The sequence below is a fragment of the Vibrio echinoideorum genome, from assembly GCF_024347455.1.
GTDB lineage: Bacteria > Pseudomonadota > Gammaproteobacteria > Enterobacterales > Vibrionaceae > Vibrio > Vibrio echinoideorum.
In genome coordinates, this window is the sequence record NZ_AP025484.1 from 1,672,105 (window position 1) to 1,787,447 (window position 115,343).

92 protein-coding genes and 9 pseudogenes (2 of these 101 only partly in view) are annotated in these 115,343 nt (G+C 43.8%); 49 read left to right on the plus strand and 52 right to left on the minus strand.

The features are described from left to right. Positions 1-838, plus strand: partial view of an MFS transporter gene (locus tag OCV36_RS23430; protein ID WP_135454331.1) — the 3' portion only. Its footprint begins 362 nt before the window's first position; the window shows 838 of its 1,200 coding nt (coding positions 363-1,200); its start codon lies beyond the left edge, outside the window; it ends in the stop codon at positions 836-838. 183 nt (positions 839-1,021) lie between these two features. On the opposite strand, the gene OCV36_RS23435 is transcribed toward OCV36_RS23430, so the two are convergent. The 3 genes and pseudogenes from OCV36_RS23435 to OCV36_RS23445 form a co-directional block, all read right to left on the minus strand. Further along, a complete protein-coding gene (locus tag OCV36_RS23435) occupies positions 1,022-1,159 on the minus strand; it encodes a hypothetical protein (RefSeq protein WP_017072598.1) in 138 nt (45 codons plus the stop codon). A gap of 248 nt (positions 1,160-1,407) precedes the next feature. Then, a pseudogene (locus tag OCV36_RS23440) lies at positions 1,408-1,620 on the minus strand (ribulose-phosphate 3-epimerase); the annotation flags it as partial. Positions 1,621-1,676: 56 nt separating this feature from the next. Continuing rightward, the gene (locus tag OCV36_RS23445; RefSeq protein WP_135454328.1) at positions 1,677-2,276 is read right to left on the minus strand and encodes an HAD family hydrolase; all 600 of its coding nucleotides are present in this window, start codon (positions 2,274-2,276) and stop codon (positions 1,677-1,679) included. Positions 2,277-2,522: 246 nt separating this feature from the next. On the opposite strand from OCV36_RS23445, the gene OCV36_RS23450 reads away from it, so the two are divergent. Continuing rightward, positions 2,523-2,732 (plus strand): hypothetical protein, encoded by a 210-nt coding sequence (locus OCV36_RS23450; RefSeq protein ID WP_017072601.1) that lies wholly within the window; start codon positions 2,523-2,525, stop codon positions 2,730-2,732. 194 nt (positions 2,733-2,926) lie between these two features. On the opposite strand, the gene OCV36_RS23455 is transcribed toward OCV36_RS23450, so the two are convergent. From OCV36_RS23455 to OCV36_RS23480, 6 genes are all read right to left on the minus strand, one after another. Further along, positions 2,927-3,808 (minus strand): L-ribulose-5-phosphate 3-epimerase, encoded by an 882-nt coding sequence (locus tag OCV36_RS23455; RefSeq protein ID WP_102551389.1) that lies wholly within the window; start codon positions 3,806-3,808, stop codon positions 2,927-2,929. Between the two features lie 12 nt (positions 3,809-3,820). Then, positions 3,821-4,468, minus strand: coding sequence for a 3-keto-L-gulonate-6-phosphate decarboxylase UlaD (locus tag OCV36_RS23460; RefSeq protein ID WP_102387944.1), 648 nt, complete (start codon positions 4,466-4,468; stop codon positions 3,821-3,823). A gap of 4 nt (positions 4,469-4,472) precedes the next feature. Further along, positions 4,473-5,294 (minus strand): pyridoxal phosphatase, encoded by an 822-nt coding sequence (locus OCV36_RS23465; RefSeq protein WP_102387943.1) that lies wholly within the window; start codon positions 5,292-5,294, stop codon positions 4,473-4,475. 43 nt (positions 5,295-5,337) lie between these two features. After that, the gene (locus tag OCV36_RS23470; protein WP_017072605.1) at positions 5,338-6,036 is read right to left on the minus strand and encodes an L-ribulose-5-phosphate 4-epimerase; all 699 of its coding nucleotides are present in this window, start codon (positions 6,034-6,036) and stop codon (positions 5,338-5,340) included. A gap of 10 nt (positions 6,037-6,046) precedes the next feature. Next, positions 6,047-6,514, minus strand: a complete 468-nt coding sequence (locus OCV36_RS23475; RefSeq protein WP_017072606.1) for a PTS sugar transporter subunit IIA — start codon at positions 6,512-6,514, stop codon at positions 6,047-6,049. 66 nt (positions 6,515-6,580) lie between these two features. Next, positions 6,581-8,401: a PTS ascorbate-specific subunit IIBC gene (locus tag OCV36_RS23480; protein WP_135454326.1), complete on the minus strand. Its 1,821-nt coding sequence runs from the start codon at positions 8,399-8,401 to the stop codon at positions 6,581-6,583. Positions 8,402-8,741: 340 nt separating this feature from the next. Between OCV36_RS23480 and ulaR the strand changes: the two genes are divergently transcribed. The 3 genes from ulaR (at position 8,742) to OCV36_RS23495 (ending at position 10,993) form a co-directional block, all read left to right on the plus strand. Beyond that, positions 8,742-9,497 carry an HTH-type transcriptional regulator UlaR gene (gene ulaR, locus OCV36_RS23485; RefSeq protein ID WP_017072608.1) on the plus strand — a complete coding sequence of 252 codons (756 nt, stop codon included), beginning with the start codon at positions 8,742-8,744 and terminating at the stop codon, positions 9,495-9,497. Positions 9,498-9,617: 120 nt separating this feature from the next. Beyond that, positions 9,618-10,685, plus strand: coding sequence for an L-ascorbate 6-phosphate lactonase (ulaG, locus tag OCV36_RS23490; RefSeq protein WP_135454324.1), 1,068 nt, complete (start codon positions 9,618-9,620; stop codon positions 10,683-10,685). Positions 10,686-10,750: 65 nt separating this feature from the next. After that, positions 10,751-10,993: a hypothetical protein gene (locus OCV36_RS23495; protein WP_017072610.1), complete on the plus strand. Its 243-nt coding sequence runs from the start codon at positions 10,751-10,753 to the stop codon at positions 10,991-10,993. 92 nt (positions 10,994-11,085) lie between these two features. On the opposite strand, the gene OCV36_RS23500 is transcribed toward OCV36_RS23495, so the two are convergent. Continuing rightward, the gene (locus OCV36_RS23500; protein ID WP_017072611.1) at positions 11,086-11,379 is read right to left on the minus strand and encodes a hypothetical protein; all 294 of its coding nucleotides are present in this window, start codon (positions 11,377-11,379) and stop codon (positions 11,086-11,088) included. Between the two features lie 378 nt (positions 11,380-11,757). Between OCV36_RS23500 and OCV36_RS23505 the strand changes: the two genes are divergently transcribed. Beyond that, entirely contained in the window at positions 11,758-12,657 is a 900-nt protein-coding gene (locus OCV36_RS23505) for an AraC family transcriptional regulator (RefSeq protein WP_135454322.1), read from the plus strand. A gap of 96 nt (positions 12,658-12,753) precedes the next feature. Here the strand turns inward: OCV36_RS23505 and OCV36_RS23510 are convergent, their stop codons facing one another. The 4 genes from OCV36_RS23510 to OCV36_RS23525 form a co-directional block, all read right to left on the minus strand. Continuing rightward, positions 12,754-14,985 (minus strand): hypothetical protein, encoded by a 2,232-nt coding sequence (locus tag OCV36_RS23510; RefSeq protein WP_135454467.1) that lies wholly within the window; start codon positions 14,983-14,985, stop codon positions 12,754-12,756. 674 nt (positions 14,986-15,659) lie between these two features. Then, complete coding sequence (locus OCV36_RS23515; RefSeq protein ID WP_135454320.1) at positions 15,660-15,998, minus strand: Fis family transcriptional regulator; 339 nt, start codon at positions 15,996-15,998, stop codon at positions 15,660-15,662. A gap of 241 nt (positions 15,999-16,239) precedes the next feature. Next, positions 16,240-17,214: a Gfo/Idh/MocA family protein gene (locus OCV36_RS23520; protein ID WP_135454318.1), complete on the minus strand. Its 975-nt coding sequence runs from the start codon at positions 17,212-17,214 to the stop codon at positions 16,240-16,242. A gap of 39 nt (positions 17,215-17,253) precedes the next feature. Beyond that, positions 17,254-17,541 (minus strand): putative quinol monooxygenase, encoded by a 288-nt coding sequence (locus OCV36_RS23525; protein ID WP_135454316.1) that lies wholly within the window; start codon positions 17,539-17,541, stop codon positions 17,254-17,256. 106 nt (positions 17,542-17,647) lie between these two features. On the opposite strand from OCV36_RS23525, the gene OCV36_RS23530 reads away from it, so the two are divergent. Continuing rightward, positions 17,648-18,586: a LysR family transcriptional regulator gene (locus tag OCV36_RS23530; RefSeq protein ID WP_135454315.1), complete on the plus strand. Its 939-nt coding sequence runs from the start codon at positions 17,648-17,650 to the stop codon at positions 18,584-18,586. Positions 18,587-18,651: 65 nt separating this feature from the next. Here OCV36_RS23530 and OCV36_RS23535 read toward each other — a convergent pair whose 3' ends face one another. Together OCV36_RS23535 and OCV36_RS23540 are read right to left on the minus strand one after the other, a co-directional pair. Then, complete coding sequence (locus OCV36_RS23535; RefSeq protein WP_135454313.1) at positions 18,652-19,875, minus strand: winged helix-turn-helix domain-containing protein; 1,224 nt, start codon at positions 19,873-19,875, stop codon at positions 18,652-18,654. Between the two features lie 34 nt (positions 19,876-19,909). After that, a complete protein-coding gene (locus OCV36_RS23540) occupies positions 19,910-20,557 on the minus strand; it encodes a DsbA family oxidoreductase (protein WP_135454311.1) in 648 nt (215 codons plus the stop codon). A 208-nt stretch (positions 20,558-20,765) separates the two neighbouring features. On the opposite strand from OCV36_RS23540, the gene OCV36_RS23545 reads away from it, so the two are divergent. Beyond that, positions 20,766-21,179, plus strand: a complete 414-nt coding sequence (locus OCV36_RS23545; protein ID WP_135454310.1) for a GNAT family N-acetyltransferase — start codon at positions 20,766-20,768, stop codon at positions 21,177-21,179. An 84-nt stretch (positions 21,180-21,263) separates the two neighbouring features. Here OCV36_RS23545 and OCV36_RS23550 read toward each other — a convergent pair whose 3' ends face one another. Then, entirely contained in the window at positions 21,264-22,061 is a 798-nt protein-coding gene (locus tag OCV36_RS23550; protein ID WP_135454308.1) for a Cof-type HAD-IIB family hydrolase, read from the minus strand. Positions 22,062-22,339: 278 nt separating this feature from the next. On the opposite strand from OCV36_RS23550, the gene OCV36_RS23555 reads away from it, so the two are divergent. Continuing rightward, positions 22,340-23,503: a glycosyltransferase gene (locus tag OCV36_RS23555; protein ID WP_135454306.1), complete on the plus strand. Its 1,164-nt coding sequence runs from the start codon at positions 22,340-22,342 to the stop codon at positions 23,501-23,503. Continuing rightward, positions 23,500-24,162, plus strand: coding sequence for an START domain-containing protein (locus OCV36_RS23560; RefSeq protein WP_135454304.1), 663 nt, complete (start codon positions 23,500-23,502; stop codon positions 24,160-24,162). The genes OCV36_RS23555 and OCV36_RS23560 overlap by 4 nt, the downstream gene beginning before the upstream one ends. A gap of 76 nt (positions 24,163-24,238) precedes the next feature. Here OCV36_RS23560 and OCV36_RS23565 read toward each other — a convergent pair whose 3' ends face one another. Beyond that, positions 24,239-24,814, minus strand: coding sequence for a TetR/AcrR family transcriptional regulator (locus OCV36_RS23565; protein WP_135454302.1), 576 nt, complete (start codon positions 24,812-24,814; stop codon positions 24,239-24,241). A 155-nt stretch (positions 24,815-24,969) separates the two neighbouring features. Between OCV36_RS23565 and OCV36_RS23570 the strand changes: the two genes are divergently transcribed. From OCV36_RS23570 to arsB, 3 genes are all read left to right on the plus strand, one after another. Further along, complete coding sequence (locus OCV36_RS23570; protein WP_102553348.1) at positions 24,970-25,488, plus strand: HPP family protein; 519 nt, start codon at positions 24,970-24,972, stop codon at positions 25,486-25,488. A 119-nt stretch (positions 25,489-25,607) separates the two neighbouring features. Then, complete coding sequence (locus tag OCV36_RS23575; protein WP_102553349.1) at positions 25,608-25,949, plus strand: ArsR/SmtB family transcription factor; 342 nt, start codon at positions 25,608-25,610, stop codon at positions 25,947-25,949. A 104-nt stretch (positions 25,950-26,053) separates the two neighbouring features. Further along, entirely contained in the window at positions 26,054-27,109 is a 1,056-nt protein-coding gene (gene arsB / locus OCV36_RS23580) for an ACR3 family arsenite efflux transporter (protein WP_102553350.1), read from the plus strand. A gap of 131 nt (positions 27,110-27,240) precedes the next feature. Here the strand turns inward: arsB and OCV36_RS23585 are convergent, their stop codons facing one another. Next, entirely contained in the window at positions 27,241-28,128 is an 888-nt protein-coding gene (locus OCV36_RS23585; RefSeq protein ID WP_135454300.1) for a LysR family transcriptional regulator, read from the minus strand. A gap of 130 nt (positions 28,129-28,258) precedes the next feature. Between OCV36_RS23585 and OCV36_RS23590 the strand changes: the two genes are divergently transcribed. Continuing rightward, positions 28,259-28,690 carry a PACE efflux transporter gene (locus tag OCV36_RS23590; RefSeq protein ID WP_102495508.1) on the plus strand — a complete coding sequence of 144 codons (432 nt, stop codon included), beginning with the start codon at positions 28,259-28,261 and terminating at the stop codon, positions 28,688-28,690. A 58-nt stretch (positions 28,691-28,748) separates the two neighbouring features. Here OCV36_RS23590 and OCV36_RS25600 read toward each other — a convergent pair whose 3' ends face one another. From OCV36_RS25600 to rtxH, 5 genes and pseudogenes are all read right to left on the minus strand, one after another. Continuing rightward, positions 28,749-29,951, minus strand: a complete 1,203-nt coding sequence (locus OCV36_RS25600; RefSeq protein ID WP_449364542.1) for a calcium-binding protein — start codon at positions 29,949-29,951, stop codon at positions 28,749-28,751. 161 nt (positions 29,952-30,112) lie between these two features. After that, positions 30,113-33,131: pseudogene (locus OCV36_RS25605) on the minus strand (alpha/beta fold hydrolase); the annotation flags it as partial. A gap of 123 nt (positions 33,132-33,254) precedes the next feature. Further along, positions 33,255-40,484: pseudogene (gene rtxA, locus OCV36_RS25610) on the minus strand (MARTX multifunctional-autoprocessing repeats-in-toxin holotoxin RtxA); the annotation flags it as partial. 21 nt (positions 40,485-40,505) lie between these two features. After that, on the minus strand, positions 40,506-40,967 hold the full coding sequence (gene rtxC, locus OCV36_RS23600; protein WP_102436863.1) for an RTX toxin-activating lysine-acyltransferase RtxC: 462 nt from the start codon (positions 40,965-40,967) through the stop codon (positions 40,506-40,508). A 26-nt stretch (positions 40,968-40,993) separates the two neighbouring features. After that, a complete protein-coding gene (gene rtxH, locus OCV36_RS23605; RefSeq protein WP_017087586.1) occupies positions 40,994-41,338 on the minus strand; it encodes a protein RtxH in 345 nt (114 codons plus the stop codon). 350 nt (positions 41,339-41,688) lie between these two features. Between rtxH and OCV36_RS23610 the strand changes: the two genes are divergently transcribed. From OCV36_RS23610 to OCV36_RS23645, 8 genes and pseudogenes are all read left to right on the plus strand, one after another. After that, a complete protein-coding gene (locus OCV36_RS23610) occupies positions 41,689-43,794 on the plus strand; it encodes a peptidase domain-containing ABC transporter (protein ID WP_135454296.1) in 2,106 nt (701 codons plus the stop codon). Then, a complete protein-coding gene (locus OCV36_RS23615; RefSeq protein ID WP_167852997.1) occupies positions 43,791-45,152 on the plus strand; it encodes an HlyD family type I secretion periplasmic adaptor subunit in 1,362 nt (453 codons plus the stop codon). The genes OCV36_RS23610 and OCV36_RS23615 overlap by 4 nt, the downstream gene beginning before the upstream one ends. An 89-nt stretch (positions 45,153-45,241) precedes the next feature. Beyond that, positions 45,242-47,332 (plus strand): annotated as a pseudogene (locus OCV36_RS23620) (type I secretion system permease/ATPase); the annotation flags it as partial. A gap of 593 nt (positions 47,333-47,925) precedes the next feature. Continuing rightward, a complete protein-coding gene (locus OCV36_RS23625) occupies positions 47,926-48,780 on the plus strand; it encodes an MIP/aquaporin family protein (RefSeq protein WP_017072630.1) in 855 nt (284 codons plus the stop codon). A gap of 59 nt (positions 48,781-48,839) precedes the next feature. Continuing rightward, entirely contained in the window at positions 48,840-50,366 is a 1,527-nt protein-coding gene (glpK, locus tag OCV36_RS23630) for a glycerol kinase GlpK (protein WP_017072631.1), read from the plus strand. A gap of 276 nt (positions 50,367-50,642) precedes the next feature. Beyond that, positions 50,643-51,428, plus strand: a complete 786-nt coding sequence (locus OCV36_RS23635; RefSeq protein WP_135454292.1) for a DeoR/GlpR family transcriptional regulator — start codon at positions 50,643-50,645, stop codon at positions 51,426-51,428. Between the two features lie 268 nt (positions 51,429-51,696). Then, positions 51,697-53,256: a glycerol-3-phosphate dehydrogenase gene (glpD, locus tag OCV36_RS23640; protein WP_135454291.1), complete on the plus strand. Its 1,560-nt coding sequence runs from the start codon at positions 51,697-51,699 to the stop codon at positions 53,254-53,256. A gap of 301 nt (positions 53,257-53,557) precedes the next feature. Continuing rightward, a complete protein-coding gene (locus tag OCV36_RS23645; RefSeq protein WP_135454289.1) occupies positions 53,558-54,367 on the plus strand; it encodes an SDR family NAD(P)-dependent oxidoreductase in 810 nt (269 codons plus the stop codon). Positions 54,368-54,474: 107 nt separating this feature from the next. Here the strand turns inward: OCV36_RS23645 and OCV36_RS23650 are convergent, their stop codons facing one another. From OCV36_RS23650 to OCV36_RS23690, 9 genes and pseudogenes are all read right to left on the minus strand, one after another. Beyond that, entirely contained in the window at positions 54,475-55,371 is an 897-nt protein-coding gene (locus OCV36_RS23650) for a LysR family transcriptional regulator (protein WP_135454287.1), read from the minus strand. A gap of 163 nt (positions 55,372-55,534) precedes the next feature. Then, positions 55,535-55,771 (minus strand): YdcH family protein, encoded by a 237-nt coding sequence (locus OCV36_RS23655; protein WP_017074081.1) that lies wholly within the window; start codon positions 55,769-55,771, stop codon positions 55,535-55,537. 807 nt (positions 55,772-56,578) lie between these two features. Next, positions 56,579-57,274 carry an aspartate/glutamate racemase family protein gene (locus OCV36_RS23660; protein WP_135454285.1) on the minus strand — a complete coding sequence of 232 codons (696 nt, stop codon included), beginning with the start codon at positions 57,272-57,274 and terminating at the stop codon, positions 56,579-56,581. A gap of 194 nt (positions 57,275-57,468) precedes the next feature. Further along, complete coding sequence (locus OCV36_RS23665; protein ID WP_135454283.1) at positions 57,469-58,452, minus strand: HAD family hydrolase; 984 nt, start codon at positions 58,450-58,452, stop codon at positions 57,469-57,471. A gap of 363 nt (positions 58,453-58,815) precedes the next feature. Continuing rightward, positions 58,816-58,962 (minus strand): annotated as a pseudogene (locus tag OCV36_RS23670) (NADH oxidase); the annotation flags it as partial. 163 nt (positions 58,963-59,125) lie between these two features. After that, positions 59,126-60,628, minus strand: coding sequence for a DUF1254 domain-containing protein (locus OCV36_RS23675; RefSeq protein WP_135454281.1), 1,503 nt, complete (start codon positions 60,626-60,628; stop codon positions 59,126-59,128). A gap of 73 nt (positions 60,629-60,701) precedes the next feature. After that, positions 60,702-62,240, minus strand: coding sequence for a sulfatase-like hydrolase/transferase (locus OCV36_RS23680; RefSeq protein WP_135454279.1), 1,539 nt, complete (start codon positions 62,238-62,240; stop codon positions 60,702-60,704). Between the two features lie 184 nt (positions 62,241-62,424). Next, positions 62,425-63,321, minus strand: a complete 897-nt coding sequence (locus OCV36_RS23685; RefSeq protein WP_135454277.1) for a LysR family transcriptional regulator — start codon at positions 63,319-63,321, stop codon at positions 62,425-62,427. A 17-nt stretch (positions 63,322-63,338) separates the two neighbouring features. Then, positions 63,339-64,490, minus strand: coding sequence for an anaerobic sulfatase maturase (locus OCV36_RS23690; protein WP_135454275.1), 1,152 nt, complete (start codon positions 64,488-64,490; stop codon positions 63,339-63,341). Between the two features lie 242 nt (positions 64,491-64,732). Between OCV36_RS23690 and OCV36_RS25500 the strand changes: the two are divergent. The 4 genes and pseudogenes from OCV36_RS25500 (at position 64,733) to nfsA (ending at position 68,309) form a co-directional block, all read left to right on the plus strand. Then, positions 64,733-66,134 (plus strand): annotated as a pseudogene (locus OCV36_RS25500) (DUF1254 domain-containing protein). A 110-nt stretch (positions 66,135-66,244) separates the two neighbouring features. Further along, positions 66,245-66,574 (plus strand): outer membrane protein transport protein, encoded by a 330-nt coding sequence (locus OCV36_RS23705; RefSeq protein WP_261887538.1) that lies wholly within the window; start codon positions 66,245-66,247, stop codon positions 66,572-66,574. Next, positions 66,528-67,364, plus strand: coding sequence for an OmpP1/FadL family transporter (locus tag OCV36_RS23710; RefSeq protein ID WP_261887539.1), 837 nt, complete (start codon positions 66,528-66,530; stop codon positions 67,362-67,364). Before OCV36_RS23705 ends, OCV36_RS23710 begins: the two co-directional genes overlap by 47 nt. 222 nt (positions 67,365-67,586) lie before the next feature. Further along, complete coding sequence (gene nfsA, locus OCV36_RS23715; RefSeq protein ID WP_135454273.1) at positions 67,587-68,309, plus strand: oxygen-insensitive NADPH nitroreductase; 723 nt, start codon at positions 67,587-67,589, stop codon at positions 68,307-68,309. Between the two features lie 146 nt (positions 68,310-68,455). Here nfsA and OCV36_RS23720 read toward each other — a convergent pair whose 3' ends face one another. Beyond that, entirely contained in the window at positions 68,456-69,988 is a 1,533-nt protein-coding gene (locus OCV36_RS23720) for a phospholipase D family protein (RefSeq protein WP_135454271.1), read from the minus strand. 206 nt (positions 69,989-70,194) lie between these two features. Continuing rightward, on the minus strand, positions 70,195-70,485 hold the full coding sequence (locus OCV36_RS23725; RefSeq protein ID WP_315972786.1) for a transcriptional regulator: 291 nt from the start codon (positions 70,483-70,485) through the stop codon (positions 70,195-70,197). Positions 70,486-70,526: 41 nt separating this feature from the next. Between OCV36_RS23725 and OCV36_RS23730 the strand changes: the two are divergent. From OCV36_RS23730 to OCV36_RS23745, 4 genes and pseudogenes are all read left to right on the plus strand, one after another. Further along, a pseudogene (locus tag OCV36_RS23730) lies at positions 70,527-71,017 on the plus strand (dihydrofolate reductase family protein). 139 nt (positions 71,018-71,156) lie between these two features. Next, positions 71,157-71,622: pseudogene (locus tag OCV36_RS23735) on the plus strand (hypothetical protein). Positions 71,623-71,846: 224 nt separating this feature from the next. Then, a complete protein-coding gene (locus OCV36_RS23740; protein ID WP_135454269.1) occupies positions 71,847-72,137 on the plus strand; it encodes a putative quinol monooxygenase in 291 nt (96 codons plus the stop codon). A gap of 148 nt (positions 72,138-72,285) precedes the next feature. Further along, positions 72,286-72,960, plus strand: a complete 675-nt coding sequence (locus tag OCV36_RS23745) for a Crp/Fnr family transcriptional regulator (RefSeq protein ID WP_135454267.1) — start codon at positions 72,286-72,288, stop codon at positions 72,958-72,960. 104 nt (positions 72,961-73,064) lie between these two features. Here OCV36_RS23745 and OCV36_RS23750 read toward each other — a convergent pair whose 3' ends face one another. From OCV36_RS23750 to OCV36_RS23760, 3 genes are all read right to left on the minus strand, one after another. Next, entirely contained in the window at positions 73,065-74,549 is a 1,485-nt protein-coding gene (locus OCV36_RS23750) for a sulfatase family protein (protein WP_135454265.1), read from the minus strand. A 30-nt stretch (positions 74,550-74,579) separates the two neighbouring features. Then, positions 74,580-75,827, minus strand: coding sequence for an anaerobic sulfatase maturase (locus OCV36_RS23755; protein ID WP_135454262.1), 1,248 nt, complete (start codon positions 75,825-75,827; stop codon positions 74,580-74,582). A gap of 243 nt (positions 75,828-76,070) precedes the next feature. After that, complete coding sequence (locus tag OCV36_RS23760; protein ID WP_017073633.1) at positions 76,071-76,952, minus strand: LysR family transcriptional regulator; 882 nt, start codon at positions 76,950-76,952, stop codon at positions 76,071-76,073. A 299-nt stretch (positions 76,953-77,251) separates the two neighbouring features. Here OCV36_RS23760 and OCV36_RS23765 point away from each other — a divergent pair, with 299 nt between their 5' ends. The 9 genes from OCV36_RS23765 (at position 77,252) to OCV36_RS23805 (ending at position 87,614) form a co-directional block, all read left to right on the plus strand. Beyond that, the gene (locus tag OCV36_RS23765; RefSeq protein ID WP_135454261.1) at positions 77,252-78,433 is read left to right on the plus strand and encodes an MFS transporter; all 1,182 of its coding nucleotides are present in this window, start codon (positions 77,252-77,254) and stop codon (positions 78,431-78,433) included. A 388-nt stretch (positions 78,434-78,821) separates the two neighbouring features. Beyond that, on the plus strand, positions 78,822-79,580 hold the full coding sequence (locus OCV36_RS23770; protein WP_017073635.1) for a helix-turn-helix transcriptional regulator: 759 nt from the start codon (positions 78,822-78,824) through the stop codon (positions 79,578-79,580). Positions 79,581-79,612: 32 nt separating this feature from the next. Then, positions 79,613-80,257: a helix-turn-helix transcriptional regulator gene (locus OCV36_RS23775; protein ID WP_054545930.1), complete on the plus strand. Its 645-nt coding sequence runs from the start codon at positions 79,613-79,615 to the stop codon at positions 80,255-80,257. 122 nt (positions 80,258-80,379) lie between these two features. Then, the gene (locus tag OCV36_RS23780) at positions 80,380-81,051 is read left to right on the plus strand and encodes a hypothetical protein (RefSeq protein ID WP_017073637.1); all 672 of its coding nucleotides are present in this window, start codon (positions 80,380-80,382) and stop codon (positions 81,049-81,051) included. 53 nt (positions 81,052-81,104) lie between these two features. After that, entirely contained in the window at positions 81,105-81,779 is a 675-nt protein-coding gene (locus tag OCV36_RS23785) for a fimbria/pilus periplasmic chaperone (protein WP_135454259.1), read from the plus strand. A gap of 44 nt (positions 81,780-81,823) precedes the next feature. Further along, a complete protein-coding gene (locus OCV36_RS23790) occupies positions 81,824-84,238 on the plus strand; it encodes a fimbria/pilus outer membrane usher protein (protein WP_135454256.1) in 2,415 nt (804 codons plus the stop codon). Continuing rightward, complete coding sequence (locus tag OCV36_RS23795; protein ID WP_135454254.1) at positions 84,231-85,100, plus strand: hypothetical protein; 870 nt, start codon at positions 84,231-84,233, stop codon at positions 85,098-85,100. Before OCV36_RS23790 ends, OCV36_RS23795 begins: the two co-directional genes overlap by 8 nt. Positions 85,101-85,154: 54 nt before the next feature. Next, positions 85,155-86,519 carry a GGDEF domain-containing protein gene (locus OCV36_RS23800; RefSeq protein ID WP_135454253.1) on the plus strand — a complete coding sequence of 455 codons (1,365 nt, stop codon included), beginning with the start codon at positions 85,155-85,157 and terminating at the stop codon, positions 86,517-86,519. Between the two features lie 168 nt (positions 86,520-86,687). After that, positions 86,688-87,614 carry a LysR family transcriptional regulator gene (locus OCV36_RS23805; RefSeq protein ID WP_065206636.1) on the plus strand — a complete coding sequence of 309 codons (927 nt, stop codon included), beginning with the start codon at positions 86,688-86,690 and terminating at the stop codon, positions 87,612-87,614. A gap of 46 nt (positions 87,615-87,660) precedes the next feature. On the opposite strand, the gene OCV36_RS23810 is transcribed toward OCV36_RS23805, so the two are convergent. The 3 genes from OCV36_RS23810 to OCV36_RS23820 form a co-directional block, all read right to left on the minus strand. Then, positions 87,661-88,221: a sugar O-acetyltransferase gene (locus OCV36_RS23810; protein WP_135454251.1), complete on the minus strand. Its 561-nt coding sequence runs from the start codon at positions 88,219-88,221 to the stop codon at positions 87,661-87,663. 221 nt (positions 88,222-88,442) lie between these two features. Then, entirely contained in the window at positions 88,443-89,441 is a 999-nt protein-coding gene (locus tag OCV36_RS23815; RefSeq protein WP_135454249.1) for a LacI family DNA-binding transcriptional regulator, read from the minus strand. A gap of 99 nt (positions 89,442-89,540) precedes the next feature. Beyond that, positions 89,541-90,980: a 6-phospho-beta-glucosidase gene (locus OCV36_RS23820; protein WP_135454247.1), complete on the minus strand. Its 1,440-nt coding sequence runs from the start codon at positions 90,978-90,980 to the stop codon at positions 89,541-89,543. Positions 90,981-91,298: 318 nt separating this feature from the next. Here OCV36_RS23820 and OCV36_RS23825 point away from each other — a divergent pair, with 318 nt between their 5' ends. Then, on the plus strand, positions 91,299-92,861 hold the full coding sequence (locus OCV36_RS23825) for a bifunctional metallophosphatase/5'-nucleotidase (protein WP_135454245.1): 1,563 nt from the start codon (positions 91,299-91,301) through the stop codon (positions 92,859-92,861). A gap of 61 nt (positions 92,862-92,922) precedes the next feature. After that, the gene (locus OCV36_RS23830; protein ID WP_245300887.1) at positions 92,923-94,203 is read left to right on the plus strand and encodes a hypothetical protein; all 1,281 of its coding nucleotides are present in this window, start codon (positions 92,923-92,925) and stop codon (positions 94,201-94,203) included. Between the two features lie 135 nt (positions 94,204-94,338). On the opposite strand, the gene OCV36_RS23835 is transcribed toward OCV36_RS23830, so the two are convergent. Further along, positions 94,339-94,863 (minus strand): hypothetical protein, encoded by a 525-nt coding sequence (locus OCV36_RS23835; RefSeq protein ID WP_135454243.1) that lies wholly within the window; start codon positions 94,861-94,863, stop codon positions 94,339-94,341. 51 nt (positions 94,864-94,914) lie between these two features. Beyond that, complete coding sequence (locus OCV36_RS23840) at positions 94,915-95,304, minus strand: VOC family protein (protein WP_135454241.1); 390 nt, start codon at positions 95,302-95,304, stop codon at positions 94,915-94,917. 255 nt (positions 95,305-95,559) lie between these two features. Between OCV36_RS23840 and OCV36_RS23845 the strand changes: the two genes are divergently transcribed. Then, a complete protein-coding gene (locus OCV36_RS23845) occupies positions 95,560-96,402 on the plus strand; it encodes a DMT family transporter (protein ID WP_245300893.1) in 843 nt (280 codons plus the stop codon). A 94-nt stretch (positions 96,403-96,496) separates the two neighbouring features. Here the strand turns inward: OCV36_RS23845 and OCV36_RS23850 are convergent, their stop codons facing one another. After that, positions 96,497-97,399 carry a LysR family transcriptional regulator gene (locus tag OCV36_RS23850; protein ID WP_135454238.1) on the minus strand — a complete coding sequence of 301 codons (903 nt, stop codon included), beginning with the start codon at positions 97,397-97,399 and terminating at the stop codon, positions 96,497-96,499. Positions 97,400-97,587: 188 nt separating this feature from the next. On the opposite strand from OCV36_RS23850, the gene OCV36_RS23855 reads away from it, so the two are divergent. After that, positions 97,588-99,660 (plus strand): alkyl/aryl-sulfatase, encoded by a 2,073-nt coding sequence (locus OCV36_RS23855; RefSeq protein WP_135454236.1) that lies wholly within the window; start codon positions 97,588-97,590, stop codon positions 99,658-99,660. A 340-nt stretch (positions 99,661-100,000) separates the two neighbouring features. Then, entirely contained in the window at positions 100,001-100,831 is an 831-nt protein-coding gene (locus OCV36_RS23860) for an SDR family NAD(P)-dependent oxidoreductase (RefSeq protein WP_135454234.1), read from the plus strand. A 152-nt stretch (positions 100,832-100,983) separates the two neighbouring features. On the opposite strand, the gene OCV36_RS23865 is transcribed toward OCV36_RS23860, so the two are convergent. Together OCV36_RS23865 and OCV36_RS23870 are read right to left on the minus strand one after the other, a co-directional pair. After that, positions 100,984-101,685, minus strand: coding sequence for a lipoate--protein ligase family protein (locus OCV36_RS23865; protein ID WP_135454232.1), 702 nt, complete (start codon positions 101,683-101,685; stop codon positions 100,984-100,986). 132 nt (positions 101,686-101,817) lie between these two features. After that, positions 101,818-102,294: a sensor protein gene (locus tag OCV36_RS23870; RefSeq protein ID WP_135454230.1), complete on the minus strand. Its 477-nt coding sequence runs from the start codon at positions 102,292-102,294 to the stop codon at positions 101,818-101,820. Positions 102,295-102,715: 421 nt separating this feature from the next. Between OCV36_RS23870 and OCV36_RS23875 the strand changes: the two genes are divergently transcribed. The 4 genes from OCV36_RS23875 (at position 102,716) to OCV36_RS23890 (ending at position 106,860) form a co-directional block, all read left to right on the plus strand. Beyond that, a complete protein-coding gene (locus OCV36_RS23875; protein ID WP_135454229.1) occupies positions 102,716-103,615 on the plus strand; it encodes a homocysteine S-methyltransferase family protein in 900 nt (299 codons plus the stop codon). Positions 103,616-103,728: 113 nt separating this feature from the next. Next, positions 103,729-104,739: a Gfo/Idh/MocA family protein gene (locus OCV36_RS23880; RefSeq protein ID WP_135454227.1), complete on the plus strand. Its 1,011-nt coding sequence runs from the start codon at positions 103,729-103,731 to the stop codon at positions 104,737-104,739. A 10-nt stretch (positions 104,740-104,749) separates the two neighbouring features. After that, positions 104,750-106,270, plus strand: coding sequence for an SgrR family transcriptional regulator (locus OCV36_RS23885; protein WP_135454225.1), 1,521 nt, complete (start codon positions 104,750-104,752; stop codon positions 106,268-106,270). A 188-nt stretch (positions 106,271-106,458) separates the two neighbouring features. Continuing rightward, complete coding sequence (locus OCV36_RS23890; protein ID WP_135454223.1) at positions 106,459-106,860, plus strand: DUF1090 domain-containing protein; 402 nt, start codon at positions 106,459-106,461, stop codon at positions 106,858-106,860. A 111-nt stretch (positions 106,861-106,971) separates the two neighbouring features. Here the strand turns inward: OCV36_RS23890 and OCV36_RS23895 are convergent, their stop codons facing one another. From OCV36_RS23895 to OCV36_RS23905, 3 genes are all read right to left on the minus strand, one after another. Next, the gene (locus tag OCV36_RS23895) at positions 106,972-108,066 is read right to left on the minus strand and encodes an HDOD domain-containing protein (protein WP_135454221.1); all 1,095 of its coding nucleotides are present in this window, start codon (positions 108,064-108,066) and stop codon (positions 106,972-106,974) included. Between the two features lie 234 nt (positions 108,067-108,300). Next, positions 108,301-109,356 carry an alcohol dehydrogenase family protein gene (locus tag OCV36_RS23900; protein WP_135454220.1) on the minus strand — a complete coding sequence of 352 codons (1,056 nt, stop codon included), beginning with the start codon at positions 109,354-109,356 and terminating at the stop codon, positions 108,301-108,303. Then, positions 109,353-109,871 carry a TetR/AcrR family transcriptional regulator gene (locus OCV36_RS23905; protein WP_135454218.1) on the minus strand — a complete coding sequence of 173 codons (519 nt, stop codon included), beginning with the start codon at positions 109,869-109,871 and terminating at the stop codon, positions 109,353-109,355. Before OCV36_RS23905 ends, OCV36_RS23900 begins: the two co-directional genes overlap by 4 nt. Positions 109,872-110,133: 262 nt before the next feature. Here OCV36_RS23905 and OCV36_RS23910 point away from each other — a divergent pair. Beyond that, positions 110,134-110,378, plus strand: a pseudogene (locus OCV36_RS23910) (helix-turn-helix domain-containing protein); the annotation flags it as partial. 87 nt (positions 110,379-110,465) lie between these two features. On the opposite strand, the gene OCV36_RS23915 reads toward OCV36_RS23910, so the two are convergent. The 3 genes from OCV36_RS23915 to OCV36_RS23925 all read right to left on the minus strand — a co-directional run. Further along, on the minus strand, positions 110,466-111,941 hold the full coding sequence (locus OCV36_RS23915; protein WP_135454216.1) for a glutathione synthase: 1,476 nt from the start codon (positions 111,939-111,941) through the stop codon (positions 110,466-110,468). Between the two features lie 61 nt (positions 111,942-112,002). Continuing rightward, entirely contained in the window at positions 112,003-113,811 is a 1,809-nt protein-coding gene (locus OCV36_RS23920; protein ID WP_167852999.1) for an ABC transporter ATP-binding protein, read from the minus strand. A gap of 40 nt (positions 113,812-113,851) precedes the next feature. Beyond that, a protein-coding gene (locus tag OCV36_RS23925) for an ABC transporter ATP-binding protein (RefSeq protein WP_135454212.1) crosses the window boundary here: on the minus strand, positions 113,852-115,343 show its 3' portion. Its footprint extends 329 nt past the window's final position; 1,492 of the gene's 1,821 nt are visible here — the last part of the coding sequence; its start codon lies beyond the right edge, outside the window; the stop codon is at positions 113,852-113,854.

A 115,343-nucleotide genomic window follows, 5' to 3' on the forward strand; every position in this document is an offset into this window, starting at 1 on the left:
TTCACCTTACGTATCACTACTCTCGACACCTGATAAGAGCGTCATACGTCAAAGTGTGGCAACAGCATCGAACTCTGTTGGCACTGTGCTTGGTCCGCTAGTGCTTACCGCTGTCATTCTTGTGGCAGCAAGTTTTAACGTCGACAACACCGCACATCAAGTTTCGTTTCTGTTCTTACTCATCGCCCTGTTCTTTTTCGGCTTACTGATATTTTTTAGCAAAATGACGCTTCCAGATATTAAACCAAAACAGATGACTGGCTTTTGGCGAGGGTTAGCCATCCTGATTAAAAATCACCAGTTCATGAAATTGGCGTTAGTACTATTGTTGTATATTGGTGTCGAAGTCAGTTTTGGTACTTTTACTATTGCGTACCTTGCCGACCAGCAATATGGCGACCTTGGTTTGGTATTCGCAACACAGATCATCGCTATTTACTGGGTATTGATGTTTGTCGGAAGAGTGTTATTCGCCAAGTTCGGAAGCACAGTAAATAAGCACTATCTCTTCTCATTGTCTTGCGTTATTGCAGCTTTGATTAGCGCCGTTGCGGTCTATCAAAATTATGTTTGGGTTGGCTATTTGATGCTTGTCGTAGGGCTATGTAATTCTGCGCTCTACCCTATCATTTACGCACAAGCGCTACATGCCTCAGGTAAGCAAAATTCACAAGGAGCAGCAATTCTCATTATGTGTTCAATTGGAGGTGTTGTTTTGCCATTTGTGCAGGCGAGTTTGATTGATGAGCTATCACTGAGCACGAGTTATATTGCGCCCGCATTAGCGTATGTATTGATGATAGTTTTGTACTGGTCTAGCTTAAAGCATCGTATTTGAACTAATTGAAGGAGCGCACTAAAGCAAAGCACTTCAACAAGTAATAGATAACTGGTTAGCTAGGAAGTCGGCCAGGAAGGCCTAGAAGATATAAAATAGGTTACTGCTGTTTCAATGTTAGTCGTATCAGTGAATGGTGATTCACCATCACTGATCACAATTAACGTCGGTTTATCTAAGAGATTAAACCCAAGCAGAAGCAACAAGTAGGATGATTGCACCCATAAGAGCCGTCGATTTTGCAAAGAAAAGAACTTCGTTCATTACAGAAGGTTTTACCAATACTTGGCTGCTTTCATTTGTGATTACTGTAGCATTCATTCTTCATTCTCATCGTTATGTGATCTTAGGTTAATTTTGCGCCGTTATGTGACCAAAGTCAATATTATATGTAGTTTTATTACACAAAAATCTTGCCGCGCGGTTGATGAAAACTGATGAATTTAAAACGTTCAAGCCTTGTTTACTTTGGCATACCCTTTTTGAAAATTAACTTTTATTGAGTCAAAAAAAACTCGAAGCCTCCGTAACGGAGCACTTCGAGCCTATGTATAGCTGATGATTAGAACTTATTTCAATTGAGCTAACTCAGATCTCATCGCACCAATTGCCCGCTGATAGTCTTCACTATCAAAAATATCAGACCCAGCAACGAACATATCGGCCCCCGCTTCAGCTATCTCTTTTATGTTGTTAACTTTCACACCACCGTCGACTTCTAAACGAATATTTCGACCTGATTCATTAATGCGCGTTCTGATTGAACGCAACTTATCGAGGGTGCGATAAGATATTGTTCCATTTGTTTCCTAGTTATTTTTGTATCGTTAAATTCTGTTTAGCTCGCAGGAACAAACTTAGTTATCTGTCCGTTTTCAACCATGTAGCAATCCATGCCTGCCGATGTCGCCGCGTGCTGACCAATGATCGTATCTTCAAACACCACACAATCGCTCGGGTCGAGCTCTAACTGGCTAGCAACTTTCAAAAACGTATCTGGGTTTGGCTTATGATTCTCTACGTCATCCGAAGTGACAATCGTGCGTATCATTGATGGGATGTCAGTCGTCTTTAGGGTTGCTCTTGCATGTTTTGCCTGAGCGCCAGTGCCGATACCTATCTTTTTCAACTGATACTGTTGCTGTAAGAGTGCATAGGTTTCTGGAATAACATCCCCTTTGTGCTCAATAGCCTCAAAGTTAGCGATTTTGTCCGAAGTAATTTGTTGAGCATCAAGGGCTAGATCATAACGCTTGAGGATCTCTTGAGTGACCTTTCGTGATGGCATCCCACCAAGTTGATCCAACCACTCTTTTTCGTAGGGAATATCAAACTTCGTGCAAGTCTGTTTCCATGCATGGGCGTGCGCCACCATAGAATTGACCAACGTTCCGTCGAGATCAAAAATAATTCCTTTATATTTATCTAACTTTGGCATCCTCAATCTCTCGTCTTGTTTTGAGACTCATACTACTAATCACCATACATAAAACCTATTCATGATCGCCTTAATATGATCTTATTCAACAATCCGACAATTAAACGAAGTGATGCAATAAAAGCCGTTGTTTTACTATTGAAATCATATTTTGAGCACATCTCACCCATTTTTACTTAAACCAAGTAGAGTTGCATAAATTGAAGATGATATAGTCCACGAAAATCAAACATCTTGGACATCATCATGCACTCTAGCGACATCATTAAATTGGCAAATTTGGGCGTAAACATCGAAATTACAAAAGAGTCTTCATTACATCCTTCAGACGCGTTAGAAGTAGTAAAGATTGTTGCTGAAATCGGTAGCCAAATCACCATCAAGAAAAAGTACCACACAGACTACCTAGTTCAGATGGCTGAAGTAGGCCGTGACCATGTGACGATTGCTGTTTAAACATCGCTTTTTCTAAACACGATTTATTGGGAAGCAACAAACTATTTAGAAGAAAAAGCAAAGCATCACATAGCTATAAAAATGCAGCATATTGGGGGCAATATGCTGCATTTTCTCTTCCTATTCTGAGCATGTAGAACGCGAAGAGAAACTGGCTAGTCGTTGATAGCGACGGGTTAGTTAGTAACGACTGGTCAATGGTCGAACAATATCGGTACGCCCGTTTGAACACAAACCTCATTCAAACGCTTTTGCGCCGTGAGAATATTCTCTTTCCAACGCTCATCCTGGGCCCACATCTCAATCACGAGTGGTACAACGCACTCAGTCTCTTTCAACGTTTCAAAAATTGCGTTGAAGTCCACTTCACCGTCACCAATAACCAGATCTCGGAACTGCCCTTTGTACTCATCCGTTACTCGATAAGTGTCTTTGAGATGAATTTGAGTAATACGAGGTTTACTCAGTTTCAGCTCAGTCACGATGTCATAGTTCCAGCCAGAGATGTTGCCAACGTCAGGGTATGCCGTGAAATAAGGTGAGTTTATCTCTCGACTCAGCACTTCAAATTTACTCAAAGAGTTTAGGTAATCAGTATCCATGATCTCGACAGCAAGCATAACGCCCGCTCTTTCGGCCAATTGCGCTGAAAGCTTCATGCCTTCAATGAACCTCTGATGGGTCACCTTATCCGCAGGCTCGTAGTAAACGTCATACCCAGCGAGTTGAATGGTACGAATGCCCAATTTGTAAGCCAACGAGATCGCTTTCTCCATATGGATAACAGCTTGTTCTCGATTCGCAGGATCTGCTGAACCAAAGGGGAACTTGCGATGCGCGCTCAAGCACATCGATTGCAACGGCACGCCGTACTTTTCGCAAAGGCGACGCAAGGCATACACTTCATCGTCATTCCAATCTAAACGGCTGCGACGCTCGTCTGATTCATCCACCGATATCTCTAGAAAATCAAAGCCGAGTTCTTTGGTTTGCTTAAGTTTATCTTCCCAACTGAGTTCGTTAGGTAGGGCTTTTTCATAAAGCCCTACACGGTGGCGTAACAAGTTTTGATACATAACGCCCCTACCTTAGTTCCAGTAACGATTGATCTGAGCCTTTAATGCTTCAGCTGTTTCTTTACCTTTGTCACCAGCAAGTGCACGGCCTGCGATGAAGGTTTTTGCTTTAATGCCTTCAAATAGGTAAATATCTTCAGGAACGATGCCGCCAGTAATAGACAGTTCGAGACCCAATTCAGACAATGCACGCATCTTCACTAGATCTTCTTCTGTCCAACCCACACCCGCTAATTCAGCGTCACGAGAACGGTGGTAAATCGCTTGTGAAATACCAAGATCAACCCAAGATTGAGCATCATCCATTGTCCAATTACCGTAGATCTCAATTTGGATTTCACCGTTAAACTCATCGGCTACTTTCTTACACGCGCCAATGGTCGCGATGTGTGCAGCAGCAGAAACCGTAATCCAATCAGCACCCGCTTCGAACGCCATACGCGCTAGAATAGCGCCGCCATCGGTGGTCTTCATGTCGCACACAAGGATATGGTCTGGGTGGTTCTTACGAAGCGTAGAAACCGCCGTCATACCTTCTGCAAAAGCCAAAATAGTGCCCACTTCAATTACATCAACAAAACTTTCAACGTTGTTTGCCACTTCAATGGCAGCAGGAAGGTTTGTTTGGTCTAGAGCGATCTGAATCATTGGTTTAGTCATGTTGTTATCCTTTAAATTGTTCACGTATTAGACGGGCTAAGCCATCATGGTTGTTATCTGTTGAGCACACGCACTGAACGTGTGACTTGACGATGTCATCAGCATTGAGCATCGCGACGCCTAGTCCGGCGTACTTAAGCATGGATATATCGTTGTGGTTATCACCGACAGCTATGACGTCGTTGGCTTGATAACCGAGCTCTGAAATGTATTCAGCAAGGCGTAGGCCCTTACTGTTTCCCATCGCAGCAAAATCTATTCTGTTTGACCAAGAACGCTCACCATTGAAGTTCTTTTCTATCCATGGGTGTTGCATCAAACGGTCTACGGAATCTTGGTTCCCTTCTACTACAAATTTCCAAACGTGCTCGGCTTGTTGAGCCGTCTCAATGAATGATTCCACTTGGTAAATTTGAGGGCGATGTTGTTCTGGTGCTGTTTCCGCCCAGCTTTCCAATGCCAACATGTAAGCAAAAGGGTTGTAATGGGAGTACGTCATGGCATGCGTGATATACATGACCATTTTGAGCTGAAACTCATCAGCCATATCGATAAAGGTCAGCGCCTTGTCTTTATCTATCGCGTTTTGAGTCAGTACCGTTTCAGTTTGATAGTCATAAACATAAGTGCCGTTGCAACAGATGATCGGTGTATCTAGCCCTAACTCGTAATAGTAAGGTCGTGCAGCTGTGTGATGTCGGCCAGTCACAATCACGACATGGCAATATTGCTTCACTTCTTGAATCGCTTTTTTCACTTCAGGATGAATGGTGTGATCGTCTTGCAACACGGTTCCATCTAGATCTAATGCCAACACTTTATACATAGAGTGTCCTCTCAACTAATGCGGTTACGATTGAAGGTCAAGCTTACTGCTGACCGTAATAAGCGTTTTCACCATGCTTTCGTAAATAATGCTTATCCGATAATTCTGGTTGAATCTTGATTCCACTATTTAATGAACGAGTTGCCAAAGCCATCGCAGAAACCTCTTCTAGTACCACGGCATTGTGAACCGCATCGTTGCCATCTTTCCCCCAAGAGAAGGGTGCATGGCCTGCGACAATGACGCTTGGCACGGCCATTGGATCAATGTCTCTGTGCATAAATTCTTCAACGATTACGAGACCAGTGTTCTTCTCATACTCATCGGCAATTTCAAGGTGTGACAACCGGCGTGTACAAGGAATATCACCGTAGAAGTAGTCTGCGTGCGTTGTTCCTAAAGCTGGAATATCAATGCCAGCTTGCGCCCAGATAGTGGCACTGCGTGAATGGGTATGAACCACTCCGCCCGTTGCTGGAAATGCTTTGTAGATCTCTAGGTGGGTCGCGGTATCGCTTGAAGGGTTTAGCTTTCCTTCGATAACCTTGCCTTCTAAATCCACCACCACGATGTCTTCAACGGTCATGTTGCTGTATTCAACACCTGATGGTTTAATCGCAATCACACCGCACTCACGATCAATTTCCGATACGTTCCCCCAGGTGAAAGTCACCAAACCGTACTTAGGAAGCTGTAAATTGGCGTCTAAGACACGTTGTTTCAATTGGCTATATTTAGACATAATTGCCTCCTTACGCGGCTTCCGCTTGCAGCAGTGCAGCATCAATTAAACGCGCCACCTCTTCAGGGCTTTTACATGCGCGAAGTTTTGAGAAGTCTTCATCAAATTCAATCAAATTAGCGACTTGCATCGTGCCTTCGATGTGTTCTTCAGAGTCTTTACCCGCCAGCGTGATCAGAACATCAACAGGCTCATCAACACCTTCAAAAGTAATCGGCGTTTCAAGCACGGTTAACGCAAAACCAGTGCGAATCACGCCATCTTCAGGACGGCAATGAGGCAACGCGAACGCGTCATGAATACAGATGTAAGGGCCTTCTTCACCGATTGCCTTGGTAATCGCCTCGTAGTAACGTTCTTCAGCAATCCCTGCCTTGACCAATGCGTCAGTACCGAGCTTAATTGCCGCTTTCCAATCAACTGCTTTTGCGTTCAGCAGGATAGAGTTGTTTTGGATAAGAGATTCTTTCAGGTTCATGTTATTGCTCACTTATATAATTGTTTTTATTGACTCAGTGGTGATGTACCACTGAGCCGTTTCTAATTATTTGTGGAAGTTGGTCTCGATGATAGAAACCAGCTCGTCGCCGAAAGTTTTCACCATAATCATGTTCTTCACCGCTAACTGCTGCTTGCCTTCAGGCAAACCCGTAATCTTCGCTGCAAGAGCAACTGAAGTAACGATGATGTCAAATGAACCAAGGTGAGATTTGTAATCAGTAATGGCGCTGTTAAACGTCGAACTTGGGATGCCTTTCTTGTCCAAGTACTCTTTGATTTTCTTAGAGCACATCATTGAAGAACCTTGTCCTGAACCACAACACACTAAGACACGAACCGGTTTCTGGTCAGCCGCCGATACTCTAGATTCTGTAGTTGTGGAAACCGATGGCGCTTCAGCGGTTGCTGCCGATTGTTGTGGTGCTGCAATTTCAATCTCAATGCCTTCTGGCGTTACTGCTGTCATTGTTTCAGCTTGTTTTTCCGCGTCTTCTTCTGCTCGTAGCTGTTTAGAAGCGAAGAACATGTAGACACCAGCCAAAGCTAAAATCCCGAAGAAGAACATATTAGAACTAGAGATACCTTGCATAATAGGTGGGAATACCAGAGCCCAATCAGCCATGCCCATCCAGCCATTAAACTCAGTACCCGATTGAGCAAAGATGTTGATTGCCCAAGCTGAACCGACCACTTCGATAATGCCCATCACGAAACAGATCTTCATGACGGCTTTCCAGCCACCGAAGTGGTTCGCAAATACACCGATAGTGGCATTCGAGAAGAACATTGGGATGAAGCCAGGAATGATCATGATAGGAGCATCAAACGCTAACATCGCAAGAACCGCTGTGAATTGACCAACAGCGCCCCACATGAAACCGAATACCATTGCATTTGGAGAGTATGCGTAGATAGCTGCACAATCGATTGCTAAAACAGCATTAGGAATAAGACGTTGAGAAATACCGTTAAAGGCTTCAGATAACTCCGCTACGAACATACGAACGCCCGTCACGATAACTTGAATAGCCACTGCGAATTTCAAACCAGTTTCGAAAATATAGATAAACCAGTGCGTTTTGCCTGCCATGTCTTGAAGGTTATCAAGACCAAATGAAAGAAGGATAATGCCGAAGAAAGCAGTCATTACTAACGTTGTTGCTGCAATGCTATCGTGGAAAATGTGTAACCATTTAGGCAGTTTGATGTGATCAACACTGTCATTTTTGTCGCCAAGCTTTGGTGCAACTTTAGTCGCTACCCATGACGCAAACTGTTGTTGGTGACCAATAGAGAAACCCGCTCCACCCGTAACTTCTTGGGTAGGTTTGAACATAATGTTCGACGAAATACCCCAGTACAATGCCATCAATATTGCTGAATAAATGATGGTTTCCCACATACCTGCACCAAGCACGAAGTAGAAAACGGCAATGAGGCCAGCTTGTTGGAACATGATATGTCCCGTAAGCATGATGGTTCTGATACCAGTGACACGACGGAAGGCAACAAGAAGAATGTTTAACCCAAGTGCCAGCAATACGGCATATCCAACCCAAGAGTAATTGTCACCCATGGTTTCCATAGTCGACATCATAGAGGTGTACGGGTCAATAACAGACCCCGTCAATCCATGAATCTCACTCATTTTCTCAATAACCGGTTTGAAACCTGCTACCAATGTTCCTGCACCTACCTGCACTATCATGAAACCAACGATGGTTTTAATAGAGCCGGAGATAATAGTTGTTGCGTCACGCTTGAGTAGAATGTAACCCAGACAAGTAACAAGACCGAGTAGCAATGGTGCTTTGGTCATTACCTGACTGTAAAAAATATAGAAAATATCATATAAGAATTCCATATCTTTACCCCTGATTAATTTTTAATTTTAATGGTATGTAGGATGTGATGATGTCTAGTTTTGCTCACGAACTAGACTTTACCAATCAAAAGTAATCATTCAATGCTCACTTGTGATTACTTTGATTTATATCAATTAACCACACCCAGAATGTGCCTAATTGAGCTTGGGATCACACACAAAAACATCAATATCAATAAAATCAACAACTTATAAAACATTGTGATTGAGGTCTGATTTTTATAGCGATGTAGTTTGACAATCACGATGGTGATTATTAGAATCAAAACAAATCAAAAGTAATCATCAAATTGTCACAACGACATAAAGAGTGATAAAAATGAATGAAGTACAAAGACATAACGGCATCTTGTCGCTATTAGAAGATATGCAGACGATCAACGTCTCACATATCATTGATAGATTTAGTGTTTCACCTGCTACCGCAAGACGTGATATCGCTAAACTAGATGAAGTTGGCAGGCTGAGAAAAATTCGAAATGGTGCAGAACGAGTAGAGACTCAAAAGAGAAAATGGTCACCACTCAATATCAACAGCACTGAGTTCTATGAAGAGAAAGCGGAGATTGCACAAGCAGCCGCAGGGCTCTGTGACGCTGGCGATACAATCGTGATCAACTGCGGCTCTACTGCTTTTCTACTGGGCCAGCAATTATGTGGCGATGACGTTCAAATCGTAACGAACTACTTCCCACTCGCAAGCTATTTGATCAACGAAGATCATGACGATGTCATCATCATTGGCGGTCAATACAACAAAGCACAGAACATCTTTCTAAACCCATCCCCTAATTCATTAGGTGGCTACGCTGGAAACTGGATGTTTACCTCCGGCAAGGGCTTAACTGACGCCGGGCTGTATAAAGCTGACATGTTAACGGCTGTGGCTGAACAACAAATGCTAGAACAGGTCGATAAGCTTGTTGTCGTAGTCGACAGTTCAAAAGTTGGCCAACGTACTGGAATGCTATTTTGCAACACCAAACAAATAGACATAGTCATCACAGGCAAAAACGCTAATCCAGAAGTCGTAAAACAGATTGAAGCTCAAGGGACGCAAGTCATCCTAGTTTAAATCACAGGGCAGACTAGCCCACAAATAATAATAAATTCAGCTCAGTGCCTTAATCCAAATTAAGGCGCTCGGCTCCCTACATCCAAAATTAATCAAATTAGTGAAATAAAAGGTATTATCATGAGCAATGTAAACGAAATCACTCGCGAGTCTTGGATCCTAAATACATTCCCTGAATGGGGTACATGGTTAAATGAAGAGATTGAACAAACAGTCGTGCAACCTAATACGTTTTCTATGTGGTGGCTTGGTTGTACAGGTATTTGGCTAAAATCAGAAGGTGGCGCAAACCTATCAATGGACTTCTGGTGTGGTACTGGTAAAAAAACTCAAGCAGTTCAAAAAATGAAAAACCAGCACCAAATGATGCGAATGGGTGGCGTTGAGGCACTTCAACCTAACCTACGAACTGCAATCTTCCCATTGGACCCTTTCGCTATTAAAGAGATCGACGCAGTTATGGCATCTCACGATCACGGCGATCATATTGATATCAACGTTGCGGCAGCCGTTCTACAAAACTGTGGCGATCACGTTAAATTCATTGGTCCTAAAGCGTGTGTTGATCTATGGATGAAATGGGGTGTGCCAGAAGATCGTTGTGTTATCGCGAAAGTTGGCGACGAGATTAAGATCAAAGACGTCAATATTAAGGTTCTTGATGCATTCGACCGTACTGCACTTGTGACACTGCCTGAAGGCACTTCTTCTTTAGACACTGATATCTTAGGTGGCATGGACGATCGTGCAGTGAACTACTTAGTTGAAACTACCGGCGGTTCTGTTTACCACTCTGGTGATTCACACTACTCAAACTACTACGCTAAACACGGTAACGACCACAAGATCGATGTGGCTCTGCTTTCTTACGGTGAGAACCCACGTGGCGTGACTGACAAAATGACTTCTTCAGACATTTTACGTGCCGCTGAATCTTTGGATTGTGAAGTCGTGGTTCCTTTCCACCACGATATCTGGGCTAACTTCCAAAACGACCCACGTGAAATTGAAATGCTTTGGAACATGAAGAAAGAGCGTCTCCAATACGGCTTCGCTCCTTTCTTCTGGCAAGTCGGTGGTCGATACACTTACCCAACAGACAAAGGCCGTATGCACTACCAGCACTTCCGTGGCTTTGCTGATATCTTCAAAAATGACCCAGAACTGCCATACCGCGCATTCTTGTAATTAAACAGCCAACAAAAAAGGGAGCATGAGCTCCCTTTTCTTTATCTAACTAAAATGGAATTTTTATGTTGTTGCGTGAATTTAAACATCACTTCAAACGTGGTGATCTAGAATCAGCCGTCGCCGTTAACTCTCCCAATAATGATGGTTATTATCTAATGGTTCGAAGCAGTAAGTGGGGAGTAAACAGTTTCTTAGAATCAGATAGAAAGATGCAACCCAGGATGTTCAAGACAAAAATGGCACTGCTCAACGCAGCAAATTCCATAGGCTTCACGTATCAATCCATCGACATCACGCAGCTATAAATAGAATTCACTTACTTATAAAAATCAAAGATCTATAACTAGAAATCACGCACTGACTAAATGAAAACCATACAATAAGCCATCAGTTCATTTCAGGATTTACTCTTGCGAACAAACAAACGGGCTAAATAAAGCAAAACCACTGACAAGAAATATATCCCCGCCGCCCAACCAAGCAACGCCAACATCAAATCTTCTTGTTCCCCGAGGCGCTGATAATCAGTTTGGGATAAATAAGGATCATCAAAAGGCGAGATCGTCAAAATCCACAGAAATGAAACGATCACACCAGCGATGCCTATCAATGCATGTAAACCTAACCTTAAGGTTTCCCTTAACACACAGCCCCAACCAGGCCATTTAACAACCAGAGAAAAACCTTTCAACCGTCACTCCATTATTGATTTAAAGCCTGAAATAGGCCGCCACCGAAAATATCGCCAACAACACGATGGTATATTATTTTTTATCAATTGATACTCAACGAGTATTCTAAGCTTTCAACAACTTAGCGCAACGAAATGGGCAATAAAGATCTTATAGAACAAGGTGTTATTGTAAAAATAACGCTACACTTTGGTGCTTCATTTACTGTGGTCGCTTTCGGCTCATTCAATGACTGTATTCCGTCTACAGCTTGCCGATATTTCCAACGTTCGTCATTTCCGTATTCAATCTCAAATTCAACATCGCAGTTTTTAAACTTGATTGAGATAAGTTACGCTCTGCTCTAATTAATAGACCGAAAGACATTGAGTAAACCAATGAAAGTTGACTATCGTAAACGCTTAATTCCGGTGACTCGTTATCTTGAACAACACTTTAACGAACCCTTGAACCTGCCAGAAGTAGCGACATTAGCGAACTTTTCGCCTTACCATTTCCACCGTACATTTAAAGCGATACAAGGCGAAACACTGGCAGACTTTATACGGCGCCTGAGATTAGAAGCAGCAGCTAATGATCTTTTTAAGACCAAACAACCCGTTATCAACATTGCATTGAATTATGGTTTTTCATCGTCTCAAAGCTTTGCCAAAGCATTCAAACAACACTTTGGTGTTACCCCTACCGCATTTCGGGATTGTGTGGATTACCAAGCATTTTCAGAGCTAACACGAAGTAGCAAGATTGGACACTCATTGCGCAAGAATGGAAACGCAATAACCGGGGGCAATTCATATACTAACTCCGAACTTTCAACATGGAGTATGACAATGAAAACGCAACATTTCGAACCATCAAAACTTGCTTATGTACGAGTCACAGGCCCTTATGGTGTCGGTTATGAAGAACCAAGCGGTCGTCTTTATCAGTGGGCAGGAATGAAAGGATTGGCGAGCAATAGCTGTATCTTTATTTATCATGACAATCCAGAAATAACACCGACAGATAAGTGCCGTACAGACATTTGCTTAATGGTGCCAGAGGATGTCGAAGTACCTAACGGTATCGAGTTGAAGGATTTTCCCGGTGGTCAATATGCCGTGATGAGACAAACGATTACCGAAATCGGCCAATACGCTAAAGCGTGGGATGACCTAATGAGCAAAGTCATTGAATCTGGTATTGAAACTGAAGACCGCCCTTGTTTCGAGCTTTACCATAGCTACGATCCACAAACTCATCATTCAGACGTCAGCTTCTGCACTGCAATTAAGTAACCAAAAAGCAAGCCTACCTCGCGTAGGCTTTCTTCCTTCTGTCACTCATTCGTTTTATCCAAATATCGTTGTTCCATTCCACACGCTTAAACTTACCTAATAGAGCAAGAACAGCCCTTCATAACCACCAATCTCTATTTCATTCACATATTCCCCGATGTTGCCGTTTGCATCTACAGGCTTCATTGGAACATCCAGAGTAATAGTCAGTTTTGGCGCATCATAAAAACTCACATTCTTACCATTGAAATCGGTGCGATACAGCACTCGCCCCTTGTCAAACTCTCGTGCAAGTACCATATCTTCAGGGCCACCAGCAACGACTAAACGTTCGGACTGATATAAGAAATAGGTGTACGTTGGCGACAAATGAGTCAATCCATTCGGTAAATCAGCATGCACCACTTCATTCATCGATGAATCACCCACAATCGTGTAATCCGCAGCTACTGGTGTGCTTGTCGACAGCATCAACGGAATGGCCTCATAGCCATCAGGGATTACATTGCCCGGCTCTCCTAAATCGACCGCCAACAACGAGCTTGGTTGGTAAGCCATATTCTTTGGCACCCCACTCTTCCAAAAGTTATCTGGTGTAGTATTTTCGCTACCATAGACATAACCATTGTTCCATTGATTGAAATAGCTGTGTTGCGTGTGGTGGTTGAGATAGTAAATCGCTAGGGCTGAGTATTGGTCGTGTTTCCAATTTTGCTCACTGTTACCAAAAAACTGCACCTTACCAAAGCGTGTGGTTGCTTGAAAAATAACACTTTGGTCAGCGTACGCTAGCGCAGAGTTATCCCAAGATTTAGAGATACCTGAATAGCCACTAAAGCCTGTAGACGGGAACAAATAATGCTCTCTGAGGTACAAGGAACCAGCCTCAACAAGATGAGATTGACCATTTCGACCAAGTAGATTGGCGGTTCCAATGTTCAGAGCAATCAATGCATCATTATTTAGAGATGAGAGAATTTTCAAGAAGTTAGAAAACTGCGTTTTGTAGAGTTCATCGGCTTGTGTTGACCCTGCAATTGAACCAAGTTCCTGAATATTACCGCCAGAGTGAACATAGAACTGGTTTTCGCCGAGCAGTTTATTAGTGTCATCATTATAAGCGCCATTGAGACCTTGTTCTGCCCAACTTTTTTGATAGTAAACGTGCATCGCAGATAAATAGTCAGAGTTAGCAACATTGGTTAACGCCCATGAAGAGTTTTGACTCCACATTCGACCAAACGGAATAACGCGTGACTCCCAACGAAAGCGAGCGGTCGCATTTTTGTTAGTACGATTTTTATATTCACTCTGTGACAAATAATTGTCTTGGTTGAGATCAGCTGACACATCAAAGCCGCGGATCTTACGCCACTGACTTATCGCCTTACCATCGAGTGTTGTAACGGGGGCATCGGTTAACTGGACGACTGGAAAACTGTTTTTCAGCTTAACCTCTTTGAGACGAGGTCTGTCTTCAGCATTGTCGCCTTGCCAACGAATTCTCACCACGTACAAACGTCCACCATCAAGCACAAAGGTAGAACCAAAGTGCTGACCACCACCATAGCTTGTACCGCTGCCATCATGTGTTGTCGCTCTCACCCAATCCGATGGAGGGGTCCAAATCACAGCCTGATTCTTACTCATGTTGAGCGTTTTATCTTTCTTTAAGTCCAACTTTTCCCATTGTGATACCTGACCACGAGCATCGATTGCTGTTGGATATTCAAGCCAAAAATTACCGCCAGTAGCAAATTGAGAGAATTTTAGCGTCAGCCTATCGAACGGTTCGGAGTGATACACATAAAGCGCTCCGCCGTTATCAAAATTTTCAAACACATCGGCGTCCCAAGGCGGTGCTTGATAGAGCCAGAAACCGGCATGGTCTTCACTCGCGGTGTAACCAACGATCATAGGTTTGCGATTAAGAAGGGTATTTTCACCGTGCGTTTCATCTACTTCTGCAATCACAGAATCTTCAGAGAAGTGAAGAAAGAAATCTTCAAAATTGGTACCGTTTAATTCGGTGCTGTTACGGAGATCATTTTCGAGCCAGCCCGAGTTCATCTCCAACTTCTGGTTATACATGTAACCGATCGCGGTGATTTGTTCGTTGTCAGCTTTGTCTGAATAAGTACCAAAAACGATGTCACTGTTTGTAATTTCCCGGTCAATGACATCACGTTCAGACATTGGAGAGTCGCTTAGATCAACACCTTGTTCATGTAATCCGGGTAACACGATCGCGGTGCCTGCAGCGAAAGAGCCACTAGCAAAGAGATATGAAGGAATGAGTGCTAGTAACCATAGAATGTAGGTTTTCATCATTTAAATTTCCTAATCGATACAATCGTTACTCAAAGTACGAAACGAGAAGTCAGCCAACTTACGTGTCAATTTAGGAATCAAAATACGAGAAAAGTATCGGCTAGAACGGTTTAATGTTCAAGCGTCAAACGGCTCCGTTTCATTCGCCATAACAAAAGACTGTGAATACCCATTAGAAATCAGAATATTGAGAGAAAACTAAATTTTTATGATTTTAATTTTGAGGGTGAAACAAGTTAGGGGATCAGGCAGGAATCTGCGTGTCATTTTCTCATAATGAGAATTTCACAATCTAGGAGGGGGTGATTTAAATCAGTAACCATAACGAGGTTCAAAGTAGAAATTAAGTAGTCGATATCACACTCTCAATTTGAACGTCGTGAGTTCTTACCGTAATTCCACTCACTCAATATAAGGCTCTATTATAATCTCAGAGAGCTTTTACTTCGATTCGCACACGTTCAATAGACATGCGCCACTTGTCACAGCACAAGACAGTGAGCAATTTGCCAGTAACGAGTCACTGCGTCATGCTCACCGAAAAGCGCTCGAGTATTGGCGCAATGCTCTGCTTACTGAAAGCTAGACAACTTAAAAGTGGGAAACGAAAAACGAAAAAACAGCTGAACGTCATACCAACTGGCCAACAAACTGGTGGCTATCAAAATCATTTACAGCCTTTTATTCCACTTCCCTTGATGGTCACGGTCGCAGTTTTCTTGTGTATCGTAACTAATATGCTTATCGATATTTTTCAATTGAATTCCAACCTGGTTGAACGCTTTTTGGATAGACGAAGAGACATTCTGTTGACCTTCGCCATTCAAAAAGTTCGTTCTATCCTGATTCGTGTCGAATACACAGACAATTTTCAAACTTTGTGGAAAAGAAGAGAAGTTAACGGCGTGAGTCACCCAAAGAAAACCATCGTAGCTTTTCAACGTATCTTCACAAACGTCAGTTAATACGTCTCTGATTTGATTTTCGATCTTCTTATCTGATTTGCGCATGAAGTAACCTTCCTATTTAACACCTTAAAAAATAAGGTTTTTCTGTCAGTTTCGTATTACCCGACATTGGACACTGTGGCGGTTTCAAATGCAAAGTATTTATTGCTTAGCAGCTAATGCCAAAGTTCACTAGAAAGTAAAGGAGATGAGGTATCGGAGAGGCGTTATATAAGGTAACGACTCATGCTCTATCGCTGACATAGCCAACAAACATGAGTCGAAAAGAGAGTTCGCTAGAAGCTTAACTCGCCGCTTGTTCCCAATCGGTCAATAACTTCATGATTGCGCGAGAGTCTTGGTGACTAGCCATTGGCGCAGCCAGTTGTGTGTCGCCTCGCTCAACCGCTTGGCGGATATTACGCACTTGATAATGGAAGCCATCGCCTTGCGCTTCGACTTTCACTACGCGTGTCGACGTTTCATAAACCTCAACAGTGAATGAGTTTTCTTCGGTCGGTAACCATGGATTTGTGTCGAGAGTGATGCAGCCTTTACTGCCTAAAATCGTAAAGCCATGCTTTAAACCGTAGTCTTCTGCTGTGTGGATTTGCGCGGTGAAGCTGTCGTTGAAGCGCATCATCGCCGACGATTCACAAATATTGCCATCTTGGCCTCGTCGACCGATTGCGGAAATCTGCACATCATCAAACACACTCTCACCAAACTGTTGTTGTGCGACAGAATGAATCAGCGACATTGGGTAACAACCCAGGTTGTACAACGCGCCTTTGCTCGCAGGGTTCACGAACTGGTCAATCGCCGCAACGTAGGAACCTTGAATTGAACGCACTTCACCAATCTCACCTGTAGCCAACTCTTGATGAAGCTTGGCAATCAATGGGTGGTTTAGGTACATCAGACCTTCTGCGAAGAACACACCAGATGCTTTCACCGCTTGCAGAGCTTGCTCGGTTTTTTCCATATCAACCGACAGAGACTTCTCACACAAAATCGCTTTGCCTTTTTGAGCGGCTTTAATTACGTATTCGTGGTGAACGTGGTTTGGTAGAGCAATGTAGATGATGTCGACTGAATCATCTTCAATCAGAGCTTCATAGCTGTTGAAGGTCAATGTTGGCTGATATTGCGCGGCAAACTCATTGAGTGTTTTCTCTGTGCGCCCAGCGACGGCATACAGTTCACTTTGTGCATAGCCTTTGATCGCATCAGCCATTACGCCTGAAATAAAGCTTGTTCCTAGTATTCCCCACTTCATGGCTTACTGCTCCTGCTTTTTTGTTTCAGCTGATTCAAGTTACGTTTCGAACGCTTGAACCAACTCAGTAATATCACGCTCAATAAACGCTTGGGTATGAGGCATAACAAAATGCTGGTTAATTGCTTCACGGTTTGCGTATTGCTCAAGCAAGATCACTCGGTCGCTTTGGTTTTGATCATAGGTTGCAATCGCTTGTAGGCAACCCGGCTCACTCTGCATGTCTCGGCAAAACTGTTCGATAGCTTCTACAGCAACATCACGCTCAATGTTCGCTTTAATCTTAAGTTCGGCAGTGACAAAGATGGTTTCGTTCATTTGAGGCATTTCACGCTCTTATTTTAGTTAATTATCGGTTTGCCATTAATATAATTAACCCCTAATAATTGATAAACTCACCTTTTGTTTATTGTTTATCAACTGAGAGTGTTTAATGGACAAGTTAACCAGCATGAAGGTCTTCGTTTACGTGGTCGAGCAAGGCAGCTTTCGCAGTGCCGCAAACCACTTCAACTTGTCGGCGACCATGATCAGTAAACATGTTCACTATCTTGAAACAAGCCTCAACTCTCAGTTGATTCATCGCACCACACGTAAGCAATCATTAACCGATTCTGGTCAGCTTTACTATCGGGAATGTAAGCGAATTATCGAAGACATCAGCAATGCTGAAAACCTGATTCAAGCCTTAGAAAATCAGCCCCAAGGCACGGTAAAAATAAACTGCCCGGTCACCTATGGAAACAAGGTACTTGCCCCGATAGTGGCGAAGTTTCTCGCGAATCACCCAACAATCAACGTCGAACTCGTGTTGAACAACGACCTTGTCGATCCTTATTCTTCCGACATTGATTTGATTGTGCGAATTGGCGACCTGTCTGACTCTAGCTTGGTCGCAAGATACTTAGGGGATTATGAGATGTGTTATTGCGCAGCTCCTGAATACCTTAACCAACATGCTGAGATCAGCATGTTGGAAGACCTTGCACAACACCCGTCGCTTGGGTTCAGCTATAGCAGTCGTCGTGATGTGATTGGACGTGATACTCACATCCGCCATATCCAAAATAGTGAACCTCAACTCGGAGAACCTCAGAATCACCAAGCAACTCAAACCGCACCGAATAAAGGGTGTGCGCGTTTGATGTCAAATAATGGGGATGTATTGCGATATGCCGCCCTACAAGGCGTGGGCGTTTTGTTGCAACCAACTATCTTAGTCGCAGAAGAAATTGAGCGTGGGATGCTATTGGAGATCTTACCCGGCATGGCACCGTTACCAAAACCGATTCACTTACTGTACAAGACCAAGCAACTGTCATTGAAGAACAGAACCTTTGTCGAGTTTTTGCTAGCCACTCTTTCTGAGTAACTAAGCGCTGACGAATTAGCAAAGAGGCTTCTACGTAACGAAGCGTTTTCTAAACAACAAAACCGCTAAACCGTTTGCCAATGGCTCATCAAGCGTTTGCCAAGATCAGAAGGCGTGGTGTTATGGACTATCATCTCATCGCATTGGTTGAACACCATGAAGTGTTTTAGCTCATCGCATAAAGCATGAACCAGCGACTCATGGTTTTTAATTCGTGCTTCCACAACCAAGTTGCGGATATTGAGCAAACCACTCTTCCTATCAACTTTACAATCCATTCGTGCCACCAACTCACCTTGCCACAGAATCGGCAAACTAAAGTAGCCAAACTGGCGCTTGGCTTCAGGAACATAGCACTCAAGAAGGTAATCAAAGTTGAACAATGATTGCATTCGCTTACGTTGAATCAGCAGGTTATCAAATGGCGAGAGTATCTTAAGCTTGGTTCTAGAAAGGGGCTGATTCAGCAGCTCAAAAGCAGCGGGTAAGGCATAATAATCACAACCATGAACATCGACCTTTATCAATCGCTTGTCTTCAAGCATCTGTTGGAGTGTTTTCTGTATCAATGGTTTCGTGTTCTTGAGGAGATAGCTCATTTCCGTCGCAATCCCTACTCCATTGGCTTCGAGATAACGTATGATCAGATGCTCGATGTACTCTTGTTCCGTTGGTTCAGAGGTATCAATACCACTCGGCAAAACTCGTTCGGTTAGGTCATACACCTTATGGAAGTTCACTCGGCTCGGCACCATTAAGTCACCTTGCATAAACAAGGTTTCTAATGCTTGTTTGGCCGGTTTTCCGCCCCACCCGCCAGGGTTTGGTCTATCCCCTTCAAAGTCTTTCGCCATCAATGGCCCTTCGCTCTCAATACGTTTGAGAACATGCGCCATAAGTGCGTCGTCTTTTTTATACCAGTGCTTGAGCTTACCGCTCGCAAAGCCATTCTTTCGGTGCAGACTGAAACGGTAGTCTCGCATCGGTAAATACGCAGCGGCGTGCGACCAATACTCAAACACTTCTCTTTGCTCTAGTAGCTTATCAAGATGATTCAGTTGGTAGTCTTGATTGCGATTCCACAGCGTATGATGATGGGCTCGCTGAATAACAGAAATGGTATCAATTTGCACATACCCAAGGTTTTCAATCGCAGACAGCGTGTTCGCCAAAGCGCCCCCATTGCGTTGCTTTTTAGGTGGCAGCTTCTTAGGCGGCAGCTTCTTAGGCGGCAGCTTTTGCGAAAGTAGTACCAATTTTTGCGCTTGAGCGAGTGACAGTGATTCCATGAAATTCAGACTCTAATTGATACCAATGACTGGCTTATGATTCAGCAATAAGCTCTTGAAGGATTTGCTTGTACGTTTCCACCGTCTGAGCGCCGGTTACCGCACTTTTACGATTGAATACCACGGTAGGAACCGCTGAGATCCCCATGCGTTGCCATTCAAACTCTTGGGCTTCGATTTTCTTTACATTATCGGCGTTCTTTAAGCGCTTCAACGCTTTGTTAGAATCCAAACCAACCGCTTCAAGTTCTTGTGCGATGACCTCTAAGTCAGCAAGATCTTTCTCTTCTGTAAAGTGGGCATTAAAGAAACGTAGCTTTAACTCAGTCTGTTTGCCATACGCCAGCGCGAAATCGAGAAGTACATGCAGGTGACGTGAATTGACCATTCTCATGCTGTCGTAGAAATTGAAATCGAACCCTACAGCTTGGCCACGGGCAGTCAATTGCTCACGGGAACTTTGGCTCTCTTCTGCACTAGAGCCGTATTTTCTCATGATGTGGTCGCGCAGGTTTTCACCTTCTTGCGGCATATCTGGATTCAACTCAAACGGCTGCCACTCAAGTTCAACCTGCTCAGCTAAGCCAAGTTCGGTTATCGCTTGTTCTAAGTTTTTGTAACCGACAACGCACCATGGGCACATTACGTCAGAAATAATATCGAGTTGAATTTTATTGCTCATAGTCATACCAAAATCTAGTTGAAAACAGGCCGTATATAAAACGGTCACCTTGTATTGCCACTGAGTATAACAAACCTGAACACTCGTTCAATTATGTATTGTGAGAAAAGTGAGGCATCTATGAGTTGCTTAGATAAAAAACAACCTTTACGCTTTCGCTTAACTAGAGCGCTTACTCTCACGTCTGAAACCCGAGACAAGGATTCTCATGAAAATCGAACTGACCACAAACCCAACTCAATCCGACATAGATGAAATTCGGTCTGGGCTTCGTAACTACAACACCCCCTACCTGGAAAACGTATTCCATAGTGATGTCGTGTGTTTCACCAAAGATATCAATGAGGCTAAAACAGGTGGCTTAGTTGGGGAGATATGGGGAAATTGGTTGGTCATCAAATATCTATGGGTATCACCAGAGCATAAAGGACAAGGACTTGGCAGTCAGTTGTTGTTGGAAGCCGAAAACTTCGCAAAAACCAAAGGCTGTCATTCGTGCTTCTTAGATACATTCAGCTTTCAAGCCAAACCTTTTTACATCAAACGCGGCTATCAACTGCAATTTACGTTGGAGCAGTTCCCTGAAAACTCCGAAAGACACTACTTCACCAAACACCTTTAAAAAGATGGCAATTACCGTCGATTAAAAAAGCCAACTCATTGACAGAGTTGGCTTTCAATAAAAATCTACACCAGTGTCTGTGGGCTAGGCTAGGAGCTTCTCAAGTACTTGGTACACACCAGCATCTACGTTACTCGGAGCACCAAAACGAGCGATTTCTTTCAGTTTTGGATGTGCGTTTTCCATCGCGTAAGAGTGATAGCTCTCTTTAAGCATTTCCAAGTCATTTAGGTAATCACCAAAGCTCATGGTCTGCTCGTAAGTGAAGCCTAATGTGTTTTGTAGATACTTAATCGCTGCGCCTTTTGAAGCTTCAGCATTCATCACATCAAGCCAAATTTTTGCACTTACCACCACTTGGTAGTTCTCACCGAATTTGGCATCAATAGTTGGGTTCACTTTCTCTTGTGAGCCGTCGAAGTGACAGATAGCCACTTTGATGAAATCATCTTCTACCGCCAGTAAGTCTTCTACTTGTTCACGGCGATGGTAGTACTTAGAGATCTCCGCTAAAGCACGCTCGTCTTTGGTTTCGATGTAGGCTGATTTCTTACCACATAGCACCACATGGGCACCTTCAATAGCACGAGCTTCTTTGATGATGTCTTTGATAGCATCAGTATCAAGCAAACAGCTGTAAAGCTCTTGGCCCTTGTGCATCACTAATGTGCCGTTTTCAGCAACAAACATCATGCGATCTTTTAGCGGAGCAAATGTCTCCATCAAGCTGTAATACTGACGACCCGAAGCCGCAGCAAAAATAATATTTTGAGCTTCTAATCGCTCATAAAGGTTGAAGAATTCAGGGTCTAACTTTCCGTGCTCGTTAAGGAGAGTGCCGTCCATATCAGCCGCGATAAATTTGATGTTCTGTTGTGGCATTTCAGAGCTTACCTATAAGTAAAAATTAAAGTGTAAATTATGATTATTCGTTATCTTGGGTAACGGTTCTGCGTTCGATTATATCGTTAGAGTAGCCAGTGAATACAATGCTTATTTCTGAGCTCTAATAAATCGCTTCAAAGGTGGTTCAAATGCAAAACTGAATTGCCCGACATGTCGCTTTGAATGATTGAGTCCTACATACCAGAGGTGAACGAAACCCCTTAAGGCTATACGCTCCTTAGACTCTATCACTTTATTTTTTGACCACTGTAATCATGATTCTAGCTATCACTTCGACCTTGTTTTGCGTCGTTACCATCAAGTTTCTAATCACACTTGCCAATTTAGCGCACCACCGCGTTCACATTACGCCTAAAATTTCGCTGAATAGAACCAAATGGCCAACCGTTTCCATTATTATCCCTGCGAGAAATGAAGAAGATAATATTGAGACCAGCCTCAGTTCGCTAATGAAGCAAAACTACCCAAGAGACAGATTTGAAATCATTGTGGTTGATGATTTTTCTACTGATTCGACAAGAACCATCGTAGATACGCTAATCGACGCATCAAGCGTTAACGTTCGCTGTATATCAGGAAGAAAGTTACCGCCCAATTGGCTAGGGAAAAGCAACGCTTGCATGGTGGGCTCACAGCAGGCAACCGGTGAGTATTTGTATTTTATCGATGCTGATACAAAGTCTGAACCCTTGATGCTACAGAGCGTTATCCATTTCGCCTCAAGACACAAAACGGATTTACTGTCGTTCAACCCTAAACAAGCATTTACATCAACCGTTGAGAAAATCACCTTACCCGGCATATTTCTTTCAATCGCGTCTTACATGAATTTCAAGAACGCAAACGACAAGTCAAAAGCAGAAGCGATTGCTAACGGCCAAGCCATGCTTTTTACACGAAAGTCATACGATGCGGTAGGTGGACATACTGCGGTAGCGAACGAGATATCCGAAGACATCGCTTTTGCAAAACTAATGAAGATGTGCGGACTAAAAACGTTTTGGGCTTTTGCGGACGAGCTCATGAGTACTCATATGTATTCCGACTTTGGTTCGATTTGGGCGGGCTTCTCCAAAAACATGAATCTTATTGTAAATTGCCAGTCGAGATTCCAAGTACTTCGCGCATTCATAAAAACGAATGTCATTGCATGGGCTGCCCCGGTGATGCTGCTTGTATCAACTCACTATTTCATCGGCGACCCTTCATCATTCAACGCCTATTCCTTAGCGATCAATACCCTGATGCTGATTGCTTCCATGGTCACTTATTTCATTTTGGTCAAAGAGCTCTTTATACCAGCTCGCTATGCGTTCGCTGTGCCTTTGGGGATTTCGTTGCAAAGCTTGTTGATTCTTAACAGCTATCGTTTATCAAAGAACAATAAAGTCACTTGGAAAGGGCGATCACTCTCATGATCAGTAAGATTCTAACTTTCATAATCATAGTGACGTCCTTTTCAGCTTTAGCGTCGAATGCCAATGAGTGGAAGCTCGTACGCGATAAAAAAGGCATCGAAGTCTACAACCGAAAAATTGAAGGTAACGACTTTAAAGAGTTTCGTGCAGAAGCCGATATCCAAGCCAATCTTACTTCAATCATAGCTTTGTTTACCGATACTTCAGTAGGCACTCAATGGGTAGAGAACATTGATGAAATGGAAGAGATAGAACATTTTAGTGAAGCGCACACTGTCACTAAAACTTATACAAAAGCACCTTGGCCCGTCTCGGATCGTGAAGCCATTGTCGAAAACTTTATCGAGCAAGATCCCGACACATTAATCGTCATAATTAACCAACACGGTAGGCCTAATTATCGACCAAATGACGATAAACGCATCGTCAGAGTGGCTCATTTAGAATCACGATGGGTTCTCACACCCCTGAACAACAATACAACTCATATTTCTTATCAAGTATTGAGTGACCCAGGAGGGTCTATTCCATCTTGGTTAATTAATATGGTTGCGGTATCTCAACCTTACAAGACACTTCGTGGTTTGTCTGAGATCTTGGATTCACATGCATACGCTGATCGTACACTTGATTACATCAAGAACTACCAGTCACTTTAATGAAGTTGATTACCCAACACGACGCTGCTGAAACGGTGCAGCGAGGGTAGGCACAACCTACCCTCATCAGTTAATTCTAAGTTAAGTCTAAAGCTGCCAATGCATACAGTGCTTTTCGACAAGCTTCTTTTTTTAAATGCAAACTCGCATCAAACTCACCAAATTCACTTCTCACGATAAGCCCTTCAATGAACGTCATGACGGATTCACTGCGTAATTCTAATGTTGAAGCGTCTACCTCTTCGCCACCACTGACTACTTTGTAAATAGTACTCTTGAGCCAAACCTTGTGCTGTCGTGAGAGCATCGCGATGTTATCGTCCGATTCTTTGAATTCGGCTAGCGCGTGCATGAACATACAACCTTTAAAATCAGGTTGTTCAAACCATGAAAAATGCCAATCTAACAGCGCATCGAGTTGGTTTTGCAACCCAGAAACCGATGCCAGTGCCACTTCTAAACTCGATTCAAAACGCTGGTGACGCCTTTCCAATACAGCTTCAATCAACTTAGTTTTTGACCCAAAGTGACGGTACATCGATGTCTTAGAAACCGCGGCCTCATCTCGGATCCTATCTACACCAACAGCGGTATATCCAAATTGGTTAAACAAAGATTCGGCTACATCCAAGATCACTTCTTTCTTACTCATGCTTATTACTCTTTCAAATCTGGAAAAATTTGATGCTGCTAAATTTACAGCGACTAAATTACCTGTTGCCAACAGTGTACAGATCTGTATCATTCAACTCAACAAGTACAGATCTGTACACTTTGTATTTTTAATCTTGAAAGAGGTAAGTCGCGATGATGAAAAAACTAATCGGCGGAGGTGAACTTCCACCACGGGCAACGCTCAGTCAGCTAATAAAGGGATTTGTTGGTGGCACGGTAGGCATCTTGTTTTTATGTTTACTCGCAGAGCAATCTGAAGTTCCTTGGTTGATGGCACCTTTTGGCGCGACTTGTGTTCTCTTGTTTGCCGTTCCAACATCGCCTCTCGCTCAACCAAGGAACATCATCGCTGGTCATTTTATCTCTGCTGCGGTTGGGTTGATCGCACTGTATGGGTTTGGTGATTCTTATTTAGTAATGGCGATGGCGGTAGGCTCGGCAATCATGTTGATGCAATATTTCCGCGCTGTTCATCCACCAGCAGGAGCTAACCCAATCGTCATCGCGTTAGCTGGCACATCGGCTGTGGATTGGACTTTCCTATTTACCCCAGTTCTGATTGGTAGCATCGCATTAGTTTGTGTAGGAGCGATGCTCAATAACACGTCAGCACAGCAAAAGTGGCCGCTATATTGGGTAGGGAAATCTTAAATCAATGTTAGAACTGGCCATTCCTATCAGACATTAAACAAATTAGCGTTGACCACTAAAAGAAATAGGCTTACTATTAATCGTCTTTTAACGATTAGCGTAAAGTGAGCCACTTAAGTATGACTACAACATGCCAAGTAACAGAAAGCTGTTCTCTTCCTCTTCCGCCAAGTAATGCTGAAGCAGAAAAAGAGATGGCTGCGTTAGCAAAAGCACTCGCGCATCCAGCGAGAATTCGCATACTTAGTATTTTATCCGCTTTAGAAAAGTCTGGCGGCTGCTTGAACAGTGATCTAGTTAGCGAATTAGGTTTAGCGCAATCAACTGTATCAGAGCACCTAAGAATCTTGAAAACCTCAGGTTTCATCACTGCTGAATCGATACCACCGAAGATGTGCTACCGCATTAATCGAGATAATATTCAGCAATTTGAGACGCTGATCGACACCATTTTAAAATAGATTTATCGCGCTTAGTTTGTCGAATATAGAATGAACTAAGCGTATTTTTTGCTTTCAAATATCGCATTTCGACGATTGACGATATAAACCAAAGAGAAAATATCATGAAACCAAAATTAGGTTTTCTAGATCGCTATTTAACGCTGTGGATCTTTATCGCTATGGGCCTTGGCGTTTTGCTTGGCACCCTATTCCCACAGATCGAACAGTGGAATGAATCGATGTCGGTTGGTACTACCAACATTCCACTTGCGATTGGCCTTATCTTAATGATGTACCCACCTCTGGCTAAGGTTGACTACAACCTGTTAGGCACCGTGGTCAAAGATAAGAAAGCCATCAAGCTATCTTTAATCATGAACTGGTTAGTTGGCCCAATTCTAATGTTCGTGCTGGCACTGACGTTCTTGGGTGACCACCCTGGTTACATGGTCGGCGTAATTCTGATTGGTCTTGCTCGTTGTGTGGCGATGGTTCTGGTTTGGAACGATATCGGCGGCGGTAACAAAGAGTACGGCGCAGCATTGGTTGCATTGAATAGCGCATTCCAAGTGGTGAGCTACAGCTTTATGGCGTGGTTATTCATCAGCGTTCTACCACCTGTATTCGGTTACGAAGGCATGATGGTTGATATCTCGATGATCGATATTGCACACAGTGTACTTATCTACCTAGGTATTCCATTCCTAGCGGGCTTCTTAAGCCGCAAGATCCTTGTGTCAATGAAAGGCGAGCAATGGTACAACGATGTGTTTATTCCACGCATCTCTCCAATCACACTGATTGCACTACTAGCCACTATCGTTCTAATGTTCAGCCTAAAAGGCGAGATGATTATAGAACTGCCAATGGACGTATTATTGATTGCGGTTCCACTGACTATCTACTTCACAGCGATGTTTTTCATCAGCTTCTTCATTGGTAAGAAGATGGGTATTGAATACGACAAGAACGCGTCAATCGCATTCACAGCGACAGGTAACAACTTCGAGTTAGCCATTGCCGTAGCAATCTCTGTATTCGGCATTAACTCAGACCAAGCATTTGCTGGCGTTATCGGTCCACTGATTGAAGTACCCGTGCTGATTTATCTAGTGAACGTGGCGCTTAAGATGAAAGACAAGTACTACAACGGTCAAACGGTTAAACCTAGCGCCTAGCGCCTAGCATCTAGCATCTACATCTAGAACTAGAACTAACAAAATCAGCATCACTTAAAACAGAAAGGCTCACACGTTAAGCGGTGAGCCTTTTCTTTATTCAGTTTCATCCAATTTAAGTCTCGTCCAGTTTACGTTTCGTCCAACAAGCCTTTCAGGGCTTGCTCAAGCCAAAGCAATGCTGGCCCCTTTGATCGTGTTTTAGACAAAACGAGATCAACGGGCGGCGACCATGTTTTGTGATCGAATGAGACATTAATCTCCACTAAACGTTGCTTATCCAACTCCTCTTCGACAAGGTGTTTGGGTAAATATGCCCAGCCAATATCACTGCCGAGCACCACCTCTTTGATAACAATAAAACTGTTTGACCACCATACCTTACCGGCAATCAGCGGAAACTGATCCATCACCTTACCTTTGTCTCCCCTCAACATTAACTGACGATGCGGGAGTAAGTCAGAGAGTTTCGCAACACCTGTTTTTGCGAGCGCATGACTTGGATGACACACAGCAATAAACGGTAAGTGGCCGATAAAGCAAGGCTCAGAGCCGACATCAAAAGCCAAGTTGGTAAACATCAATCCAATATCGGCTCTCTCTTCGATAATCAGCGGATTGACCTCCGTTGTGGTACACGCAACCAGTTCAACTTCAGTAGCAGGGAATTGTTTACTGAATTCACTCAGGATTTTAGATAGGTTCGGGACCAGTAATGAATCATCTAATGCAATTTTGATGAGCCCCTCCTCACCGCTACCCATCGCATTAACCGTCACATTCAGATCTTCAACCTGAAGCACGATCGCTTTCACCTGTTTGAATAACTGCTCGCCCGCTTTGGTTAGTGAAGGCTTTCGAGTCGAACGATCAAAAAGCTCAACATTAAAATCTATTTCAAGATTATTTATCCCCTGGCTCACCGCTGACTGCACCTTACCCAATTGACGCGCACTAGCAGAAAATGACCCTAATTCAACGGCATACACAAACATTTTCAGTTGTTCAATGTTGTACATTCGGTTTCTCCCAAAACTTACTATCATTATATTTGATACTAACTATCTTTATATTATCACTTAAGTAGATATTATCTAGCCAAGTCATTAGCCCATCGGCGGCTATTTAATCGTAAAGAGAGTTAGAAAAATGTCACATAAAGAACGCATGTTGCACATGGTGCTATTTGAATTGGTTGCTTTGGTTTTGATGGCAGGACTTGCAACCTATATTACAGGAAACGGCGCAGGTGAAATGGCAGGCTTAGCGCTCGCAATATCATTGATAGCGATGGCTTGGAACTACGTTTACAACTATGGCTACGACAAAATTTACGGTACAGACCGAAGCAAAAGAACCACGAAAACACGAGTTCTGCACGGATTAGGTTTTGAGCTTGGCTTAATGACAGTGACTCTACCTGTCTTGATGTGGGTTCTACAACTCGACTTCCTAACCGTACTGATCATGGACATCGGCCTAGTTATCTTCTTCGTACTTTACGCGATTGCGTTCAACTGGGCGTATGACTCGGTTCGAGATCAATTGGTAGCGAAAGGGAAAGTAAGTGTACTGAATTAATAAAGCCGTCTTCAAAAGAAGACGGCTCATATTATTTACCTAAAGTAGAGGTTATTTGCTACGAAATAACACTGTTCCCTTTAGATACATCGGACCATGCTGTTGTAATCGCAACGCGAGATTTACTATCAAGGTTATCGATAAAGCCATTATCACCAGCCTGAGGCTCAAAAGCGCTCATAGCTTGAACTAATGCATCAACCGCATTATTGGACAACACAGTATGATCTTGGGATGTGCCTTGATCTCCCATCGCCACAACAACTTGCGCACGGTTACCATTGAAGTAATCATTGAAAGTGACAGAACCAATGTGTTCAAACTTGGCTTGGTCAGTATCACTTTCAGGATCGCGCAGTATCGACAATTTAAGATCATAGCCACTGCGTTCTAACCACAATTTCTGCCAGTCAATCCCATTGAAAACAATGTTGTCTTCGCTGCGAATGTCTTCAACGAGGTTGTCAATGACGTCACCACTTACAACAAAGCTATCTACGCCAGTGCCGCCCTTGAAGGTATTTTGGAATCCACCAAGTACCATCACGTCACTTCCTTCGCCACCATTGAGCTGGCTGAACTTAGAAAGCGCAGCAGCAATTAGGTGATCATCACCTTCGCCACCGTTGAGCACCGCGTTATAACCCATTAACTTAACAACATCATTGCCGCCACTAGCATTGATACGGTTGTAATTGCCAAAGACATTGGCGAAGTCATTACCAGCCCCCAACTCAACTTGGTTATTATTACCAATCGTAACTGAGTAGTCTTGGTCGCCGCCTGTATCAACACGGTTATAGTTACCAGATGTGACGACATAATCACGGCCAGTTCCAGTGTCAATTTCGCCACCTTCACCAAAGACAAACGACTCATCATCACCCGCGCCCAAGAACACGTGATTGATTCGTCCAGCAACGACGGCTGTATCATTGCCTTCGCCACCGAACATCATATTTTCACGTCCCATTAGCACACCCATATCATTGCCTTCACCGCCGGTAAAGATATTAGATGTTCCTGTCGCATAGTAGACATCATCACCTCGACCACCCCAGAAGTTATTGTTATCTCCTAGGTACGCGCCGAGATCTTTACCATCACCACCCCAGTTGAAGTTGTAATTGCCTAAAGAAACGTTGATGTCTCCATCACCTTGCAAGTGACCGCTATTACGAAGGAAATCAAATGTTTTCTCCTTCATATTCAGTAGATCAGCCGTCAGGTTTTCTTTTAAGTTTTCCACCAGCGACTTCATTTCTGTTTGCTTATTTTCACTGAAAATAGTCGCAAACAAATTAGGTAGATTTAGCGAATTAAGACCAAATGCACGATCTTCTTTAGCGGAGCTATCTGCCGTTATTGCATCGCCGTTATCCTGAGCTCCAGCGACATTAGTGCCATTAACAGAAACGGATGAATTATCTTCTTCCTCTTCCGGTGCTTTTTCTTTCAAGCCGTGTGTTTCTGCGAACGTCTTAATGCCGTCAGCACCCATATTGACGCCCGACTCTAGGTTGTCTAGCAACTTAGCTGGGTCAACGAAGGCTTGTAATTGATCGCCACTAAACTCACCAACAACTTCCAGCATTTCTTTTAGGATTGCGACACCATCTACTGATTCGCCAGTACGAGACACAATATGCCCTGCAGCTGTGTAATCCACACCGAAGATATCACCTAGCGTCGTCTCTGCACCTACACCGGCAAGTTGGCCTAGAAGCTTGTTTTTTAACTGACGAGGAAGATCCTCGGGGCTGTAAGTAAACGTTGTTTTAGCTTGCCCCGTTGTGGAAAATTGTTGAGTCATAAGACCAAACAACGAACCCAAATTGGTATCAAGAATCGACTGAATATTATCACCGAACATAAAGTTCCAGTTACCCGTCGTCATTTGAATATCAGCACCTTGGCCACCAACAGCAAAGTTAAACGCTAGCTTCTCATTCGCTTGACGGAACTTATCTGCACGACTCATTTTACTTGAGTCAGAGTTATCATTTCCGCCTAACCACTGGTTGTATTGCTTGTTTAACGTCGCTTCAGCGTCATTTTTCAAGCCGCGGCTACTGCGTTCATTTTGAGAATCCAAGTCAACCAAGCTTGTGTAATCAACACTGCTACTCTGATCTAAGCCAGACATATCTTTAACGAACTTTTTAGCCCCAGATAATGTCCACTGCTGCTCTTGAGCAGCTAACCAATCTTGACCTTCACCTGAACTCGCTATGCTTTTTAACACACCAGAGATTCGAGAGGCGCCGTCAAACGGATTAACCAGAGGAGGCGTAGGAATTGATTTATCCATCATCACAATAAGATCGTTGCTTTGCCCCAAATTGAAGCTCACATTACGATTACCGATGAACATCTGTGCGCCTTCTAGAGCTTGATATCCGCCAATATCAAAGCTATGTTTACTTTCCCCGTCACCAACGTGAACCATCACATTGTTGTCACCAAAAGCGAGAGATTTAAAGCCACCAGTGCCGACTTTAATGCTAACGTTCGAAGTGCCCCAGTTAACTGCAGTAAACTCACCATCACCGACATTAACTTGGATATTGCCAGAATAACTGAGCTTGCTCTTACTGCTACCAGATGATGAGGACTCTGTATCATTCTTGCGTTTTTCTGGTGCATTGAACACATCACTGTTTTCAGCAATTGCGCCGCGAGCGGTCTCATCAACGTCGCTGGTACCTACGCGAGAAAGATCGATGTCTCCTTCTGCGATACTATTTCTTATACGTTCATGTTTTTCGGTCACTTCGCCTTGTTCATCCCAGCTAAGTGTCACTTTGTTGCTTTTCTCTTTTTGTACCCAATGACCATTTTCGTCATGGGTATGTTTACGACCATTCGAGTCAACAGCAACTTCTGAGCTACGGACAGAAACATCGCTACGGATATCGTTGTCACCCATCGATTGAATAAGAAGTCTTCCGAAGCCATTTTGTTTGTCATCACTGATTAACGAACAACCGACTACACTAATATGATCAGGGCTAGCCTTGACATTTTCAGCTTCACTAAACGCTTGATTGAACGCTGCTAGTTTCACGGCTAACTCATCTGCGCTGTAACCGCTTAGATGAGTATTATTGTTTTCAGATTCATCTCGACCATGACCAACAAGTTGCCAACGTAATTGTCCAGCTAACTTATCTTTAGGTAGCTTAGATGGGTCACCGTAAATCACACGATAATTGCCGTCTGAATCAAGCTGTACAACCACAGTGCTATCTGGATGTTTGCCAGCTAGATTTTCAGCAGCTTTGGAAACCGCAGAATCATTCTCCATTTGGATAATGATTTGACCGTCAAAACGCGTTTCACCGCCGTCAGATTGAGGGGATACTATGAGGCGTTCCCAACTGTTAACGTCTTTGTTTTTAACTGTGTCATCTGAGCCATTTAAGCTCACTTGGAAATCAATATTAGGTTTATTCACCGCAGTCATGTCTGGTTTTGGTTCTTCACCGTCGCGAGAAAGATCGCTTTTGGTACCTTTAAGTACCTCGCTTGCATCGGCTGATACGCGGTCTACGTCAAACAAACCAGAGACGATTTGTTCAGCGTATTGGCTCATCAAGCGATTACTCGCCTCGTGTCCATAGAAGGTTTGCTCACCGGTTACGTTAAAGCCAGATACCGCTAGCTTGGCACGAAGCTTCTCACCTTCACCGCCTAAACCTTCATTATCCGTTAACAGCATGATCGGCGTATCTTTTGGTAAACCTTTTAAGTTTTTCTCTACGGAGAACTGGCCATTAACCGCCTTAGACAAAGCTCCAACAATTCCTGCCGGATTCACCACTTCATGTGCAGTGATCGCTTTGGTCATGCTTGGCATCGGTCTATCCAATAATAAGCCAGAGACTGCTTGACCATTTTGTGCAGCAAAACGCGCGAGGTCGGCGGCAATCGGACCACCCATAGAATACCCGTGAATAATGATGTTACTTGGGTCTATACCCTTATCATTCACGAGATACTTGAACATAGTGCGGGCATCTCGATAGAGACCTTTTTCACTCGGCCCACCGTCGCTTTCGCCATAACCACGCATGTTAACAGCCAACATATCAATATTTTGTTTGTGATAATGACTGCGAATTGCGCTCGCTTGCTCTTCTGAGGATGAACCAGAACCGTGTAGGAACAGCACTACTTTTCCGTTTCCTGTACTCTCTTCACCTTCAGGTACTTTCGCTCCCTTATGGAAGTATCCAGACAAACGACCGGCTTCACCTTTCAGAGTCACTTTTTGAGACTCGCCTTTTTCGACAGCAAGCCCTAGCAATGTTTGGGTGATATCACCAACCTTACGACGAGCATCTTTAGTTCCGAACAACTCATTGTTTAAGAAACGAGTTAACGGACTTAGAGGCTCTTTGTCTCTAGGCGGAGCGTCGTCATTTTCAATCGCATAGGTGTCTTTTAGAGTTTCACTAGCCTGGCGTTTTCCCCCTAACGATTCTAGGTTCTCTGAACCACTAGCGGCTTCATCTGTTGATTTGATGACATCCTTTTCAACGTTTGCCGTTATGTCCATTTCCTCGAGATAAGGTGACGTTATTCTGTCCCATTCTGCTAGCTTTTCCGTCATCGCCCACTCTGCTTTGTGATTAGCCGATGCGCTGCGCTTAGCATTCTTTACTGGAGGCTGCCCCTTGGTCTTCCTGTATTCCTGATACCAAGCATCAAAATCACTACTACTTTCCACAAGAGTATTTATTTCGGCAATAATAGCTTTCCGCTCAACAGAACCAAATTGGTCGAGCACTTTGATATCAAGCTTTGCTGTAGATTCTGTTTTGGGTACGAACTCATTCAGAGTGCTTGGCACACTACGAAATTCAAACAAAATCGCAGGTTCAGGATTATGCGAATTTCCTGTCGTCGCATTATTAATACCGTGCCCCGCGACTTCACCGCCCCCTTGGAAATAAGCGAATACATTCTTAGCGAGACTTTCGGAATGAGATGATTTCAAGTTGGCCAAAATTTGCTGTCTGACATATCGAGAGTCACTGGAACTCAAAAGTTCTAACATCTGTACGGGTTTGGTTCTTGGCAAAATCTCCCATGCATTTTTCACTTTCGGATCTGTCAGCCCTTGAGCGTTTGGCGAGAAACCTTCAGCAGTAGGTTCCCAGTCATTAATGTAGATACCATATTCTTTCGCCAAATCAGCGGTCTTTGAATAAATTGATGTCAGGTAAGCAAACACATTTTGGGCTGTCGCTTGATCATCTAATGTCACATTCTCAGCGATAGCAGAAAACTCACTTAGTAATCCCGCCTGATACCACGGAGCAGACTCAAGAAGCTTCACTTCGTTTGACGATCCTGTACCAAAGTCTTTAGCACTCACCGCCATAGAAGCCTGTTGCCCGCTCGGCGTCATACCAATAGTCTGTCCCTGAGATTCAATTGACATACCGTTGCCTGCAGCAATCAAATGGTTAGAGTTTGATATCGCCAGAGTAAAGCGGCCATCTTCACTCACTAGGTTAGACAAGCTTTTATGATTTGATTGATTAATGTGGCTGGTGAACTCCTTTGCCAGCCAAAGCATCGCATCTTTACGGCTTTCAACGGCAACTTTATCTCGGGTTTCACTCGGATAAGTGACTAACTCAATCGTATGTGTCTGCCAATTACCTATACCTTTGATATTAGTAATGCCAGCAGGATTAGTGTAGCTGCCCTGATTCATGTCTTTCGTCAACATGAATAGAGGGTTACCCTCTGAATCATAGACATAGCCAAACTTCTGTGTTGAGTTACTAGGTAAAGCGACAACCAGCCCTGATAACTCATTTTCAATACCAATAGAAGTCGTTTCAAAGTGACTTCCAAACTCAGGGACAATGACAGCTCTAGGTTTAGGTTGCCCTTCTTGCCTTCCGAGCCCATCTAACCCAACACCTGAAATACGAATATCTTTTCGGTTTACATCCTGTGACGCTCGATCTGCAACAATGATGCTATCGGCATTGCTCTCAGTGAACAGAGAAGTGATTGAGCTTCCGGTGTTTTTAGAACGAATACCCGCATTGATTTGTAGTCGATTTACGGCTTGCACCGCACCGTCTAGCGCTTCTTGCTCTTGATCGGTTAATCCTTCGCTAAATCGACCGTCCGCATCCTGCGGATTTATCGTATCGACATGGCGACTTGTTGTCTCTTCACTTTGAATAGAGTGACTTTCATTAGATAAGCCGCTGCCAGAGGCACCTTGACGATCAGGGCGGTCATTTTCGTTTTGCTTAGAACCTTTCGCGTCCGCTTGTGCTTGATTCGCTTTATTTTCAGCATTTCTTGCATCACTATTACCACGATCTTCAGCGTCTCTAGCTGAATTATTGGCATTCGATTCAGCTTGTTTAGCTTCATCGGTTTTCGTGGTCGCTTCTGCTTTACGTGCATCAGCATCGGCTTTAGCGTCCGCAATATCTTGCTCTGCACTAGAACGATTATCTTCGCCTTTCGCAACGCCTGCTTCTGATTTAGCCACCGAATCGTTGACGTTCTTTTGGTTGTCTTCATGAGCCTGTTTCGCATCGGCGATCTGCTCACCAGACACATCTTTGGCATTGTCTAATTGGGTTTGTACATCCTTTAGAAGACCACCAGCAAAACGATCGCGCCAATGATCACCAGACACCCCCGTATACTCAGCTTTGTTGTCAAGTACATCAAGGCCTTGAGTCATTGCCGTTAGATCTTTAGTTACCGCTTCAGACTCTTCGTTCACAGCGTCGCGCTGCGCTTGACCATTACTCTCTAATGCTTCTTGATCGGTTGATTCTAATTGAGCCTGAGAACCTGATACAGCTTCAAGTTGTTTCTGCTTTTCTTGCTCTAAACGCTGGCGATCGGCTTCCGCTCGTTCTTTGTCAGACATTGCATTTTTTGCAGCTTGATTTTGTTCCGCATTATCGGCAACAGCATTAGCTTGGTGTGACGTTTCAGATTTCGCCACCACATTATCTAAAACATAGCCCAACCCATCATTATGGCCTGTGCCTTTGAATTCTATTCGGTTGCTGCCAGAATTTGCAGTCAACTTAAGTGTTTTTTGTTGCCAAGCTGCTTCATCGCCAGAGGTTGAGAATACAACATCACCGTTCCAGAGAACCTCTATGCCTTCGTTGCTTGAAATGCCTGCACGCTTCGCAAAATCAAAGCTAACCGCAATGACTTCACCTTCCGCTAAATCCGTTAAATCTTGAGAAAGACTTGTATTAGTATAAGTATCTAGCTCTGTTACACGTGAGCCATGGCCTTCGCCACTTACGCCATAAGCGCTACTTGAATATGATGCTTCTACGCCATGAGTAGATTCCCAACCGTCGCCACCTTGTTCAAAATCGCCGTTAACGATCAGGTTAGGTGCTTGCCCTTGATCTGAAGACTCTTCGATGTTGAGTTCATTTTCCATGTTGCTGAGATCAGGTGTTTCAACGTTGGTCACGCTTCCACTTAACCCGTCCCCTAGTTCGGAACCTACTTCTTCGATTTCATCTAGAGCGAAACCATCAAGTTTCGTGATTTCAGGTGTTGAAATAGCACCTCGCCCTTTCTGAATTCCTGATGACGAAGCTTCATCACCTTGAACTAGGTAATTAATCGCTTGGCTGCCACCCACTCCAAGAAGAGTTTGTTTAATATTATCAAACAGTGCTGAAAGCTTATTGCTGCTAGTGTTACTTGACGCGACGGCTAGGCTATAGAAATCACCGTTACCCACTTTGATAGCAACGTTATTTCTGGCATAAGAAGCGTTAATCCCTAAGCCATCACCTACGTGAATATTCACGTTTGCTTTGCCTTTCATCACCGCAACATTTAGACCGGCACCCACTTTGGTGTTGACGTTATATTTGCCCCATGCAACGTTAACCGAAATACCGTCACCAATTTTGGTGTTGATATTCGCATCACCATAGGCCGCCGTTACACTCAGACCATTACCAACGGTTGTCGTAATGTTAGCTTTACCTTTCGCCGCCGTGACCTGCATACCATCACCGACTTTAGTGACAATATTGCCCTTGCTCCAAAGTGCGTTGAAGCTATCTCCGTCACCCACTTGAGTAACGACGTTCGCTTCACCTTTCGCTAAAACAACATTACGGCCATTACCCACTTTCGTAATGATATTCGCTTTGCCCCAAGCTCCTGTGTAATCATCGCCATTACCGACGTGAGTAATGACATTCGCCTTACCTTGAACCACAGAAACTTCATGGCCATCACCGACTTTGGTGATGATGTTCGCTTCACCTTTGGCGAAGTTGTATCGATCACCGTCACCAACGTGAGTGAAGATATTTGCTTGTCCCCAGGCCACGTTAACGCCTAATCCATCGCCCACTTTTGTGATGATGTTAGCTTTACCTTTCGCCAAACCAACAGTCGTACCATCACCCACATGGGTCATGACATTGCCCACTTTTGATATCAGTAAACCAACAGTGGTTCCTTTGCCGACTTTGGTTAAGATATTACCTTTACCCGCCAACACAGCTGCGGTTGTTGCATCACCGACATGGGTCACTACGTTTGCTTTCGCAGCTGCGACAACACCCATAAAGTCATCACCGACTTTAGTTATGATATTCGCTTCACCAAGGGCTAGCACACCAGTAAGACCATCCCCTACGTGAGTCATAATGTTTGCCTTACCAAACATCGCGGCTAAGGTTGTTCCATTACCCACTTTCGTCATCACGTTTAGTTCGCCAGCAAATAAGCCTAAGCTCGTGCCATCACCAACGTGAGTATAGATATTCGCTTTACCGATCATTAATGCAGCAGTTAGGTCATTACCCACTTTCGTCATGATATTAGCTTGGCCAAGCATTGCAGCAAACGTGCTGCCATTCCCCACCTGAGTGAATATATTTGCGTTACCTACCATCGCGGCTATAGAGGTGCCATTGCCCACTTTGGTTGCGATATTACCTTTCGCTACCATTAATGCGACTGTTGTACCGTCACCAATATGCGTAAAGACATTCGCTTCCGCGACCATAAGCGCTAATGCATCACCATTACCAACCTTGGTAAATACATTGCCTAGGCCACCCATTAACGCCCACGCGTTCCCTTCACCAACGTGAGTGAAGATATTGCCTACGCCGATCATAGCGGCTATTGAAGTGCCGTCGCCTACTTTGGTGAAGATATTACCCGCAGCACCCATTACGCCAATTGTTTGGCCATCGCCGACATGAGTCAGTACGTTACCAATACCCAACATAATGCCAGTGGTATCACCATCGCCCACCTTGGTTAGAATGTTCGCCCCACCAACCATGACGCCAGTTGTCGAGCCATCACCAACATGTGTAAGTACGTTAGCGCCTCCTCCCATAACGGCAAGCGCATTGCCATTGCCTTTTTTGGTTAGGATGTTTGCACCACCAAGTACGACTGCGGTCGTATTTGAGGCCGTATCATCACCGCTAATATGAGTAATGATATTGGCACCACCAAGCATACCTGCCGTGAGGTCACCGTCACCCACTTTAGTCATGACATTCGCGCCACCGACAAGTACAGATGCAATGTCACCCTTACCAACCTGTGTCATGACATTAAAGCCACCAACCGCTAACCACAGCCCGTTGCCAGACCCTATTTGGGTATGCGTGTTGTAGCCGCCTAGCATAGTCAAACGACTATTACCGTTACCTTTTTGAACTGAAACATTGCCATAAGCAAGCAAGTGAGCTAAATATTCGCCATCACCAATACGAACCAATACATTGACCGCACCGCCTGCGTAGACATCCATTTTGCCTTGCTTGCTCTGATGGACTAATACGTTAGCCAAGCCAGCACCACGGAAAGTAAGATCGCCTTCATCGCCACTTTTAACAATAACGTTAGCCGCGCCGCCGCCAATAAATTCGGTATCACCAAACTTAGAGCTATGAAGAATAACGTTAGCAATCCCTCCGCCATTAAAATGAACATCGCCGCGGGTAACGTTGGACTTGATAACGTTACCGCCACCTATGCCATTAAAACGAACATCCCCAGAGCTTTCACCGGTATCGGTAGAAGGTTTGATCAATGCTTGTTCATTGTACTCCTCAATATCTGCGACCGTTTCGCTGGCACTTCTTACCGCATTTACACTGTACTGAAGATCACTCAGCGAATATCCGCCTCGGCCCATTGAGTGATAGCCATTTGCTGTCGAAATATCCTCATTGGCCAAATTTCCGGTGTAATTACCTTCTTTGTACCAAGAGCGGGCCTGGTACTTTAACTCGCCAGTTTCTGAATCATTCGCTAATTCAACAACCACAATTTTTGTATAAGGACCGAGCACTTTCGCATACACATACGTGTTTGATTTACGATTTGACTTAACACCTTTAACATCAACTGTTGTGCCATTTGTAGAAATAGCATGGCCACCCATTTGTGCATCGGCCAAAACAACATCTTCAGCATCGATTAAGGCACCGTTTGCGTATGTAACCCATTCATATTCAGTCAGGTCTTTCTCAACAGCATGAATCGTAACCACTTGTTGATGTTCGAGTTCGATATTAGAGAGGGTGTAGCCGCCATTGATTGGATTTGACTCAAACCCACCTGAACCAGAAACATCGGAGCGAGCAAGGCTAGCTAAATGATTCCCACGCTTATACCAAGCTTCTGAGTAGTACTTAAGATTTCCAGTTTCCGAGTCATTATAGAGACGAATTTTGTTAATTTTGGTGTAAGCACCATCAGCGATAGCAAACAAGTAAGTATTTGCCTCTCGTTCTGATTTTATTGCCTTAACAGAATGAAACTTATTCCCGTTACCAATCGATAACCCATGCATTTGTGCAGCAGTCAGAACGATCTCACCGGCATTGGCATTGGCTAACCCTTCGCCTTTGAAGTCGCTACCTGACCCTTTACGGGTAATCTTGTTGTAAGCCCCGCCGCCAGAGAAATGAATATCACCGTGTGCCACATCAGAGTAAATACTGTTGTATCCACCCACACCTTCAAAGCGAATGTTGCCACGTGTTTCCACATAGACATCATCCGATTGTCGTGTTCGTTCAATGCGGTTTGATGCGCCCGCTCCCTGTAAAGTGATATCACCAACTTTACCTTTGCGAACGAGATGGTTATCGGCACCCGCCCCACGGAAAGTGATATTACCCGTTTCCACTCGCGAGCTAATACTGTTAGCAGCACCAACACCATCAAATGTCACATTACCGCGAGAGCCCTGGTATTGATTGAACCAAGTTCGATCAAGTTTGTTACCGGCTCCTGCACCAGTAAAAGATAAGTTTCCTTGGTTTGTTTCATGCCAAAGGCTGTTATAGCCACCAGCACCACCAAATGTCACATTACCACTTAGGCCTTTACGGGTTATCCCATTATATGCAGCAACACCACCATAATTTACGTCACCGCGATTACCTAGATGATCAATAGAAACTCCGCCAGCAGCGCCAGCGAATGAAACGCTTCCATCGCCACTTTTGTTAATATCCGCATACCCGGCAGCACCTTTTACATTTAGGTTGCCAACAGAGTCTTCTACTCTTAGATATGCCGCACCACCTACTACCGTATCATTTCCGCTACCCGTATAAACCGTCGCCCCGATTGAACCGACAGTGACGTGATCATCACCTCCACGAGCATGTATTTCGCCGCCAAAACCGATAGCAACAATGTTGTTGTTACCTTCATCGGCGGAATAGTTCCCTGTAAAGAAGTATTCAACACTTCTCCAAAATGGTTTTCCCATAAAAAAAACTCTAAATTTGGGTTAAATAGAAAACCACTGTACTTTTCTGATACAGCGATCATTTTGAACATCGACCTTGCCGCGGACAGTGCAAACTTTCTGCCCCTTCCACGGAAGGAATACACGGCGTCGAAGGTCATTTACGACCTCTCGACCATGCCCGAATGGCGCTATCATCTCTGGAATATAAATATGCTGACCGGACCGCCAGTCAGATAAAGAGATTTCTCGATCCCCTGATAGCAGTGCATCTCGACTCTGCTCAGACAAAAACGCCCAATTACAAAATGCAATTGGGCGACCTTGTTCATCTTCGTAATAGCAAAACTGGTTTAGCTCAAACGCCGGCATAATGCGCTGCTGCCATTCAGCAACAACGTATCTGCTGTGGAGAGGAGAATGCTGACTTAACAACATCACCCCACCAATTAAATTTTTAATTTGAGCTAAGGTAAGATTTGCTGATTGATGTGTAATAGACATAGGCTCTATATCACCGAATACAGCTATTATTTAGCTTTAGAAGCTCTCTTCTTTGGCGCAGGTTTTTCTTCTGTTTGTACTTCTTCAGTCTGATCAACATTAGGCTCGTCTGAAGGTAAAAAACCTGCTGCAACTAGCTTGTCAAATTCTGCCGACATACGAGGATCTTCGAGCATATTTTTAACCATTGAGACCATATACATAAAACCAGAAGCTGGCATATGTACGACTTGTTTAAGTTCGAGGTCACCATCATTTTCAGCCATTACGCCACTAGCCATATTGTTTTGATCTTGACCTACGAAATAAAGAGAGAAAACACCTTTATTGTAATTAACACTAGATACTGTTTGAACAAACTTTTCTGTCATAAATTAAACCCGATTAATTATATACAACGGCTTGATTAGCCTTGGAAACAACTATTATTAAAATAGAAAAACACCAAATAAGAATTAATGGTGTTTTATAAATTAATTTTACACCTCAAAAAAATTGAATCAACTTACTTTTATTTTTGTTTTAGAGTATATATTCTATTAATTGAAACACTGAAAAATCTCATTATCATAATAAAAAAAATAAACAATGTATTTTCCAAGAAAAATATTTCATGTTTTATTTTTCTTATTAGTAATAATAAATTTGAAGAGTTCCTAAGGTGCTGATACTATGCCGCCCTTTTTTAAACACCATAAAAATCAGCAATGAAGCTTAAATAATGACACAGAATGAAGTTCTAACCCTGAAGTGTATAAACCTGTACTTAAGTATTTTAGGCGTAAAAAAAGACATAACGAATACAAAAAATACAACTGAAGAATCAAACAACTTCAACGATGAATTAAAGAAAATACAAATAAACAACAAAGTTAATGTTGTAATTAATCGTTCAAAAACAAAAAAAATTAACAATATAACAACACCTGTTATTCTATTTGATGCTCAAGGGTTACCATTTATTTTAGCTAAAACTAATAAAGGATCTTGTTTAATACAAAACCCTAATAAAGAATCTCCTGAAGTTATTCCCTATGATAAAATCAACTCGATATGGAATAAAAGTTGGATTGAAATAAAACAACCTCAATCACGTTTTAATATCGCCTGGTTCATTCCTGAGTTTTTGCAACACAAAAGAATACTCGGGGAAATTTTTTTGTTTTCTTTTGTATTGCAAATACTCGCCTTAATCTCACCGCTATTTTTTCAGGTTGTGATGGATAAAGTGCTTGTACATCAAGCTTGGTCAACCCTTGATGTGCTTGTGATAGGGCTTGTGATCACTGGCATTGTAGAGGTTATACTTCGCGGCTTACGCGAATATCAATATGCGCACACAGCCAATAGAATTGATATTCAATTAGGACTTAAGTTAGTAAAGCACTTGTTTGGCCTTCCTTTGATGTTCTTCAAAACACGCCAAGTAGGAGCCATCGTAACTCGCGTGCGTGAGCTTGATACAGTACGAGAATTCTTAACAGGCTCGATGTTTACTTTAACGGTCGAGTTCTTGTTCATGTTTGTCTTTCTCTACGTAATGAGTTTGCTTTCACCTCCTCTCACGTGGCTATTTGTTGCAACCATCCCTCTTTATGTATTTCTCGCTTGGTGGCTTACACCTCGAATGCAAGCGGCGGTAGAAGAGCAATTTACGCACGCCGCTGCAAATACCTCTTTTCTCACAGAGACAGTGGCTGGCAGTGAAACTCTAAAAAGCTTAGCCGTAGAGCCTCGCTTTGTTCGCCGTTGGGACGATCAAACGGAAAAAATGGTCTCTACTGGGTACGTGGTTCAGCAACTCAACAACCGATCCAACCATGTCGTTCAACTCATCCAGAAAGTAACAAGTGTTGGAGTTCTGTGGTTAGGGGCAACAGAAGTACTGTCATTGGAGATGACTATCGGCCAACTGATCGCTTTTAATATGATGACAAACCATATAGCCCAACCTTTATCACGCATGGTTGAGTTATGGGGACAATTTATTCAAACGCGCGTGGCACTAGAAAAATTGGGAGACATGCTCAATTTACCTGTGGAGCAGCACACAGGGAACGACACGATTGCATTACAAGGCGCGATTTCGTTCAAAAATATCCTATTTCGTTACCAACCAGATATCCCACCGACCCTGAACAACTTGTCGCTAGATATCCAAGCAGGTGAAACATTAGGCGTTGTGGGAACATCAGGTTCAGGGAAAAGTACTCTAGCTCGATTACTGCTACGACTCTACAGCCCAGAAAAAGGGTTAATAACGGTTGATAACACACCACTGAATCAAATTGGCATCCAGCAACTGCGCCAACAAATCGGCATAGTTCTGCAAGAAAACTACCTATTTAACAAAAGTGTTTGTGAAAATATTGCCCAATCGAAACCTGAAGCTAGCTTAGAAGAGGTTATCGAAGCGGCGAAACTTTCTGGAGCTCACGAATTTATCATGAAGCTCCCAATCGGTTATGACACGATCTTAGCCGAAGGTGGGCAGTCCCTTTCTGGCGGGCAGAGACAACGCCTGGCGATTGCGCGAACCCTACTTTCAGACCCCAAAATTATGATCCTGGATGAAGCCACGAGTGCACTGGATGACGAATCACAAGCGTTGATTCAATCCAATATGGCAAATATCGCGAAGGGTCGTACGGTCATCACTATCGCTCACCGGTTATCCACCGTACGAGATTGCGACCGAATTATCGTTCTACACCAAGGTAATATCGTCGAGCAAGGTAGCCACCAACAGTTAATCACATTGGGCAAACAGTACAAACAATTATGGCAACTTCAGCAAGAGCTCAAGCAAGAGGATTCAAACGCATGAAAAGTGTCATCAAGCGATTCTTGGCCAAATTTAAAATAAACCAAACGACTGAGAAACATTACGAATTTCTACCTGCGCACCTCGCCTTATCACAACGTCCTCCGTCACCATTTGCTCGAATAACGGCCATCACTCTCAGCTTGGGAGTCATTGCCGTATTAATTTGGGCGTATTGGGGAAAATTAGATATACAAGCGACAGCTACCGGGCGTTTCGTTGTCTCTGGCCGCTCACAAGTGATTCAATCTTATGAACAAAGCCGGGTTCTCTCTATTCACGTAAAAGATGGGCAACGAGTGACAAAAGGCGCCCCGCTTCTTACTCTTGATACCTTAGGCATCAATCAAGACATTACCCGTTTAATCACTCAATCTGAATTTCAGACTAATGACCTAATTCGATACCAATCTTTGAATAGTGGCCTACCACTGTCTGAGGACCTATTATTTTCGGCCTTACCACTCGAACAACAAGCGTTGATCAATGAAAACTTCTTGAGTGAGAAACGTGAATATGAGTCGACCCTTGCAAGTATCAAAGCAGAAATGCAGGTCAACAAAACATCCCAAGCGGCTCGTCAAAGTGACATCAACGCATTAATTCAGTTAACCGAAAACATTAGTCAGAGACTCGCGGCACGAAAAACGTTGAATCAAATAAAAGTCATTGGACACGTAGAGTATCTAGAGCAAGAAAAAGAGCTACTGGAAGTTAAGCGCCAAGTGTCGCAACAACGAGCTGAATTAGAGGTTCTAAAGTCGCAATACCATAGTCTTGAAGAAAGGCTGACGGGGTTTAAAGCACAAAAACACAGAGAATGGCTCGAAAAAAGAAAACAAGCGAAATTGCAACTTGGGGGTTTAGCTCAGGAGTTGTCTAAAGTTCGTGAGCGTGAACAGTTAGAAATCATCCGTTCTCCTGTCGATGGTACGGTTCAGCAACTCAGTATTTACACGCTAGGAGCAGTACTTCAACCAGCACAAAATTTAATGATTATTGTCCCTGAAAATGCAGTACAGCAGGCAGAAATACAAATTCTCAATAAAGACGTAGGTTTTGTTTACCCAGGACAGTCAGTGACAGTAAAAGTAGATGCGTTTCCATACACTCGTTACGGTACTATCGAAGCTGAGCTATTGAGTATTTCTCGTGATTCTACTACAGACGAACGCTTGGGGCTCATTTTCCCTGCCCAAGTTAAGCTTAAGAATAACAACATCTTAATCAACGGTAAAAGTATTGAGTTGACACCAGGCATGTCCGTCGTTGCGGAAATAAAAACAGATAAACGTCGTGTTATCGACTATCTGCTGAGCCCAATACGTGAATACCAAGCAGAATCGCTAAGAGAGAGATAAGTATGGATATGACCTTATCAACAACGGGAAATAGCGTTTCTACCGCTCAAGATACTTCTATCAATCAGGACGCTTCTATCACACAAGATAATGGCGGAATCGACGCCGTCGTTTATGCGGGTAACTATTTCCACAAAAAGTCGACCAAGACACAGCTCAAGCATGCTTTAGGCGTCAATCATTCCAATTTAAATGACTTGGAAATAAGGGAAGCTGCAGATTATATTGGCCTGAAAAGTCAAGTAACAAAAGTAAAGCCAAACGAGCTAGATACCCTTCCACTGCCCGTTTTAATTGAAATCGACAATAGTTGGAAAGTGCTCATAAAATCAGCGGATGGTTCCTCTCTTTTATATGACCCAGCCACTCAATTGGAGCAACAGAGTGAGCTTAGTTCGAATAGTCACTCATCAACGTACAAGGTAATGTTGGTCGCGGATGAAAGACTAAGTAGCAAAGAAGTGAAATTTGGCCTTAGCTGGTTTGCCCCCTCTATTTGGCGTCAAAAGAGCCAAATGCGAGATGTGTTTTTTTATGCTATTGCCCTTCAAATATTCGCACTCGTCAGCCCGATGTTGTTTGAAAATGTCATCGACAAAGTGCTAGTCGGTCGCAGCTTGTCCAGTTTACATGTGCTCGCCATAGCGATGCTTGCTCTTGCCATTGCAGAGCCAGCATACAGTTACTTGCGCAATACCGTATTTGGCCACCTCGCAAGTCAAGTAAATGCAGAGCTATCAGGACGCCTTTATCGCCATTTAGTTGGCCTCCCCCTCAATTACTTCAAGCAGCGTCAGACAGGACAAATCATTGCTCGAGTTCGTGAAATGGCGCAAATTCGTCAGTTTTTGACCGGTTCGACGCTGATGTTATTGCTCGATCTCATTTTTGTTACCGTCTTTCTTGTTGTTATGTTCCATTATGCCAAGACTCTGACTTGGCTAGTAATCGGCTCACTTTTTATCTATTTCTTACTTTGGCTTATCGCTGGTCCAATCATAAGAAAAAAAGTGGAATCAGAATACGAATCGGATGCCGATGCCACGACCTTTCTTACGGAAGCAGTAACAGGCATTGAAACCATTAAAACCACAGCGACTGAACATCGATTTTTACATCAATGGCAACATATCCTCAGCCAACAACTAAACCGTAGCTTTGATGCTCAAAAATCAGGACTCATTGCAGGGCAAGGCATCGGGCTAATACAGAAACTGACTGCGGCACTGCTCCTGTGGTGGGGAGTCAGCGAAGTACTTAACGGTGAGCTCACACCCGGACAATTGGTGGCCTTCAATATGTTGGCCGGCCACGTGACTCAGCCGGTACTTCGACTTGCGCAAATCAGGCAAGACTTCCAACATACTCTTATTGCACTAAAGCGAGTGGGCGATATTCTTGATGAACCAAGAGAAAATGGTAAACAAGGGTTAGCTTCTGTTCCTGAACTCAATGGAGGCATCGAATTTAGTAACATTCGCTTTCGTTATCACGAAGACTCTCCCGAAGTCTTGGCCAACCTATCGTTAGAAATAAAACCGGGCCAGTTTATCGGCATCACTGGGCCATCAGGCTCAGGAAAAAGTACCATCACCCGGCTATTGCAGCGTTTGTATGTCCCTCAACATGGTCAAGTATTGGTAGACGGTATGGATCTCGCGATAGCCGACCCAATTTCGCTACGTCGCAACATGAGTGTGGTATTACAAGAAAGTATTCTTTTTTCTGGGAGCGTTGCAGAGAACATCCGCCTAAGTCAGCCTCAAGCTACTGATGAGGAAATACGCAATGCTGCGCAGCTTGCTGGTGCTTTGGAATTCATTGAAGGGCTGCCTCACGGGTTTAATCAGCCCGTTGGGGAAAAAGGGGGCTCTCTATCTGGCGGCCAGCGTCAACGTATTGCGTTAGCAAGAGCCCTGCTCGTTAACCCTAGGATTTTACTGCTTGATGAAGCAACGTCAGCACTCGACTATAACTCTGAAGCGGCCATCATGAGCAATATGGAAGAGATCTGCCAAGGACGAACCGTAATTAGCATCGCACACCGCCTTAACACCATTCGTCATGCGGATAACATTCTTGTTCTTGACAAGGGCCAAGTCTGTGAAAGCGGAACTCACGATGAGCTGATTGAGAAAGAAGGGCTTTATGCCAGACTCTGGAAACAACAAATCGGGTAATAGAAGCATCGTATCGATTGCGAGAGAAACTCGAATTTAGGCCGAACCTGAACATCTGTATTTGGTTCGTTCAATGTCAAACATCATTCAATAACTAGAGTCTCTAAAATCGAGCGTAGACAATTCATTATAACTTGCTGCTAATCAACTACGACAAGTTCAAGCCATGAACTTACTAAAATTAAAACTACCAAACTCCATCGGGGGTCTGGTAGTTTATTCATTTCTACAATACCGCCTTGTTTGTTAACGCTTTTCTAACATATTGAGAACGTTACAAAGTCCACAAAATTTAAGTTTAATAATCCACCACCCACGAAGTAGCATCACAAATCCCAACAGAACACTCCTCGTACCAGTTGTGCATTCACTTACATACAGGTAGTTTTAGCGACCTCGAAACATATCAATTCGAGCAATGACGTTCATGCGAGCTTCTTTTTCGAACAAAAGTGTTCGGATTAACATTTCAAGTGACTTTAATTAACAAATTTATGCTCAAACGCTCACCTTTAATGTTCGTTTGTTTTCGAGTTCGCAAATATATGCACAATGCACGTGCTAGATAAGCAAAAACTAACAAGGACTCAAACATGACAACAAACAAACACCCTTCTTTATTTGGGCAATGCCTAGCCGAATTTATCGGTACAGGCCTGCTCATATTCTTTGGCGTTGGCTGTGTGGCAGCACTGGTATTAACAGGTGCAACATTCGGACAATGGGAAGTCAGCATTATTTGGGGCTTCGGCGTAGCCATCGCAATTTACTGTACTGCTGGCGTTTCTGGCGCTCATATCAACCCTGCTGTGACTATTGCCTTGGCAATGTTCCACGGTTTTGATAAAGCGAAAGTTGTGCCTTACATCATTTCTCAGCTACTTGGCGCATTCTGCTCTGCGGCATTAGTTTACAGCCTGTACAGCAACCTATTTACTGACTACGAAATTGCACACAACTTCGTACGTAGCAGCCAAGATGCACTATCAACAGCCGGTATTTTCTCAACATACCCACATGCTTCACTTTCTTTCTTTGGCGCTTTTGCTGTGGAATTTGTGATTACTGCTGTTTTGATGTTCGCTATCTTAGCGTTAGGTGATGAGAACAACGGCGCATCACGCGGCGCAATGAACCCTCTACTAATTGGTGTACTGATCGCGGTTATTGGTGGTTCTTTAGGTCCACTGACTGGTTTCGCAATGAACCCTGCTCGTGATTTCGGACCAAAACTGTTCGCTTACTTTGCAGGTTGGGATTTCGCACTAACAGGTGCTCGTGATATTCCTTACTTCATCGTACCAATCCTTGCTCCAATTGCTGGTGCATGTTTTGGTGGCTGGTTGTACCCACGAGTTATCGGTGCTTACCTACCCGTTGAAGGCCAAGGCTGCACAATTCCAAACCAATGTGAAACAGAACAAGAAGCTGAACAAGCTCAAGCTTAATACCTAAGCGACCTTACATTTACTAAAATATAAATAACGAGACAAAAAGGATTCTTACCATGACCGAGCAAAAATACATTGTTGCCCTAGACCAAGGCACGACAAGTTCTCGCGCTGTAATCCTCGATCACGATGCAAACATCGTTAGCTCTTCTCAAAGAGAATTCACTCAGATTTACCCTAAAGCGGGTTGGGTTGAACACGATCCAATGGAAATCTGGGCAACTCAAAGTTCTACATTGGTTGAAGCCCTAGCGAAAGCAGGCATTCGCAGCGACGAGCTAGCGGGTATTGGTATTACCAACCAACGTGAAACAACTATCGTTTGGAACAAAGAAACTGGCAAGCCGGTATACAACGCAATCGTATGGCAGTGTCGCCGTACAGCAGACATCTGTGAAGACCTTAAAGCACGTGGCCTAGAAGACTACGTACGTGACAATACAGGCTTAGTCCTTGACCCGTATTTCTCAGGTACCAAAGTTAAATGGATTCTAGACAACGTTGAAGGCGCTCGTGAAGACGCTGAAGCAGGCAAACTGTTGTTCGGTACGGTTGATACTTGGTTAGTTTGGAAAATGACTCAAGGACGTGTACACGTTACGGATTACACTAACGCGTCACGTACTATGTTATTCAACATCAACGACCTATGTTGGGATCAAAAACTACTTGATGAGATGGGTATTCCGGCAGTAATGATGCCTGAAGTTAAACGCTCATCTGAAGTTTACGGCCAAACGAACCTTGGTGGTAAAGGCGGTACTCGTATTCCAATCGCAGGTATTGCAGGCGACCAACAAGCCGCACTTTATGGCCAAATGTGTGTAAAAGCGGGTCAAGCTAAGAACACTTACGGTACAGGTTGTTTCCTTCTAATGAACACCGGCCAAGAGAAAGTAACGTCGAAAAACGGCCTACTAACCACGCTGGCATGTGGTCCTAACGGCGAACCAGCTTACGCACTTGAAGGTGCGGTATTCATGGGCGGCGCATCAATCCAATGGCTACGAGATGAAATGAAGCTACTGGCTGGCGCAGAAGACTCTGAGTACTTTGCAACGAAAGTTGATTCTTCAAACGGCGTGTATGTTGTTCCTGCCTTTACTGGCCTAGGTGCACCATACTGGGACGCTTACGCTCGTGGTACGATTGTTGGCCTTACTCGTGGTGTTAACTCGAACCACATCATTCGTGCGACTCTGGAAGGCATTGCTTACCAAACTCGCGACGTATTAGACGCAATGCAAGCGGACTCTGGCATTAAACTAGCAACCCTACGTGTTGATGGCGGCGCGGTAGCGAACAACTTCCTAATGCAATTCCAATCAGACGTGCTTGATACTGAAGTTCACCGTCCTGAAGTAACGGAAGTAACGGCATTGGGTGCCGCTTACCTTGCTGGTCTAGCGGTCGGTTTCTGGGGCAGCATTGATGAGCTTCAAGATAAGGCTGTGCTAAACCGTACGTTTATGCCACATCACGATGAAGAGAAGCGTAACCGCCGTTACAAAGGTTGGAAACGCGCTATCAAGTGTGCACAAGTTTGGTCTGAACTTCATAACGAAGACGAAGGTGAAGACTAGTCACAAGACCAAGACTAGAACTAAGACACGAACAACCGTACCTAACTAAATCGGTTGTTCGAATCTCAGTAAACGAAACCCAAAAGAGCACAATCTTGTGCTCTTTTTTGCGTTTCAGGGGCTGTTTCTACATTTTGCGCTTCGTTTTTGCGGTTTAGACACGATTCCTCACCATCATTACTTCTCTCTGAGTATCAATTCGAGCACAATAGCGCGAGGTGATATTTAGAATTAAGTGCGCTAAAACACAGCAGCGCGCAGGGAGTGGTAAGTAAAGTGAAGCAAATACCAAGACACCAGCAGATCGTCGACCTGGTTAAAACACAAGGATATGTGAGTACCGAAGAGCTAGTAGAGAAGTTTGATGTAAGCCCTCAAACCATCAGACGCGACCTAAACGAACTCGCTGATAGCAACAAAATTCGTCGCTATCATGGTGGTGCAACCATTCCTTTAAGTTCAGAAAACACCTCTTACAACACGCGTAAAGCGCTTAACTTCAACGAAAAAGACGTGATCGCCGATGAACTGGTTAAGCACATCCCAGATGGCGCTACCCTGTTCGTTGATATCGGCACCACACCAGAATCCGTTGCCCGTGCACTCAACAAGAACCACAAGCAATTAAGAGTCGTGACCAACAACATCAATGTTGCCAGCATCCTTCTGCCGAATCCTGAGATAAAGGTTATCTTGGCCGGCGGCGAAGTAAGAAACCGTGACGGCGGCATTGTTGGTGAAGCGACACTCGATTTCGTGAAGCAGTTCCGCCTTGATTTCGGTATCTTGGGCATCAGTGGCATCGACTTTGATGGCTCACTGCTCGACTTTGATTACCACGAAGTTCGCGTAAAACAAGCGATCATCGAAAACAGTCGCAGCATCTTCTTAGCCGTCGACCACACTAAGTTTGGCCGTAACGCGATGGTTAAGCTCGGTAATATCTCTCAAGCGCACATGGTCTTTACCAATAAACAGCCGCCGGAAGAGATTCTCAACATCCTTAAAGATTCAGCAATACCATTAGAAGTGATCGATACCGCTCGTCCTTTGAGCGAATAACTCGACATAAGTGCTCGCTGAGCCACTTTCTTAAATGAATCACGATTCTTTATAGAAAAGTTAAAAAAGTAAAACTTGCTCACTACCACTGTCGCTTCTATGCTCGAATTAGACTTATTTGAACCTCTGCTTTCATAAGCAGAGGTTTTTTTATGCCCAAATCACATAAAACGCGCATAAACGAAAATAATAAATGACCGCAAACGAAAGTTCATATAGGATTCAATTATGTTCTAAAATGCTCGTTCGCTCAGAAGAGGTCAAAACCATGAGTGCTCAACAAAATAATTCAAACAACAGTACATCTTCCACTTTAGACTTGATCGTGATTGGCGGCGGCATCAATGGTGCAGGCATCGCGGCAGATGCAGCAGGTCGTGGTCTAAACGTTGGCTTATACGAAGCAAATGATTTCGCGTCTGCGACGTCTTCTGCTAGCTCAAAGCTTATCCACGGTGGCCTACGCTACCTTGAACATTACGAATTTCGTTTGGTTTCGGAAGCACTCGCTGAACGTGAAGTCTTGTTAAGAAAAGCGCCTCACGTTGCTCAGCCAATGCGTTTCCGTTTACCTCATCGACCATTTTTACGCCCAGCTTGGATGATTCGCTGTGGCCTATTCCTTTACGATAACTTGGGTAAACGTACTACGCTTCCTGGAAGTAAAACGGTGAACTTGGCTAAATCAGGTTTACTGAAGCCAGAGATGAAGACAGGTTTCGAATACTCAGATTGCTGGGTAGATGACGCGCGCATGGTATTGCTCAACGTGCTGGCGGCAAAAGAGAACAACGCAGAAGTACGTAACTACTGCCGTGTTGAAAAAGCGCACCGTGAAGGTGGTGTTTGGCATGTAACGATCCTCGATGTCATGACAAACCAACGTTTTGAACGTAAAGCAAAAGCGCTGGTTAATGCAGCAGGCCCTTGGGTTAAGCAATTCTTTGATGATGGATTAGAGCAGGCTTCACCTCGTAATATTCGTCTAATCAAAGGCTCACACATTGTTGTGCCACGCATTCATGACGAACCACAAGCGTACATTCTGCAAAACAAAGACAATCGCATCGTATTCATGATCCCTTACCTAGATAAGTTCTCGATCATCGGCACCACCGACCTTGAATACAAAGGCGACCCACGTAACGTCGCAATTGATGATGTTGAAGTAGATTACTTGATTGATATTGTTAACCAACACTTTGTTAAACAACTTGGTCGTGAAGACGTGGTTTGGACATACAGTGGTGTAAGACCGCTTTGTGACGATGAATCTGATTCACCACAAGCGATCACTCGTGACTACACGTTGGAATTGGACGCGGAACTGGATCAAGCACCACTGCTTTCAATCTTCGGCGGCAAACTAACCACTTACCGTAAGCTAGGCGAAGCAGCACTTAAGAAGCTTGAGCCACACCTAACCAACATGGGTGCACCTTGGACAGCCAACAACACGCTTCCAGGTGGTAACTTTAGTTGCAGCAGAGAGCAACTTGCGAAGATGATCCACACTAAATACCCTTGGGCATCTGAAGCATTATTGCTTCGCTACGTGACTCAATTCGGTACTTACACGTGGAAACTATTGGAAGGGGCAACAAGCGAAGCTGACCTTGGCACCCAATTCTCAAGCGAAGCCCATGGCGTTTATCAAGTTGAAATTGATTACTTGATCAATGAAGAAATGGCGATGACTGACGAAGACATCTTGTGGCGCAGAACCAAGCTAGGCCTTTACATGAGCGAGTCAGAGCAGCAAGCCGTGACTAATTACCTGAAAGAGAAGCTACAAAGCAAAGTAGTGAGCTTTTCTCAAGTCGGCTAATTCCACCAGCCTATACATGCTTCAGAACATGATTAACAACCAAGCTTAGCGTCCCCCGCGCTAAGCTTTTTTATTGCCTGCTATTCCGATCTAAGAACTCGATCAGATAAACCTCTCGATTGATCGTCTCTTTCACGATGACTGAGGCTTTGTTCACTCCTCTATTATCAATAAAAACTAAATAGTGTTTTATTAATCCGCTTGATTATCAACCTCACAAAAGGTTGCTATTCTTTATCTCAACAAAACAACACATTCAAAAACGCTCGCGATGTCAGCGCTTTAATAAGGAATCTATTCCATGCAAAAAGTTATCCTGATCACTGGCTCTACCGATGGTATCGGCTTCGAAACTGCAAAAGCACTCGTTCAACAAGGCCACCACGTTTTATTGCATGGACGTAACCCAAGCAAGCTCAAAGACGTTGAGCAACAGCTTGTGCCTCTCTCGACTGAAGCGAAAATTCAAAGCTACGTAGCAGACTTATCGGTTCTGGCGGATGTAGATACGTTGGCCGACGAAGTGATTGCTGATCACGATAAGATTGATGTACTGATTAACAACGCTGGCGTGTTCAACACTCCGAATCCAATCACTAAAGACGGTTTAGATGTTCGTTTTGCAGTGAACACGGTTTCGCCTTATCACCTAACCAAACGTCTATTGCCATTGCTCGATGCATCTAGCCGAGTGGTGAACCTATCTTCAGCGGCGCAAGCAGCAGTAAGTATTGAAGCGCTAGAAGGTAAAAAAACGCTTTCTGATGGCGACGCTTACGCACAAAGCAAACTGGCGATCACTATGTGGACTCGTAAGATGGCAAAAGAGTTAGGTTCTACAGGGCCGATGGTTGTTGCCGTAAACCCGGCTTCCTTATTAGGCAGCAAGATGGTGAAAGATGCATACGGCATTGCAGGCGGCGACCTAAGCATTGGCTCTGACATTCTCGTTTGCGCATCATTGTCTGATGAATTCGCACAAGCAGGCGGTCAATACTTTGATAACGACAACAACACCTTTGCTAACCCGCACCCGGATGCGATTTACGGTGACAAGTCGCAGCAGGTTGTCGCTAAAATTGAAGAGATCATCAAAGCGACGCTTTCTTAATCACGACTACTCATGCTGAGTTGATTTGCAAATCTCAATAAAAAAGCCCTGCGTTTCTAATAAATTAAGTTAGAAACGCAGGGCTTTTTCGCTAAATCTATCTGACTCTACTTTTGTTCCCAGTATGGCGGGTTGCCATAATACTCAGAGAAGTAGTCAATGAAGGCTCTCACCTTTGGCGCAAGTAACCTTGTGCTTGGGTACACAGCCCAAATCGCAGGCTCAGAGGTTAATGGGTAATCTTCTAATATTTGAATCTGTTGACCACTTTTCAGTTGCTCATACGCACACCAATTCGACGTCACCGTGATACCCAACCCACCAATAGCAGCATCACGCAGCGCTTCTCCGTTATCAGCCCTGAACGATCCCGATGCCTTAATCGTTTTAGGTCCGTTTTCAGTGTGGAAGGTCCAGTTTTCTAAACCAATTAGGCTGATACACTGGTGATCATTAAGATCTTGAGGTGTGGCTGGCTTGCCGTATTTGATTAAGTAATCAGGCGATGCACATACAACACGTTTATCTGTTGCGAGCTTTCGGGCAATCAGTGTCGAGTCTTTCAGCTCCGAGATACGAATCGCGATATCGAAACCACCTTCCACAAGATCGACCATGGAATCTGACAATCTGAAATCAACTTTTAAACCTGGGTAGCGTTCAAGAAAGCCAGGCAATGCAGGAACAAGGTGTAAACGCCCAAAAGACGCAGAGGCCGTAACGCGCAATGTTCCGGTTGGAGAATCACAGCCCACACCGACTGCCGACTTGGCAGCATCTACACTTGAAAGCACCTCCTCAGCGTGAGGTAAAAACGCTTCACCTTCTTCTGTTAAAGACACCTTACGAGTGGTTCGGTGTACTAGGCGAACACCCAAATTGTCTTCGAGTTTACTGATGTGCGAACTAGCAACCGCAGGAGACAAACCAAGCTCCTGGCCAGCCATACTGATGTTATGTGTGGAAGCTAAACGAACAAATAACTTGAGGTGTTCAATATTCATATGATTACCAATAAAATCTTAAAAATCCTTTATTAATAGACCACATTACGTGCCAAAAACATAGCAATGTAATATTTATAAGCGTTTCATTTTGGCCATATTATTGAACTAAAAAAACTCCCGAAGGAGTTTAATTATTTAAAGACGATGTCATCTCGAGTAACTAATCAGATAAACGAGCATGCAGCGCGTCTTTAAGTACAGAACGATCATGTTTCATTTGGTGCATCGAACCGTCATCAATGGGTGAATCTTTCAGCTCAAGCTTACGAATCTCTTTATCAAGGTTGTCGTATGTCTTCATGTCTGCTGCAAAGCCATCGTCAGTTTTAACAAGCTCAGCAATTTTATCTTTCATTTCAGGAAATTCGTGAACAAGAGAATGATTTTCACCTAGCATAGAAACCTCTTAAGTTGAGTAAAGTGATTGGGTTAGTCTTATACCAATCGTAGTAAATAACTGGTCATCCTAGCTTGTTAAAAATCTCGATAACTTCGTTAGAATTTTTGATTGTAGAATAACTACTTATCGAAAAATCCCGCCTTGTTCTCAAGCTTTTTCCCTACGCTATTCCTGATCATTTACTTACTGTGATTGGTATTGAACACATTCATTATTTACCTTAGCAAGGGACTCAAATAACAAATGAGATCCAGTACACAGCATAGAATATAGACAATTCAGATTCACAAATTCACAAATTCACAAATTTACAAATTTACAAATTTACAAATTTACAACATGTACCCAAAAATAAATGGTTTACATAGAAGAAAGCCTCACGTAATCGCAAGGCTTTATAGAGGTGTTATTTAAACAAGTAGCTAAAAAGTACTTTCAAAAAGGGACTAGCTACTGCACCCTCTTGTATCTATTTTATTCATTTGATCATGTGAAGATGTGTCAGAGCCAGTCGATTGGCATCCTGCCACGAATAACAGCGTCACAGATAAGATAAGCCATTTCATAATAAATCCTCTTTTGGTCATGACTAAAGCATAGTGCTTAAAATCGCGGATACCTTAGCCATTAACTAAAGCCTTACCTGCCGATAAAGCCTTGGTTAATGAACAATGTATCGCTTCATTAATTAACGACCTGCTTTTGTACAAAAAACTTTCACTCTAACGAATAAAAATTGTCCAAAAGAAAAAGGAGGACAATTGTGGGGACAAGACGAGGATCTAAAAAACGAGTCGCTAAAAGTTAATCGCTCGTCGCCAAACGCACAGCCGCTTCTGCATGGATGGCTGTGGTATCAAACAAAGGAACATCAGTGTGTTGTTGCTGAATCAGCAGGGCGATTTCAGTACACCCTAGAATAACGGCCTCAGCACCTTGCTGGCTTAGCTTCTCAATGATTTGACGATAGACAGCTCGAGATTCTTCTTTTACTTCACCTCGGCACAGCTCTTGGTAAATGATGTTGTGCACTTGTTTTCGGTCACTCTCATCAGGGATCACAACATCGATACCGAATTTATCGGTTAAACGCCCTTTATAGAAATCTTGTTCCATCGTGAAAGCGGTACCGAGCAATCCGACTTTCTTCACTCCTTTCTCAAGCAACTTCTGCGCCGTGGTATCTGCGATATGTAAGATAGGAATCGTGCTCTTCTCTTCGATCTCAGGAACGACCTTATGCATGGTATTGGTACAGATCAGGATAAAGTCCGCCCCGCCTTTCTCAACCGATAAGGCCGCGTCCGATAAAATGTCCGCAGTCTCAGCCCAACGACCTTGGTGTTGTAGCTTTTCTATCTCATCGAAGTTCACGCTGTACATACAAATCTTTGCAGAATTGAGCCCACCAAGGGTCGCTTTCACACCCTCGTTAATGGATTTGTAGTAGCTCACTGTCGACTCCCAACTCATACCGCCGAGCAAACCGATCGTTTTCATATTTCTGTCCCTTTAGATTCCGAGTAATCCGATTAAACCGTTATGCATTGCAAATTTATAGTACGTTCTTGCTTAAAATGAACCCAAAAGACCTTATTCCTTTCAAACCGTTCATACCTAAACCTCCGCTCATAACAAAGGCTCGTATTCAAAATACGAGCCTTTGTTATTTATGACCAACAATAAGCTTGACGTTAATACACCTCACACCAATCTGACTTAATATCGATCAGCGTCCAATCATCTCTAGAGTTTGCTTCATCTAATGCTTTATCGAGTTGGCCAACATGAGACTTACGATCGTACTCCCATTCGCGCTCGGCATCGGTATGGTGAACGATCATCGCCATTGAGTTTGGCTGGCTGGTTGCCCATTGCATCATCGCTTGGTCGCCATCTGAATTGCCGACAGCTAAAATAGGCTTCTTACCTATGATGTGTTGAATGTTCGATACTTTTCCGGCTTTGTCATCGATAGTCAAAATGGATGAGTCTTTAGTGACGGTAGGTTTGCCATCGTTATAGCTGTAGTTATATTTGAGCGCACTGCCTATTATCTGCTCAGAAGGGATATTATAAGCTTGAGGAGCCCACGCTCTCATAAAATCAACGCCTCCTCCCGAGACAATATAAGTCTTAAATTCATGATCTTGCAGGTAAGTCAGCATCTCTTTCATTGGCTGATAAGTAAGGTTTGTGTACGCTTTCTTGAAGCGTTCGTCTTTTGCTACCGCCAACCATTGTTTAACGTCTTGTTGGTATTGTTCAACGGTCATCCCTGAATGTGTCGCTAAAATGATTTTGAGTAACCCTTCTTCACCACTGCCCAGAACGCTCTCAATATCCCCTTCTAGTACAAACTTAAACGGTGCTTCCGTTTTCCATTCAGGATGCTCAGAAGCCATCTCTTTTACACGGTCTAGCGCAAAAGCAAGTTGGAAATAGTAAGGTTTTTCCGACCAAAGAGTACCATCGTTATCAAATACGGCTATGCGATCTTCAACCGCCACAAACGTATCGGATTGCGCTTTGGTGGCTTGACCTACAAAGTCCACAATCGCAGATTTGCTTTCACTATCTTTCCAAGAAGGCAACAAAGTGGGATCACAATCTTTAGCAAAAGATGAGAAGGAAAAACTGGATAAAATCGCGACTGATAAAAGGGTTATTTTCTTCATAGCACTACCATGTTGTTGAATTAATTACCGGGTTTAATTTAATTCATCCTAGTTGGTCTGCTCTGATTTTCCACTTATGAACACTATAACCGATGTTTATGTTGTCATGAGTGCCACAACGAGAGCCAGCCAACATCAAGGCTTACTGCTAAAAATTATTGTGATGAAATTTGTCATACCATCACAAAGACAAGTGCAGGTTAAGAGTGCTACACGACGTTTTTTTATTGAAAGTCTAAATTTAAAAGGAAGGCAAACAAAAAAAGCAGAACTTCAATTTCTCAAAGCTCTGCTTTAAAACTCCGTTGCTGTTTACGCCCTACGTTTGTTGAAAGCGTGCCAGCTAACGCTGAAAATCGTTTTTTACACCATACTGAATACACTTAATTTAGGGTCTGCATTCTTGCCAGATGCAATGCGCCATATCTGATGTTCATACCAAACTAGCCCTACCATCGCCATCTTGTCTAATGCGGATCTTGCCGTCATTGGCACCGTTAGCGGCATGCCTTAGCTAGGGTTATGTGGTTCATCACCTAGTGTTTCACTTATTGCAGATTTGATAATTCCATACCTATTCCCAAGCAAGTTTTGCTCAATAATAAAAAGCCAACTGCATAACAGCTGGCATTAATCGATTATAAACAAAACCTTAAACAGGCGATTTAAGTCATCACTTTATCGTGGGCTTTTTGACCTTAGTAAATGGTGTCGATTTCCATTTATCGGTTCTTACCTCTTCACCGGGCGTGTACATGCGTAACACTGAATACCATTGGTGATCGGGGATAGGTAAGAAGTTAGGATCATCTTCATGCCCTTTTACATCGCTACTCATGTAAATGGTGTAACTGCCATCAGCATTAGGCGTTAGCGTTCTGTCTCCACGGGAATGACGGTTTAACTCGTTTTTCTCCATCAATCGGGTTTCACCACTGTAGGCCGTGTATGACCAAAAACCACCCTCTTCTAACGGTGGCGCATCGAAGGTCACCGTGTAATCATACTTACTACCGTCGAGCGCACCACCTTCACTATCGAAGAAGTCACCGCTATACATAGTGTGCTTTGCAGGCAGCCCCCATTGACCCATTAAGGTGCCGTAGGCGTGCTGAAAGCTTGGAACCTTAGTCATTTCATCGCGAGTGCCCAATACGTCACGTGAATCATCAAAGCCCGCATTAATAATTCGCTCCAGTCCGTCTTTTTGACCAGACTCGATCATACTAAGCTGCTCTTTCGTAAATGGATGATTGGCTTTGCCTAATTCAACATCTCCTAAGCCAATGTACTCGAACAGTTCAACCAGCTTTTGGTCATGCGTCTTCATTGTTCCTTCAGACAGGATGAAGTTGGTTCGCTCAACCCAATTAGACTCTTCAGGGTCTGGATACTCGCGTACGACAGGATCTAGCCCTTTCTGACCTAGGTATTCCGACAACGTTCTAATATTCCATTGATCCATTAACTTTTGAGCAGTTGCAGAATCGTCACCGCCAAGGTCCATGATTCGACCCATCATCTTGACCAGCGGATGCTCGACATAGATGACTTGATCGACACTCGCAGGCACTTCACCTTTCCATCCTTCAACTGCATACATGAAACTGCCGCCTTTTGTGCCTCGCTGTGGAGAGCCAAAAGCCGAGTCAGTAAAGTGCTGCATATTCATGGTATGGAACAACCAATATCGATTTTCATCATGGTCTGGAATCGTAATGATGACCGGCTCTGCTGCTAGGCCCATCCACCCCATCAAGTGTAACGTGTCATTGTTAATCGTCGGATGCGCAGTGTAAGTGTCGTCAGCAAGTGTTCGAATATTTTGGAATCGATTCAAAGGGTAGTCTTGCTCAACGACGGTTTTGTAAAAGTATTTGTAGGCTTCATCTATTGAGTACGCGTACTCGTAGGCAAGTTGTGCCAATAGCTGATTATCCTTTTTGAGCGACGCTAAACTCGCCATCTCAACGGGTAGAGTTTCCGTTTTTATCGCCATAGCTGTGTTTGTTACTAAAGCTGCGTTTGTCGTCATGGTTGTTTTTGTTGCCATAGTTGTTTTTGTTGCCATAGTTGCGCTCGTCGCGTCCACGGATTGGCTCGCGAGTACCGGAGACGGAAGTGCAACCATGAAAGCACAAGCCAGTGCTGCCGCAAGTCTATTTTTTTTCATCATTTAATGTCCTAACTAAAAGCGATTACGGAAGGTGCGCTTGTTACAGCACACCTTGCATTAGTCGTATTTGGCGTTAGTCAGCAACCACTGATTTGTCTGCCATACCAATACCACCGGCTTTCTGTCTTGGTGGAAACGCTTTGAGTGACTTCTGATATTCCGCCGCTGATTTTTGCAGCTTTGGTAATACCCAAGACTTCTCTTTCATCCATAAGAACCAACCGCGAGTATCAGGGCTACGCTCGTAAGGATCAGCTTTGATGTTAATGAGCATCCCTAGTGGCCACTCTTCAGGAGGTGCAATCCACTCCGTTTTGGTTTTTAGATGCACTTTCCAATCATCCACTCGGAACGCATTCAAATCTTGCTCGTTGTAGAAGAAAAACTCATGACGTTGACTCGGCTCGCCTTTAGTCAACATGTCCAGTTGGTTATAACCATCCAAGTGAACTTGATAACGCTCGCCGTTTAACTCTTTTCCATCAAGCAGCTCTTGCTTAATGTCGCCTTCACCCACTGCAGCCATAATGGTTGGCACCCAGTCTTCTGAGGTCATGAAGCCATCGGTGTATTCACCTTGAGGGATTTTATCCGGCCAGCTCACCAACATAGGCACACGGAAACCGCCATCCCATGTCGTGCCTTTTTGTCCTCTGAATGAGGCAGAGCCGGAATCAGGCCAGTGATCTAGGTTTACGCCATTGTCAGATGTGAAGAGAATGATGGTGTTGTCGATTTCGCCCAAGTCTTCAAGCTTGTCGAGCAGCACACCGATCTGGTCATCCAGTTCGATCAAGCCATCGTAGTAGGTGTTGATTTGGCTCGCGCCTTGATATTCCGGACGCACGTGTGTTTTTTGGTGCATACGCGTCGGGTTGTACCACATGAAGTAAGGTTGTTCGTCTTTCTCTGCTTCATGTTTATCAAGCCAATTCGTCGCGAACTCCAAAAACTCGCCATCAACGGTTTGCATGCGTTTAGCACCTAAAAGACCTTTATCTTCAATCGTTTGCTTTCCAACCACACCAAACCTTGGGTCTTCTTGCATGTCCACACTCTCGGTAGCGACGGTGTGAAGAACATTGCGAGGGCGTCCTCTGAAGTTAGGGTCTGTTGGGAATTCCGGCTGTTCAGGCATCTCCATAACATTGAGGTGGTAAAGGAAACCGAAGAATTCATCAAAGCCGTGCACCGTTGGTAGGTGACTATTGTTATCGCCTAAGTGACTTTTACCGACATGCACGGTCGCATAGCCTTTGTCTTTCAGCATTTCGGCTAGGGTTGGATCTTCTTTTTGAAGGCCAAGCGAAGAGCCCGGCTGACCGACAGACGTTAAGCCTGTTCGGAAAGGATATTGACCCGTGATAAAGGCAGAGCGCCCCGCGGTAGAGCTACCTTGTGCGTAGTAATCGCTGACCATCATGCCGCGTTCGGCAATTCGATCAATGTTCGGCGTATCCACCGCGCCTAAACCACGGTGGTAGGCAGACAGATCCGTTGGGCTCACATCATCGAGCATGATGGCAACCACATTGGGTTGGCTCGCTGCATGTACATTGACGCTCGCGAGCACCGAAAGCGCCAGAGCGGATTTAACAAAAGACTTATACATTTATAACCCTCATTCACTATGAGTAAATCGCTGAAGTCACAACGAAATTGTGCATGTCTCAGCGAACCATTGTTGAGGCAAATAATATAAGAATGACGCCAAAAATGGCTTGATAGCCACTATTACGATTATTAATAGTGGCTGCGAGAAGTAGGCGTTATTTAGATGGAATAGTAGCGTGACACTAGGATTGAATAATCGACGTAATTTCTTTTTGAAGCCAATCCGTGAACGGGTTATTGCGGTTTGCTTGATGAGTAAACAGTGCCAACTCTCGACGATAGGTGTCTTTCAACAGCTCCGGCGGTAAATCGATACAGCGATAAGAGTGATCAAGCAAATAGCGGCATTTCGACGATGTAATATAGATAAAGTCACTGTCCTTAACGATCTCCAGCATCAAGTTCATATTGTTGCTTCTGAGCGCAATGTGTTTATCTAAGTCATATTTTTTGATCAACATTTCCGTCTTGGACGGCTGAATGTAACCAGGGATCATATTGATACAGAGTGGGTATTTCAGAATGTCCTCAAGGGAATTACCTTGAATTGGGTGGTCAACTCTTAACACCAACATGAACTTATCAAAGCCAACTGGGCGCTCGGTCAGGGTTTTATTGACCTCCATTGGAAGATAGCTCACTCCCCAACACATTCGGTTGGTCTCTAGAGATTGGACGCCGTTATCTAACCAAGGTGAACATTGAAACGTCACTTGCGGCGCTTCTTTGGTCAGCTTTTTAATTAACGGTACACCCACTGGAATCAACAATGGGGAAGGCAACATGATTTGAACCTCCCCTCTTAAATCTTCCAACCCCCACTCATCATTGGGTATATAAAGGTTATCTAGCTGCTCTAATAGCAGAGGCAACGTTTCGATAAGCTTCAAGCATTTTGGGGTAGGCTCAAGTCTTGCTTTATCTCTAACAAACAACTCGTCATCAAATTGTTCTCTGAGTTTACGAAGCATGACACTGATCGTCGGCTGACTTACGTTCAAGGCTTTGGCTGCACTCACCGTTTGACGAGTTTCATTAAGCACCAAAATGAGCCGCAGTAAGTTTAGGTCTTTGGTCATGCCCTACTCCAAGTGATTTAGAAAAGTGGAAAGTACGCTGGCGAATACCCTTTTTTCATCGCTTCTACCATTGGCAATAATTTGGGTAATGCGTGACGAAAAAACATCTCATACCCTTGGCACAAATGATTCATCGGACTGCCATCTTCGGTTGTTGCTATTCTGTTTTTAGGACAACCACCTTGGCAGAGTTCAACAAAATCACAACGTCGACAAGTGCTGTTTAACTCATCATATTTGTTGGTGCCAAACGCTATTTGTTCTGGTGAGCTCGCCATAGTCGCAAGATTATCACTGTTCATGGTGCCCAGTTGATGATCTTGGTACCCATAATGGTCACAACTGTAAACATTGCCGTCATGTTCAACCATTAATTGCTGCCCACAAGTCGCGCTGTGATGACACATTTGGCTTTGGTAACCCATCAACACCATTAAACAGTTTTCAAAAAACTGGATATACACTTTACCGACATCATTGGCGCTCCATGCATCAAACAAGTCGCAAAGAAATTGCCCCCATTGCTCTCCCGTTAACGACCAATCATACCCTGTTCGCCTGTCCAACTCATGATCGATACAAGGCTGAAACTGCATATAACCACTGCCATTTTCAACCAAAAACTGATAGATCGTTTTACCGTGTTTGTAGGTTTTATTGTTCACGACCGTTAACGTATTAAAATCAACATTGTGCTTCTTTAGATAAGACATCCCACGCATTGTGCGTTCAAAAGACGACTCGCCATTTTTGTCGATCCGAGCTATGTCATTCAGAATATTGGGCCCATCGATACTGATGCCCATCATAAAATTGTGTGTAGCAAAGAAGCTCGCCCAGCGATCGTTAATCATGGTTCCATTGGTCTGCATCGTATTCACGACGCGCTTTTTCGTCGCTTTGCTTGCCTGTGCTTTCATCACCGTTTCATAGAAATCGATCCCTCTTAACATAGGCTCGCCACCATGCCAGATAAAATCCACTTGCTGAGCTTTAATTGGCTGCGCGTCGATATGAGCACCGACAATTTGCCCCATCATGTCCAAAGACATTGACGATCTTTTATCGACATCTTGTCTATTGAGATAATAGCAGTAGCTACAGTCCAGGTTGCACTGAGCTCCTTCTGCTTTAATGAATAAGCTAAAAGGATAAGTAGATGTGTTCATATCGATTCCCGTACTTTTTTGCCAACATATCAACCGAAAATCAATCAAACAATAGCGTCTCACGCACCCTACCTGCACACGTCGTAGAGTCGCTTCACCACCCTAAATCAATGTTAATTAAAACAACCACTTGAAGGGTTAAAAGAGACTATTAACATCCTTAATATCGGCTATTACACTCCTTAATCTCACTTGCTCATATGATAAATGCCTAATTCTGTTCCTACGATCTAAGGTGTTCCATGAGAAAGCTGCTCTATAAGAAAAGTGTACTGACCAGTTTAGTGTATTCTTTGTCCAGTATTATCGCGATGCCATCCCTTGCCCAACAATCTATTCATCCTGAAGAAGAGCTCGCTTACAATCTAGGTGTTCAAGCATTTATCTATGGTACAGGCCCATTAACCGTGGCAGCGGTTAGGCAAACGACCACATCTGTTGATGCGCCGATGGACAACGCCATGGCACCATTGAATGAGATGGGTAAAACACGCGTTCTATCCGGACCTCAGGATAGAATTGTACCGACCGTCAACAACGATACGCTCTACTCACAAGCTCACTACGATCTGGATTTATCAGGTCCAATGGTGATTGATATTCCTCGCACCGATAACCGCTATTACATTGTTCAGTTATTGGATGCTTACTCGGATTCGATTGAAGATCTGCACGTGAAGAATGTCGGCGACCAAGGATCCAAAGTACTTTTGGTTAACAAAGGATGGGCTGGTGAAGTGCCAGAGGGAATTGATCGTGTCGTAGAGTCTCGCACTCCTATGGTTTGGTTAATTCAACGCACGGGTGTGTTTGGGGAGCAAGATCTCAATGACGCCTTGGTTACTCACGACAAATTCCTCAGCTACCCACTTGATCAACTCGGCGAAGAGCATGACATCGTAGAGCTCAAAGCTTCGACAGGTCGCATCCCACCCATGGCTAGGCCTGAAGGGTTAGAGTGGTATTCGCTAATTGACCGTGAACTACGTAAAAATCCAATTCCAGAAGATGCCGCCATCGTTGATCAATTCCAACAAATTGGTATTGGAGGATCGACCCCCCTTTAACCCTGAAGCGCTAACTTCAGCACAGAAAAAAGGGCTAATGCGCGCGATTGAGTCTTCACAACAGATCATTCAATACGCAGGTCGAAGCATCGGTGATGTCAATAATGGCTGGTCGATGATGTACGAGGGAGGCCGTTACGGAAATGATTATCTAAGCCGAGCGAGCATCAATATGCGTGCGGCTGGTTTGAATGTGCCAGAGCGAGCACTCTACCCAAATAGATACACGGACTCGAATGGCGAGCAGCTGTCGGGAGACAATCAATATCGAATGACCATGCCTGCCAATGCACCCGCTGACGCCTTTTGGTCATTGACTATGTACGATGCTGAAAACTTGTTCATGGTTGAGAACTTCATTCAACGCTACTCCATTTCAACCAATCGTAAAGATGAGCTGAAATACGCAGAAGACGGCACCTTGCCAATATGCATTCAATACGCAAAACCAACCGATCCTACGTGTAACTGGCTGCCTGCACCTCAAGATGACTTCTATCTTCACATGCGTCTGTATGAGCCGACTCAAGCCGTTCTAGACAATGAATACCCACTGCCACAAGTTAAAAAACTCTAGCTTCAATTAAGTAGATCAAGTCAATTGCCGCGGCGTTCTTAGTATTCGCTCGTGGCAATTCGTTCTATCCCTAAATACATGACTCATACACTGAAAATGAGGTTCTATTCTTGAAAACACCTTTCATCACACTGTCTCTTTTAGTAACAGCGATAGTCAGCTCTCTTGCTCACGCGGGAGGATTAAACCTATCTCAGATTGCGACTACCAAAAGCGTTGGCACAGCAGGCGCAGGAAACGTAACCGAGAACGATGCATCCGCAGTGATCACCAACGCTGCGGGGTTATCGGCCATTGAAGAAAGCGCTTGGATTCTCGGCGTTCAATACCTCGATGTTGAAACCACTTTTGTCCGTGACGATAACTCGGCTTCGACCACAGGAAGCAGCGCGGATGTTCTCCCTCACCTGTCTTACGCATCAAGGCTCAATGACCAATGACCAATGGGTCGTTGGCGCAGCATTGCACGCAGCTGGCGGCACTGGCGTTGAATACTCACACGGCGTTGGCGCGCACCCTGCTTTATTGATCAAAGAAAATAGCATTTCAGCACTCAACTTAACGTCGTCATTGTCATATCAAGTTAGCGAACAACTGTCTCTTGGTGGTTCTTTGATATTGCAGCACGCTGCGCTTGAAACTCAAGCATTGAATGGTCGAGAGCTTCAAGGAGATAGCCTCGACCTAGGGTTCGGCCTGAGTCTCAATCACCACATCAGTGACAACACACAATTGGGTGTCAGTTATCAGGGCCAATTTGATCACGACCTTTCCCTTGATAACGCCAACGCTTTTGGAATTAGCTCCGAACTGACATGGGTTCGAAGCTTAAACTTAGGGTTGAAGCATTCATTAAATGAAGACTTAAACCTTCTACTTAGCTCCAACATCGAGACATGGCAAGATTATGATGACAAATACTCAACCACCTATTCTCTTGGGGTTGGTGTGGAATACGCATATGAGGATTGGTTGCTGTACAGTGGATTGAGCGGTGACACGAGCCCTGTAAGCAGTCAAAACAGGGATGTGTTACTCCCGCTCGATAAACAGTGGCGTATCGGATTCGGCGCTGAGAAGAAGATATCCAATGACTTACATCTAGGATTGAGTTACCAATACCAAGATTTAGGTCATGGTGAAATTAATGCTGACTCAGGACTATTTCAGCCTTCTGGCAGCTACTCGACCAACAGAGTTCACTTCATCACTTTATCTCTTCGCCATTAATGCGAACTTTTGATCGTTCCATTCCTAGCTTCTAGCTTCTAGCTTCTAGCTTCTAGCTTCTAGCAAAAAATGGAACGAGAAAAGGATTGGCTAAGACAGCAATCCTTTTGATTCCAGGAATATCATACCGCCAAACAGAAAGGCTCTAACACCCTTTACGCTTATGGCAATTGTCGTTATTGTGATTCTCTACGTCATCATCACAAGGACTGCCTGAGACTTATGAACAGCACGATTGAAACCATTCTGGGGCACCGCTCCATTCGTCAATATACAAATCAACCGATTGAAAAAGCACAACTTGATATAATTATTCAGGCTGGTCTCGCGGCTTCATCATCGAGCTTACTGCAGGCTGTTTCTATTGTGAGAGTGACAGACACAGAGAAGCGCAAGTTGCTAGCTGAATACGCAGGCAATCAAGCTTACGTTGAGAACGCGGCAGAATTTTTGGTGTTCTGTATCGACTATCAACGTCATGCTCAGATTAACCCTGAAGTAAAAACCGACTTTACCGAGCTGACTCTGATTGGCGCAGTTGATTCTGGCATCATGGCGCAAAACTGCATGCTGGCTGCTGAGTCTCTTGGCTTAGGTGGCGTGTACATTGGTGGCTTACGTAACAGCGCGCAACAAGTCGATGAACTACTGGAACTGCCACAACACACGGCCGTGCTATTTGGTATGTGTTTAGGTCACCCTGCGCAGCAACCTGAGATAAAACCTCGCCTTCCTGCTCACGTGGTCCTGCATGAAAACCAATACCAGCCGTTAAGCCTAGATGAAATTGCCAGCTACGATGATTCGATGCAAAGCTACTACGCAAGCCGTTCAAGCAATCAAAAGCAAAGCAGTTGGTCACAGCAGATAACTCAAAAGCTGTCTGGCGAATCTCGCCCGCATATCCTGCCTTACTTGAACAGTAAACAACTAACGAAGCGTTAAGCCGTTAAGCCGTTAAGCCGTTAAGCCGTTAAGCCGTTAAGCCGTTAAGCCGTTAAGAAATTGCAGCAAACCACAGCAAACAGCAACACAAAAAAATGTCAGCGTATTATGCGCTGACATTTTTCATTTATAGGGTACGAGCTTTCTTACAGGTATTTTTCAATCGGTAATAACTGTAGGAAGCCTGACTGCATTCGTTCCCACTTACCCGTTTCTGGTTCGCTGTCCCAGCTTTGTTCACCTGAATACCAATACACGTCTCCGTCTTCGAGCTCCAAGCGCCAGCTGTTGTCTTCATTCATCGCTTGCTCAATGGTTTCTGCTAGCGTGCCAGCAATGACTTTATTCTCGATGATTAGAACCGACTCAGTATTAAGATACGTTGAACGTAAGTTGAAGTTAAATGATCCAATACTCGCGATGCTTCGGTCAAATACGACTGATTTGGCGTGCAAGCCATAGGCAGTCTCTGGGGCGCACTTAGTCGCGTCTTTAGTCGATTCTTCACATAATTTAGATTCTGGTTTGAGTTCAAACAGATCAATACCATGCTCTAGCATATCGGAACGTCTCCCAGCGTAAGCAGAGTGGTTGCTCACAAGATCATTAGAGGCCATTGAATTGGTCAGAGCCTTTATTTCAACGCTGTTGTTACTCAGAGATTGCCACTCATCAAGTTGGCCATCATCAAACACTAGATAAGCCGACTCAAGCAAGATTTCGTTTTCAGATTTGCTCGCTAAATCCGCAAGTAACACGGCCGTAGCTTTAGGCAAGTTGGTATCATCTGAATCGATAGGTACTGGCGGATCGTAAACAAAGCGAGCATTTACCCAAGTCATTTGACTCAATGCACCTTTCAACAGCTGAGTGCTCGATTTACTGTCTACTGGTAACTTAGGGTAATTTTGATAATGCGGAACGACAATATTATCTATCTTTGAGAGATCAGGTTGTTCGTCATCACCTAACATATCGACAGGGTAAGACCAACGGCTATTCCAGTATTCGATAAAACTCGTTTGGATGGTCGTTACTACAGAGCCCATCACCAACACATCGCGATCTCGGAAATTGATTTCATCAGAGAGATCGAAGTATTCATCGCCAATGTTACGCCCGCCCACTACAGACAAAGTGCCATCGACGGTAAACGACTTATTATGCATACGGCGATTTAAGCGAGAAAAATCACCAACAAAGCTCAGCCATTTACTGAAACCGCGTCGTGTCGGCGTTGGGTTGAAGATACGAATCTCTACGTTAGGATGCGCATCCAATGCCGACAATAAACCTTCACGTTCATTGAGGTTAATGTCATCAAGCATCACTCGTACTTTTACACCACGCTCTGCAGCCGCTAACAAACGACTGGCTAAGTAACTGCCCGATACATCAGAATTCCAGATGTAGTATTGAATATCGATGGTGTGTTCAGCCGATTCAACAAGTGCCAATCGCTGAGCCAATGCATCCCAACCAGATTCTTGTAAACGAACAGCAGTGGTTGCTTGCTCTAATACTTCAGGTTGATATTCACTGGCTAAAACCGACAAAGTGCTAGGTTCAGGAGAGGTTTTCGGTTCAGCTGGGTGGTCGATGCCTTCGGGTAATGAAGAGCAGCCGCCGAGAATAGCGACTAAAACTAAGGTTAAACTGATGCGTTGGAGCACAGGCATGTGTCTGACTTCCTTTTCACGGTAACGTCTTTAGAAACTGTCCCAACAGCTTTGCGATTAACAATCTGTTTAGGTCTATTCATTGATTATTACTGCTAAAACCTGAAATTTATAGGTAATTATCGAGTATAAATGAAACATCAGTACTCCATCGTGAGCAGCACATCACTAAACCACGCCCTGAAATCTTCACCTTTGTTCTGAAATTACCGCGATTTCAGCTGTTCGATGCCCAAGCAATAAAGGCTTAAAGGCTTTCTCACCATCTCGATGGTAATCTCCGTTCTATCTAGATTACAGTTCAGTGCTAGCGCGTAGCCATGCAGATAGTCCACCAGCAAATGAAGAGCGTCTTCCGCTTGTTCTGATGTTAGATCCAAAGGACTCAACACCGCTTCAAAGCGTTCACTAAACACCTCGACAGGCCCAAGAGACTTCATCGTCAATAGAGTTTCGAGCGACCCACGATAATCATTCAGTACCGACAGATAACTCACACAGAGCCGATAAAGGTTTTCTTGCCAGTCTTGACGGTTACATTGCAGACAAACAAAGTGGCTTAGATTGGCTGCAAGCGATTCCATATCCTGACGGTGATGACATCGGTTACAACGCTCATACCGATCGTATCGATGCGCTGGTCATGGGATGTAATACAATGGATATGGTTTTGAGCTTTGGCATTGATTGACCTTACAACAAGCCAGTATACGTACTGAGCAACACTTTAAATGAATTACCTCAAGAGCTTGAAGGTAAGTATTTTTGATGAAAAGCAAGCTTAAACAGATTGTCACGGATTTGAACAACCAAGGCATGAACAATCTGTACATTGATGGTGACGTCACCATTCAAAACTTCATGAAAGAAGACCTGATTGATGAGCTGATCATCTCGGCGATTCCTATCGTTCTTGGTGGTGGTTCTCCATTATTTGGTGACTTAGTCTCTCCTCTCGACTTTACACTGAAAGGCGTCACAACTTACCTGGATGAGGTTGTACAAACTCACTACTTACGTAAGCGTTAAACTATTGTTCATATAAAGAGTATGTAACGATCAACACCGAAAACATTGTTCACGCTGCATAACCTTTATAGTCCCTACTAAAACCTCCCCTAAAGTAGTACCATTTATCGTATCTCATTCTTAATGGTATCTGGATTTTATGAAGCTTTTAGTCGATCGCACGGGTGAACAATTTGACTGTTCAATTCATTACCAATGAAGGCAATCGAAAGGGTAAGCCGTTCCAAGATAACTTAAGTGGATTATTCCTCACGGGGTGGAAGCCGCGCACCACTTCAACCGCCATCGGATTAGAACGCTTTAAGCAAGGCAAGCTTGAAGATCCCAAAGTGAGTTTCGCATTGCACCAACTCTATCCACTGGGTCGAGACGTAAAATTACCTTCCGGTGATATCGCTACAGTCGCAAGTTACGCCAATACTCATAGCGATGGTTACTATATGTTTGTGCGCCTCAACGATGAGTTAACACGACTCAAGATTACGCCCGATTGGGAACTGCAACCTTCCGCTCAAAGATTGGCTCTGCCTTATTACCCAACCCCAAGAAGCCAGCAAGAACTCGACAACATTGATGACTTTGATGCTTGGGCGGGCGGGTTTTAATATTCTTCCACCTACGCCCTTTAGCCTATAAACCTCAATTATTATCAAATAATTTTTGATAATAATTCCAATATAGAACGGTTTATCGTTTGGAGTATTCCTACTATTATTTACCCATCGACACAGACTACGGTTCAATAAACATAGACTCGTTCTTTGAGCTAAGAAGCCCTGTGACAAAGAACAACACCATTTCGGTGAACTCAATAATATAGGTAACGAACATGACTCAACTGACTATCGTCGCAAACATCGTGGCTAATGAAGACAAAATCGAATTGGTTAAAACAGAACTACTAAAGCTGATTGATATTACCCGTGCGGAAGAGGGTTGCATCAACTACGACCTTCACCAAGACAATGAAAACCCAGCGCATTTCACTTTCTACGAAAACTGGACGTCTCGCGAACTTTGGCAAACACACATGGGTAATACTCACCTTGCTGAGTACATGGCTGCAACGGAAGGTAGTGTTGCGTCATTCACACTCAATGAGATGACGAAAATCGCTTAAGTGTGAATAAAAGATCACTGCCAGACACCTAAATATATCAAGCCCTACAGTCTTTACTGCGGGGCTTTTTAGTTACTTTTGTTTTACTGTTTTTCTTATACAATGACCTATTATATCCTCTGAAAATAAACTCTGAGCTCATCACTTTATGCTGATCACTGAAGATGATATTTACTATACATCGCATATCCTCGACTTCTTATCTGAAAACGAAGAAGCCTTATCCTTTCGTAAGCATACGATGAAGAAAGGCGATCCTATATTTCAACAAGGGCAAGAGATAAACGACATCATCTTCATTACTGGTGGCGCTATTTCTGTCGCTCGTAGCTCGCGTTACGGTCGTCGATATCAGTTAGGGACATTCAACCACAATGGTTTTCTCGGGCTTATGGAGTTGTTTTCTGGGAAACCCTGCTTCTACGCGGTGAAAGCAGAATCTGATTGTGAAGGGTTCATCATTAATGGGGCAATATTTGCCGAACTTATCTGTCAAACACCTATTCTAGCGGCGCACACTTTCAAGCATCTGACCTCCAAATGGTATTTATCGGTCGAGAGAATGTCGCGTAATATTCTCCACTCCATTACCTACTGTGTGATTGACGACTTGCTGCAGTTCCACAGCATGAATCCAGATAAAGATTACATCGTAAACAAAAGCCTAGAGTGTGAAAGGTTAGGCACAAGCCTGCGTGTTTACAATCGAATTTTAAAGCAATTGAATGACAGCGGCGCGATTTCCGTTACACGAAAAAGCATTCGTATCATCAGCCTAGAAAAACTCGAAGCGACTCGTTTGAAAGAGTCCGAAAAGCAATAACGCCACTCACACTCGTTTCAACGCTTTCCACAAACAAAAACGGTGGCACATAGGCCACCGTTTATTTCGACTATCAATAGTCACTAGCTTGAACGCACTATGGGTTAGTTCCAGAGTTCATGTTTAATGATGTCCTCAGTGGTGAAGTTAGGGTAAGCCATCTTCCACATGTTCAAGCCAGAATATTCATCACTGGAGTATTGAGCAAAAAACTCATCCAGCGCTTTTGTCATCGTATCTTGAACCACTTGACGTGGTGGTTCTGCGATATACGCCTCCCCCATTGGATTACTCAAATCATACCAATGGTCGATAGGCTCATTTTTCTTATTGTAGTAACGCACCAACTTCCAATGACCGTTAGTGATCATTCGTGCATTACCACGCTCTGAGAATTGGTACTGGCGCCAATCACGAACGCGCTCACCCTTCATCATAGGTAACAAAGACTTACCCGGGCCGTAGCTCGTATCATAGCCTTTACCATTGCTGGCGAGCTCCATGATGGTGGTATGCAGATCTAAGATATCAACAAATTCACCACGTACTTGCTTCTGACGCACCATGCCTTCAGGGCCTTTAATGATGAAAGGTACACGAATTGTCTCTTCATAGAAGTTGTATGGGAAACTGGCATTGATCTTACCGTATAGACCGTATTGTCCCATTAACAAGCCATGGTCAGAAACAAAGGCGATGACAGTATTGTCCATCAAACCGCGTCCTTCTAAGCCATCAATCAACTGGCCGACTTGCTCGTCCAATAGAGTCACCGCCGCCAAATATTGCGCGAGTTTCTCTTCATGATCAGATGGCACTAAAGTATAAGCACTCATGTGTTCGAGTACTGAGTTACCACCATAAGAGACCACTTTATGTGCGATATCACGGTATTTCTCTACCAAACGCTCTGGTAGACCTTCAAAAGGGAAATGCGGCTCAACATAGTTAAGGCTAACAAAGAAAGGTTTTTCGCTTGGCTCATCAATGAATTTGATCGTCTCTTTGGTTAAGAACTGCGCTTGAATACCTGTGTGTTCTTCATTCTCGCCATCTCGCGAAAACAACACGGTTCCTGAATGTAGGTATTGGTTTTTCCAACCCGCCTCTAACGCGTCGTAACTTAACCAACGGTCAAAGCCACGAATCGGCTCTTTGCTGTCAGTTGTGGCATGCCACTTACCAATTAAAGCAGTACGGTAGCCTTCATCTTGCAAGCGCTCAGACAACAATTTTTCGCCATCCAGCCAATCAGCATCGTACTTAGGATCTTCCGCTAAGAAGTCATAAACACCATGCTGAGAAGGCATTTTACCGGTATGAAAAGAAGCGCGAGCAGCGGAACTTACCGGTGCTGGTGTCATACCATTTTCGAAGCGAACACCAGTCTCAGAAAGGTATTCTAGATTCGGGGTTTCAACATATTGGTTGTGATGGCTTGTGGCCCAATCACCAAGATCGTCGGCCATAATGACCACAATATTCGGTTGTTGGGGTTGTTTGACTTCTTCAGCGATAACACTGCCCGAGCAGGTCATTGCCGCGAGAGTAAACGCTTTTGAAACTGCACTAAGCGGAAATTTTTTCATGTTCGACTCCATGAATATTCAGGGGATGAGTTATTGGGATTCTTTGTTTTGGATGATTTGCATGATGGCAGCAGGAGGATGCCCGGCTTGATAGAGTTTCTTCATAAGATCAATGTAAGGCGCTGAATACGAGAAAAACGTTTTATAGCCATGGCAAAGGTGGTTTTGATTTGGCTTACCCGAAGAGGAGAAAGAAAAACGATGTTTAGGGCAGCCGCCATTGCACACCGCACGATATTCACAACGCAGACAATCTTGAGAAAGCGAATGCTTTTTATCTTGACCAAATTCTTGGTTCGCGCGGCTTTCGTTTATCTCTTTGATGGTAGTGGTATGGATATTCCCAAGCTTAAATTCTGGAAAGACATAATGGTCACAAGCGTAAATATCGCCGTTGTTTTCCATCGCAAAGGCACTGCCACACGTTTCGGAAAACACACACAATTGCGCTGGCTGGCCACATGTCATTGCGAAGGTATTCTCAAACAACTGTACCCACACCTTTCCGACATCTTGGCGTACCCACTCTCTAAAAATTGCGGCCATAAACAAGCCGTAATGTTCTGAACCCACACTCCAATCACACAGAGATACCGCTTCCGACCGCCCAGGATGTAACAGTGTTAAGCCATCTTCTGTTTGCTGCTGTGCTTCGCGTTCAACAAGTGGAATAAACTGCATGTGCTCACTTCCGATTCCTTTAAGGTAGTGATACACCTCTAATGGGGATTTGGCGTTCACATCACTGATAACGGTTAGTGTATTAAACTCAACACCAAAGGATTTGAGCAAATCGATCGCAGCTTCGACTTTGTGATGGGTGGGTTTTCCTGAGCGTGTTTTACGGTAGGCATCATGCAGATGTTGTGGGCCATCAATCGAGATGCCAATTAAGAATTGGTGGGCTTTGAAGAACTGACACCACGATTCATCAAGTAATAAACCATTGGTTTGCAGAGTATTGGTGATGGTTTTACCTAGGCCGAATTTGGCTTGCAGAGCGACGGCTTTTTCAAAAAAGGCCAACCCAAGCAACGTAGGTTCGCCGCCTTGCCAAGCAAAGGTCACTTCATTGGAGGATTGCGCTTCAATATGTTGGATAACATAACGCTCTAGCGTCGCGTCATTCATCTTCCAAGAAGTCGATGAACTGGCAGATTCGGGGTAGAGTTTTTCTTTTTCAAGATAGAAACAGTAGCTGCAATCAATGTTGCATTTAGAACCCGAAGGCTTTGCCATAACATGACAGCCTTGAGGTGAAAAAGTATCAATACCCATCTGCGATTACCTATTCAATTTCGATATGCGCACGCTAAGAATTGATAAGATTCATCAATAGGACAAATGTCCGAAAGCAGTGGTTTTAATTAGCGAAAACCCGTAAACGCTACTGAGATCACATCCTCCTATCGAACCTCAATACAACAATATGTTCACTCTACACATTGATACGAATCCCCGATATCAAACGATTCAAATAACGGTCTGCTCGTGAACTGTTAAAGAGTGTTTAATTCTTACCTACAAGCTCAAACGGGGCTGAATAAAATCGAGAAACGCCGAGATACGCTTGGATACCGATGACGACTTATAGAACACCGCATTCACCAATTCTCTGTCTGTATGATTCAATTTCACGTGTTCCAATACAGGGATCAATCGACCTTCAGAGATATCTTGCTGCACCATAAAGCCCGACAAACACGCAATGCCATTTCCTGCCAACACTAACTGTCTGACGGTTTCACCACTGCTGGCTTTGACGTTGGGCTCAATATAATGGTGATTGGGCAACGGCCATTGATTCAGTACCTTATTATCCGAAAAACCGACCGTAAGGTGACTACTGAGATCGTCTGCCTTCTTTGGAATACCACGCTTTGCCAAATATTCCGGTGAAGCGACCATATACAACAAACTCTTACCCAATGGTCGTGCATGGAGTGTTGAATCGGCCAACTTACCAATCCGTATCGCGACATCGGTGCGCTTTTCTAACAGATCAACAAAGCCTTCGTTTGAGGTTAGCTCGAGCTCGATATCTGGATAAGCTTCATTAAATGATTGAACCAAAGGCACCAACTGATGAAATACGAATGGGCTGGCAGCATCGACCCGTAATCGGCCTTTTGGCAGTTCTCCGCGCGATACGATTTCCTCTTCTGCACTCTGGATCATCTGCAAACCGAGCCGCACTGAATCCACAAACTGTCGTCCTTCTTCGGTTAGCTCAACACGCCTTGTGGTTCGATTAAAGATCGACACACCCAATTGTGATTCAACCTTACTAACGGAGCGAGATACCTTCGCCACCTGCACATCCAACGCCTCTGCCGCCGCTGAAAATCCACCTGCATCAACTACGGTCAACACCATTTCCAAATCATCTGATCGCGTTAGCATAAAGATCCTTATCTATTCTCATCGCGGCTGAAGTTACTAGAGTGCTTAGTTACTAGAGTACTTAGCTAACTGACGTTTATTCGTTAAACATTTAGCGGATCAAGCAACGCACAACCTACCGTTTACCTACCCAATTATTATTGCAGATAACACAAAAGTTATTTGTTAATAGTGGCATTTTTCACAAATATATTTTGCTAGATAATCCTCGCCATCAAACGAAGCGCTCTTATTGCGGTTACAAGCTGCCCCATTTTATCGCGCTCAATACCTAACACTGAATAGTAAGAGAGATGATTATGCCTTTAGCATTACTCGCATTGACGCTCAGCGCCTTTGCCATAGGAACCACAGAATTTGTTATCGTAGGTTTGATTCCTACGATGGCGGCCGACCTGAATGTATCACTGCCATCAGCAGGCCTATTAGTGAGTTTATACGCGCTTGGTGTTGCCATTGGCGCACCAGTATTAACGGCGTTAACCGGAAAATGGAACCGTAAGTTAGTACTGCTAAGCGTGATGGCCTTGTTTGTTGTCGGTAATTTATTAGCGTGGCAGGCTCCAGGCTATAACACGCTGATCGCCGCACGAATTTTGACTGGCCTCGCCCATGGTGTGTTTTTCTCGATTGGTTCAACCATCGCTACTGGGCTGGTCTCAAAAGACAAAGCAGCGAGCGCAATCGCGATCATGTTTACGGGTTTAACTGTTGCATTGGTAACGGGTGTGCCGTTGGGTACTTACATCGGCCAAACATTTGGTTGGCAAGCTACTTTCTTGATCGTTGCTCTGCTTGGCCTTATTGCTCTTATCGGCAGCGCTCTCTTGGTTCCAAATAATCTTAAACAACCACCAGCCGCTAAGATTTCAACACAATTAAAAGTTCTAACTCAGCCACGCTTACTGTTGGTTTACGCTATCACAGCGCTCGGTTATGGCGGCACATTCACAGCCTTTACGTTCCTTGCTCCAATACTGGAAAACGTATCAGGGTTTGATTCAAGCTCAATCAGTCTCATCATGTTGGTTTACGGTGTATCAGTGGCGATAGGTAACATCTGGGGCGGCAAGATGGCCGACAAAATGGGCCCAATCAAAGCGCTCACCGTTATCTTCTCTGGTTTAGCCGCAGTATTGGTAGTGTTCAACTTTACGGCAGTCAACCCATACGCATCAGTTGCTACCATTTTGGTTTGGGGAGCCTTTGCATTCGGCAACGTTCCAGGGCTACAAGTGTATGTAGTGAAACTGGCAGAGAAATACACACCGGACGCAGTCGATGTGGCATCAGGGCTCAACATTGCAGCTTTCAACGTGGGTATTGCATTAGGCTCATGGGGTGGTGGTTTGATTGTCGCGAAATCTGGATTAATGAACACCCCTTGGGTAGGTGCTGTGATTGTCTTAATCGCTCTTGTTTTAACTCGACTCAGTGGTGCTCTGGATAAAAAAGACCAAGAAGCACGCGCCTTTGTCTAAAGCATTTGAATAGCGGATATAAAATAAAAGTGGCGAATAGGGTTTCTATTCGCCACTTTTTTATCTGATTAGTGAGGGACATTCACAGATGACTTAATCACTAATACCTGATATAAGCCAATCAACATTGCTCCAATAAGAAATCAAACACATAATACTAAAGTATAGGTTTAATTATAAATTAAATTTATACTTTTAGTTATTTTGATTCAGATCAATATTAATTTTAATTTTTAACATTTCAAAAAAGTAACACCACGTTTATTAACTTTTCACCCATTTGGGTGATGATAAATATGTCACTTGATGACTAATATCTATTCAACACACTCATAAATATAACACTATACTTGAGCTATCCATTGACTGTAAATTTAAGGGATTAGAAATGCAGATATCAGAAAATAATATTCCGCTAGATAATGGATTCCATAAGTCCCCTTCAGAGTTTGAAGAAGAAATAAGAGGAGGCCTCATAGAAATTGGGGTTGAACATGTCACTTTAGTTATCATGTCAAAAAACAAAGACCTTATATTCAAATATATTCAAGGTCTTAGTAGTAGAATTTCGATATCTAAACGAGTAACAGAGAAACTGGAATCTTACCTATCTTCACTCTCAAAAGATAAAAAAGGTCAGTTATGTCATAGCTTAGACACAACTATCGAAAATCGAATTTTTGATCACGAAGAGCTTTCGATAGTTAAAAGTGGCCTAAATAACTACTCAATCTTTGATGAACTTTCTTACGACTATGAAATTTTCATTATTTTTCATAGCGTCAATACACTCAAACAAGACGACATTCGTCAGCTTGAACTTATCTGTGATATCACGATCGCTTGGGCAAATTCTTGGATAGCCCATCATACTATGTTATTGCATTGGAACCGCTACTCTGAGCCTAAAACTAACCACTTAGCGCCCACTCTTACAAAATCAGAAACTGATGTTTTAGACCTAATAATCAGAGGGTTAACGGGTTCAGAAGTCGCACAAATACGCAGTGTATCTAAAGAAACAGTAAGAACTCAGATTAAAAGTATTCTTCACAAAACTCAATGCAAAAACCAAAATCAACTGATATCACGCTTTGGTCAAGGTCAATGGCTAATGACTCAAACAACACGCTCAACTTACACGTAACTCCGTCGAAAAAGCAATAAGGTAAGGTACTTATGTCACACCACCTTCCATCTCCATATATATGTTTAATGACTAGAGATGCTGTTTTATCTCGGGTCATACGAGACATTTTGAAATTTGTATTCCCATTGAATCAAATTCAAGTTCTCGAGTCGTTTTCCGAACTTGATATCAATTATCGAGGCATCGTCATTTACGATAGACAAACCATACCCATGCCAAATAAGTGTGGTTTACCCATCGTAAACAGGCAGGATAAGTGGATTGCAATCAATACCACAAACTCCAGTTGTTATGATTATTTGCAACTTGGATTTTTTGGCCAAATCGAAACCAATCATTTTGAATTCTTACCTAAGGCAATTAAATCTATTCAAGATGGTGAACTATGGTTTCCTCGCCATGTTATGGAGAGTTTTATTATTGACTTATGCATTAGCGATACAACAAAAACACCAATATCTATAACAGAAAAAGTTACAGCGAAATTTTCATTAACTAAAAAGGAAAGACGTGTTTTTGAGTTAATGTTGCAAGGATTTTCGAACATTCAAATAGCAAGAGACACAAATGTAAGCATAAATACCGTAAAGACTCATGCTTACAATGTAATGTCTAAGTTGGATGTTCATTCTAGACATGAGTTATTTGCAAAGGCTCATGAGTTAACCGTTTAAAATTAGCACTCTTTTCATACCTATTTATTAGATATATCACCCACCGTTGCGAGGCATATATCGTAGTTACAAATTATTATCTATTTGTTGTCAAAAATAACACAGGTAATGAGGGAATAATTATGAAAAAGTTAATGATAGCAGTAGCGGTAGCAGGGGTGATGTTTAGCGTAAATAGCTTTGCACACAATCATGGAACAGCTCCAGTTGGAGCGAAAGTAATCACATTTCAAAACCTTAATGACAATATGTTTGCGAATGCTGGTGCTTCTGATGGTGCACATATTCGTATGGAAGGCACAGTTCCACAACGTTGTATTTTAGATCTGCAAGGTCAACGTCAAGGCAAGGGTAAACCTGGCAATGGCGATATTACTTTAACCAATATGCTTGATGATGCCAAAAACACACTCAGCATCGGTAATAAAAAGCCGGTTGCCAAGCTACGCGCATGGTGTAACTACGGCAACTCAATGGAAATCGATATGACAGCGACACCTTTTAAAATGATCACTCGTTATGGCTTAGCTCTAGGAAAAGAGCGTATCGACTACACATTGGCAGCTAATGATAAATCAGTGTTTGACACTCGTAATGCATCCAATAGTCCATTTGGTTATACCGAAGGTAGCTTCAAAGTAAATTGGTCAGGGGAGCATCAGCAAGAAAAAATTGCTGAAGTACCTCTTTCAATCACGACAGCAGGTGCTGCGCTAGCGAGAGCTGGTAATTACCGTTCAACCGTTTACGTGAAACTGCAAGCTCAAGCATGTCATCGAGGTTCTTGTAACTAACACTAAAATCAGAGCCCACCTCACGTGGGCTCACTTTCCCAAGGAAGGGCTTTATGAAAACAATTATTTTAATTATTAGCCTATTACTGCATCACGTAACAGCCTTCTGCTATGAAATAACGCCTATGTACCAAGAGATGGAAGAGTTTGGCAGAAAAGCGCTCACAAGCTATACCATTAACAATACTCAGGATCGCTCTCTTCCTGTTGAAGTCGTGGTATATGACGTGAACTATGACGAAACAGGAGAAGTGCTCACGCTCAATGAAGATAGCTTTCTGATTCTACCCCCTCAAATTATGGTTAACCCCTTAAGTTCACAAAAAATTCGAGTTCGATATATCCCAAGTGACGCTCTCACAACCACAAAATTGTATCGAATTGAATTCAACGAATTAGAAGTGAAAGGCCAAGAAGACAAAGAAAGTAAGATAAAAACACTATTAAGTTTTTCAACCTTAGCTTTTGTCTCTCCGAATACCATAGAACCCACAATGACAACATCTATTGATAACGACAAAGTCGTTGTAGAAAACACAAGTCTAGTGGTGGTTAACTTACTTCAATCAATATTCGAGCTTCAAACCAGTGAAGGAACAAAAGATCTTCCTTGGAATGAAATTGAAACCAGAACCAGTGGTTATCTGATGCCTGGTGCAACCGCTCACTATCCAATTCCAGATGACATCGGCAACGTGACAGCCATTTCTATAAAACAAAAAAAATAGAGCAAAATTAATCATTTATGCACTTGTAATTATGGGAGGGGAACATGATCCGATCTTACGCAGCCCTCCTGTGCATCTCTTTGTGTCTATTTGCCATCCCCAGTGTCCACGCGGCTGATTGGTTGTTTCCATTTCCAATCAACTATCTCGATTCCATGGTCGGTGAGGTTGATGCCTTTTCTGATGGAAAAACCGTATCCAAAGTACATACCGTTCAACTGCACACTCTTATTGGTTCAGCTTTAACGTCTGAAATATCCAACAAGTTATCGCTATACAAAGAGACATTTATTCCTGTTGAAACACTTAAAGAGTGGGGAGTTCTACTCACTTTCTCTTCGTCAGAAATGGAGATCACTCTGTCTTTTATCCAAGACGTTAGAAAAGAGCAAGCTCTAACATTCAATACTCCTTATTCTCCTCCTATTTATTCAAAGTCAGCATTTTTTACGAATATTAATAACTTAAATTTTGGCGTTTCTGACACAAGAGGAGTGGAAACTCAGAGTGACGAACAATCATGGAATATAGAATGGAATTCAACGGGGAATTTTGCAGGTGCTCGTGGCGTTAACTATAAGTTCTCCGGCTATTTTGATGGCGGAACGGATGAAGAGCAAAACTTCTATCGCGGTGATATTTCTGCGTTTATCGACCGTGCGGATGTCCCGTATCGATTAACTTTTGGTGACCAAGTCAACACCACTTCAGGCCACCTACCAAGCCAACAATTCGGTGGTTTTGGGTTTGAGCGGAATTACTCAGCATTACAACCTAACCGAAGCATCCAGGTCGGCGGTACTCAAGCGCTCATTTTAGAAGAGTCCGCTGATATTGATCTCTATATCAACGGTTCATACATCACTGAGTTTCGCTTGCCTCCAGGTCGCTATAGATTAGATGATCTCCCCCTATCTTCAGGCAGCAACGATGTTCGCTTGGAAATTGAATACCAGTCTGGTCGAACGGACTCAATCCTATACAGTGTGTTCTACAATTCAAAACTCTTAAAAGAAGGTATCTCTGATTTTGGTGTGTATTTTGGCGCCCCTTCTGAAATAGAAGACAGTCGTTACGAATACGATACAGGCAGCCTAATTTCCACGGCCTACTATGACTACGGCTTAACCGACTATTTAACGCTTGGTTTGAATGGGTTCTACCACAAAGACGGATTGATATTAGGTGGTCTATCTACCTTTGGCACTCCATTAGGTAATATCGGCTTTCGACTATCAGGCAGTCAATCCAGTGAGTATGATGAAACAGGTTATATTGCGAGTCTAGATTACGCGGCATCTCTTTGGGACCAAAATAACTATAGCGCCCCTAACTTACGTATAGCTCTCGAATCCTATGATTCCTTTTCCTATCAACCTTGGACGGAAGAAGGCTCTACCGGTCACTCTGCAGCCGTCAGTTACACCTTTGGCATTACCGATAATATTTATTTATCCCTTTCATACAACCTCGATAAAGAGAGTGGTTATGACACTGAGTGGAGCGCAGAAGCTTCAACATCTTGGTCTTACTCTAACGTAATTATTGGCCTAGGCGTCACCCACGAAGAAGACCCGAATGAAGGTACCTCTAATACCGAAGGGGTCATTTCCGTTGATTGGACTTGGAGTTCCGATGATGGTCAATACTTTGCGGATCTCGGGTATGCAAGTGACACCGAAGTATTACGGGCCAACTTCAGTAAACCAAGTAAGAACCAAGTTGGAAAATATGGCTATGCATTATCTGCAGACGTGGAATCTGACCAAGGCCAATACCAACTACGTGGAGACTATGTCAGCAACCGAGTCCGCTACGACGGTGATATCACCTACTACAACGCAACAGAATCTGAAGACAGTGTCGTCACCTCTTTTAGACCAAGCACAGCCTTCACCATTAGCGATGGGACTTTATCTTGGTCTCGCCCGATATACGGTGCGGCAGCGGTAGTGCAAGTTCATGACACCCTGGAGTCTGAAGTACTGATCAACAGTGATGACGATGACAACGCAGAAGCCATCTCTTCAAATGGACTCAATAATGCAATAAGTCTCTCTACTGCTCATACATCCCAAAGCTTCACTGTGTATGCGCCCGATGCTCCGATTGGCTACGACATTGGTAACTACTTCTACAACGTAACCCCAGGAGCCTACACCAGCCACATTTTCACCGTAGGATCAGACGCATCCAAAACCGTTATAGGCAGATTGAGCTTGGGCGATGGAAAGCCCCTTTCACTGACTCAAGGTTACCTCGTCAGCAATACGGGGGATTCAACTCCATTTTTCACCAATAAAGGTGGACGGTTTGTTGTGGAAGGTATTCGTAGTGGTAACTACAAGATTCAAACCATGGACTCAGATATTACGGGACAAATACACATCCCAGAATCAGAGGACAACTTAATTCGTCTTCCCGAGATTCAACTCACACAAGGAGCGAACAATGAATAGAAAACCCTTAATGATGACGATGCTAGGGATACTAGCGTCGTGTCTAATTATATTACCTTCACTAGCGCTCGCCGAAAACTGCGCTGGGATCTGGAATATCACTCAACTGAGCAATACACCGATTGAATTTGATAAATCAGGTTATGCCAGTATCCGATTTGAATTGAAGAAACTTCGTTCTAAAGATGGTCAATGCGCATTGAAATCCGTGCGTTTAAAAGTTCTCAACAACTCAAAAGCCTCGAATATTCACTTTATTAATCAAAATCAAACCATGCTTTCTTATGACCCTAAAGAGCGTGAATACTTACTTAACTCACAGCAAAGCCGCCCAGTCCGCTTTTCTTTGGTCGATCCCACCGCAAAAATCAACTTTGCAGCTAAATATACAGTGCCATTTCTCGTCAAATTGCAGTTTGAAAACAACCAAGTATCAACAGTATCTACGAACGCAAATTACAAGGTTAAATCATTCGTCACTTTAGATTGGTCTGGTCGAGGCAACAGTTTCCATCAGACGGCATCGGGATACCGCTGGGCTTTGGGTGTTCTATCAAACAACAAACGCTATCAAACCGATTTTGTGATCAGCTCAAATTCACGCACTGAACTATGGGTAAAACCAAAGTATCGAAAGCTGGTTAACGCTCAACATCCTGAATCGGCCATTGAATACAAACTCACCATTGACGGAATTGAAATCTCACCTTCGCATCAAATGATTCCGATAAAGCGCTACTCAAGAGGAAAGCACAATATCCCTTTTGATTTAACCATCACAGGAAACACAAATTTATCGCGGGCTGGACACTACAGAGAAGAACTACAAGTGCAAGTTAAAGCGATAAACCCCATTTTTTGAATGGGCGAATGAATACTAACGGACTTCGAGTTTTTCGAGCCAAGGTTAAACGATATGAATGTATTGAAACTCATCATAAAACAACGGCACTGGGTGATAGCCTGTGCCACCTTATGCATCTTATGTTTACACATTGGCGACATTAGGAAGTTGACAGGTTTTGTTGAAAAAGACCAACGACACAGAACTCAACTCATTCAGTTTCTTGTCCAAAATAACGTATCCCGGACGCTAGAAATATTAGGGGCGACACTGTCGTCTTCAAACAGCTACATCGACATTAATCACTTGAAAGGAGCACTCCATACATCATCATCTCCTTTCTATGAAAGTGACTACCAAACCGTCGCGCATCGCTTTGGTTTAAGCCCTGAGTCATCTTTGTTCACCGATGCCATCAACCATAAACATATACTTTGGGCTTTAGACTATGACCGCACTGAGCCGCGAGTACATTTGATCGCAGGTAATATACAAGCACCCAACTATGTTGAAACCCGTTTTGATCTAGTGCCGTATTTCCCTCGACTTAATTTCGGGTCAAATACCATTTTGATGATTGAAAATGAACAGCAAGAGTTCTTCATGCCTTCTGGAGAACCCGCTAATGTCACTTTCGCCAACGGCCAAAATAACTCAAATAGCGTCCATCCATTAGAAACTGAGTCAACATTACATTTTACGGAAGCGTTCCTTTGGAACTTGCCGTTCTTTAAGCTCAATTTAGACGAGAGTCGATACTTTCATTTGATTACCGTTCCTCTACCTCAGCTAAACGCGAAATTACTGGTGTTCGACAACATGACCACCTCCGTCGTTGAGATAATAGGAGCACTAAAAAATCTCATTGAAATCATTCTGTTGTTAGGGGTTGTTTACTTATTGATGCAGGCGTTTTCTCACTATCAGGACAGAACGGCAAAAGCTCTCGAGTCAGACACTCTCACAGGGCTTAAAAACAGACTTCACCTTGAAACTGCAAGCTCACGAATCGCACAAGAGCAACAACAGGAACAGCCTCGCTGTGTCGGTGTAATCGCCATAGATCTCGACCATTTTAAGATGATTAATGATAAATATGGTCACCACATAGGTGACTGCGTCTTGGTTCGAGTCAGTGAAATCTTATTAGAGAGTGTCAGAAGAGATGATGAATGTTATCGCATCGGGGGCGATGAGTTTATTGTCATAATTAAGACGGAAAAACAGTCCGACATTGTAAAACTCGCCGACCGTATTCGCACAAAAATATCGAGCGATCAACAACTACACAATAAAGTCAGTGGGGGGATTTCTGCATCACTAGGGCTTGTCGATTTATCAACGGGTCAATCAATTGAAGAAGCCCTCATCTCCGCAGATGAACTTTTATACCAAGCTAAACATCGAGGGAGAAATCTAGTACAAAGCTCCATCTAACCCTCAATTTGGTGCAACGAATCACGATATAAAATCAAATAGATTCATTCATGATAAATGAAGATTAAAGAAAGCTTATAAAGTCTCATTATATCTATATTTGTAATGATTTTTAGCACAACAATCGGTATAAATTAAACTATCAATATGCCGACGACATGATGAACAATGAAATATTCAGACTTTAACCTTATCCCAACTTTCGTTGCCATTATGGAAGAGCGCAGTTTTAGCGGTGCGGCAAAAAGGCTCGGGGTTAGCCAATCAGCCATAAGCCAAAGTGCAACTCGACTTAAGACCTTATTTGATGACCCTTTATTTCTGCGTGAAAGTCATGGCATTACCCCAACTAAGTTAGCACTCAGCATCTATCCCACGTTAGCCACTGCAATAGAAGAGATCAAACTCACTACACCATATTATCGTGCCTTTGACCCAGAAAGTTGTGACCGAGAATTTGTCGTATCGGCTTTAAGCGTATTCGGTTTAAGCATCTTACCTGTAGCATCGAAGATTATTGGTCAAGTTGCACCATTGGCAAGTGTCAAAGCTGAAGCTCATGTACATCAATCCGATACGACAAACATGTTGAGACACAAATTCGATATAACTTTGGATGTGAATTATGGGCAATACCCGCAACTATGCTCAGAAGTGATCATGAAAAACCAGCTCAATGTGATTTGCAGAGAAGATCACCCTCGCTTAACTGGACCAAGTATATCGGCAACAGAGTTTCTGAATGAAAGACATGTGACACATACAGTGCCGGGGCAGCAGAAAAGTTATTTATTGGACAAAGGGCTTAAAGCAGAGGAGTTGTTAAGACAACGTGATATTGCCTGGCACTCAAACAGTATAACGGAAATGCTGCCGATCATTGAGCAAAATGACTATGTAGGTATATTTCCAAACATACTGTTGGAAAAACACTTTAGTCATTTCAATCTGAAGACATTAAAATGCGATTTCTTACCGGACTGGTTGAGTATTTCAATGTTCTGGCACGCATCAAGAAACAATGACCCCAGCCATCAATGGCTTAGAAGTGTTTTTTCTGAAACATCCAAACAATTGTCATTGAAATACTCTTAACGTTAGATTCAGAACCATTGAATTATGACTAAAAACGTCAACAAGCTTAGGTATTATCGATCGCTTTCAGCACTTTGCATGGGTTACCGACGGCAACCACATTAGCTGGGATGTCTTTGGTTACCACACTGCCTGCGCCGATCACACTGTTCTTGCCAATGTTCACACCAGGGCAAATGATCACACCGCCGCCAAGCCAAACATTTTCACCAACGTTAATCGGCGTGCCAAATTCGACGCCTTCTTCAACACGCCCTTTCACATCTAATGGGTGACCCGCTGTTAGAATCTGTACATTGGGCCCGAGCAACACATTGTCGCCAATGGTCACTTCTGCTACATCCAGGATCACGCAATTGAAGTTAGCGTAAAAGTTCTTACCCAGCTTGATGTTTGAACCGTAATCACAACGGAACGGCGGTTCTAAGTGCGCGTTTTCGCAGCCGGGAATTAATTCTTGAGTAGCCGCTTTCCATTCAGGTGTGTCAGGAATACTGTTATTGAGTTTTTGAAGCACCTTGCGACATTCGATACGAGCGGAATAAAGCTCTTTATCCCAAGCCTGATAAGGTTCGCCTGCGAGCATTTTTTGTTTTTCTGTTTTCACGTTACTTACCTGTTCTCACATTACTTAGCTATTTTCATATTACTTATCTAGTTTCACATTACTTAACTGTTTTCACATTACTTAACTAATGATGGTCAATTCATCGACCAAAACCGCAATATCGCACATCTAAATAACAGTGAATAATGAGTGTTTGAGCTTGGTTTAAGAGATGCGCAGCTCGTCACTTTTTGTAGGTGAAATATGAAATTCGAACGGTGCTAATTTAGCTTCGCTATCGAATCACGTAACACCAAACTACCCGTGGTATTGATGGTGGTCGCTTGCTCTGTTTCACCGACAATTTGCAAGATCGCCTTTTGCGTCATTTGCTCTAATGGCACACTGACAGACGTTAAGCTTGGCGTTAAAAACGCCCCTACTTTACTGTTATCAAAACCAACGATAGAAACATCTTGAGGTAATGAGTAACCAAGTTCAGTTAGCGCTTTAATCGCACCAATCGCCATGTCATCGTTTTCCGACAAGATAGCAGTGAATATTACTTTGCTTTTTACCAGAGCCTGAGCCGCGTGATAACCGCTCTCCATCGTCCAATCACCTTGAACAACTTTGGACTCATCTAATGCAATATCCTGCTTAGTTAACACATCTTGATAGGCTTGGTAACGCAACTCATCTGTCGAAGAACCGGCTTTACCACGAATCACAGCAATATCGGTATGACCCTGCTCGATGATGTGTTCAACCATCAAACAAGCGCTCTGATAGTGGTCGGTGGTAATGGCATGATTAGGCTTCGACGGCATTTCTCGGTTGAGTACCAGAATCGGTGTGTCAGTGCTTTCGATGATCTTTGCAATCTCGCTTTCGGTTAAGCATTGCGGATAGATGATGATGCCCGCGCACTTCATATCCAGCAGGAAGTTGATCGCCTTTCTTTCGTCTTCAGCGCTGTGTTTGCCATCGGTGATCACCAGCTGGTGATTCGACTTTTCGCTATAAGAAGCCGCGTGATACATCAAAGAAGAAAAGTAAGGGCCATTGAACAACTCATTGGTGATTACAAAGCCGATGAAATTAGTCTTTTTGGTCGCCAATTGCCGGGCCAACAAGTTCGGTCGATAACCTGTTTCTTGAATCGCATCAAATACCTTTTTTACCACATCTGGGCGCACGATGTTCTTGCCATTTAAGACACGAGAAACGGTCGATTTAGATACGCCTGCGCGGTTCGCGACATCAAGCATGGTTACCATTCGCTTCTTTTCCTTTATAAAAAATCAGCCGACATAGGCCGACTAATTCATTGCAAAATGACAGCTCACAGTTCACATAACTGCGCTGGGAAATGCATTCTAAATAGTGGCACCGTTAGATGCAATCACGCCTTTATACCACTCGAACGACTTCTTACGTTTGCGATCTAAAGAACCTGATTGGTCATTGTGCTTATCTACATAAATGAATCCGTAGCGTTTTTTCATCTCACCGGTGGTGAACGACACTAAATCGATACAGCCCCAAGGGGTATAACCCATCAAGTCAACACCATCAATCGCCACGGCTTTTTTCATCTCTTTGATGTGGTCTCCAAGGTAAGCGATGCGGTAGTCGTCATTAATGCTGCCATCTTCTTCAATGGTATCAACAGCGCCAAAACCGTTCTCAACGATGAACAATGGTACTTCATAACGTTCATACAGAGACGCTAAACAGAAACGTAAACCCGTTGGATCAATTGGCCAGCCCCAATCGCTAGACTGGATGAACGGGTTATCGACCGAGTTTTCGTGGCCGCCGTCCATCGCTTCTTCAGTCGACTGATGCGAAGAAGAATCCAAGGTATTCGACATGTAGTAACTAAAGCCTAAGTAATCGGCCTTACCTTCTTTTAGGATCTGCTCATCTTCTGGCTGCATCTCAATGTTGAAGCCTTTGATTACCCAGTCACGCTTAGCGTAATTTGGGTAGTGGCCGCGCACCATTACGTCCGAGAAGAAATAACGGTCACGCATCGCTTGCTGTGCCACCATAATATCTTCTGGCTTTGAAGAACGAGGGTAGAAAGGCACCATCGCACACATCGCGCCGATTTGAAGATCTGGATTGATCTCATGACCTTTCTTAACCACCAAAGCACTTGCCACAAACTGATGGTGAACCGCTTGATACATGGCTTCTTGCGGCTTTTCACATTGCGGGAACTTAACACCAGAGCACAACCAACCGAAGATGTCTGCCGAAGTGTTCATCTGGTTATTTATCTCGTTAAACGTCATCCAGTACTTCACCTTGTGCTGGTAGCGTTCCATTACCGTAGTCGAGTACTTAACGAAGAAGTCGATCACTTTACGGTTCATCCAGCCGTCATATTCGTTAGCTAGGTGGTAAGGCATTTCAAAGTGGCTCAGTGTGACCACAGGCTGAATGTCGTATTTCAGCAGTTCATCAAACAGATCATCGTAAAATGCTAAACCCGCTTCACACGGTTCTAATTCATCGCCATTAGGGAAAATACGCGTCCAAGCGATACTGGTACGGAAACACTTAAAGCCCATTTCAGCGAATAACTTAATGTCTTCTTTGTATCGATGGTAGAAATCAACAGCGACTTGGTTGGGGTAGTTTTCGCCATCAATCACGCCATCGGTGATTCGACGTTGTACACCATGAGCGCCCGCTGTTAATACATCAACAACACTGACACCTTTACCATTCGCATCCCAGCCGCCTTCTAACTGATGCGCTGCTACTGCACCACCCCATAAAAAATCGTTCGGAAATTCGTTGTTCATACCATTACTCGCTACAAGTTATTCGCAAAAAAGATCAGGATTAGAGAGCTCATTGCAGCTCTGAAACCGATTTCAACATAGAATAAAGATACAGATTGAAACCGGTTTCAGCAAGGTGGTTTTGATCTTTTTTTGATCAAGCTTAGGAGCAATTTGAGCTCATACCTGCCCACACGACTCCTTTCATTAAAACCAACTCAAAAGGTAATTCCTTAATTTCCAGGATCAATCTAGGCTAAGGACTGTGCTTTGGCGCACACTCATCCCACTCGCGCTCACTAAAATGGCAAACGTTTCCTTCACTGACATGAGCACGCTATGAAAAACCTTAAAATGAAACCTTTATGCTTTGCTGTCTCCGTATTAACGACAGTGGCTTCAATGCCAACCTTAGCCGAAATAAAAGAAATCACCCTGCTTCATACCAACGATATTGAAAGTGTTTACGAGCCCGTAGATGCGTTCTGGAATGATGACATTGAGCTGATTGGCGGTATCCCTTACTTGGCGACGTTGATCAAAAACGTTCAAGCTGAGGAAGGAACCAGTTTCCTATTAGACGCTGGTGATATTTATACGGGCGCACTTTCTAAAAAGTCGAAAGGTAAGCTGCCTTTCGACCTGTATAACTCAATGGGTTATGACGTAATCACACTGGGTAACCATGAGTTCGAATACGGTTGGGAATCACTGGTAGAAACTATGCCTCGTGCTCGTTTCCCTGTGCTCAACGCGAATATCTTCCATGAAGCTTCTGATTCGATGTTTGCTCAACCTTACACAATCCTTGAGCGTGATGGCGTTAAAATCGGCGTAATTGGTGTCATGGGAATTGATGCGTTCTACAACACAATGTGGAAAGGAAACCGTAAAGGGCTAACCGTCAAAGATCCTACGGAAATAGCTCAAAAATGGGCTGATAAGATCCGCGATGATGTTGACATGATCGTGGTACTAACGCACCAAAACAAGACGGCGCCAATGCAAACCGACAAAGAAGCCGATGCAGAAGTTCAGCGCGGATTCGATGAAGACTACGAAATGGCCGGAAAGCTCAAAGGCGTTGATGTGATCTTCGGGGGCCACTCTGACAATGGTTTAGTTGAACCAGTCGTTCATCCAAAAACAGGCACGGTTATTGGTTTAACCTTTGGTCAGGGCATGCACCTTGGCTACACCAAATTTACTGTCGATACCGAAAAGCATGATGTGAAATTCTTAGGCGGAAAATTGATTCCCGTTGAATCTGCCAAATTAGAGCGTGACGAAGCGACTTATGCATTGATTCAGAAAATTCGCGATACTCACCCAACATTAGCAGATCAGCTTTCTACCCTAGATAAAGCCGCATCACGTCGTTACTATCGAGAGTCAAATGTTGGTAACCTTGTGGCTGATTTGATGAAAGATGCGGGCCAAGCTGACATAGCGATGATCAGCTCAGGCAGCCTGCGTGTTGACCTAAATCCAGGCGCCGTCACTCGTGAGAATGTAATGAACCTATTCCCGTTTACTGACACACTAACTGTGGTTGAATTAACGGGTGACAACGTTCAAGAGCTGCTTGAATACAGCTACACATTACCTTACGGTCTGGCGCAATTCTCAGGGATTAAAGCCACTTACGACAGTACACAACCGGAAGGTGAGCGTTTGATTAGCTTGAGTATCAACGGCGAGCCCGTATCCGAGAATCAGAAGTACAAGGTTGCGACATATTCATACGCGGCAAGTGGTGGTGATGGTTACACTGTATTTAATAAAGGCGAAACACTATCGAACGGAGATCCGGTCATGCAAGTACTGATTGAAGGTTTCCAAGAACGTAAAAACATCACCGTTCCTGAACTTGGTCGTCAAGTCGATGTAAGTCGTCAGTAATAGAGATATCCAACAACCAACGTAATAAAGTACGTATCAGGGATTAGCAGGTACAACACTCATGAGAACTCAGTTCAATTGCTGTAAAACATATAACTGTTTTAACCTAGCTAATCCTGATCTAAGCCTTTATCAGCGCAGCTCTCAATTAGGCTTCGCGTCTTATAAATGCCCCTTGTGTGGGGCATTTACTCCGATACTGGAAAACGAGCCGATCCTCGCTTTAGAGAAGCAAATCGAAACTAATCAACTCCGCTTGCCTGAGATTGAATGCCCTGCTTGCTTAAAACACACAGAAACCAGCGCCTATGGGAGCACAAAGATCGGCACACCGCGTGTTAAATGCAAACAATGCTCAACGGTGTTCAGCCTACTCAATCCGCACAAGACCAGTAGCAAACTGCAACCTTTGTTAACCCTGCTCACTTCTGGCGTATTACCTAAAGATCTTCAACGGTTATCTCAACTCAATAGCAAATTGTTCTACGTGCGCATAAAACAGCTGGCTCAATTACTTCAACAGTTCAATCAACTGCTGATTCAAAAATATCTTAGCAAGACCGAAAGCAGCATGTCGCTGCACACCTCAAGCTTCATATTTTTATCACGCTCAGGAAAAGGAAATACCGTGAAATGCTGGAACCTGTCGACTACCGAAAGCCAGTATGGTTTCCATGTTTTAGACACTGACAACTTTTACCAACATGGCACACAGAACAGCCCCGCAGGGCTTTATGACTTGGACTCCGTCGAAGCAACTGATGAGTCGTCAAATTCACCTTTAACAATCGTTCAGGCAACTTACGATAAGATTTTCTCTCGAAGCAAATTTGATGAATTAGGTTACGCCCATCAAATAGAATGTCAGTCCAATGAAGGAAGCGTGCTTCGCCCCGTTTATGCAGCCCACGCCCATTGGATAAGTTTGTCTAAGATATTGCCTCAACATCACCGATTCGACTTCTTTCTAGAACACGAGAGTTTCATTCGCGGTGGCGCTATCACCAATCTTACCCAAGGTATAATGGATGGTCGTTACAATCTTTATTACCTATACACAACACCCTCGGAAAACAATTCCGAGACTGATATTGAGCAAAAGAGTATTGGTTGGTGGGGAGAAAACTGGTCGACTCAAACTAAGCAATATCCAAGTGGCTATTGGGATGTCACTCTATGCGCTCTAACTGAAAGCAAAGAACCTGACCTTGAATTCAACTTCACTGAATGGCACCAAGACTACTTGAACCAGCTAACTCAATGGCTTCCAACCCAGCATCTCTTACCAGATGTCGCAGCATTGGCGTACCATATTCAACTACTTATACAACTTCACCTATAGCCAAGATAGACGCCAATGTTTCGCCGAATATGAATTCGAATCAATTCTAGAAATAGTCACAGCGCTCAACGCCTCAGCTTCCAAATAAAGCTGTACAAACCTCTTATCATAATAAGAACGAATGGCATCCCAACATCAATGCTGCTCAAAATACTGGTCATGTTGTAATTTACCAGATTGGTCTTGAGTGCCAGAGTAGAACTGAACGAGCGTTTGATCGGCTAGTGTGAGGTGAATCCAACCCTCTTTGACTTTCAGCCAATTGGTGCCGTTGGTCTTATAGACGGCAGGAAAATTGCCCCAGCCTGACTCTGATACCTGTAGCTCTTGAAAGCGGTTAATCGGCGTTAGCTTATTGCTGGCAAAATCTGCGTCGGCATAGACTGATAAAGGTTCGATAGCATCGTTTGGCTTAAACGTGTAACAGCTGACAGCGGCTGAAATGCGATCAAACCACTGGTAGGGTTGTGCGCCTGTTAAATCGTAGACCGTGCAATCGTTAAATTGAATGGCCCACTCTTGATGGGCTTTGAAGCCAAGGTAACCTATGGGTTGGGATGGTTCAGGCTTCGAGTCAGCCTCTGGTTCATATACCGGTTCTGAGGTAGCACATCCCATCAGCCCAAGACTAAAAAGGAAAGTCAAAGCACGCTTCATCATTGTAATACCTCAGTTCCGTTAGTGAGTTAAAAGCTATTCAAGCTCCCTCCATTAAACGGTAAGTTCTAAGCGATTACCATCCGGATCGAGTACACAGCTCTCATAATAGCCATCGCCTGTTCTTCTTGGGCCATCTAAGCGCTCATAACCGTCTTCGACCAAACGACTTGTAAGTTCATCAACCGCTTGTTCCGAGCCTAGTGAAATCGCCATATGAATGAAGCCCGTAAATTGATCATAGATGTCATCTTTCGATTCAGGCACCGAGTCCATTTCCATGATCTCTAAACGGCTCCCTGTTTCGAAAGAGAGGAAGTATGAAGAAAACCCTTTGGTTGGGTTGTGATATTTTACGTTGGATATCGCGCCGAAATAGTTTTCATAAAACTGCTTCAACACGTCGAGTTGTTTCGTCCAAATAGCGATGTGTTCAATCTTCATTTTGTTCACCTAAGTTTGATGTCTAACGCTAGATTACTCATCAAATAAGGAACAATAAACAGAACGAAATCAATCGAAACTATTCCTATTTAATGGACGCGATCTTATGTCCATAACTGCACAGTATTGGTATCTATGTTTGTGTAATAGTTATCTTTCCTACATAGTCGGTGTTTTACACATTCTGAGATATAAGCCGTGAACTTTATAAAACTAATAACTCTCGCTGCGATATGGGGCGGTTCGTTTCTGTTCATGAGAATTGCCGCTAATCCGCTGGGCCCTGCGGTGCTGATTGAGGCGCGAGTTCTGTGCGCTGCCGTCACTCTACTCTTGGTTTCTTTTTATCTGAAAAGGAAGCTTTCTTTTAATGCCCATGCGAAACACTTTTTCATTCTTGGCTTGTTTAATACCGCACTTCCCTTTTTGTTTTTCGCTTATGCCGCGCAGACACTGAACGCCTCGACACTCGCCATCTTGAACTCTACCGCGCCAATATGGGCGGCGATCATTGGTGCGATATGGACAAAAACAACACTCGATGCAAGAGTTCTATTAGGGCTAGGTATTGGGGTAACGGGAGTTGGCGTGTTGGTCGGTTGGGATGCGATGAACATTGGCCGTGAGGCTGTGCTTCCTATCTTTGCGGCGGTGATGGCGGCCTTTAGCTACGGAATTGCGTCAAACTATACCAAACAAGCACCTAAAGTTGAGGCATTCAATAACGCTCATGGCAGCATGTGGGCTGCGGTATTAATCATGTTGCCATTTGTCTTCTTTATGCCGATGAGAGAGGCTCCTGATCTCACCATCACCACATCAGTTCTCTTATTAGGCGCCGTTTGTACTGGCCTTGCTTACCTGCTTTACTTCAATCTCGTTTCAGAATTGGGTGCGCCTTCGGCTCTGTCTGTCACCTTCTTGATTCCTGTTTTTGGCATCTTGTGGGGCAACCTGTTCTTAGACGAAGCGATTGGCCTTAACACCATTTTCGGCTCGGTTCTTGTTATTACCGGTACCATGTTAGTAACCGGTATGACGCCTTCTAGGATGATAGAGAGCGCTAAACAGAAACGAGCGGCAAGAATAGCTCGCTAATCAAATGCCAATGAGCACTTAGAATATCAGCAATGCATGTTGGAATAACGCTGGAGAGCTAGGTAGGCCGCTGACGGTTAACCAATCGAAACCATTAATCAGACATGTATTGCTGGATCTTGTTTCTCAACCACTGATGAGCAGGGGTCGGTTCCGTTCTCTTATGCCAAATCATGTATTGCTGCACAGGCAACACCTCAAACGGCTGATCAAGAACTTGAAGCTGGAATCGCTCGGCAAATTGATTAGCAAAACTACGAGAAGTACTGCCGACACAATCAGAGCCTGACACCAACACACACATCATCATCAATGAGTCACACTCTGAGCTCACTTTTCTTTGTTTGATGGCCTTCTTGGCGAAATAATCGGCCGTATAAAGACGAGAACGACGCATTCTAAAAGTGATGTGCTTTTCATCGTAATACTGCTCTTCGGTCACGACGCCATCAATTCTTGGGTGCCCTTTACGAGCAATCAATACCAACTTATCCTCAAGCACTTGCTGGTTCATATAACCATTGACCTGCGGGTAGTGAATATCGATGGCGAGATCCGCTTGCTGCATGCTCAAACTCTGCAGAAGTTCCTCTTCGTTATTCGGCACCATATTGAATTCAATTGAAATATTTCCCAGCGTTTCATCTTGCTCGACAAGCGGCTGAAGCTTGGTTAAACCTATCTCATTAACCAGAAGTCGGAATACATGATGCTGCTGATTATCGAATTGCTTCAAGGTACTGACAGCGCTGGTGATTCCCTCGAGTGCAGGTTCCACTCGGCTTGCTAGTTGCACCGCAGCATTGGTTGGAATGATCCCTCGCCCTTCACGAATAAACAGGTCAGTATCAAGCTGAGATTGGAGTCGCTTTAAGGCTCCACTCACCCCGGGCTGAGTCATACCAAGCGATTCTGATGCAAGCGTGATCGACTTTAATCGATACACTTCTAAGAACACGCTCAATAGATTTAAATCCAACTTTTCCACGTCGCTCACCGTTACTCTCCCTGTCAATGTGGTCTTAATCAATCATAGGTCAGGATTCGTCTTCGCTCCCCAACCATTGCATGACTCAATACATAGCCAATCGTGATGTATTAAATAAAGCTTACTTTATTTTTTGCTATATGTCTTATTCCTATAATCGCCTCAACGAAACAAAATTCTGAAATGAAGAGGCTCTTATGACAACTTCTCGCACGTTCAAAAATGCATCACTGTTCCTAGCTATCTCGCTGGCATTCCCCGCGATTGCAGCTAACCATGACCACGCACACTTCAGCGAAATTGGCGATCAAGGTGGTAAAAGCGCAACCGAGATGACGACCAAAGCAAACCAAGAGTTCGCAAAAACACTGAACTTTGCCGACACTCGCGCTTTCGACAATAACAATAAAGGTCTTGTTGCTAGCTTTGATCAAGAGACGGGCGACATCATTCGCAATAGCTTTAACTTCATCGACCCAAGTGTGACGAATGCAGACCAAGCACCAGATTCAGTAAACCCTTCACTGTGGCGCCAAGCGGTATTGAACCAAGCGGCGGAAGGTTTATATGAAGTTGTTCCGGGTAAAGTTTACCAAGTTCGAGGTGCAGATTTAGCGTCTATCTCTTTCATCCGTAGTGACAACGGTTGGATCGCCTACGACGTTCTTCTTACCAAAGAATCAGCCGCCAAATCACTCGAATTCTTCAAGAACAACGTGCCTGATGGCGGTGAACTGCCCGTCGTTGCAATGATTTACTCTCACTCGCACGCTGATCACTTTGGTGGCGCAAGAGCAATCAAAGACGCGTATCCAGATGTAAAAGTGTACGGTTCGAAAAACATCACCAAAGAAATCGTCGACGAAAACGTACTGGCGGGTAACGCAATGTCTCGTCGTACCGCATATCAATATGGCGCAACCCTGAACCGACACGAACACGGTATTGTGGATGCGGCACTGTCTAAAGGTCTATCAACCGGTAGCATTACTTACGTTCTGCCGGATTACGAGCTGAACCATAACGAAGAGATTGAAACTCTGGTTATCGACGGCCTAGAAATGCAATTCATGGATGCTTCAGGTACCGAAGCGGCATCTGAAATGGTGACCTACATTCCAAGCATGAAAGCACTTTGGACTGGCGAATTGACTTACCAAGGCATGCATAACCTATATACGCTACGTGGTGCAAAAGTGCGTGATGGCTTGAAGTGGTCTAAGAAGATCAACGAAATGTTGGTCACTTGGGGCGAAGAAACAGAAGTACTGTTTGCGTCTCACTCAGCCCCAATCTGGGGTGAACAAGAGATTTCTGATTACCTAAAAATGCAGCGTGACGCTTACGGTTTTACTCATAACCAAACGCTTCGTTTAGCCAATAACGGTGTGGTTCTACAAGACATTGGCGACGAGATCTACAAAGTCATGCCAGACAGCATTCAACAGTCTTGGTACACCAATGGTTACCACGGTACCTACTCTCACAACGCTCGCGCTGTGTACAACATGTACCTTGGTTACTTCGACATGAACCCGGCTAACCTTAATCCATTACCAATCGAGCCAGAATCGGTGAAGTTTGTTGAGTACATGGGCGGCAGCGATGCTGTGATTGAAAAAGCGCAGCAAGATTTCCAAGAAGGTGAATACCGCTTCGTTGCAACAGCACTGAATAAGGTGATTCAAGCAGAGCCAGATAACAAAGTTGCACGTGGCTTGTTGGCAGATACATATGAGCAATTGGGTTATCAATCAGAAGGTGCAGGTTGGAGAAACATCTATCTAACGGGCGCTCAAGAGCTTCGTATTGGCACACAACCGGGCGCACCGAAAACAGCATCACCGGATGTATTGGCTAACATGACTATCGAGAACTTGTTGGATTACTTAGCAGTTAAAGTGGATTCGCTAAAGGCACAAGAAACACCATTTACGCTGAATATTCAGCTGCCTGATGTGAAAGAGTTCTACTACGTTGAGATGTCTAACGGCAACCTGAACAACATTCAAGTGAACGAGCTGCAAGATGCGGATACGACACTGATCATCAATAAATCTGACGTGTCTGATATCGTGCTTAAGAAAACAAGCCTTGGAAAACTGTTAGAAGACGGACAGGCAGGCGTGAAAGGTGATAAGACATCACTTAACAAACTGCTGTCTTCACTAACAGAAGCTGACTCCTCTTTTGAGATTGTACCGCGTCCAAACAAAGGCGAAGAAGTTGATGCCGAGCTATACCAAGATTCAGCTGTTCACGCTCATTAAGATCTAAACAACAGAATAATAATAACGTCAACGAAGCCAATATAGGCTATCACTAGGCTAATACCGACCAAGCCTCAGCTAATATATTTAGTTGAGGCTTTTTCTTATCAAAAAAAACTTACGTCCTCCCTTTCCGTACCCCACCAAACTTTAAAAATAACAACACCCGATCTGGTCACCCTAGTTATCTTAGTTACCTTAGTTACCTCAGTATTGTCATATTTCTCACTTACAACACATCTCATACTCTTTCTTTATTCCATCATGTGAACCAATAGAAATTTTGCGTAGTAAAACTTTGTTATAAAAGTTCCACGGACAATGTTTCAAAGGAAGGAAGATGCAAAAAAAGATCATGATTACAGGTGCGACAGATGGTATCGGTTTAGAGACCGCGAAAATGTTAGCCCAACAAGGGCATCACATCCTTATACATGGACGTAACCCAACAAAACTCAGCAAAGTAGAAACCGGCCTTTCTCGATTATCCAAGGATGCGATTATCGAAAGTTATGTTGCTGATCTCTCTTCTCTTTCTGAAGTTGAAGCCCTAGCCAACCAAATAAAGTCGAAGCATGAAGAGCTCGATATACTCATTAACAACGCTGGCGTCTACAAGGTTTCCGAGATCACCACCAAAGACAATCTCGATGTCCGCTTTACCGTCAACACCATTGCCCCTTATTTACTGACTCAAAAGCTGCTACCACTTTTTGATGCCAACGGTCGCATCGTCAATCTATCTTCAGCCGTTCAGTCATCGGTCGATCTCGGGGCGATAGTCAGCCCAAACCCTGACACTTTAGATGGCCCTATCTACGCACAAAGTAAGTTGGCGTTAACGATGTGGTCAATCCATCTTGCGCACCAATTAGGAGATCAAGGGCCCCTAATCATTCCCGTTAATCCGGCCTCATTTCTTGGCAGTAAATTGGTTAAAGATGCGTATGGTTTGGAAGGTAATGACTTAGGGATTGGCGCTGATATCTTATGCCGAGCGGCACTATCGGAAGAGTTTTCTAACGCTTCTGGGAAGTATTTTGATAATGACTCAGGGCTATTTAAAGACCCTCATGCTGATGCATTAAATGCGGAGAAAAATCAGAAGCTGGTGACGACTCTCGACCAGTTACTTGCAGAACAGCTCGAGCTGAAATCCCACTCTCGCTAGCCAGATACAATACAAGGAGTGCTCCATATTTAGGGGCACCAAAAACTCAAAACTGTCTGATGTCGTGACGAGAGAGCTTCAACTATTATTTCGATAGCATTGAAATGGTTCCTCTCCCAACAAATTGGCATAGCGTTAGCGACATAGCGACATTACGCGTATTTGATGAAAGCTTGGCTTAACTGCTGAAAAAGTGAATCTACGTTGGGCAGGGGCGTCACATGAGCAGACAACGGAGTATGAACGTACGGATCTACCACGGTTGGGTTGCCGCAAATTTGATTATAAAAATTTACGGGCGCAACACTGTTCTCTAAGTCGACATCTAACAAGATACAGGCTTGCGAAAGTACGATTTGACCGCCCCCTTGTTTAAGCAAAACACGCTGCGCAGTACCCACTATTTTTTGTTTATTGATATTGAGGTTGTAGTCACCATCACAATAAGAACCGGGGGTTGCGTGTACATCCACATCAATGCCTAGTTCTTTAAAAAACTGGGTTAAGACATCGCATAAATGTCGATACGCTTTTTGGATATTGTAGGCTTCATCACGAGGCCAATGGTAAATGTGCGATAGGTTAATGATCCCCGGCAGTTGGGGAACGGGAGCGCCACCTGTTTTTCGCGAGGTGAGTTGCCAGCCTTGTGCCGCAAGTTGCTTTCTAGACTCTACGGTCACTGGCCACTTTTTACCTGCGGGTAAAACGAGTGTTGGCGTTTTTGCTTGCCACAGCATTAAGGCTTGCCCAATCTCACCGGCCTGTATTTGCTGCAATAACGCATCTTCTTTTTCAAACGCACGATCAACATCAATGTGCGGGTAACGTACGAGTTTATTCACTAACTTCAATGCACTTTTCCTCTACAGATTGTGGTGACCTACCATTTCACGTTCTGAAATGCTTGATGATATATTGGACTATGTGGAATGGAAACAGCACCAAAAGCTAGTTATTGGCACCATAATCTCTTCTCAACTGTACTACTCAGCACCAAATGGCTTAGCCGAAATTTTCATATAATTTATTGAATCTATGAACCGCTGCGCCTTTTCTAAACTTCTCGTATAAAAACGCTTAACAACCCGTTGCTCATCGTTTTTCAACTGAATGATAAACCAATCTCTTTTGCTATAGAGCTCAAGCGCCAATATCGAGTTGAAATAATATCTGGAGTTGATGTCTGATAGCCTTATGTTTGCAGACGAAATGAGTAAATTGGAAGCGTCATTATAATTGCTAACTGCCACTATTTTTGAATTGTGACCTTCTGATAATCCGATATAAGAACTGGTCACAACAAGGCCTTCAGGTCTAAATTTTGTAGGCTGTTCCATAACAACCTGTTCAATCACACTCGCCGAAACTTCTTCGCTTACCATATCGGAAGGAGAATAAGGCAGTTGCTTAGCAGCACATCCTGTAAGTAAAAGAACCAGAAACACAAACCACTTTTTCATTTTAGAAACGACCTATTTTTGTAGCAACTTGCTCGTAATTTTAATATCGAAATACAGTTAACATTTTAATATCGTGCGAGCACGAATTCTTTGGCTAAACATATCAAAAAGATTACTTATAACCAACTGAATAATATATACATAATATAAAACTACTTACATTTTAGGTGCGAATTCGGGCAAGCACACATTTCCGCCTACGAAAGGCTCGTAATCACTCAGTAAGTCCCATTAAGTTAGCTATTGATCAACACATTAAAAGTGGTAGATCGTTTTATTCGTGCTCATCCATAGTTAAAAACAACGCTTTTTTAGGCCATGATTTATTCTCAATAACACATGGTCTTGATGGCTTCTGTCTGACAAGGTTGTCTGATATGGTGGCGGCAGAACTTCAGCAATTGTTTAGATAGTATTGAATATGAAAACACTAACCATACTTGATGGCGGCATGGGCCGAGAACTTAAAGAAATTGGCGCGCCATTTTCTCAACCGCTTTGGAGTGCTCAAGCGCTGATTGAAGCACCCGAATTTGTCAGCCAAGCGCATCAAAACTTTGTCGATGCAGGTGCTGAAATCCTGATCACCAATAGCTACGCGTGTGTGCCTTTTCACTTGGGTGAAGCACTCTTCGAGCAACGAGGTTTTGAACTGGCTGCGCTATCTGGTGAGCTGGCTAAAGCAGTTGCTGACAATGCTTCTCACACCGTGAAAGTAGCGGGCGCGATTCCACCGCCATTTGGCAGCTACCGACCAGATTTATTCAAGGTAGAAGAAGCCGCGCCAATCATCCAAACGCTTTACGATGCCCAAGACCCAAACATCGACCTTTGGATAGCAGAAACTATCTGTAGCCTACAAGAATTCGATTCCATTCATGCGGTACTTAAGCAGTCAGATAAGCCGTGTTACTACGCATTCAGTTTGGAAGATACCAAGGGCGATTTTGCCAATATTCGTTCTGGCGAGAGCGTAACAGACGCGATCAAACTTGCCTGCCAATCGAACGCAAAAGGCATTATGTTTAACTGCTCAGTGCCTGAAGTGATGGATCAAGCCATTATGGATGCTAAAAAAGTGATCGAAGAACTAGGTTGTGATTTAGAAATTGGTGTCTACGCCAACAACTTTGCGCCGATCAGTAACGAACATGAAGCGAATGATATGCTTCAAGAAATGCGTGAGCTAGATGGCCAAGGTTATTTAACTTATGTAAAACGCTGGCACGCATTGGGTGCGAATATTGTCGGTGGCTGTTGTGGCATCGGGCCAAAACACATTCAAGCCCTAGCCGATTGGAAACGCTCCAGACAGAGCTGATCCAGAGCTTCAACTAGAATAAAATAAATAGAGAACAGGTTGAGAAATCTGTTCTCTATTTGTATGTGGCGCCTCTGAGTACACTGATACAAAACAACGATTTGGAGCAACTGATGAGCGACACGCAACGAAAAATTAAATGGGGCATCGCAGGGCTAGGCAATATCGCCAATCGATTCGCAGCGGCAGTCACAGAACACTGTCTGCATGGTGAACTGTATGCCGTTGCCGCAAGAGATCACTCCCGCGCTGCCACGTTCGCCAATAAGTTTGGTTGCGACAAGGCTTATGGCTCTTATGAAAAGATGGCGAATGACCCAAGTGTTGAAGCGGTTTACATCGCTACGGTTCACCCATACCACCAGCCACTCGCCGAACTGTTTCTAAAGAGTAATAAGCATGTATTGGTTGAGAAGCCGGCTTTTACCAACCTTGCTGACTGGCTTGAGATGAAAGCCCTCGCCAAGCAAAATGGCGTGATGCTGTTAGAAGCGATGAAAACCGTGGTGTTTCCCGCGTATCGTGAGCTTCAATCATTTTTGGTCGACAACAACATTCAGATAGATTCAATCGAAGCCAGCTTTGGCAACCATCACGACTATGAGCCCGATTTGTTTATCTTCAATCCGGATTTATCTGGCGGAGCAACACTCGATGTTGGGGTCTATGGGCTTTGGTTCTTTTACGATCTGTGTCGAACGCTGGGTGTAAACCCTTCAAAACCTCAGGTAGAGATGTCGTGTCTTTATGAGGGAGCGAATGTTGATACCGATGCATGCTTTACATTCTCTGGTGATATGAACGGTAAGATATCGGCATCAACAGCGCAAAACCTTCCCCGATCAGCACACCTGAGTGGGCCTGATACTAAGATCACCATTCACGAAAAATGGTGGAATCCGGCCTTTATTGAGATTGAACATCAAGGGCAGAAGTCGACCATCAACAAACGAGTGACGGGCAATGGGTTCGAATTTGAAATCGACCATTTTTCAGATTTGGTGCTTCAAGGCAAAACTGAATCGAATATCCTAAGCTCAGAGATAACCTCTCGAGTTCTCGATACGATGGAAAAAGCACTCATTGACTCTGGCTATCCACATTTAACTCAACCTCGTCGTTAGGAAAAGCAAATTGGGCAACCTTAAGCGTAAGCTTGAACTGTATGAAAAGATATTTCAGGCTTTTGGGCCTGGAGTATCACATTGTCAGGTCAACCAACTGGCCACACTGCTGCACGTGAGTGAACGTCATGTTCAGACCTTACTCAAAGCGATGACGGCGCAAGGTTGGATTGAGTGGCAAGCTAGCTCAGGCCGCAGCAGGAAGGCACAACTGACGTGTCTGGTTGAGCCCATTGAGGCGTGTTACCAATACGCACAAACCCAAGCTGACGCAGGCAACATAGAACAAGTGTTTAGCACCTTGAGCTTCAACGGCCGCAATGCTGGCGCTGAGTTGCAAGCCTTTTTAAGCAGCACCAATCTGTCGACGCAGAATATCGCGTATATCCCCTTTCACCGAGAACTCGAAGCGCTTCACCCTCAACGAGTACTTAGACGCACCGAACGTTTCTTAGTGATGCAAGTTTGCCAACGCCTAACCTCAGTTCAACACGGTCAACTCAGCGGCGATTTAGCGTATCATTGGCAACCTAATCAAGATGCTACACAGTGGCACTTTCAAATTCGCAATGGCGTTCAGTTCCATAACGGTCGAACACTCGAACCTCAAGACATAGCACGCAACCTTAACTCGCTAATTCAAAGCAAAATATGGCGTCGTTGTTATCAGCATATTGATGAGGTCTCTGTCTCGACTGGTAATGTGGTTGTCGTGAAATTGAATCAACCTGATTGGCACTTACCACGCCTACTTGCCAGAGTTGAAGCCTCCATATTTGATCACTCATCACCGACTGAAAGGCTGATTGGATCTGGCGCGTTCTCATTAGACATATTCTCGAGCAAGATGTTGAGATTGAGCCGCAATAGCGCGTATTCACACAGTACACCCATTCTCAATCGAGTCGAATTGTGGGTCTATCCAGAATGGGCACAGAGCAAAGCTTGCGCTCAAAATCAGGTGTGCGTGAAACTGCCCGAGAAAACGATCACCGTGCGTGGCGATGACCATTCTTCTCAACCGGATTTCGGCTCAACGTTTTTCCAAATTCAGAACCCAACATTGTCGAAAACCGTTCGTGAATTCACCGTTGAAGACACCTCTGAATGCCAAACTCTTTTCGAGCAATTATCAGTATCCGGCGACAGCAAAACCAGCGTGGAATATGGGCACTACCTACCTAACTACCTAACTACCAAAGACGTCGCGCTATGCAGCATTATTGAGGAGAACGACACCTTCACTTCGTGGTTAAGCTTTTTCATTCGCTTTCCGTTTGAGGACTTAGCTCTGCCTGCTGAGATGCTAGAGACAATCGAACAAGGCTTAGCCTCAATAAGAAACCAGCCAAACTTTGAATTAGCAACGAACGCACTGTTGAAGCTTCGGGATTGGTTGAATGACTCTGAGGTTGTGGTTGAGCTCAAGCAAGAGGTGTTCAATTTACAAGTTTCTGAAAGGATACACGGCGCGCAAGTAAATGGATTCGGTTGGTGCGAACTCGACCAATTGTGGATTAGCCACTTCTGAGTAAGACCTGAAAGACATCATTGGGCACAAAGACTTATCTTTAACATTCAGCTGCCAATAGCGTCATTATCAGGTGCTAAAGTAATATAGACATGAGGCTAGGCTAAATTAGTCTCAACCAAGGTAAGCTTGAGAACAGTAAAAACAAAATAAGCTCAAGCTAAATAGACCCAGTGAGAAGGTAAATCATGACTCGACACCTAAAAGGCTCAATACTGTTTCTTTGCGCATTTTCGTTTAACAGCGTAGCTGCTAGCACTCAATGCGGCGCGCTAACGGGCTGTGAGAAGAAGTTCTGTGAGATCGAATATCAGATAGAGAAAGCGGAGCAGTACGACAATCAGTACAAAGTGGAGCGATTAACCACAGCGTTGAAAGCGGCGAAAGAGAACTGCACCAATGAAGGTTTGAAGGATGATCTGCGTGAGAAGATTGAATCCAATGAACAAGATTTAGCTGAATACCAAGCCGACCTAGAAGAAGCCAAAAGAGATGACAGAGCGGATAAGATTCGAAAGTATGAAGGTAAGATCGAAAAAGAACTGCGTAAAATCGATAAATTGAAGCAAGAACTGACTGAGATCCCTTAATCGAAGCTAGATACAGAAATGGTCTTACTGCTTTACTGCTTAGTAAGACCATTTAGAAAATACCGCTTTTTGACGACCTCAAGAATCAACCTAGCCAACGCTAGGCCGTTATTATCCTACCAGCGCTAATTCAAACTCTTTATAGATACGGTTAGCCACTTTGTATGCCGCAGGTGACATCAGTGTCTCTTTGCATCTGCGCTTAAACTGCTCGACTTCAATCGTTTGTTCTTCTAGTAAATAGTACAGCTCACTCAGGTAGTTAGCTTCAAACACAGCTTGACCAAGTGGCGTGCATTCGTATCGGTTCGACTCTTGATAACCAATCACCGTCAGCACAGATTCTGGCAACTCCCAGAACTTAGCAATGGTGTAAGTCAGGCGAATAGAGTAGCTGTTCATCAAACGCTTCAATGCTAATGAGTTGGGTGGAACAGAAGGATCAACATGCTTGAAGGCTTCGACCATCATTTGGAAAATGATCATCTTGCCTAAGTTGCGAATCAACCCAACAAAGTACGCCGCCGCTTTATCTTCTTGGGATGAAGAGTCTTTCATCAACTCCTTAGAAAAAGACGCGGTTTGAACGCTGTGATTCCAAATTTTCTCACCGAAATGACGCCAGTAAATATTGTTGCCCGGCGTGAAGTTCTTCATGTAGCTATTCACAACCCCTTCAACAAGTCCTTGAGAACCGATATTTAGGAATGCTGTTTTTAGGTCGGTTACCTGTTTTTCACTGCGTTTGTAGAAAGCACTGTTAGCCAGTTTAATTACATCGGCAGCCATACTCGGCTCTCGCTCAATCACTTTTAGCAATGTATCTACATCAAATTCGTCACTCTGTAATTCTGCCATTAATGTGGTTACAGAGGCTGGCATCACTGGCAATTCATTGAGCAAGGCTTTTGGAGAGCGAATCAAACGTTCGATCTGACAAGCAACAAAATCACTAAATGGGTCTGACTCTGTTCGCAGGCGAGACTCTCCAAACAAGTAATCAAGGAACTCACCATCGTGAAGGCTAAGCGTCTTATCGACGATTAATGATGATGGTTGAGCTGACGACGGCGGAACAAAGGTTGAAGACTGAACGGAATCAGTAGCAACGGTTTGTTGTTGCTCTTTTTGGACAGGCTCTGCAGAGGGTTTGTTTTTTGAATCAACAAAAGGTGAGAATAATGCCTGCAATACCCTTTTAAACATCAATACGGCTCCTAGATGAATACAACATAGATAGGGATATATAACGGCGGTGATTATCGCACAGACAACTCATAAACCATACAGTGACAATTGAATCATTAACTATTCAACTGTATAGGATCTGTTACTCAACAGCCTGCGAGACTAGGCCTCCTGTATTCGTCAGAAACAAAAAAGCGAGCACATAACACTGGCTCGCTCTTACATAGGTTAGATGTGTGGCACTGTCTGAAGTTAGCTCTGGCACACTTCCAATACGATCTTACCGACATGCTTTTTCTTCAAGAACTCGTCTTGTGCTTTGTGGATATCAGCGAGCGGATAAGACTGCGCGACGATTGCTTCGATCTGCTGTTTCTCGATACGATTGACTAGATTCTGGAACACTTGTGATTCTAAAACCGTACAGCCAAAAAAGCTGAGATCTTTGAGATACAAAGTTCGTACATCGAGCTCGACCATAGCGCCACCAATTGCGCCAGATACGGCATAACGGCCACGGGGTTTCAGTACTTCAAGGAACTGAGGCCACTTGTCACCGGCAACTAAGTCGATAACCACATTGATGCTGTTTGCGCCCAACGCTTTAACCAGATCAGCATCACGAGCAACCACTTCATCTGCGCCAAGTTCAAGTAACTGTTGGTTTTTACTTGGGCTAGTAATGGCAATAACATAAGCGCCACGAGCTTTAGCTAGTTGAATAGCCGCAGAGCCCACACCACCCGATGCGCCAGAAATAAGCACGCGATCACCTTCGGTTACGTTAGCACGGGTTAGCATGTTTTCTGCGGTCGAGTAAGAGCACGGGAAAGACGCTAGATCAACATCCGACATAGTGCTGTTCACCGCATAAGCGTGTTTCGCGGCCACTTTGGTGTACTCCGCAAAGCCACCATCGCACTCCGAACCGAAATACCATGGCTGTGGCAGATCTCGTCCGTAAACTTCAGTCAAACAAGGTTCGATAAGAACACGTTCACCAATACGATCGGTAGAGACTTCATTCCCAACTGCTACGATAAAACCACACACATCAGCGCCTTGGATACGAGGAAACTGCAACGCTTCACCCGACCAACTTGCGTCGTCTGAGGCATCACTTTTTGAGTACCAGCCGATTCGAGTGTTGATATCCGTGTTGTTTACGCCCGCAGCCATCACTTTGATCAGCACTTCATTAGGTTCAATTTCAGGAACAGCGATATCTTCACTGTAGCCAAGCATTTCTGCTCCGCCGTGTCCTAACATCTCTACGCCTTTCATTGTTTTAGGTAGTTCGAATTTCATCGTGTTTCCTCGAGTAATTTTGTCACCATATTCTGTGCTGATGTCACCGCTTCTTCGCCTAATACTGGCCACGCGCTTGATACACCTTCATGAAGTAGAAAAAGCTCTGAAGCCAGATCGTCTCGTTGACTCTGCTTACCCAGAAGTGCTTTTACTTCTCGTTTATGTTCAGTAACAGCTTGGTTAATTATCTCGTTGTCAGGAAAAGCCGCCATCGCATTCATCGACATACAACCGTGCGGCGCATACTCTTCCATCCACTGTTGTAACTTGTTGAAGATATCAAGCATCGACTCAAGGCCACCAGCAGGTACATTTTCTAATAGGAAATTTAGGTAACGGTGATGACGGTGCTCTAAGGCACCCACTATCATCGCTTCTTTCGATGGAAAATGTTTATAGAGCGTACGTAGGCTCACGTTACACGCCGTCTTCAGTTGAGCCACACTCGGCTCAGCAAAACCTTGCTGGCTAAACGCCACTTCAAGACTTGCTGCAATCTGTTCTCTTAACAAGCTAACCTCTTATACCTAATCAAAGGTAGAATGATTGTTCTACATATATAGTAGAGCGATCATTCTACCTATGTCAATATGCAAATTTGCGAAAGGATAAGATGATAAATCCCGCATCAAATAGGACGCGGGATTTATCAATATGAATGAGAGACTTACCGTTAAATCTAGAGTCGGCTGCGTATCAACATCAACATCAACATCAACATCAACATCAACATCAACATCAACATCAACATCATCGGAAACAAGAACCAGATAGTTAGTTCACTCAGTTGGAGAAAATACCAAAACACTTACTCGATTATTCAAAGCCAAAACAAGCATTACTGTTCAAGAATGGCGATGCAATGGCGCTTATTTAAAGTAATTGAATTACTCTCAGAAAACCGACAAGTCGGTGATGTGTCCCACCTGTTAGAATTCTCATCCAACAGCGCCTTTATTGCTTTTTTCAAACAACAAACAGGACAAACACCGCTGGCTTTTACTAAGTCAGGAACGTGATTCTTTTTGTACCCACGCATTGACTTTGCGGATGACAAATACAAAAAAACCAGAACGTGGGTTCTGGTTTTTGTTCGATATCTTGGGTTAATCAATCAACACCAATGAATCGAGAATACCTTTTCCGCTGTGGATCCCGCCTTCGTTTTCACTGGCTGGTTTGCTGCGGATTAGGTAGCCCGCGTAACCATCTAGCTCGGTAACGGGTTTGCCTTGATAGTAAGCGGTGAATAGGCCGACTTCGCTGACTAAGTCTGTCACTAGCGTTTGCTGAGTGTCACGAACGGCAATGGTAGGTACGTCACGTTCGTGTGGGTACAAGCGTTGCATCAATGCCCATGCATCGTATTCTTCTGGTTCAAGTTGGCTCAGTTTTTCACTGATATCGTCACCAAATACACAATGGCCACCGCCCTCGCCTTGGTTTTTCAGCACCCACTCTTGCTTGTCGGCTTGCGTGTTAAACCATTCAATCGATCCACTGGTGATTGGTTTCATGTCCGCCAATACACTCTTCACCAATTCAGCCTCTTCTAGGGTTAAACCCCAACGTCCGTATTCTGACGCAAGCATCATGGTCAGCAACATTTGCATGGTTTTACTGGTGGCGAGTTGTTGGCTTATCGTCGCATTCATTGCCACATGATGCTGCTCGATGAACAAGCGAGTTTGGCTAAGCGTATGACAACAAATAGACTCGTTTAGCTCTGGAGCCCAATAGTCAGAATACTGATAGCCAGCGCGCAGATACACCACATCAATAGCGCCAATGCCTTCGAGCAATAAACGCTTGTTATCGCCTGAAGAAAGCTGAGAGCTGAGCTGCTCAAAGGTACGTCGAACCGTGCGAACACCCTGCTTCTGCAGTTCCACTTCAAGTAAGTGTTGGTCATACACATTGTCTTCATTCTTCTGCACCACCATCAAAAATGTTGGTTTTTCAGGAGCATTTTTGTCTGAACAATTGAAGTCCGCTCTCACCTTTCTCGCAGAAGTCGCAATACCGAAAGCCAACTGTTCAAGACCTTGGTTTCCTGCCGAAGCCACCGATTTATCTTCCAACCATTTTTGGTAAGTTTCAGGCCATTGATTTTGCATATAGGCATGAAACTCTGTCGCTTTCTGGCCAAACGGAGCCATGCCTGCCGCAATACCATTAAACTCAATCACTTTTGCACCGTGTTGACGGTCATCCATGAAATCAGTGCGCATTAACAACAGTGGCTGACGAGCAGGATTCAAGCGTTCATCAGCACTGCCATGCGCTTGTAAGTGCAGCTCCATCAAACGACCAAAAAACGGGTCAGCCTTAGCCATATCGCTCAATGATGACTGCAAGAAGTCATGATCCTCAGAGACGTTACTCACCAACTTAGTCATCAGAGGCGTAACCTTACGTAAGTGCTCATATACCTTACGTTCCATTGTCATTGGTGCGATACTGAAAGGACAATGCCTCGCCGTATTATCGGCCTGACGGAAAGCGACACCATGCATAATTGCCCATTCGCAAGCGTCTTCAATCGTTTGTTGTGAAATCAATGATGCTTTTTCGATATTCATTATTTTTACTCTCAAGTATTAATGATTAGCCGTGTCATTCTTCTAATAACACGCCCATCAACTATGCTGTGGCAGCCGACAATCCTAGCTTGCTGCTTAGGTGTTCTTGTTCTTCTTGCGCCTTTTGGGCTAGATATAAATCACGGTAGTCGCCATCTTGAGCAACCAATTCGTGATGCGTGCCGCTTTGAACAATTCGCCCTTTGTTCATCACCAAAATTTGGTCAGCGTGTTTGATCGTTGAAAGTCGGTGCGCCACCGTTATAACCGTTCTGCCTTCTTGGATTTTCTCTAATGCTATCTTCACTGCCTCTTCCGTATCACTATCAATGTTAGCGGTGGCCTCATCTAACAGGAAGATTTTAGGATCATGCGAGAGCGCTCTTGCTAACGCCAACAGCTGTTTCTCACCAACGGAAAACGAAGCTCCACCGTGACTAGGTTGATGGTCATAACCATTGGTTAAACGTTCAATAAATGAGTGCGCTTTGACTTGTTTCGCAGCATCGATAACCTTGGTTCTTGCTGCTCGCTCACGTTCAGCTAGGTAGCTTCCAGACAGGTCTATGTTCTCAAGCACTGAACCACTGAATATGGTCGGGTCTTGAGACACTAAACCAAACAGTTGCCGTAGTTGCTCCTCTGGGAATGCCGATAAAGGTTGTCCCCCCACCAAAATTGCACCCTTTTGATGATCGTAGAAACGCATCAATAGGTTTATCACCGAACTTTTACCACTTCCGCTATGACCAACAATCGCTGTGAATTGGCCACTTTTAGCCGTAAAACTGACGTCGTTGAGTACTAGCGAACCTTCTTCATAGCTTAATTGAACATCTTTAAACTCAATGTCATACGGCTCTGAAACCTCGACCAACCGGTGAGAATATCGATGATGTTCCGATTCATCATCCAGCAGCTCGAATACACGCTTAGAAGAAACCGTCGCCACCTGTAGCTTTCTTAGTTCCATGGATAACTGGCGGAATGGGTCGAAAAATCGTTCTATATAGTTAAGAAAAGCATACAAAGTACCGACTTCAACGACCGTGCTAAACGAAGCACCAGCAAACCAAGCCACAATGCCCGCAGCCGTTAATGTAGAGACTAAACGAGTGAGCGGGATCAGCATGAAGCTGTCTATTGCGATCGATTTGGCTCTAAATTCAAACCAGCTTTGGTTTTCTTTTTCAAACTTTTCTTTAAACGACTTTTGCTGGCGGAAAGCTTGAATAAGCGCCATTCCCTGCAAAGATTCATTCAATCGACCGTTGATGTTACTCACTTGAATGCGAATACCATCAAATACTGGCATCGAAATTTTTCGATACAAATGCATGGTCATCAGCAGAATTGGGATCAGCACTAAACTCAATAGCATCAAACGCCAATCAAGTAGTGCAATAGCAATGAAGATCACCGTAATACGTAGTGCACCTTGGATAATAGTCGGAAACGTAGAAACAAACATGTTGCGCATCGCTTCGGTATCATTGGTGATGTACGACACCAGTTTACCCGCCGCTAACTTATCAAAAGTATTGATTGGAAAGTTGAGCACATGGCTAAACAATTCTCGGCGAATATCATTAACCACCAGCAGTGCACTATGACGGAATGTGACAGCCTGCAGGTAAGTAAACAGGGCGGCAATGACGTAAAACATCATCACTCCCCCAATTAATATAGCAAGGTGTTGCAACTCAAATGTCTGAGGAACAATCACATCGTCCAAGATAATTTTAGCGAGCCATGGGATCGCCATCTCAGCACTCACGGCAACGGTCAACATCGCAAAGGCTAAGATAAAACGTGCTTTATGTGGCAATGAATAAGCCAACAACCGACGGTACATTGAATTGGCCTTCATATCTGTTTGGCTTTGAGACCGTTGAGTTTTTTGTGTTGGCTTAAACATAACTTGCTCCCGTTTCAACAGCCTTAGAATTAAACGTGTGAGCCGTTTCTGTAACATCGGTAGTGGTCTGAATATCGTCTTTACCGAGCTGGCTTTGACGTTGATAAACCATTGAATACCAACCTTGCTTAGCAACAAGTTCGTGGTGAGAGCCTTGCTCTTCAATTTGACCTTGGTTCAATACCAGAATATGGTCAGCTTCTATCAAGTTGGTTAAGCGTTGAGTGACCAACAACATCGTTTTGTGGCCGTAATGCGCCTTTAAGTTTCGGCGAACCACCACTTCTGTTTTCATGTCCAACGCACTGAACGGGTCATCAAGCAATAAAATATCGGCACCTGAAAGCAATGCTCTCGCAAGGGTTAATCTTTGCTTTTGACCTCCAGACAAATTATTACCACCTTCGCGTAGTTCAGTATCAAACCCATCAGCCATAGCTTCAATCTCAGCTTGAATACCAGCCATTTTCGCCACATGCTTAATCTCTTCATCGGTAGCGTCCGGCTTTGCTAACGCAATGTTTTCAGCAATCGTCCCTGAGAATAAAAATGGTTTTTGAGGAACCCACGTCACTTTGCTTCGCAACGAATCAAACGTCAGGTCATCGATCGAATTACCGTCCAATGCCATCTTCGAATTTCCGTCCAACGGAAACTGCCTCATCAACAATTGCAACAGCGTACTCTTCCCACCACCAGTCGGGCCCGTAATGCCGACTAAACCGCCTTCACTCACGCTGAATTTGATCGCTTCTAACGTTCGTCTATTTGCACCTTGGTGAGTAAATGAATGAATGTTGACGTCAAGGCTTGATCTCACGTCGTCTGATAGGGTTTTTGTTCCTTCCGTTACGTCTTCTGGCTCTGATAGTAGGCTGTCGAGGCGTTCCCATGATTTACTGCCACGTTGGAATACATTGAACTGCCAACCAAACTGTAAGAATGGCCCTAGCAACTGACCAAGATACAAAGTGAACGTTGTGAACAAGCCCACCGTAATGCTGCCTTGCTCAATTAACCAAGCGCCATAACCCAATGAAATCACAAACGACAAGCCATAAACCAATTGGATCGTTGGAGCAAATGCCGAATCCACCTTTGCCACTTTAAGGTTCGCTTCCAACGTCTCATCTAACGTCTTACCAAAACGTTGCTCTTGTCGTTGACCAATACCATGTGAACGGACGGCGCGAATACCAGCAACGGTTTCACGAGTCTCTTCGCTTAGTTCAGAGAAGCTCGCTTGCGCATGTCCAAAGGTGGTATGTAAACGAGCACCATAACGACGAGTAAAGTAAACCAACAACGGGAATGGTAATAACGCCACAGCGGTTAAGTGACCACTGACGACAAAAATCATCCCGAAGATCACGGTAAAACCAGCGATAAGAGAGTCAACCAGCGTCATGATGCCCATGCCTGTCGCCTCTTCCACTGCATTAAGATCATTAGTCGCATGCGCCATCAAATCTCCGGTACTGCGA

Coding starts and splice junctions, on each gene's coding strand:
- OCV36_RS23435 (WP_017072598.1), bottom strand. CDS start 1,159: ATGAATGCTACAGTAATCACAAATGAAAGCAGCCAAGTATTGGTAAAA.
- OCV36_RS23445 (WP_135454328.1), bottom strand. CDS start 2,276: ATGCCAAAGTTAGATAAATATAAAGGAATTATTTTTGATCTCGACGGA.
- OCV36_RS23450 (WP_017072601.1), top strand. CDS start 2,523: ATGCACTCTAGCGACATCATTAAATTGGCAAATTTGGGCGTAAACATC.
- OCV36_RS23455 (WP_102551389.1), bottom strand. CDS start 3,808: ATGTATCAAAACTTGTTACGCCACCGTGTAGGGCTTTATGAAAAAGCC.
- OCV36_RS23460 (WP_102387944.1), bottom strand. CDS start 4,468: ATGACTAAACCAATGATTCAGATCGCTCTAGACCAAACAAACCTTCCT.
- OCV36_RS23465 (WP_102387943.1), bottom strand. CDS start 5,294: ATGTATAAAGTGTTGGCATTAGATCTAGATGGAACCGTGTTGCAAGAC.
- OCV36_RS23470 (WP_017072605.1), bottom strand. CDS start 6,036: ATGTCTAAATATAGCCAATTGAAACAACGTGTCTTAGACGCCAATTTA.
- OCV36_RS23475 (WP_017072606.1), bottom strand. CDS start 6,514: ATGAACCTGAAAGAATCTCTTATCCAAAACAACTCTATCCTGCTGAAC.
- OCV36_RS23480 (WP_135454326.1), bottom strand. CDS start 8,401: ATGGAATTCTTATATGATATTTTCTATATTTTTTACAGTCAGGTAATG.
- ulaR (WP_017072608.1), top strand. CDS start 8,742: ATGAATGAAGTACAAAGACATAACGGCATCTTGTCGCTATTAGAAGAT.
- ulaG (WP_135454324.1), top strand. CDS start 9,618: ATGAGCAATGTAAACGAAATCACTCGCGAGTCTTGGATCCTAAATACA.
- OCV36_RS23495 (WP_017072610.1), top strand. CDS start 10,751: ATGTTGTTGCGTGAATTTAAACATCACTTCAAACGTGGTGATCTAGAA.
- OCV36_RS23505 (WP_135454322.1), top strand. CDS start 11,758: ATGAAAGTTGACTATCGTAAACGCTTAATTCCGGTGACTCGTTATCTT.
- OCV36_RS23510 (WP_135454467.1), bottom strand. CDS start 14,985: ATGAAAACCTACATTCTATGGTTACTAGCACTCATTCCTTCATATCTC.
- OCV36_RS23515 (WP_135454320.1), bottom strand. CDS start 15,998: ATGCGCAAATCAGATAAGAAGATCGAAAATCAAATCAGAGACGTATTA.
- OCV36_RS23520 (WP_135454318.1), bottom strand. CDS start 17,214: ATGAAGTGGGGAATACTAGGAACAAGCTTTATTTCAGGCGTAATGGCT.
- OCV36_RS23525 (WP_135454316.1), bottom strand. CDS start 17,541: ATGCCTCAAATGAACGAAACCATCTTTGTCACTGCCGAACTTAAGATT.
- OCV36_RS23530 (WP_135454315.1), top strand. CDS start 17,648: ATGGACAAGTTAACCAGCATGAAGGTCTTCGTTTACGTGGTCGAGCAA.
- OCV36_RS23535 (WP_135454313.1), bottom strand. CDS start 19,875: ATGGAATCACTGTCACTCGCTCAAGCGCAAAAATTGGTACTACTTTCG.
- OCV36_RS23540 (WP_135454311.1), bottom strand. CDS start 20,557: ATGAGCAATAAAATTCAACTCGATATTATTTCTGACGTAATGTGCCCA.
- OCV36_RS23545 (WP_135454310.1), top strand. CDS start 20,766: ATGAAAATCGAACTGACCACAAACCCAACTCAATCCGACATAGATGAA.
- OCV36_RS23550 (WP_135454308.1), bottom strand. CDS start 22,061: ATGCCACAACAGAACATCAAATTTATCGCGGCTGATATGGACGGCACT.
- OCV36_RS23555 (WP_135454306.1), top strand. CDS start 22,340: ATGATTCTAGCTATCACTTCGACCTTGTTTTGCGTCGTTACCATCAAG.
- OCV36_RS23560 (WP_135454304.1), top strand. CDS start 23,500: ATGATCAGTAAGATTCTAACTTTCATAATCATAGTGACGTCCTTTTCA.
- OCV36_RS23565 (WP_135454302.1), bottom strand. CDS start 24,814: ATGAGTAAGAAAGAAGTGATCTTGGATGTAGCCGAATCTTTGTTTAAC.
- OCV36_RS23570 (WP_102553348.1), top strand. CDS start 24,970: ATGATGAAAAAACTAATCGGCGGAGGTGAACTTCCACCACGGGCAACG.
- OCV36_RS23575 (WP_102553349.1), top strand. CDS start 25,608: ATGACTACAACATGCCAAGTAACAGAAAGCTGTTCTCTTCCTCTTCCG.
- arsB (WP_102553350.1), top strand. CDS start 26,054: ATGAAACCAAAATTAGGTTTTCTAGATCGCTATTTAACGCTGTGGATC.
- OCV36_RS23585 (WP_135454300.1), bottom strand. CDS start 28,128: ATGTACAACATTGAACAACTGAAAATGTTTGTGTATGCCGTTGAATTA.
- OCV36_RS23590 (WP_102495508.1), top strand. CDS start 28,259: ATGTCACATAAAGAACGCATGTTGCACATGGTGCTATTTGAATTGGTT.
- OCV36_RS25600 (WP_449364542.1), bottom strand. CDS start 29,951: ATGAAGTCGCTGGTGGAAAACTTAAAAGAAAACCTGACGGCTGATCTA.
- rtxC (WP_102436863.1), bottom strand. CDS start 40,967: ATGTCTATTACACATCAATCAGCAAATCTTACCTTAGCTCAAATTAAA.
- rtxH (WP_017087586.1), bottom strand. CDS start 41,338: ATGACAGAAAAGTTTGTTCAAACAGTATCTAGTGTTAATTACAATAAA.
- OCV36_RS23610 (WP_135454296.1), top strand. CDS start 41,689: ATGACACAGAATGAAGTTCTAACCCTGAAGTGTATAAACCTGTACTTA.
- OCV36_RS23615 (WP_167852997.1), top strand. CDS start 43,791: ATGAAAAGTGTCATCAAGCGATTCTTGGCCAAATTTAAAATAAACCAA.
- OCV36_RS23625 (WP_017072630.1), top strand. CDS start 47,926: ATGACAACAAACAAACACCCTTCTTTATTTGGGCAATGCCTAGCCGAA.
- glpK (WP_017072631.1), top strand. CDS start 48,840: ATGACCGAGCAAAAATACATTGTTGCCCTAGACCAAGGCACGACAAGT.
- glpD (WP_135454291.1), top strand. CDS start 51,697: ATGAGTGCTCAACAAAATAATTCAAACAACAGTACATCTTCCACTTTA.
- OCV36_RS23645 (WP_135454289.1), top strand. CDS start 53,558: ATGCAAAAAGTTATCCTGATCACTGGCTCTACCGATGGTATCGGCTTC.
- OCV36_RS23650 (WP_135454287.1), bottom strand. CDS start 55,371: ATGAATATTGAACACCTCAAGTTATTTGTTCGTTTAGCTTCCACACAT.
- OCV36_RS23655 (WP_017074081.1), bottom strand. CDS start 55,771: ATGCTAGGTGAAAATCATTCTCTTGTTCACGAATTTCCTGAAATGAAA.
- OCV36_RS23660 (WP_135454285.1), bottom strand. CDS start 57,274: ATGAAAACGATCGGTTTGCTCGGCGGTATGAGTTGGGAGTCGACAGTG.
- OCV36_RS23665 (WP_135454283.1), bottom strand. CDS start 58,452: ATGAAGAAAATAACCCTTTTATCAGTCGCGATTTTATCCAGTTTTTCC.
- OCV36_RS23675 (WP_135454281.1), bottom strand. CDS start 60,628: ATGATGAAAAAAAATAGACTTGCGGCAGCACTGGCTTGTGCTTTCATG.
- OCV36_RS23680 (WP_135454279.1), bottom strand. CDS start 62,240: ATGTATAAGTCTTTTGTTAAATCCGCTCTGGCGCTTTCGGTGCTCGCG.
- OCV36_RS23685 (WP_135454277.1), bottom strand. CDS start 63,321: ATGACCAAAGACCTAAACTTACTGCGGCTCATTTTGGTGCTTAATGAA.
- OCV36_RS23690 (WP_135454275.1), bottom strand. CDS start 64,490: ATGAACACATCTACTTATCCTTTTAGCTTATTCATTAAAGCAGAAGGA.
- OCV36_RS23710 (WP_261887539.1), top strand. CDS start 66,528: ATGTTCTCCCTCACCTGTCTTACGCATCAAGGCTCAATGACCAATGAC.
- nfsA (WP_135454273.1), top strand. CDS start 67,587: ATGAACAGCACGATTGAAACCATTCTGGGGCACCGCTCCATTCGTCAA.
- OCV36_RS23720 (WP_135454271.1), bottom strand. CDS start 69,988: ATGCCTGTGCTCCAACGCATCAGTTTAACCTTAGTTTTAGTCGCTATT.
- OCV36_RS23740 (WP_135454269.1), top strand. CDS start 71,847: ATGACTCAACTGACTATCGTCGCAAACATCGTGGCTAATGAAGACAAA.
- OCV36_RS23745 (WP_135454267.1), top strand. CDS start 72,286: ATGCTGATCACTGAAGATGATATTTACTATACATCGCATATCCTCGAC.
- OCV36_RS23750 (WP_135454265.1), bottom strand. CDS start 74,549: ATGAAAAAATTTCCGCTTAGTGCAGTTTCAAAAGCGTTTACTCTCGCG.
- OCV36_RS23755 (WP_135454262.1), bottom strand. CDS start 75,827: ATGGGTATTGATACTTTTTCACCTCAAGGCTGTCATGTTATGGCAAAG.
- OCV36_RS23760 (WP_017073633.1), bottom strand. CDS start 76,952: ATGCTAACGCGATCAGATGATTTGGAAATGGTGTTGACCGTAGTTGAT.
- OCV36_RS23765 (WP_135454261.1), top strand. CDS start 77,252: ATGCCTTTAGCATTACTCGCATTGACGCTCAGCGCCTTTGCCATAGGA.
- OCV36_RS23770 (WP_017073635.1), top strand. CDS start 78,822: ATGCAGATATCAGAAAATAATATTCCGCTAGATAATGGATTCCATAAG.
- OCV36_RS23775 (WP_054545930.1), top strand. CDS start 79,613: ATGTCACACCACCTTCCATCTCCATATATATGTTTAATGACTAGAGAT.
- OCV36_RS23780 (WP_017073637.1), top strand. CDS start 80,380: ATGAAAAAGTTAATGATAGCAGTAGCGGTAGCAGGGGTGATGTTTAGC.
- OCV36_RS23785 (WP_135454259.1), top strand. CDS start 81,105: ATGAAAACAATTATTTTAATTATTAGCCTATTACTGCATCACGTAACA.
- OCV36_RS23790 (WP_135454256.1), top strand. CDS start 81,824: ATGATCCGATCTTACGCAGCCCTCCTGTGCATCTCTTTGTGTCTATTT.
- OCV36_RS23795 (WP_135454254.1), top strand. CDS start 84,231: ATGAATAGAAAACCCTTAATGATGACGATGCTAGGGATACTAGCGTCG.
- OCV36_RS23800 (WP_135454253.1), top strand. CDS start 85,155: ATGAATGTATTGAAACTCATCATAAAACAACGGCACTGGGTGATAGCC.
- OCV36_RS23805 (WP_065206636.1), top strand. CDS start 86,688: ATGAAATATTCAGACTTTAACCTTATCCCAACTTTCGTTGCCATTATG.
- OCV36_RS23815 (WP_135454249.1), bottom strand. CDS start 89,441: ATGGTAACCATGCTTGATGTCGCGAACCGCGCAGGCGTATCTAAATCG.
- OCV36_RS23820 (WP_135454247.1), bottom strand. CDS start 90,980: ATGAACAACGAATTTCCGAACGATTTTTTATGGGGTGGTGCAGTAGCA.
- OCV36_RS23825 (WP_135454245.1), top strand. CDS start 91,299: ATGAAAAACCTTAAAATGAAACCTTTATGCTTTGCTGTCTCCGTATTA.
- OCV36_RS23830 (WP_245300887.1), top strand. CDS start 92,923: ATGAGAACTCAGTTCAATTGCTGTAAAACATATAACTGTTTTAACCTA.
- OCV36_RS23835 (WP_135454243.1), bottom strand. CDS start 94,863: ATGATGAAGCGTGCTTTGACTTTCCTTTTTAGTCTTGGGCTGATGGGA.
- OCV36_RS23840 (WP_135454241.1), bottom strand. CDS start 95,304: ATGAAGATTGAACACATCGCTATTTGGACGAAACAACTCGACGTGTTG.
- OCV36_RS23845 (WP_245300893.1), top strand. CDS start 95,560: ATGAGAATTGCCGCTAATCCGCTGGGCCCTGCGGTGCTGATTGAGGCG.
- OCV36_RS23855 (WP_135454236.1), top strand. CDS start 97,588: ATGACAACTTCTCGCACGTTCAAAAATGCATCACTGTTCCTAGCTATC.
- OCV36_RS23860 (WP_135454234.1), top strand. CDS start 100,001: ATGCAAAAAAAGATCATGATTACAGGTGCGACAGATGGTATCGGTTTA.
- OCV36_RS23870 (WP_135454230.1), bottom strand. CDS start 102,294: ATGAAAAAGTGGTTTGTGTTTCTGGTTCTTTTACTTACAGGATGTGCT.
- OCV36_RS23875 (WP_135454229.1), top strand. CDS start 102,716: ATGAAAACACTAACCATACTTGATGGCGGCATGGGCCGAGAACTTAAA.
- OCV36_RS23880 (WP_135454227.1), top strand. CDS start 103,729: ATGAGCGACACGCAACGAAAAATTAAATGGGGCATCGCAGGGCTAGGC.
- OCV36_RS23890 (WP_135454223.1), top strand. CDS start 106,459: ATGACTCGACACCTAAAAGGCTCAATACTGTTTCTTTGCGCATTTTCG.
- OCV36_RS23895 (WP_135454221.1), bottom strand. CDS start 108,066: ATGTTTAAAAGGGTATTGCAGGCATTATTCTCACCTTTTGTTGATTCA.
- OCV36_RS23900 (WP_135454220.1), bottom strand. CDS start 109,356: ATGAAATTCGAACTACCTAAAACAATGAAAGGCGTAGAGATGTTAGGA.
- OCV36_RS23915 (WP_135454216.1), bottom strand. CDS start 111,941: ATGAATATCGAAAAAGCATCATTGATTTCACAACAAACGATTGAAGAC.
- OCV36_RS23920 (WP_167852999.1), bottom strand. CDS start 113,811: ATGAAGGCCAATTCAATGTACCGTCGGTTGTTGGCTTATTCATTGCCA.